The organism is Enterococcus sp. 12F9_DIV0723, assembly GCF_002174375.1.
In the GTDB taxonomy this organism is placed as follows: Bacteria; Bacillota; Bacilli; order Lactobacillales; family Enterococcaceae; genus Enterococcus_A; species Enterococcus_A gilvus.
This window is the reverse complement of sequence record NZ_NIBK01000001.1, coordinates 188,003-298,648: the sequence shown is the minus strand read 5'-3', so window position 1 is coordinate 298,648 and position 110,646 is coordinate 188,003. Positions and strand designations below refer to the sequence as shown.

At 40.2% G+C, this 110,646-nt stretch carries 145 protein-coding genes, 3 tRNA genes, 2 pseudogenes and 1 riboswitch (1 of these 151 running past the window's edge); of the genes and pseudogenes, 24 read left to right on the top strand and 126 right to left on the bottom strand.

The window, feature by feature from the left end:
• Together smc and rnc are read right to left on the bottom strand one after the other, a co-directional pair.
• Positions 1-1,059, bottom strand: partial view of a chromosome segregation protein SMC gene (gene smc / locus A5868_RS01645; protein WP_086305812.1) — the start only. It extends 2,535 nt beyond the left edge of the window; the window shows 1,059 of its 3,594 coding nt (coding positions 1-1,059); its start codon is at positions 1,057-1,059; the stop codon falls past the left edge of the window.
• A 146-nt stretch (positions 1,060-1,205) separates the two neighbouring features.
• A complete protein-coding gene (rnc, locus tag A5868_RS01640) occupies positions 1,206-1,901 on the bottom strand; it encodes a ribonuclease III (RefSeq protein ID WP_086305813.1) in 696 nt (231 codons plus the stop codon).
• A gap of 166 nt (positions 1,902-2,067) precedes the next feature.
• On the opposite strand from rnc, the gene A5868_RS01635 reads away from it, so the two are divergent.
• Positions 2,068-2,571, top strand: coding sequence for a cysteine hydrolase family protein (locus A5868_RS01635; protein ID WP_086305814.1), 504 nt, complete (start codon positions 2,068-2,070; stop codon positions 2,569-2,571).
• Between the two features lie 33 nt (positions 2,572-2,604).
• Here the strand turns inward: A5868_RS01635 and A5868_RS01630 are convergent, their stop codons facing one another.
• The 6 genes from A5868_RS01630 to A5868_RS01605 form a co-directional block, all read right to left on the bottom strand.
• Complete coding sequence (locus A5868_RS01630) at positions 2,605-4,041, bottom strand: GH25 family lysozyme (RefSeq protein ID WP_086305815.1); 1,437 nt, start codon at positions 4,039-4,041, stop codon at positions 2,605-2,607.
• A 209-nt stretch (positions 4,042-4,250) separates the two neighbouring features.
• A complete protein-coding gene (acpP, locus tag A5868_RS01625) occupies positions 4,251-4,496 on the bottom strand; it encodes an acyl carrier protein (RefSeq protein ID WP_044926352.1) in 246 nt (81 codons plus the stop codon).
• A gap of 118 nt (positions 4,497-4,614) precedes the next feature.
• A complete protein-coding gene (gene plsX, locus A5868_RS01620; protein WP_086305816.1) occupies positions 4,615-5,616 on the bottom strand; it encodes a phosphate acyltransferase PlsX in 1,002 nt (333 codons plus the stop codon).
• A 118-nt stretch (positions 5,617-5,734) separates the two neighbouring features.
• Positions 5,735-7,768, bottom strand: coding sequence for an ATP-dependent DNA helicase RecG (gene recG / locus A5868_RS01615; protein WP_086305817.1), 2,034 nt, complete (start codon positions 7,766-7,768; stop codon positions 5,735-5,737).
• Between the two features lie 540 nt (positions 7,769-8,308).
• A complete protein-coding gene (locus A5868_RS01610) occupies positions 8,309-9,991 on the bottom strand; it encodes a DAK2 domain-containing protein (protein ID WP_086305818.1) in 1,683 nt (560 codons plus the stop codon).
• A 29-nt stretch (positions 9,992-10,020) separates the two neighbouring features.
• Entirely contained in the window at positions 10,021-10,383 is a 363-nt protein-coding gene (locus A5868_RS01605; protein WP_010782036.1) for an Asp23/Gls24 family envelope stress response protein, read from the bottom strand.
• A gap of 322 nt (positions 10,384-10,705) precedes the next feature.
• On the opposite strand from A5868_RS01605, the gene rpmB reads away from it, so the two are divergent.
• From rpmB to A5868_RS01590, 3 genes and pseudogenes are all read left to right on the top strand, one after another.
• A complete protein-coding gene (rpmB, locus tag A5868_RS01600) occupies positions 10,706-10,894 on the top strand; it encodes a 50S ribosomal protein L28 (protein ID WP_010747188.1) in 189 nt (62 codons plus the stop codon).
• 258 nt (positions 10,895-11,152) lie between these two features.
• Positions 11,153-13,747 carry a YfhO family protein gene (locus tag A5868_RS01595; RefSeq protein ID WP_086305819.1) on the top strand — a complete coding sequence of 865 codons (2,595 nt, stop codon included), beginning with the start codon at positions 11,153-11,155 and terminating at the stop codon, positions 13,745-13,747.
• Positions 13,748-13,898: 151 nt separating this feature from the next.
• Positions 13,899-15,443 (top strand): annotated as a pseudogene (locus A5868_RS01590) (IS1182 family transposase); the annotation flags it as partial.
• 112 nt (positions 15,444-15,555) lie between these two features.
• Here A5868_RS01590 and rihB read toward each other — a convergent pair.
• Positions 15,556-16,485: a ribosylpyrimidine nucleosidase gene (gene rihB / locus A5868_RS01585; protein WP_086305821.1), complete on the bottom strand. Its 930-nt coding sequence runs from the start codon at positions 16,483-16,485 to the stop codon at positions 15,556-15,558.
• A gap of 102 nt (positions 16,486-16,587) precedes the next feature.
• On the opposite strand from rihB, the gene yeiL reads away from it, so the two are divergent.
• Positions 16,588-17,259, top strand: coding sequence for a transcriptional regulator YeiL (yeiL, locus tag A5868_RS01580; protein WP_086305822.1), 672 nt, complete (start codon positions 16,588-16,590; stop codon positions 17,257-17,259).
• A gap of 56 nt (positions 17,260-17,315) precedes the next feature.
• On the opposite strand, the gene truA is transcribed toward yeiL, so the two are convergent.
• From truA to rpsL, 38 genes are all read right to left on the bottom strand, one after another.
• Positions 17,316-18,062: a tRNA pseudouridine(38-40) synthase TruA gene (gene truA / locus A5868_RS01575; RefSeq protein WP_086305823.1), complete on the bottom strand. Its 747-nt coding sequence runs from the start codon at positions 18,060-18,062 to the stop codon at positions 17,316-17,318.
• Positions 18,063-18,269: 207 nt separating this feature from the next.
• Positions 18,270-19,067 carry an energy-coupling factor transporter transmembrane component T family protein gene (locus tag A5868_RS01570; protein ID WP_086305824.1) on the bottom strand — a complete coding sequence of 266 codons (798 nt, stop codon included), beginning with the start codon at positions 19,065-19,067 and terminating at the stop codon, positions 18,270-18,272.
• The gene (locus A5868_RS01565; RefSeq protein ID WP_086305825.1) at positions 19,057-19,926 is read right to left on the bottom strand and encodes an energy-coupling factor ABC transporter ATP-binding protein; all 870 of its coding nucleotides are present in this window, start codon (positions 19,924-19,926) and stop codon (positions 19,057-19,059) included. The genes A5868_RS01570 and A5868_RS01565 overlap by 11 nt, the downstream gene beginning before the upstream one ends.
• Complete coding sequence (locus A5868_RS01560) at positions 19,902-20,738, bottom strand: energy-coupling factor ABC transporter ATP-binding protein (RefSeq protein ID WP_086305826.1); 837 nt, start codon at positions 20,736-20,738, stop codon at positions 19,902-19,904. The genes A5868_RS01565 and A5868_RS01560 overlap by 25 nt, the downstream gene beginning before the upstream one ends.
• A gap of 253 nt (positions 20,739-20,991) precedes the next feature.
• A complete protein-coding gene (gene rplQ, locus A5868_RS01555; protein WP_010782044.1) occupies positions 20,992-21,372 on the bottom strand; it encodes a 50S ribosomal protein L17 in 381 nt (126 codons plus the stop codon).
• A gap of 27 nt (positions 21,373-21,399) precedes the next feature.
• Positions 21,400-22,338, bottom strand: coding sequence for a DNA-directed RNA polymerase subunit alpha (locus A5868_RS01550; protein WP_010747196.1), 939 nt, complete (start codon positions 22,336-22,338; stop codon positions 21,400-21,402).
• A 79-nt stretch (positions 22,339-22,417) separates the two neighbouring features.
• Positions 22,418-22,807 carry a 30S ribosomal protein S11 gene (gene rpsK / locus A5868_RS01545; RefSeq protein WP_010742774.1) on the bottom strand — a complete coding sequence of 130 codons (390 nt, stop codon included), beginning with the start codon at positions 22,805-22,807 and terminating at the stop codon, positions 22,418-22,420.
• 24 nt (positions 22,808-22,831) lie between these two features.
• Positions 22,832-23,197 (bottom strand): 30S ribosomal protein S13, encoded by a 366-nt coding sequence (rpsM, locus tag A5868_RS01540; protein WP_010747198.1) that lies wholly within the window; start codon positions 23,195-23,197, stop codon positions 22,832-22,834.
• Between the two features lie 18 nt (positions 23,198-23,215).
• Complete coding sequence (gene rpmJ / locus A5868_RS01535) at positions 23,216-23,332, bottom strand: 50S ribosomal protein L36 (RefSeq protein ID WP_010742772.1); 117 nt, start codon at positions 23,330-23,332, stop codon at positions 23,216-23,218.
• A 33-nt stretch (positions 23,333-23,365) separates the two neighbouring features.
• Positions 23,366-23,584 carry a translation initiation factor IF-1 gene (infA, locus tag A5868_RS01530; protein ID WP_010742771.1) on the bottom strand — a complete coding sequence of 73 codons (219 nt, stop codon included), beginning with the start codon at positions 23,582-23,584 and terminating at the stop codon, positions 23,366-23,368.
• A 175-nt stretch (positions 23,585-23,759) separates the two neighbouring features.
• Positions 23,760-24,407, bottom strand: a complete 648-nt coding sequence (locus A5868_RS01525) for an adenylate kinase (protein ID WP_086305827.1) — start codon at positions 24,405-24,407, stop codon at positions 23,760-23,762.
• Between the two features lie 62 nt (positions 24,408-24,469).
• Positions 24,470-25,771 carry a preprotein translocase subunit SecY gene (secY, locus tag A5868_RS01520; protein WP_010782046.1) on the bottom strand — a complete coding sequence of 434 codons (1,302 nt, stop codon included), beginning with the start codon at positions 25,769-25,771 and terminating at the stop codon, positions 24,470-24,472.
• A complete protein-coding gene (gene rplO, locus A5868_RS01515) occupies positions 25,771-26,211 on the bottom strand; it encodes a 50S ribosomal protein L15 (protein ID WP_010782047.1) in 441 nt (146 codons plus the stop codon). The genes secY and rplO overlap by 1 nt, the downstream gene beginning before the upstream one ends.
• Positions 26,212-26,252: 41 nt before the next feature.
• A complete protein-coding gene (gene rpmD, locus A5868_RS01510) occupies positions 26,253-26,432 on the bottom strand; it encodes a 50S ribosomal protein L30 (protein WP_010782048.1) in 180 nt (59 codons plus the stop codon).
• A 14-nt stretch (positions 26,433-26,446) separates the two neighbouring features.
• Complete coding sequence (rpsE, locus tag A5868_RS01505; RefSeq protein WP_086305828.1) at positions 26,447-26,947, bottom strand: 30S ribosomal protein S5; 501 nt, start codon at positions 26,945-26,947, stop codon at positions 26,447-26,449.
• Positions 26,948-26,967: 20 nt separating this feature from the next.
• Positions 26,968-27,324 (bottom strand): 50S ribosomal protein L18, encoded by a 357-nt coding sequence (rplR, locus tag A5868_RS01500; RefSeq protein WP_010782050.1) that lies wholly within the window; start codon positions 27,322-27,324, stop codon positions 26,968-26,970.
• A gap of 52 nt (positions 27,325-27,376) precedes the next feature.
• Complete coding sequence (rplF, locus tag A5868_RS01495) at positions 27,377-27,913, bottom strand: 50S ribosomal protein L6 (protein WP_010782051.1); 537 nt, start codon at positions 27,911-27,913, stop codon at positions 27,377-27,379.
• Between the two features lie 31 nt (positions 27,914-27,944).
• Positions 27,945-28,343 carry a 30S ribosomal protein S8 gene (gene rpsH, locus A5868_RS01490; RefSeq protein WP_010747206.1) on the bottom strand — a complete coding sequence of 133 codons (399 nt, stop codon included), beginning with the start codon at positions 28,341-28,343 and terminating at the stop codon, positions 27,945-27,947.
• 32 nt (positions 28,344-28,375) lie between these two features.
• Entirely contained in the window at positions 28,376-28,561 is a 186-nt protein-coding gene (locus A5868_RS01485) for a type Z 30S ribosomal protein S14 (RefSeq protein ID WP_028020384.1), read from the bottom strand.
• A gap of 17 nt (positions 28,562-28,578) precedes the next feature.
• A complete protein-coding gene (gene rplE, locus A5868_RS01480; RefSeq protein ID WP_010782052.1) occupies positions 28,579-29,118 on the bottom strand; it encodes a 50S ribosomal protein L5 in 540 nt (179 codons plus the stop codon).
• Between the two features lie 26 nt (positions 29,119-29,144).
• Positions 29,145-29,456, bottom strand: a complete 312-nt coding sequence (rplX, locus tag A5868_RS01475; protein ID WP_010782053.1) for a 50S ribosomal protein L24 — start codon at positions 29,454-29,456, stop codon at positions 29,145-29,147.
• 35 nt (positions 29,457-29,491) lie between these two features.
• Positions 29,492-29,860 carry a 50S ribosomal protein L14 gene (rplN, locus tag A5868_RS01470; protein ID WP_010782054.1) on the bottom strand — a complete coding sequence of 123 codons (369 nt, stop codon included), beginning with the start codon at positions 29,858-29,860 and terminating at the stop codon, positions 29,492-29,494.
• A 55-nt stretch (positions 29,861-29,915) separates the two neighbouring features.
• Positions 29,916-30,182, bottom strand: coding sequence for a 30S ribosomal protein S17 (rpsQ, locus tag A5868_RS01465; protein ID WP_010782055.1), 267 nt, complete (start codon positions 30,180-30,182; stop codon positions 29,916-29,918).
• 20 nt (positions 30,183-30,202) lie between these two features.
• The gene (rpmC, locus tag A5868_RS01460; protein ID WP_010782056.1) at positions 30,203-30,394 is read right to left on the bottom strand and encodes a 50S ribosomal protein L29; all 192 of its coding nucleotides are present in this window, start codon (positions 30,392-30,394) and stop codon (positions 30,203-30,205) included.
• Positions 30,384-30,818, bottom strand: a complete 435-nt coding sequence (gene rplP, locus A5868_RS01455; protein ID WP_010742757.1) for a 50S ribosomal protein L16 — start codon at positions 30,816-30,818, stop codon at positions 30,384-30,386. Before rplP ends, rpmC begins: the two co-directional genes overlap by 11 nt.
• Positions 30,819-30,820: 2 nt before the next feature.
• Positions 30,821-31,477 carry a 30S ribosomal protein S3 gene (gene rpsC / locus A5868_RS01450; protein WP_010782057.1) on the bottom strand — a complete coding sequence of 219 codons (657 nt, stop codon included), beginning with the start codon at positions 31,475-31,477 and terminating at the stop codon, positions 30,821-30,823.
• A gap of 13 nt (positions 31,478-31,490) precedes the next feature.
• Positions 31,491-31,838 carry a 50S ribosomal protein L22 gene (rplV, locus tag A5868_RS01445; protein ID WP_010742755.1) on the bottom strand — a complete coding sequence of 116 codons (348 nt, stop codon included), beginning with the start codon at positions 31,836-31,838 and terminating at the stop codon, positions 31,491-31,493.
• Positions 31,839-31,859: 21 nt separating this feature from the next.
• Complete coding sequence (rpsS, locus tag A5868_RS01440; protein WP_010782058.1) at positions 31,860-32,138, bottom strand: 30S ribosomal protein S19; 279 nt, start codon at positions 32,136-32,138, stop codon at positions 31,860-31,862.
• Positions 32,139-32,180: 42 nt separating this feature from the next.
• A complete protein-coding gene (gene rplB / locus A5868_RS01435; protein ID WP_010782059.1) occupies positions 32,181-33,011 on the bottom strand; it encodes a 50S ribosomal protein L2 in 831 nt (276 codons plus the stop codon).
• A 39-nt stretch (positions 33,012-33,050) separates the two neighbouring features.
• Complete coding sequence (locus A5868_RS01430) at positions 33,051-33,341, bottom strand: 50S ribosomal protein L23 (protein ID WP_010782060.1); 291 nt, start codon at positions 33,339-33,341, stop codon at positions 33,051-33,053.
• Positions 33,341-33,964 (bottom strand): 50S ribosomal protein L4, encoded by a 624-nt coding sequence (rplD, locus tag A5868_RS01425; protein WP_010782061.1) that lies wholly within the window; start codon positions 33,962-33,964, stop codon positions 33,341-33,343. Before rplD ends, A5868_RS01430 begins: the two co-directional genes overlap by 1 nt.
• Before the next feature lie 28 nt (positions 33,965-33,992).
• Positions 33,993-34,622 carry a 50S ribosomal protein L3 gene (rplC, locus tag A5868_RS01420; protein ID WP_010782062.1) on the bottom strand — a complete coding sequence of 210 codons (630 nt, stop codon included), beginning with the start codon at positions 34,620-34,622 and terminating at the stop codon, positions 33,993-33,995.
• 21 nt (positions 34,623-34,643) lie between these two features.
• Positions 34,644-34,952 (bottom strand): 30S ribosomal protein S10, encoded by a 309-nt coding sequence (gene rpsJ, locus A5868_RS01415; protein ID WP_010756438.1) that lies wholly within the window; start codon positions 34,950-34,952, stop codon positions 34,644-34,646.
• A 300-nt stretch (positions 34,953-35,252) separates the two neighbouring features.
• The gene (locus A5868_RS01410) at positions 35,253-36,014 is read right to left on the bottom strand and encodes a type 1 glutamine amidotransferase domain-containing protein (RefSeq protein ID WP_086305829.1); all 762 of its coding nucleotides are present in this window, start codon (positions 36,012-36,014) and stop codon (positions 35,253-35,255) included.
• Positions 36,015-36,212: 198 nt separating this feature from the next.
• The gene (tuf, locus tag A5868_RS01405; protein WP_010782064.1) at positions 36,213-37,400 is read right to left on the bottom strand and encodes an elongation factor Tu; all 1,188 of its coding nucleotides are present in this window, start codon (positions 37,398-37,400) and stop codon (positions 36,213-36,215) included.
• Positions 37,401-37,563: 163 nt separating this feature from the next.
• Positions 37,564-39,648 carry an elongation factor G gene (gene fusA, locus A5868_RS01400; protein ID WP_086305830.1) on the bottom strand — a complete coding sequence of 695 codons (2,085 nt, stop codon included), beginning with the start codon at positions 39,646-39,648 and terminating at the stop codon, positions 37,564-37,566.
• 80 nt (positions 39,649-39,728) lie between these two features.
• Complete coding sequence (gene rpsG / locus A5868_RS01395) at positions 39,729-40,199, bottom strand: 30S ribosomal protein S7 (RefSeq protein WP_010782066.1); 471 nt, start codon at positions 40,197-40,199, stop codon at positions 39,729-39,731.
• Between the two features lie 44 nt (positions 40,200-40,243).
• Complete coding sequence (rpsL, locus tag A5868_RS01390; RefSeq protein WP_010742744.1) at positions 40,244-40,657, bottom strand: 30S ribosomal protein S12; 414 nt, start codon at positions 40,655-40,657, stop codon at positions 40,244-40,246.
• A gap of 410 nt (positions 40,658-41,067) precedes the next feature.
• Here rpsL and rpiA point away from each other — a divergent pair, with 410 nt between their 5' ends.
• From rpiA to A5868_RS01355, 6 genes are all read left to right on the top strand, one after another.
• Positions 41,068-41,748: a ribose-5-phosphate isomerase RpiA gene (gene rpiA / locus A5868_RS01385; protein WP_086305831.1), complete on the top strand. Its 681-nt coding sequence runs from the start codon at positions 41,068-41,070 to the stop codon at positions 41,746-41,748.
• A gap of 130 nt (positions 41,749-41,878) precedes the next feature.
• On the top strand, positions 41,879-42,565 hold the full coding sequence (gene gpmA / locus A5868_RS01380) for a 2,3-diphosphoglycerate-dependent phosphoglycerate mutase (RefSeq protein WP_010782068.1): 687 nt from the start codon (positions 41,879-41,881) through the stop codon (positions 42,563-42,565).
• 103 nt (positions 42,566-42,668) lie between these two features.
• Positions 42,669-42,752 (top strand) — tRNA-Leu (locus tag A5868_RS01375).
• A gap of 267 nt (positions 42,753-43,019) precedes the next feature.
• A complete protein-coding gene (locus tag A5868_RS01370; RefSeq protein ID WP_086305832.1) occupies positions 43,020-44,204 on the top strand; it encodes a LysM peptidoglycan-binding domain-containing protein in 1,185 nt (394 codons plus the stop codon).
• Positions 44,205-44,334: 130 nt separating this feature from the next.
• Positions 44,335-44,730 (top strand): hypothetical protein, encoded by a 396-nt coding sequence (locus A5868_RS01365; protein WP_086305833.1) that lies wholly within the window; start codon positions 44,335-44,337, stop codon positions 44,728-44,730.
• A gap of 180 nt (positions 44,731-44,910) precedes the next feature.
• Positions 44,911-45,165: a hypothetical protein gene (locus A5868_RS01355; protein ID WP_086305835.1), complete on the top strand. Its 255-nt coding sequence runs from the start codon at positions 44,911-44,913 to the stop codon at positions 45,163-45,165.
• Between the two features lie 662 nt (positions 45,166-45,827).
• Here A5868_RS01355 and A5868_RS01350 read toward each other — a convergent pair.
• From A5868_RS01350 to A5868_RS18735, 44 genes and pseudogenes are all read right to left on the bottom strand, one after another.
• Positions 45,828-46,823, bottom strand: coding sequence for an Abi family protein (locus A5868_RS01350; RefSeq protein ID WP_086305836.1), 996 nt, complete (start codon positions 46,821-46,823; stop codon positions 45,828-45,830).
• Positions 46,824-47,101: 278 nt separating this feature from the next.
• A tRNA-Met gene (locus tag A5868_RS01345) sits at positions 47,102-47,174 on the bottom strand.
• A gap of 327 nt (positions 47,175-47,501) precedes the next feature.
• Entirely contained in the window at positions 47,502-48,515 is a 1,014-nt protein-coding gene (locus tag A5868_RS01340) for a peptidoglycan amidohydrolase family protein (protein WP_086305837.1), read from the bottom strand.
• Between the two features lie 105 nt (positions 48,516-48,620).
• Complete coding sequence (locus A5868_RS01335; RefSeq protein WP_086305838.1) at positions 48,621-48,887, bottom strand: phage holin; 267 nt, start codon at positions 48,885-48,887, stop codon at positions 48,621-48,623.
• Positions 48,888-48,901: 14 nt separating this feature from the next.
• Complete coding sequence (locus A5868_RS01330) at positions 48,902-49,240, bottom strand: hypothetical protein (RefSeq protein WP_086305839.1); 339 nt, start codon at positions 49,238-49,240, stop codon at positions 48,902-48,904.
• Positions 49,241-49,313: 73 nt separating this feature from the next.
• A complete protein-coding gene (locus tag A5868_RS01325; RefSeq protein ID WP_086305840.1) occupies positions 49,314-50,633 on the bottom strand; it encodes a BppU family phage baseplate upper protein in 1,320 nt (439 codons plus the stop codon).
• A gap of 14 nt (positions 50,634-50,647) precedes the next feature.
• Positions 50,648-51,397 (bottom strand): hypothetical protein, encoded by a 750-nt coding sequence (locus tag A5868_RS01320; RefSeq protein WP_086305841.1) that lies wholly within the window; start codon positions 51,395-51,397, stop codon positions 50,648-50,650.
• Between the two features lie 13 nt (positions 51,398-51,410).
• Complete coding sequence (locus A5868_RS01315) at positions 51,411-53,093, bottom strand: BppU family phage baseplate upper protein (RefSeq protein ID WP_086305842.1); 1,683 nt, start codon at positions 53,091-53,093, stop codon at positions 51,411-51,413.
• A 9-nt stretch (positions 53,094-53,102) separates the two neighbouring features.
• Positions 53,103-53,627 carry a hypothetical protein gene (locus A5868_RS01310; protein WP_086305843.1) on the bottom strand — a complete coding sequence of 175 codons (525 nt, stop codon included), beginning with the start codon at positions 53,625-53,627 and terminating at the stop codon, positions 53,103-53,105.
• A gap of 10 nt (positions 53,628-53,637) precedes the next feature.
• Complete coding sequence (locus tag A5868_RS01305) at positions 53,638-56,523, bottom strand: phage tail spike protein (protein ID WP_086305844.1); 2,886 nt, start codon at positions 56,521-56,523, stop codon at positions 53,638-53,640.
• Positions 56,523-57,308, bottom strand: coding sequence for a distal tail protein Dit (locus A5868_RS01300; protein ID WP_254908383.1), 786 nt, complete (start codon positions 57,306-57,308; stop codon positions 56,523-56,525). Before A5868_RS01300 ends, A5868_RS01305 begins: the two co-directional genes overlap by 1 nt.
• A gap of 668 nt (positions 57,309-57,976) precedes the next feature.
• Positions 57,977-59,614: pseudogene (locus tag A5868_RS01295) on the bottom strand (phage tail tape measure protein); the annotation flags it as partial.
• Entirely contained in the window at positions 59,611-59,904 is a 294-nt protein-coding gene (locus A5868_RS01290; RefSeq protein ID WP_254908385.1) for a hypothetical protein, read from the bottom strand. The pseudogene A5868_RS01295 and the gene A5868_RS01290, both read right to left, overlap by 4 nt.
• 86 nt (positions 59,905-59,990) lie before the next feature.
• A complete protein-coding gene (locus A5868_RS01285; protein ID WP_086305846.1) occupies positions 59,991-60,344 on the bottom strand; it encodes a tail assembly chaperone in 354 nt (117 codons plus the stop codon).
• A gap of 35 nt (positions 60,345-60,379) precedes the next feature.
• Positions 60,380-60,877, bottom strand: a complete 498-nt coding sequence (locus A5868_RS01280; RefSeq protein WP_086305847.1) for a phage major tail protein, TP901-1 family — start codon at positions 60,875-60,877, stop codon at positions 60,380-60,382.
• 11 nt (positions 60,878-60,888) lie between these two features.
• Complete coding sequence (locus A5868_RS01275; protein WP_086305848.1) at positions 60,889-61,278, bottom strand: DUF3168 domain-containing protein; 390 nt, start codon at positions 61,276-61,278, stop codon at positions 60,889-60,891.
• Positions 61,278-61,616 carry an HK97-gp10 family putative phage morphogenesis protein gene (locus A5868_RS01270; RefSeq protein ID WP_086305849.1) on the bottom strand — a complete coding sequence of 113 codons (339 nt, stop codon included), beginning with the start codon at positions 61,614-61,616 and terminating at the stop codon, positions 61,278-61,280. Before A5868_RS01270 ends, A5868_RS01275 begins: the two co-directional genes overlap by 1 nt.
• The gene (locus A5868_RS01265) at positions 61,613-61,939 is read right to left on the bottom strand and encodes a hypothetical protein (RefSeq protein WP_086305850.1); all 327 of its coding nucleotides are present in this window, start codon (positions 61,937-61,939) and stop codon (positions 61,613-61,615) included. The genes A5868_RS01270 and A5868_RS01265 overlap by 4 nt, the downstream gene beginning before the upstream one ends.
• Positions 61,936-62,274, bottom strand: a complete 339-nt coding sequence (locus A5868_RS01260; RefSeq protein ID WP_086305851.1) for a phage head-tail connector protein — start codon at positions 62,272-62,274, stop codon at positions 61,936-61,938. Before A5868_RS01260 ends, A5868_RS01265 begins: the two co-directional genes overlap by 4 nt.
• 39 nt (positions 62,275-62,313) lie before the next feature.
• Entirely contained in the window at positions 62,314-62,622 is a 309-nt protein-coding gene (locus tag A5868_RS01255) for an Ig-like domain-containing protein (protein WP_086305852.1), read from the bottom strand.
• Complete coding sequence (locus tag A5868_RS01250; RefSeq protein WP_086305853.1) at positions 62,598-63,698, bottom strand: major capsid protein; 1,101 nt, start codon at positions 63,696-63,698, stop codon at positions 62,598-62,600. Before A5868_RS01250 ends, A5868_RS01255 begins: the two co-directional genes overlap by 25 nt.
• A 14-nt stretch (positions 63,699-63,712) precedes the next feature.
• Positions 63,713-64,105, bottom strand: coding sequence for a hypothetical protein (locus A5868_RS01245; protein WP_086305854.1), 393 nt, complete (start codon positions 64,103-64,105; stop codon positions 63,713-63,715).
• A 12-nt stretch (positions 64,106-64,117) separates the two neighbouring features.
• Entirely contained in the window at positions 64,118-64,750 is a 633-nt protein-coding gene (locus A5868_RS01240) for a DUF4355 domain-containing protein (RefSeq protein WP_254908386.1), read from the bottom strand.
• Between the two features lie 312 nt (positions 64,751-65,062).
• Positions 65,063-65,380, bottom strand: coding sequence for a hypothetical protein (locus A5868_RS01235; RefSeq protein WP_086305855.1), 318 nt, complete (start codon positions 65,378-65,380; stop codon positions 65,063-65,065).
• 29 nt (positions 65,381-65,409) lie between these two features.
• Positions 65,410-65,823, bottom strand: coding sequence for a hypothetical protein (locus A5868_RS01230; protein ID WP_086305856.1), 414 nt, complete (start codon positions 65,821-65,823; stop codon positions 65,410-65,412).
• 11 nt (positions 65,824-65,834) lie between these two features.
• A complete protein-coding gene (locus A5868_RS01225; protein WP_254908387.1) occupies positions 65,835-66,137 on the bottom strand; it encodes a hypothetical protein in 303 nt (100 codons plus the stop codon).
• A 2-nt stretch (positions 66,138-66,139) separates the two neighbouring features.
• Complete coding sequence (locus A5868_RS01220; RefSeq protein WP_086305857.1) at positions 66,140-67,066, bottom strand: minor capsid protein; 927 nt, start codon at positions 67,064-67,066, stop codon at positions 66,140-66,142.
• Complete coding sequence (locus A5868_RS01215) at positions 67,063-67,332, bottom strand: hypothetical protein (RefSeq protein WP_086305858.1); 270 nt, start codon at positions 67,330-67,332, stop codon at positions 67,063-67,065. The genes A5868_RS01220 and A5868_RS01215 overlap by 4 nt, the downstream gene beginning before the upstream one ends.
• A 116-nt stretch (positions 67,333-67,448) precedes the next feature.
• Positions 67,449-69,119: a phage portal protein gene (locus A5868_RS01210; protein ID WP_086305859.1), complete on the bottom strand. Its 1,671-nt coding sequence runs from the start codon at positions 69,117-69,119 to the stop codon at positions 67,449-67,451.
• A 10-nt stretch (positions 69,120-69,129) separates the two neighbouring features.
• Positions 69,130-70,449 carry a PBSX family phage terminase large subunit gene (locus A5868_RS01205; RefSeq protein ID WP_086305860.1) on the bottom strand — a complete coding sequence of 440 codons (1,320 nt, stop codon included), beginning with the start codon at positions 70,447-70,449 and terminating at the stop codon, positions 69,130-69,132.
• Complete coding sequence (locus tag A5868_RS01200) at positions 70,421-70,777, bottom strand: phBC6A51 family helix-turn-helix protein (RefSeq protein WP_086305861.1); 357 nt, start codon at positions 70,775-70,777, stop codon at positions 70,421-70,423. Before A5868_RS01200 ends, A5868_RS01205 begins: the two co-directional genes overlap by 29 nt.
• Before the next feature lie 25 nt (positions 70,778-70,802).
• Entirely contained in the window at positions 70,803-71,027 is a 225-nt protein-coding gene (locus tag A5868_RS01195; protein ID WP_086305862.1) for a hypothetical protein, read from the bottom strand.
• Positions 71,028-71,556: 529 nt separating this feature from the next.
• Positions 71,557-71,631, bottom strand: a tRNA-Asp gene (locus A5868_RS18895).
• A 722-nt stretch (positions 71,632-72,353) separates the two neighbouring features.
• Complete coding sequence (locus tag A5868_RS01190) at positions 72,354-72,773, bottom strand: hypothetical protein (RefSeq protein WP_254911040.1); 420 nt, start codon at positions 72,771-72,773, stop codon at positions 72,354-72,356.
• 86 nt (positions 72,774-72,859) lie between these two features.
• A complete protein-coding gene (locus A5868_RS01185) occupies positions 72,860-73,072 on the bottom strand; it encodes a hypothetical protein (RefSeq protein WP_086305863.1) in 213 nt (70 codons plus the stop codon).
• Positions 73,073-73,105: 33 nt separating this feature from the next.
• Positions 73,106-73,306 carry a hypothetical protein gene (locus tag A5868_RS01180; RefSeq protein ID WP_086305864.1) on the bottom strand — a complete coding sequence of 67 codons (201 nt, stop codon included), beginning with the start codon at positions 73,304-73,306 and terminating at the stop codon, positions 73,106-73,108.
• Between the two features lie 29 nt (positions 73,307-73,335).
• Positions 73,336-73,557: a hypothetical protein gene (locus A5868_RS01175; protein WP_086305865.1), complete on the bottom strand. Its 222-nt coding sequence runs from the start codon at positions 73,555-73,557 to the stop codon at positions 73,336-73,338.
• Positions 73,550-73,723 carry a hypothetical protein gene (locus tag A5868_RS18890; RefSeq protein ID WP_176281377.1) on the bottom strand — a complete coding sequence of 58 codons (174 nt, stop codon included), beginning with the start codon at positions 73,721-73,723 and terminating at the stop codon, positions 73,550-73,552. The genes A5868_RS01175 and A5868_RS18890 overlap by 8 nt, the downstream gene beginning before the upstream one ends.
• A 47-nt stretch (positions 73,724-73,770) precedes the next feature.
• Entirely contained in the window at positions 73,771-74,115 is a 345-nt protein-coding gene (locus A5868_RS01170; RefSeq protein WP_086305866.1) for a hypothetical protein, read from the bottom strand.
• The gene (locus tag A5868_RS01165) at positions 74,115-74,516 is read right to left on the bottom strand and encodes a YopX family protein (protein ID WP_086305867.1); all 402 of its coding nucleotides are present in this window, start codon (positions 74,514-74,516) and stop codon (positions 74,115-74,117) included. Before A5868_RS01165 ends, A5868_RS01170 begins: the two co-directional genes overlap by 1 nt.
• Entirely contained in the window at positions 74,500-74,799 is a 300-nt protein-coding gene (locus tag A5868_RS01160) for a hypothetical protein (protein WP_086305868.1), read from the bottom strand. Before A5868_RS01160 ends, A5868_RS01165 begins: the two co-directional genes overlap by 17 nt.
• A 208-nt stretch (positions 74,800-75,007) precedes the next feature.
• Positions 75,008-75,214 (bottom strand): hypothetical protein, encoded by a 207-nt coding sequence (locus tag A5868_RS01155; RefSeq protein ID WP_086305869.1) that lies wholly within the window; start codon positions 75,212-75,214, stop codon positions 75,008-75,010.
• Positions 75,211-75,438: a hypothetical protein gene (locus A5868_RS01150; RefSeq protein WP_086305870.1), complete on the bottom strand. Its 228-nt coding sequence runs from the start codon at positions 75,436-75,438 to the stop codon at positions 75,211-75,213. The genes A5868_RS01155 and A5868_RS01150 overlap by 4 nt, the downstream gene beginning before the upstream one ends.
• Before the next feature lie 10 nt (positions 75,439-75,448).
• Positions 75,449-76,027, bottom strand: a complete 579-nt coding sequence (locus tag A5868_RS18735) for a DUF1642 domain-containing protein (protein WP_139843632.1) — start codon at positions 76,025-76,027, stop codon at positions 75,449-75,451.
• A gap of 178 nt (positions 76,028-76,205) precedes the next feature.
• Between A5868_RS18735 and A5868_RS01140 the strand changes: the two genes are divergently transcribed.
• Positions 76,206-76,412 (top strand): KTSC domain-containing protein, encoded by a 207-nt coding sequence (locus A5868_RS01140; protein WP_086305871.1) that lies wholly within the window; start codon positions 76,206-76,208, stop codon positions 76,410-76,412.
• Between the two features lie 5 nt (positions 76,413-76,417).
• Here the strand turns inward: A5868_RS01140 and A5868_RS18885 are convergent, their stop codons facing one another.
• The 21 genes from A5868_RS18885 to A5868_RS01050 form a co-directional block, all read right to left on the bottom strand.
• On the bottom strand, positions 76,418-76,573 hold the full coding sequence (locus tag A5868_RS18885; RefSeq protein WP_176281378.1) for a hypothetical protein: 156 nt from the start codon (positions 76,571-76,573) through the stop codon (positions 76,418-76,420).
• 24 nt (positions 76,574-76,597) lie between these two features.
• The gene (locus A5868_RS01135) at positions 76,598-77,380 is read right to left on the bottom strand and encodes a DNA cytosine methyltransferase (RefSeq protein ID WP_086305872.1); all 783 of its coding nucleotides are present in this window, start codon (positions 77,378-77,380) and stop codon (positions 76,598-76,600) included.
• Positions 77,381-77,602: 222 nt separating this feature from the next.
• Positions 77,603-78,013, bottom strand: a complete 411-nt coding sequence (locus A5868_RS01130) for a hypothetical protein (protein ID WP_086305873.1) — start codon at positions 78,011-78,013, stop codon at positions 77,603-77,605.
• Positions 78,014-78,082: 69 nt separating this feature from the next.
• Complete coding sequence (locus tag A5868_RS01125) at positions 78,083-78,286, bottom strand: hypothetical protein (RefSeq protein WP_086305874.1); 204 nt, start codon at positions 78,284-78,286, stop codon at positions 78,083-78,085.
• Positions 78,286-78,747, bottom strand: coding sequence for a class I SAM-dependent methyltransferase (locus tag A5868_RS01120; protein ID WP_086305875.1), 462 nt, complete (start codon positions 78,745-78,747; stop codon positions 78,286-78,288). Before A5868_RS01120 ends, A5868_RS01125 begins: the two co-directional genes overlap by 1 nt.
• A 70-nt stretch (positions 78,748-78,817) precedes the next feature.
• On the bottom strand, positions 78,818-79,078 hold the full coding sequence (locus A5868_RS01115) for a hypothetical protein (protein ID WP_086304037.1): 261 nt from the start codon (positions 79,076-79,078) through the stop codon (positions 78,818-78,820).
• A gap of 48 nt (positions 79,079-79,126) precedes the next feature.
• Positions 79,127-79,660, bottom strand: coding sequence for a hypothetical protein (locus A5868_RS01110; RefSeq protein WP_086305876.1), 534 nt, complete (start codon positions 79,658-79,660; stop codon positions 79,127-79,129).
• 11 nt (positions 79,661-79,671) lie between these two features.
• Positions 79,672-80,139, bottom strand: coding sequence for a dUTP diphosphatase (gene dut / locus A5868_RS01105; protein WP_086305877.1), 468 nt, complete (start codon positions 80,137-80,139; stop codon positions 79,672-79,674).
• Positions 80,140-80,216: 77 nt separating this feature from the next.
• On the bottom strand, positions 80,217-80,420 hold the full coding sequence (locus A5868_RS01100) for a hypothetical protein (protein WP_086305878.1): 204 nt from the start codon (positions 80,418-80,420) through the stop codon (positions 80,217-80,219).
• On the bottom strand, positions 80,408-80,869 hold the full coding sequence (locus A5868_RS01095) for a hypothetical protein (protein WP_140404333.1): 462 nt from the start codon (positions 80,867-80,869) through the stop codon (positions 80,408-80,410). The genes A5868_RS01100 and A5868_RS01095 overlap by 13 nt, the downstream gene beginning before the upstream one ends.
• A 113-nt stretch (positions 80,870-80,982) precedes the next feature.
• On the bottom strand, positions 80,983-81,438 hold the full coding sequence (ssb, locus tag A5868_RS01090) for a single-stranded DNA-binding protein (RefSeq protein ID WP_086305880.1): 456 nt from the start codon (positions 81,436-81,438) through the stop codon (positions 80,983-80,985).
• Positions 81,435-81,851 carry a RusA family crossover junction endodeoxyribonuclease gene (locus tag A5868_RS01085; RefSeq protein WP_087654064.1) on the bottom strand — a complete coding sequence of 139 codons (417 nt, stop codon included), beginning with the start codon at positions 81,849-81,851 and terminating at the stop codon, positions 81,435-81,437. The genes ssb and A5868_RS01085 overlap by 4 nt, the downstream gene beginning before the upstream one ends.
• Positions 81,852-81,861: 10 nt before the next feature.
• On the bottom strand, positions 81,862-82,155 hold the full coding sequence (locus A5868_RS01080; RefSeq protein WP_086305882.1) for a hypothetical protein: 294 nt from the start codon (positions 82,153-82,155) through the stop codon (positions 81,862-81,864).
• Complete coding sequence (locus A5868_RS19485; RefSeq protein WP_217808919.1) at positions 82,148-82,993, bottom strand: phage replisome organizer N-terminal domain-containing protein; 846 nt, start codon at positions 82,991-82,993, stop codon at positions 82,148-82,150. Before A5868_RS19485 ends, A5868_RS01080 begins: the two co-directional genes overlap by 8 nt.
• 15 nt (positions 82,994-83,008) lie before the next feature.
• Positions 83,009-83,629 carry a DNA polymerase III subunit beta gene (locus tag A5868_RS01070; RefSeq protein ID WP_086305883.1) on the bottom strand — a complete coding sequence of 207 codons (621 nt, stop codon included), beginning with the start codon at positions 83,627-83,629 and terminating at the stop codon, positions 83,009-83,011.
• Positions 83,630-83,636: 7 nt separating this feature from the next.
• Complete coding sequence (locus A5868_RS01065; RefSeq protein WP_086305884.1) at positions 83,637-84,386, bottom strand: putative HNHc nuclease; 750 nt, start codon at positions 84,384-84,386, stop codon at positions 83,637-83,639.
• A 4-nt stretch (positions 84,387-84,390) separates the two neighbouring features.
• Positions 84,391-85,101, bottom strand: a complete 711-nt coding sequence (locus tag A5868_RS01060; protein WP_086305885.1) for a Sak single strand annealing protein — start codon at positions 85,099-85,101, stop codon at positions 84,391-84,393.
• Positions 85,094-85,444 (bottom strand): hypothetical protein, encoded by a 351-nt coding sequence (locus A5868_RS01055; protein ID WP_086305886.1) that lies wholly within the window; start codon positions 85,442-85,444, stop codon positions 85,094-85,096. Before A5868_RS01055 ends, A5868_RS01060 begins: the two co-directional genes overlap by 8 nt.
• A 39-nt stretch (positions 85,445-85,483) precedes the next feature.
• Positions 85,484-85,630, bottom strand: coding sequence for a hypothetical protein (locus A5868_RS18880; protein WP_176281379.1), 147 nt, complete (start codon positions 85,628-85,630; stop codon positions 85,484-85,486).
• Positions 85,623-85,781 carry a hypothetical protein gene (locus tag A5868_RS18875; RefSeq protein WP_176281380.1) on the bottom strand — a complete coding sequence of 53 codons (159 nt, stop codon included), beginning with the start codon at positions 85,779-85,781 and terminating at the stop codon, positions 85,623-85,625. The genes A5868_RS18880 and A5868_RS18875 overlap by 8 nt, the downstream gene beginning before the upstream one ends.
• Positions 85,782-85,792: 11 nt before the next feature.
• Entirely contained in the window at positions 85,793-86,254 is a 462-nt protein-coding gene (locus A5868_RS01050; protein ID WP_086305887.1) for a hypothetical protein, read from the bottom strand.
• Between the two features lie 75 nt (positions 86,255-86,329).
• On the opposite strand from A5868_RS01050, the gene A5868_RS01045 reads away from it, so the two are divergent.
• Complete coding sequence (locus tag A5868_RS01045) at positions 86,330-86,509, top strand: YegP family protein (protein ID WP_086305888.1); 180 nt, start codon at positions 86,330-86,332, stop codon at positions 86,507-86,509.
• 107 nt (positions 86,510-86,616) lie between these two features.
• On the opposite strand, the gene A5868_RS01040 is transcribed toward A5868_RS01045, so the two are convergent.
• From A5868_RS01040 to A5868_RS01030, 3 genes are read right to left on the bottom strand one after another with little or no spacing between them, the layout of a single operon-like run.
• Positions 86,617-87,363 carry a Rha family transcriptional regulator gene (locus A5868_RS01040; RefSeq protein WP_086305889.1) on the bottom strand — a complete coding sequence of 249 codons (747 nt, stop codon included), beginning with the start codon at positions 87,361-87,363 and terminating at the stop codon, positions 86,617-86,619.
• A 13-nt stretch (positions 87,364-87,376) separates the two neighbouring features.
• Positions 87,377-87,655 carry a hypothetical protein gene (locus A5868_RS01035; protein ID WP_086305890.1) on the bottom strand — a complete coding sequence of 93 codons (279 nt, stop codon included), beginning with the start codon at positions 87,653-87,655 and terminating at the stop codon, positions 87,377-87,379.
• A gap of 10 nt (positions 87,656-87,665) precedes the next feature.
• Positions 87,666-87,842: a helix-turn-helix domain-containing protein gene (locus A5868_RS01030; RefSeq protein WP_086305891.1), complete on the bottom strand. Its 177-nt coding sequence runs from the start codon at positions 87,840-87,842 to the stop codon at positions 87,666-87,668.
• A 303-nt stretch (positions 87,843-88,145) separates the two neighbouring features.
• Between A5868_RS01030 and A5868_RS01025 the strand changes: the two genes are divergently transcribed.
• From A5868_RS01025 to A5868_RS01010, 4 genes are read left to right on the top strand one after another with little or no spacing between them, the layout of a single operon-like run.
• The gene (locus A5868_RS01025; protein ID WP_086306448.1) at positions 88,146-88,490 is read left to right on the top strand and encodes a helix-turn-helix domain-containing protein; all 345 of its coding nucleotides are present in this window, start codon (positions 88,146-88,148) and stop codon (positions 88,488-88,490) included.
• Between the two features lie 13 nt (positions 88,491-88,503).
• On the top strand, positions 88,504-88,917 hold the full coding sequence (locus tag A5868_RS01020) for an ImmA/IrrE family metallo-endopeptidase (protein ID WP_086306449.1): 414 nt from the start codon (positions 88,504-88,506) through the stop codon (positions 88,915-88,917).
• A gap of 53 nt (positions 88,918-88,970) precedes the next feature.
• Entirely contained in the window at positions 88,971-89,192 is a 222-nt protein-coding gene (locus A5868_RS01015; protein WP_086306450.1) for a hypothetical protein, read from the top strand.
• A gap of 4 nt (positions 89,193-89,196) precedes the next feature.
• Positions 89,197-90,441 (top strand): tyrosine-type recombinase/integrase, encoded by a 1,245-nt coding sequence (locus A5868_RS01010; protein ID WP_176281417.1) that lies wholly within the window; start codon positions 89,197-89,199, stop codon positions 90,439-90,441.
• Here A5868_RS01010 and udk read toward each other — a convergent pair.
• The 3 genes from udk to A5868_RS00995 form a co-directional block, all read right to left on the bottom strand.
• Positions 90,434-91,066, bottom strand: coding sequence for a uridine kinase (gene udk / locus A5868_RS01005; protein ID WP_086306452.1), 633 nt, complete (start codon positions 91,064-91,066; stop codon positions 90,434-90,436). The genes A5868_RS01010 and udk overlap by 8 nt on opposite strands.
• Positions 91,067-91,136: 70 nt before the next feature.
• The gene (locus A5868_RS01000) at positions 91,137-91,823 is read right to left on the bottom strand and encodes a YjjG family noncanonical pyrimidine nucleotidase (RefSeq protein WP_010782070.1); all 687 of its coding nucleotides are present in this window, start codon (positions 91,821-91,823) and stop codon (positions 91,137-91,139) included.
• Between the two features lie 11 nt (positions 91,824-91,834).
• A complete protein-coding gene (locus A5868_RS00995) occupies positions 91,835-92,551 on the bottom strand; it encodes a pseudouridine synthase (RefSeq protein WP_086306453.1) in 717 nt (238 codons plus the stop codon).
• Positions 92,552-92,961: 410 nt separating this feature from the next.
• Between A5868_RS00995 and A5868_RS00990 the strand changes: the two genes are divergently transcribed.
• From A5868_RS00990 to A5868_RS00980, 3 genes are all read left to right on the top strand, one after another.
• Positions 92,962-93,579, top strand: a complete 618-nt coding sequence (locus tag A5868_RS00990) for a 50S ribosomal protein L25/general stress protein Ctc (protein WP_010782072.1) — start codon at positions 92,962-92,964, stop codon at positions 93,577-93,579.
• A gap of 222 nt (positions 93,580-93,801) precedes the next feature.
• On the top strand, positions 93,802-94,125 hold the full coding sequence (locus tag A5868_RS00985) for a DUF960 domain-containing protein (RefSeq protein ID WP_010782073.1): 324 nt from the start codon (positions 93,802-93,804) through the stop codon (positions 94,123-94,125).
• A 121-nt stretch (positions 94,126-94,246) separates the two neighbouring features.
• Positions 94,247-95,626 carry an MATE family efflux transporter gene (locus tag A5868_RS00980; protein ID WP_086305892.1) on the top strand — a complete coding sequence of 460 codons (1,380 nt, stop codon included), beginning with the start codon at positions 94,247-94,249 and terminating at the stop codon, positions 95,624-95,626.
• A gap of 3 nt (positions 95,627-95,629) precedes the next feature.
• On the opposite strand, the gene A5868_RS00975 is transcribed toward A5868_RS00980, so the two are convergent.
• From A5868_RS00975 to rpsO, 4 genes are all read right to left on the bottom strand, one after another.
• A complete protein-coding gene (locus A5868_RS00975) occupies positions 95,630-96,163 on the bottom strand; it encodes a hypothetical protein (RefSeq protein WP_086305893.1) in 534 nt (177 codons plus the stop codon).
• Positions 96,164-96,297: 134 nt separating this feature from the next.
• On the bottom strand, positions 96,298-98,295 hold the full coding sequence (locus A5868_RS00970; protein ID WP_010782076.1) for a KUP/HAK/KT family potassium transporter: 1,998 nt from the start codon (positions 98,293-98,295) through the stop codon (positions 96,298-96,300).
• Positions 98,296-98,901: 606 nt separating this feature from the next.
• The gene (pnp, locus tag A5868_RS00965; protein WP_010782077.1) at positions 98,902-101,031 is read right to left on the bottom strand and encodes a polyribonucleotide nucleotidyltransferase; all 2,130 of its coding nucleotides are present in this window, start codon (positions 101,029-101,031) and stop codon (positions 98,902-98,904) included.
• A 417-nt stretch (positions 101,032-101,448) separates the two neighbouring features.
• Positions 101,449-101,718 (bottom strand): 30S ribosomal protein S15, encoded by a 270-nt coding sequence (gene rpsO, locus A5868_RS00960; protein WP_010747233.1) that lies wholly within the window; start codon positions 101,716-101,718, stop codon positions 101,449-101,451.
• A 266-nt stretch (positions 101,719-101,984) separates the two neighbouring features.
• On the opposite strand from rpsO, the gene def reads away from it, so the two are divergent.
• The gene (gene def / locus A5868_RS00955; protein WP_010782078.1) at positions 101,985-102,548 is read left to right on the top strand and encodes a peptide deformylase; all 564 of its coding nucleotides are present in this window, start codon (positions 101,985-101,987) and stop codon (positions 102,546-102,548) included.
• A 16-nt stretch (positions 102,549-102,564) separates the two neighbouring features.
• On the opposite strand, the gene A5868_RS00950 is transcribed toward def, so the two are convergent.
• From A5868_RS00950 to A5868_RS00940, 3 genes are read right to left on the bottom strand one after another with little or no spacing between them, the layout of a single operon-like run.
• Positions 102,565-103,092 carry a transcription repressor NadR gene (locus tag A5868_RS00950; RefSeq protein ID WP_086305894.1) on the bottom strand — a complete coding sequence of 176 codons (528 nt, stop codon included), beginning with the start codon at positions 103,090-103,092 and terminating at the stop codon, positions 102,565-102,567.
• Position 103,093: 1 nt separating this feature from the next.
• Positions 103,094-103,927, bottom strand: coding sequence for a chorismate mutase (locus tag A5868_RS00945; protein WP_086305895.1), 834 nt, complete (start codon positions 103,925-103,927; stop codon positions 103,094-103,096).
• A 47-nt stretch (positions 103,928-103,974) separates the two neighbouring features.
• Positions 103,975-104,673: an NAD-dependent protein deacylase gene (locus A5868_RS00940; protein WP_086305896.1), complete on the bottom strand. Its 699-nt coding sequence runs from the start codon at positions 104,671-104,673 to the stop codon at positions 103,975-103,977.
• A gap of 307 nt (positions 104,674-104,980) precedes the next feature.
• Positions 104,981-105,154, top strand: a riboswitch (Lysine riboswitch).
• Positions 105,155-105,278: 124 nt separating this feature from the next.
• Here A5868_RS00940 and A5868_RS00935 point away from each other — a divergent pair.
• Together A5868_RS00935 and A5868_RS00930 are read left to right on the top strand one after the other, a co-directional pair.
• Complete coding sequence (locus tag A5868_RS00935; RefSeq protein ID WP_010782082.1) at positions 105,279-106,877, top strand: ABC transporter permease subunit; 1,599 nt, start codon at positions 105,279-105,281, stop codon at positions 106,875-106,877.
• Positions 106,878-107,002: 125 nt separating this feature from the next.
• Positions 107,003-107,746 (top strand): amino acid ABC transporter ATP-binding protein, encoded by a 744-nt coding sequence (locus tag A5868_RS00930; protein ID WP_010782083.1) that lies wholly within the window; start codon positions 107,003-107,005, stop codon positions 107,744-107,746.
• Between the two features lie 56 nt (positions 107,747-107,802).
• Here A5868_RS00930 and A5868_RS00925 read toward each other — a convergent pair whose 3' ends face one another.
• Complete coding sequence (locus tag A5868_RS00925) at positions 107,803-108,411, bottom strand: TMEM175 family protein (RefSeq protein ID WP_086305897.1); 609 nt, start codon at positions 108,409-108,411, stop codon at positions 107,803-107,805.
• A gap of 170 nt (positions 108,412-108,581) precedes the next feature.
• Between A5868_RS00925 and A5868_RS00920 the strand changes: the two genes are divergently transcribed.
• A complete protein-coding gene (locus tag A5868_RS00920) occupies positions 108,582-110,084 on the top strand; it encodes a helix-turn-helix domain-containing protein (RefSeq protein ID WP_010782085.1) in 1,503 nt (500 codons plus the stop codon).
• Positions 110,085-110,646: the final 562 nt, after the last annotated feature.

Sequence of the window (110,646 nt, the reverse complement as noted above, 5' to 3'; positions counted from 1 at the left end):
CTTTTCCGTTTGTTTTTCATCTTGCTGTACTTGTACTTCCTGCAAGTTCAATTGAGCTGCTGTTTGTTTTTTACGATGCTCAGCTAACGTTGTTTGATACTCTGAGCTAGTCTTCAATGTGTTCTTTGAGCGTTCGCTTAGTAAGTCCTTTTGACCTTCCGCTTGCTTCAAGGCTTCTGACAGGTGAAGCAATTGCTGCTGTCCGGTCTCTAATTGTTCATCTAAAGAACCACGTTTTTCTCGCAGCTTTCCTAATTGCACTTCTGTCTGCTGGATAAAACGACTTTTTTCTTCGGTTGTTGCAGATAGTTCATCAAAATCCGTCTTTGCTGATTGCCAAGAATCTCGTGTTTTTTTGATTTTCGCGACGGTCAAACTGATATCCGTTGCCGTCAATTCTTTTTTTAACGCCAAAAACTCCTTCGCTGCTTCACTTTGAGCAGCTAAAGGAGTCAGCTGATCTTCTAATTCATAAACAATGTCTTGAACCCGACTCAAATTATCCTCTGTCTCAAAAAGTTTCTGCTCCGCTTTGCGTTTCCGCTGTTTATATTTCAAAACACCCGCAGCTTCTTCAAAAATCCCACGACGGTCTTCTGGCTTACTGGCAAAAATCGCCTCGACTTTCCCTTGGGAAATGATTGAAAACGATTCTTTTCCTAAACCAGAGTCCATAAATAAATCCTGAATATCCTTCAACCGGCAGGCTTTTTTATTGATAAAAAAGTCACTTTCACCCGTTCGACGATACCGTCTGGTCACACTGACCTCGCTAAAGCCCAGCGGCAGATAATTGTCAGTATTATCCAATACCACTGTGACTTCCGCAATATTTAATTGTTTTCTTGATTCCGAACCCGCAAAAATAATATCCGGCATCTTACCTCCGCGCAAACTCTTCGCAGATTGTTCCCCAAGGACCCAACGAATCGCTTCGGTAATATTGCTTTTCCCGCTGCCATTTGGTCCAATGACCGCAGTCACGCCTTCTTCAAATTCGATCTTGGTCCGGTCGGCAAAAGATTTAAAGCCGGCGATCTCAATTCGTTTTAAATACAAAATGTTCCTCCTAAATTTCATAAAAAGCCACACGAACTCGCGCAGCAGTGTTCAAAATTATCTGTTAAGCCGGACGCAAGCAGTGACTGGCAACAGGATCTGTCGTGCGCAGTCAGTCTATTTTTCTCTATACTCGATCAAATAAACTATTTTTTCGCAAGCTTTGCTAATGCTTTCTCTGCTGCATCTTGTTCAGCTAATTTTTTGGATTTCCCTTGACCTGATCCGATCATTTGATTGTCGGCATAGACATCGATCGTAAAGATTCGTTCATGTGCGGGGCCTTCTTCATTGACCAATCGATAATCGATCGTCACATCGCCGCTTTTTTGTAGAACCTCTTGTAGGCGAGTTTTATGATCCATTTCACGTGTAAAAACGCCTGCTTCGATTTTCGGAAAAACAACCGTTTTAATGAAGCTTAAGGCCGTGTCATATCCCTGATCTAGATACAAAGCGCCCAAAAATGCTTCAAACAAGTCACACAAAAGCGCCGCACGATCACGACCGCCAGAGTTTTCTTCGCCTTTGCCTAACATAATATAGTGATCAAAATGACACTCTTTTGCAAATTTCGATAAACTTTCTTCGCGTACGATCGCCGAACGTAAACGTGTCAATCGTCCTTCCGGCAAGTTGGGATAGTGGTGATACAAATAGTCCGATACTTGAATTTCTAAGACAGCGTCCCCTAAAAATTCTAACCGTTCATTATCTGAAATATTCATGTTACGGTGTTCATTCACATATGATGAGTGGGTAAACGCCTGTTCCAATAAGTTCACATCGTGAAAGACGATGCCATAATTTTCTTTCAATTCATTGATCAACTGTGTATCCATGGGCTCATTCCTTTTTTTGAGATTTCCATCACGCTTTATTATACTGTTTTTTCCACAAATTTTAAATCAGAAGTGATGATAGTAAGAAATTTTCAAAGATTCATCGAACTTTTTCCTTCTTATCCAAAAAAATGATAGAGTGGACAAAACGAGTGGAGGATGTTCAATGGAAAAGCTGTCCGACGCATTACTGATCATCGATTTGCAAAAAGGTGTTTGCTTTGAGAATGGAACGATTGATCATTTTTCTGAGTTGATCGCGCTCGTGAATGAAAGAATCAACCGGTATCGTAAACAGGAAAAACCGATTATCTTCATTCAACACTGTGACGAGTACCTTCTCGAAAACTCAGAGGCGTGGGAGATCGTAGAAGAACTAGATCGGCGACCAGACGACCCGACGCTTCAAAAAACGCATGCCAATTCTTTCTACCACACAGAGCTGCAAGAGCTCTTGCAGCATCTTAAGATCCAAAGCCTAGAACTTTGTGGTGCTCAGACTCAATACTGTATGGACGCTACCATAAAATTTGCGCACGGATCAGGATACTCCTTGTCGATGGCAAGACAGGCTTCAACTACCTATGACAATGAGTTTCTCTCAGCAAAGGATACTATCTCTTTCTATGAATCCATTTGGGACAAACGGTTTTTAACTTTTATACAATAAAAAAACTTCGTCCGCTGCGACGAAGTTTTTTCTTTATTTTCCGTACCAAGCAATGCCCTCATAACGCCAGCCGACTTGTTTTAAATGATCGCGCTCGTTTGTGTTCAGCGTATAATGATGGGTTCCTGTCTTCGCATTTGGATTATACAATCGATACAACGGTTGCGTACCACCTGAGTACCAAGAAATCCCTTCATAACGCCACCCCGCTCTTTTCAAGTTGTCTCGTTCTGCGGCATCCAGTGTATAGTGATGGTCTCCTGCATTTGGATTATACATCCGATAAACCGGCGCACCACTTTGCGGAGCATTCCAAGCGACCCCTTCATAGCGCCAGCCGGCTTGAAGCAGCGTGTTTTTCTCATTGCTATCTCGAGTATAAAAATGTTCACCGCTATTTGGATTGTATACTCGATACATGGCCTCTGTTCCAATCGGTGTCGGATCGGATTGAAAAATCCCTGTATAATCCGCAGAAACATCAAAAGTCCCATTAACATTTGGAAAACTTACCAGTGACGACCACTGCCACGCACCGTACTCTGTATAAAAGTTTTTGGCAGATAAAGAATAAGGATAGGCTGCAACCCAGATGTTTTTATTTCCTAGTGCATGTGCATCTAATAACCCTTCATTGAACCAACCCAAACTAGCATAATGTCGGACATTTCCGTACCCCATTCGGTTCAACTGATTTGCGAACGAGGCAGAGTCATTCGTGTGGTTCCCTTGATTTCGAATAGTCGGCGCCTCAATGTCATTGACCATCACTGTTGATGAAGATAAACCCAATTGGCTCGCATAAGATGCAAAATAATTTGCCTCGGCTCTTGCACTTGCATCTGAAGTGAACCACGCATAGTGATAGGCTGAGACTTTTAGTCCCGCTGCTTTAGCGTTCGCGATTTGTGTTGCCGCGTAAGGATTCTGATAGGAGGTTCCCTCTGTCAGCTTCACTACAACACCGCGCACCCCATAAGCTTTCATTTTTTGAAAATCAGCTACACTAACGTTCCCATTATAAGAAGCGACATCAACAAAACTTTTTGAAGGCAAATTTGCATCCGCCGCGGATACTGAGGGCAATGAGTACAATTCTAAAGCAAAAAAATTAGCTGCTTTCCCTTGATTCGCTTTTTGCAAATCTGAATGTTCTGTTCCAGCAGGTAAATAATAACTCCCTGCTTCGTCTTCACCGCTGATTAGATTCGGATCGGCTTCAGGATCTTTTTCTTCAGCGGTCTTTTTTTCTTGCTCGACGTTGCTTTGTACGCTCGCTTGCGCCTGTTCGTTTTGTTGCTTCACCGTTGCTTGATCTAGTCCGTCTTTCTGAGCTTGATCCGCAACTTGCTGCTGTTCCGAATACTTAGCATTTTCGTCTACAGGATTGTTTTCTTCAGCGGCGACATTTCCCACTGGAAAAATCCCCAGCAGCAAAAGAATGCTTACCCATCGTTTCTTTTTTTTCATTGCTTGCTTACTCCAAACGTTTCAAATTATGTTCACTATACGCTCAAGTAGTTGACCTGGCAAATCCGTATCGTTTTTACTCTTTTTCACTAAAAAAAGGATAGCAATTCTGAAAAAAACAAGTGCGCATTCGCACGCCTTTTTCTTTTACGGGATCATTCAAAAATGTACAAAAAAATACACCGGCATTCGCCAGTGCATCCGTTTTGTTAAGCTTGGTTGTTTTCCATAATGTAATCAACTGCAGCTCCAACAGTTTCAATTTTTTCAGCATCTTCATCAGAAATTTCTGTTCCGAATTCATCTTCCAATTCTAGAACGAATTCCATGATACTGATTGAATCTGCATTTAAGTCGTCTTTGATACTCAATCCAAGAGTCACTTTATCTTTATCGATTTCAAAGTGATTTGAAATTATTTCAGCAACTTTGCTAAATACTTCTTCACGAGTCAACAACATTCACCTCCACTTGATCCACTATTATTCGTCTATGTTTTACCAGAAGGTCAATGTTCATTTTACTGGTGTTTGCCCTCTTTGTCTACCTTTTTTAGCAAAATTGCCGAAGGGGCTATTCGCCTTTTGGGGTTTCAAAAAATGCGACTAATTGTCCAACGACATCCGTATCAAGCATCGTATGAATTTGGTCGATCGTATTCGCTACCGCCTCTGGTCCAGTTGATCCATGCGTTTTGATTACAGGAGCTTTCAAACCAAATAAAACTGCCCCCCCATGGGAAGAGTAATCTAGTTTATCTTTTAGACCATACAGCGTATCTTTCAACATTGCCGCACCGAGTTTTCCTTTGACGCCCGCATCGTTGATACTGCCTTTTAAGAGACTCATCAAGCCCATCGCTGTTCCTTCAATCGTTTTTAAGACGGCATTGCCCGTAAACCCGTCAGTTACGACAACATCCGCAGCACCATTTAATAGCTCACGCGCCTCCACATTGCCAATAAAATGAATACTTTCTTCCGCTTGTAAAAGTTTGAAGGCTTCTTTTGTCAATTCACTGCCTTTGTTTTCTTCCGTACCGTTGTTCAATAGTCCAACACTCGGATTCGCGATTCCCCGGACATGCTTGGCATAGAAGGAACCTAGAATAGCATACTGATGAATGTGCTCTGCTTTATTTTCTGCATTTGCGCCTAAATCCAGCATATCAAACCCACTGTCGCCATTTAAAACAGGGAGTGTCGACATCAATCCCGGACGTTCGATCCCTTTGATTCTTCCTACTATAAACAATCCCGCTGCTAATAAAGCTCCGGTATTTCCGGCTGAGAAAATCGCATCGGCTCTGCCTTCTTTGACCGCTTGTGCAGCTAGAACCATTGAAGCATTCTTTTTACGGCGAATGGCTTTGACGGGTTCGTCGTCACTGTTGATTTTTTCATCTGTATGAATGATCGTGATATTGTTTTCGTTCGTTACATATTCACGAATCGCTTCTTCTTTTCCATATAATTGAAATTCAATTTCTGGGTGTTTTTTTTGCGCTAACATGACACCTTCCACGATAGCTTTTGGTGCAAAATCGCCACCCATTGCATCTACAGCAATTTTCATGAGAAAAATCTCTCCTTTTAGTTGTTCGTTATGTTCTTAAATTTGATTTTATCACTCTATTTAAACAGAGTAGCAATGAACATAACACGCTAATTTTTTTTATACAGTATAGCACACACTAGTCAAAGTATGTTTCCCCAGTTTCAGTTGGTTTTAACGTCTTGGCTAATGGGGCAAAGGCTGGCTGTTCTCGCCAATCTTCCACTTGCCAAATTTGATTAGCCTCATCCCGCGCCACCTCTAATACATTGGCGTCGTTCACAAGATCGGCGATCAGAAATTGCGGCAAGCCCGATTGACGAAAACCAAATACTTCCCCAGGGCCGCGCAGCTCTAAATCTTTTTCACTCAAGACAAACCCATTGGTCGTCTCTGTCATGATCTTCATGCGTTCTTTACCCATTTCATTTTTAGGACTAGCCACTAAGATACAGTAAGACGCATCTGAGCCGCGTCCGACCCGCCCGCGCAATTGATGCAGCTGGGCAAGACCAAAGCGGTCGGCATCCATGATAAACATGACTGTCGCGTTTGGAACATTGACGCCTACTTCAATAACAGTAGTTGAAACTAATATCTGACTTTGATTGTTCTTGAATTCCTCCATGATCGTCTCTTTTTCAGCATTCTTCATCTTTCCGTGCAGGAGACTGACCTGGTAATTCGGCGCATAGTATTCGTTTAAATGCTCATAGATTTCTGTCGCATTCTTTACATCTAACGCTTCGGATTCTTCAATCAAAGGACAGATCACATACAACTGGTGTCCTGCCTGCAGCTCTAATTTTGCCCAATCCAGCGTATGCTCTAATTGTTTGGGCTTGATCCAACTTGTTTTAACAGGAATCCGTCCTGCCGGCATTTGATCGATGATCGAGACGTCCATCTCCCCATATGCAGTAATTGCTAGCGTTCTAGGAATAGGTGTTGCGGTCATGAATAGAACATCTGGATGAAGTCCTTTTTCTCGTAACACTCTTCGTTGGTTGACCCCGAAACGGTGCTGCTCATCCGTGATAACCAATCCAAGATTCGCAAATTGTACGTCGTCTTGAATCAACGCGTGTGTCCCGATCACAACGTCAATCTCACCATTTTGCAGACCAGCCAAAATGGCGCGGCGTTCTTTGGTCTTGGTAGAACCAGTCAGTAAGGCTGTAGTCATTTCCAACGGATCAAACAAATGATTCAAACTTTCCAGATGTTGCTGTGCCAAAATTTCTGTCGGTACCATCAAAGCGCCTTGAAAACCCGCAGTCATCGTGGCATACAATGCAATGGCCGCAACCACTGTTTTCCCGCTCCCAACATCTCCTTGTAATAACCGCTGCATATGTTTCTTGCTGCGTAAGTCATAACAGATCTCATTGGTTACACGTTTCTGGGCATCTGTAAGCTCGAAAGGCAGTTGCTGTGTAAATCGCTTGAGACGCTCAACGTCATAACGAATCGCAAGCCCATTTTTTTCGCTTCGTTCGCTTTTTTTTAATCCTTGCATACGCATTTGGAACAAGAAAAACTCTTCAAAAACTACGCGACGTTTTGCTTGCTGATTCTCTTTTGGATCTTTGGGAAAATGCATTGCCCGCATCGCTTGATTGCGTGGCATCAAACGATATTTTTCTAATAAATAATCCGGCAGATTTTCCGTCACTTGATCGCCGAATTTTTCGAATCCGACTTTGATCAAATCAACTAACGTACTTTGTCGAATCGATTTTGTCACATGATAGATCGGCGCATATTCTTCTGTTTGTTTGCCGCCTAAAATTTTCATTCCTGTGAGGGATTTACGCTTCGCATCCCATTTTCCATAAACAGCTAATTCTTCTCCGACTTCGACTTTGTCTTTCAAATAAGGCTGATTGAAGAAGGAGACCATGAAGACTGCATGATCTTGCATCATACGAAACTGCAGTCGACTCTTTTTGTAGCCAAAACGGCTAACCACCGGTGCCGAGACGATGACACCCTTTAAGGTAACTTTTTCTTGATCATTGATTTCCAAAAGATTTTTTTCTTGGATATCCTCATAGCGAAACGGATAATAGCTTAATAGATTTTCAATCGTAACAATCCCTAACTCAGCTAACGTTTGCGCTCTCTTAGGACCGACTCCAGGCAAAACCGAAACAGTTTCTTCAATCGACATCGAAATCCTCCTTTCAATAAAAATAGGCTTCTCACCACGCATACGATTCCACTAATTGCGATAAAGCGCAAAGTGGAACTCGCAGTAGTCTCATTAACCTGAATGAATTTTCTTGAGAAAATTCTCTTACGTTCGACCACATATCATTATGCTAAACTGCACATTTATCTATTTGCCATCAACGCAAATAGTCATCTTCGATTGTTAAATACTGCAAAAAGCATAACTGACAGCTAGCTCAGAGATACGGTACTCATTTTCCTCAAAAACCAGGAAAATGAACTACTTTCACCACGCATGCGATTCCACTAATTGCGCTGAAGCGCAAAGTGGAACTCGCAGTGGTCTCATTAACCTGAATGAATTTTCTTGAGAAAATTCTCTTACGTTCGACCACATATCATTATGCTAAACTGCATATTTATCTATTTGCCATCAACGCAAACAGTCATCTTCGATTGTTAAATACTGCAAAAAGCATAACTGACAAAAACAGGAGCGAGCCAGATATTCTTGGCTCGCTCCTCCGACTTTTTCTCATTATTCTGCTGAAAGCAAGTATGGGTAGACAGGTTGTTTTCCTTCGTGGATCTCTACTTCCAAATCAGGATAGCTTGCTTCAATTGCTTCGCTTATTTTTTCAGCTTCAGCTTGCGTACCTTCTTCACCGACGATGATCGTGATGATTTCAATATCTTCACTGATCATTTTAGTCAATGTGTCTAACGTTGCTTGGTACTTATCTTCTTCAGAAAGAACGATTTTACCATCGATCATTCCTAAGTAGTCCCCTTCGTGGATCTCTACTCCGTCGATAGAGGTGTCACGGATGGCATTGGTGATTTGTCCACTGACTACAGAATCAAGCATTTCAGTCATCGCTACTTTGTTCTCTTCTAAACTTTGATCCCCATTGAAGGCCAGCATCGCTGTCATTCCTTGAGAAACAGTTTTACTTGGTACAACTGCTACAGGAATATCCGCTACTTCTGCGGCTTGATCTGCTGCCATAAAGATATTTTTATTATTAGGTAAAACAATCACTTGGTCCGCATTGACTTCCTTGACTGCTTTCAAAATATCTTCCGTACTTGGATTCATCGTTTGTCCGCCACTGATGACATAGGCAGCACCTAAACTCTTGAACAATTCTTGAACACCTTCACCAGCAGCGATCGCAATCACTGCATACGGTTGATGCGCAACTGGCGCTGCTTCAAAAGCGGCTACTTCTTCATCGTGTTCTAAAATTGTTTCATGTTGTTGACGCATATTATCGACTTTGATTTTAATTAACGCACCAAATTTTTGACCATAATTCATCACTTCGCCTGGATGTTCTGTATGGACATGCACTTTAACGATTTCATCATCGTTAACGACTAATAATGAATCCCCGATACCGTCTAAATAATTACGGAAGGTATCATAATCAAAATTACTGTCCACAGTAGGACCTTCACCAAGACGAACCATGATTTCTGTACAATAACCGAATTTGATATCTTCGGTTGCTAGTTGTCCTTGGACGCTGCGGTGATGCTCTGCATTGACCATTTCATCCATTTCAGCCGGACTTGGTTCATAGGCATCATCCACTTGGAATTCCCCATTCAATGCACTCAAGAAGCCTTCATAGATAAACAAAAGACCTTGACCGCCACTATCGACAACGCCGACTTCTTTTAAAACAGGCAGCATATCAGGGGTTTTGTCTAATGCTTTTTTCCCGTATTTAACGACCGCTGTCATCACTTCGATCACATCGTCCGTTTGTTTAGCTTTGCGTTCACCCGCTTTTGCGGATTCACGAGCCACAGTTAAAATAGTTCCTTCTACAGGCTTCATTACTGCTTTATAGGCCGTTTCAACACCATGAACGAGCGCTTTCGACAGATCCTCTGCATTTAATGTATCTACCTCTAAAATGGCTTTTGAAAAACCGCGGAATAGCTGAGACAAGATAACGCCAGAATTTCCTCGCGCGCCCATCAACAATCCTTTTGCTAATACATTGGCTAATTCGCCGACTTTCTCTGAGGTAGAGTTAACAACCGCAGTCGCGCCGCTGGTCATAGATAGATTCATGTTGGTCCCAGTATCGCCATCAGGCACGGGGAATACATTTAATGAATTGACATATTCTGCATTGACTTGCAGACGTTTAGCGCCAGCCTCTACCATTTCTTGGAATTGACTCGCGCTGATCTCTGTTACCTTCACTTACTTAGTCCTCCTTAAGAACGCTGCCTTTAGTCAGGCAGAACACGTACACCTTGAACATAAACATTCACTGAGTTAGCTGTTACTCCAAGCATCGTCTCCAAATTGTATTTCACTTTTTCTTGGACATTGCGCGATACTTCTGAGATTTTCGTGCCGTAGCTGACGATCGTATAGACGTCGACTGCGATTCCGTTCTCTTCTTGACGTACAACGACGCCGCGTGAATAATTTTCTTTTCTTAAAATCTCTGTAATATTGTCTTTGATTTGTTTTTTACTAGCCATACCAACGATACCAAACACGTCAGTAACCGCACCGCCGACAACCGTCGCGATGACGTCGTTTGAAATTTCGATCATACCAGTCTGTGTATTGATTTTCACAGCCATAGTTGTTAGCCTCCTTAAATAGGCAAAAATGCCCATTTTTTCTACTATAATAGTTTATCATAGCCCCATGACAAATAAAAGAAAGTTCCATTGCGTTTCGCTGATAGGGCGATCCCTGCTTGCTACAAAATTATGCTGACTTTCTTACATCAAAACTTTTACTAAAAAATTTTATGCTAACAGACTATAATTTACCTTCAAATGCACTGAATGTCAATCTTTCTAAAAAAATTCACTTGCACATCTTGTTAAGATGTGCTATTTTATTTTAGTATGAGCCAAAGAAGCGCTCCAATATCAAGGCTAAAGGAGGAAACAACACATGGCAAAAGTTTGCTATTTTACTGGTCGTAAAACAAGAAGTGCAAATAACCGTTCTCACGCTATGAACGCTACGAAACGTACTGTAAAACCTAATTTACAAAAAGTTCGCGTTTTAGTGGACGGAAAACCTAAAAAAGTTTGGGTCTCAACTCGTGCTTTGAAATCTGGAAAAGTTGAGCGCGTTTAATATTATCCAATCAATCAAACCGTTCGATGACGAGCGGTTTTTTATTTTTTTGCGAGAAGTATTAAGTACGCTGCGATTCCATTAAAAATCTACATATAAAAAAGCCGACACTGTCGGCTTTTTTGTTGCTTCCTTTTGTAGCAGCGGCAATAAAATAAGGGCAATTCTTTGTCTGAGTTTCACACCTCTTTCACAATATTTTTTTGTATCTATGGTAAAATTTGGATAGTCTGTTGAAAGAAGTTTGGTGATTTTTATATGAAAAACTATCTCAAAGAAAATCGTTGGTACTTGTTGGCCAGTTTTTTTCTACCGCTCGCCTTGATGGTGATCGTCTACTTAACGATCGGCATTTATCCTGGATCGAGTCGTAGTGTCTTAGCCAGCGATGCCTTTTCGCAATTTTCAAATTTCCACGCAAGTTTTCGCAATATGCTCTTAGGCAAACAAGGGCTTTTTTATAATTGGAACACATCCATGGGATTGAATTATCTTTCTCTTGTTTCCTATTATCTTGGCGGCTTTTTTACACCGCTGGTCATTTTCTTTCCGAATCAACTGATGCCTGACGCGTTATATTTTTTAACACTGTTAAAAATTGGTGCCGCAGGACTGGCTTTCTGGTTTTACGCCAAGGGAAGCTTTAAGCTGCCCGACTGGTCAAGAGTAGCTCTCAGTGTTTCTTATGCACTCATGTCCTTTACCATCGCGCATTCTGAGATCATCATGTGGTTGGATGCCTTTGTTTATCTGCCTCTGATTATCTGGGGAATCAATCGTGTGATGGACCTGCGAAAGCCGACGGTACTTTTTGTTTCCTATTTAATGTTGTTTTTAACAAGCTTTTATATGGGCTTTATGATCGGACTTTTTTCCGTTCTTTATTACGTCGCACGACTGATCACAAATTGGAAGCTTTATAAAAAAAGTATTATCCCTTACGGCTTTACTTCCCTCTTGGCTGGCTTCGCCTCAATGATCATGATTTTACCGTCCATTCTGGATTTGCGGACGAACGGGGAGGAGTTAACACAACTAACGACCTTTAAAACAGAAGCCACTGGCTGGTGGGATTTTGTTGCTAAGAATATGATCGGGGCTTATGACACGACAAAATATGGCTCCATCCCATTTATTTATATTGGACTGTTACCATTAGCACTATGCCTGTTTTTCTTTATCTGCAAAAAAATTCCATGGAAGAATAAAATCGCCTATGGAGCGATTGCTGCAATTCTGATCGCAAGCTTCTATATCCAACCGATGAACTTATTCTGGCATGGAATGCATGCACCAAATATGTTTTTATTCCGCTACGCCTACCTACTCTCCTTTTTAGTGATTACTTTGGCTGCCTGGGGATGGGAAAAAGTAGACCGTGATAACATTTTGCAGCTAGTCGCCGCCTGTCTGATATTGATCGCTGTTTTCGCAATCTTCTGGGGGATGAAAGGAAAAGACTACAACTACCTTAAAAATATCTCTCTTTATATCACGATCGGCTTTTTGGCCGTGTATGCGTTGGTACTCACAGGGTATTACTTCAATAAGATCCCTTTAAAAGTATTGAGCATCTTGCTGTTGCTGTTGATGTCTACAGAAGCCTTTGTCAACAGTGATTTTATGGTACGAGGCATCTTGAAGGATTGGAATTACGCTTCTCGAAGCTTGTATACCGAACCCTATCCTTCCATCAAGGCGTTAGTCGATAAAACAAAAGATGAAAACGACACCTTCTATCGGATGGAAAATCTCGATCCAGTGTCTTCAAATGATGCCTTTAATTACGGCTATAGCGGCATCAGCATGTTTTCTTCGATTCGTAACCGGCATTCCTCTGGCTACATGGACCAGCTCGGATTCCGTTCAAGAGGAACAAGCTTGAACATTCGCTATCAGAATAATACGTTGCTCGCAGATGCCTTTACAGGGATCAAATACAACATCGCAAAAACAAAGCAATTGAATAAATATGGTTTTGACAAAACGGACACTGTTGGCGAGTACAACTTGTTTGAAAATAATTACGCATTGCCGTTAGCCTTCACAGCCCCAACCACGATCGATAAATTAAAAGCTTTGCCAAACGATAACCTTGGGACACAAACACAATTATTCAATGCTTTATCGCAGGAACAGTTTCAATACTTCCACTTCTTGCCGATCACACAAATAGATACAAAAAATGCGAACGTTACAAATGCAGGCAATATTATGACCATTGCAGAAAAACAAGGGAATGTTGCAAAAGACGTTACGTGGAAAGTGCAAGTTCCCGCGAATACTCAAGCTTATTTGAGTCTCTACCCTTATGACTTTGCTGAATTGGAAAGCTCAACCGCAACCGTGACTGCAAACGGTCAGACACGACAAGCCCAAATCGGTATCAGCGGACAGTATTATGATCTAGGCTATTATCAAGAAGCGACCACGGTCACATTCACAGCGAGTTTTTACGGAACCAAGTCAATCAGTTTCCAAAATCCGCAAGTCCTTGCTTTAGACACCGTCGCTTACCAGTTAGCGGTTGACAAGATCAAAGAAAATGCCGTAGATATGAAGGTTGGCTCCCGTAGCGCTGAAGGAACAGTAGATGCAAAAGAAGCTCGAACGCTAGTTACAACGATTCCTTACGATGAAGGCTGGACAGCCAAAATCGATGGAAAGAAAGTTGATACGAAAGCCTTCCAAAATGCGTTCGTCAGCATCCATGTACCAAAAGGCAAGCATAAAGTCACCTTCAGCTATCTGCCTAAAGGCTTTATCGCTGGAGCGATTTCCTTTGTCGTCGCGATCGCTATGTTTATTCTTTACCTGCGAGCCTTAAAACCTAAAAAAAATCACCGCCATTAACGTACAAAAGAGGCTGTGACATAAGTCTCTAAGTAAAAAGCCAGTGAAATGACGAGAATTCGTTCATTTCACTGGCTTTTTTGGGTAAACTAAAAGAGTACGAGATGACGCTCGTACTCTAAATCATTCAACCCCCGAAAGGATCAAAATCATGCATACAAATTATAACATGAATCAACTCACTTTAGATATCACAACTTCTTATATTCCAAAAGAAGATAGCACTGCTTGGTTTATCAATGAACTTGTCGAATCACTTGAAATCAAAGAGCCTTATCTTTTTGGCCGACCGCGGAATTATGATTTAAGCGCGATGTTAAAACTAGTTCTTTTCGCTTATACGCGGAGTGTATTTAGCAGTCGGAAAATTGAGCAATTAGCTGAAGAGAGCCTACCGGCTCGTTGGTTGACGCAAGAACAGATGCCGACTTACCGAACCATTGCCCGTTTCCGCGTGTCTAATGAATTAGAAGCATTGATCGAAAAGGGGCTTGATTCATTAATTCATTATCTTAGGGAGCAACAATTGATTACTCATTCAATTTTTATCGATGGGACGAAGCTTCTCGCGGATGCCAATAAATATAGTTTCGTCTGGAAAAAGAGCACAATCAAGTATGACAAAATGAACCGTGAGCAGCTCGTCTCTTTGATGTCTGAACTCAAAGAGGCGCATTTAGCGAGTCATGTTCCTGAAGGAACCTCACTCACATTAGATATGTTGGATGAAGTACTTACAAGGTTGGAATTACGGTTAGAAGAATTGGAACAAGAAGTACTTGAAACCAGAAAGGTTTCACCAAATCCAGCCAAACAACAACGCCGTAAATTAAAAGCACAAAAACGAAAACTAAGCGAACGTCGGGATAAAATGGCGGAGTATCAACAGCGCTTAGCTATTTGTGGTGCCCGTAATAGTTATTCAAAAACAGATACAGATGCCACCTTTATGCGTGTCAAAGAAGATCCTATGCGTAATGGGCGATTAAAGCCTTCGTTCAACCTTCAAGTAGCCACTAGTAACCAGTTCATTTTAGATTATGATGTCTATCAAAATCCAACGGATACGAAAACCCTCCCAGCATTTATAGAAAAAATGAACGGGGCGGGTCGACTTCCTAAGTATATTGTGGCGGATGCCGGATATGGCTCAGAACAAAATTATCGGTATCTTGAGGATGAACTACCGAATCATATCGCATTGATTCCTTACTCTACGATGTTGAAAGAGCAAAGTAAGAAATGGCAGTCGGACGAACGAAAAGTCATGAATTGGACGTATAACGAACAAGAGGATTATTACATTGATCCCAAAGGAGTTCGTTTCAATTTCAATACATATAGAACAGATACGGATAAAGTCGATGGGTTTGTTCGAGACTTCAAAGAGTACAAAGCAGAAAAATATACGGAAAATAAAGAAGTGATTCAAGAAGCGTTGACCCAAGGGGGCAATACACGCATCATTAAGGTCAATCCTTCGTTAGAATACTTTAAAGCAAAACAACGCACCTTGCTTTCAGAACCTGAAAATGGAAAAATCTACGCACAAAGAAAAATTGACGTAGAACCAGTCTTTGGGTGGATGAAGGCTTGTTTGCATTTCACTCGATACCATGTTCGAGGCCTAGAAAAGGTGAAAAAGGAAACGGGTATCCTTATCATGGCATTAAATATGAGAAAGTTAGCCGCAATGAAACGGCTTGGCACCTTGAGTACATAAAAATTGGCTTCCAGAAATCATTAAATGATTTCTGGAAGCCAATTTTTGTTCGATTAAGGATTACGACTTATGTCACAGCCTCTTTTTAATATTTCCGAATACACGCCTCGACTAAATCCCAAAATGTTTCTGTATCGATTTTCTTACCAACTTTTGCATTCGCTTTTTGCTCTAAAACATTGAGCTCATCGCAAACCGTCCGACCATAACAAGGTCCGCGATTGCTATCGACTTCAACATACATTTCCTGTGTTTCAAACGCTTCAGGAGAAATCAGATACCCCACGCAGGTGGCATCATGTAACGGCCCCGCTTCCAAACCAAAGCATTCAAACTGACTCTTTAAAGTAAAGCGCATGATGTCACCGAATAGTTTCCCCGCAACATTTTCCACTGCTTCCATTCGTTCAATGATCTCCAGTGTACAAAGTGTCTGATTCGTCAGATCAAGCCCCATCATAACGATCGGTGCCCCTGAGGTAAAAACCACATGTGCCGCTTCTGGATCAGCAAAAATATTAAACTCGGCAGAAGGTGTGAAGTTGCCGGTTCCATAAGCCCCACCCATCAAAACAATTTCTTTGATTTTCGGAATGATCAATGGCTCCATTCGCATCGCAACGGCAATATTTGTTAATGGACCAACAGGCACGAGTGTAATGTCCCCCTCACTTGCCATCAAGGTATCGATGATATAGTTAACCGCATTTGTCTTTTCTGCCTGACGATGCAATGGACCAAAGACCGGACCATCTAAGCCAGACTCTCCGTGAACATTCCCCGCTACCACTTGCTCCCGTACTAGTGGCTTTGGCATCCCAGCATAGACGTTTGCATCAATTCCCAATAACTGACAAACATTCAAGCCATTGACCACTGTCTTGTCCAACGTTTGATTCCCAGCTACAATGGTGATTCCTAACAAATCAATTTTCGGGTGTGCCGCCGCCATCAGTATCGTTATGGCATCATCATGCCCCGGATCACAGTCTAAAATAATTTTCCGTTTCTCCATTTGAAAGCCTCCTAAGAAAATATTGTTCCTTTATCTAGTTGCATTATAGTAAGTTCCTGCTTATGATAAGTATGAGAATTCTCATATAAGGAGGCAGAAAAAATGAAGAAGTTGCAAAATGAAAAATTGAAACAGCAGTTCATTCAATCCTCTGACTACCTTGATCAATTTTCCTTCGATATCAGTTTGGACACACACTTGTTTTTCTTCCCGGCCAATAGCTACATCGTAAAAGAAGACAATCCGCCTTCCCATTTATTTTACTTAGTAAAGGGCAAAGCGAAATTATATGACACCTTAGCAAATGGAAAAGTCGCGCTGATCGATTTCTTTTCGCCCCCTTGCTTTATCGGTGAGATGGAACTCGTCGATGAAAATCAGACTGCCTTTAGTGTACAAGCGATCGAAGACTGCTGGTGCTTGGCTGTAGCAAGAAAAGATTGCCAGAAACGCTTACTACAGGACACACTTTTTCTTCAAAAGCTTTGCATCTATTTTGCCCATAAAAATTATCGCAATATCAAAGCTTCGACCCAAAATCAAGGCTTTCCGCTTTCGCAACGTCTAGCCTCTTTTATTTTATTGACGCAAAATGAAGGAACCTATCGCGAACAACACACACAGGTCGCCGAATATCTGGGCGTTTCCTATCGCCATCTACTCTTTGTGATCGCTCAATTTGTAGAGGCGGGGTATCTGGAAAAAATAGAAAAGGGCTATCTCATTCAAGATATTGAAACATTGACCCGACTGTCGAACGAAGTGAAAGCCTAACTCGCAAAAAAAGCATCCTTCAACAATCAAAAGACTGTTGGTGGATGCTTTATTGTCTAGTCATATTTTACTTCTGCCAGGTAGAGCCCCTCTGGATGGGCAGTTGGTCCTGCTGCATTTCGGTCCTTCGCTTCAAGTATTTCAGGAATACTGTCCGCTGGGATACGGCCGTTCCCAATTTTTAGCAATGTACCTACTAAGATTCGGATCATTTTATACAAAAAGCCGTTCCCGCGAAAAACGAAGGTCAATTCTGTCTTCGATTCATTCACCTCTAGATCCGCTTGATAAATCGTGCGGACTTTATCTTCAATGGCGCCGCCTGTCGCACAGAACGACGTGAAGTCATGCGTGCCTACTAAATCGGATAATGCCCGTCGAATCAATTCTAAATCCAATGGATACGGATAGTACGCCGCATAGTAGCGTCGAAACGGACTGCGAGGCTTTGCGATCTGGACTTTAAAATGATACGTTTTCTCCACAACATGATAGCGTGCATGAAAATCATCCGCCACGATCGCTACAGAGGACACAGCGATATCCTCAGGAGTCTGGGTGTCCAATGCAAATCGCATCCGTTCCAACGGACGCTCTTGCGGATAATCAAAATGAATCACTTGCCCGATTGCATGAACACCCGCATCGGTCCGACCTGAACCAAAAATCGTAATCGGAGACCCATTATTCATTTTTTTCAACGTCTTCTCCACTTCCTCCTGCACGGTTCGTCCATTCGGTTGTCGTTGAAACCCGTTAAACTGTGTACCATCGTAAGCAATCACTGCTTTATATCTGACCATGTTAGTTCTCCTTTTTTCTATTGCAGGAGTCATTATAACAGCTTTTCTATTCGGATTCCAACGCAATCAGAACCATTTGAGACCTCAGAAAAGTTTCCTCGCGGTACTAAAGTAAACGCTACTCTCTGCTGATGTAGCCCTTTCATTCAATTCTACTTGCCGAAAACATAAAATAAAGCGCAAAAAAAAGCTTGGATCACTCCAAGCTTAACTGCGTAAAAAGACTAAAACAACCGTTACCGCAGCAAAAACTACCAAGACAAGGGTATCACGAGACGCCCATTGCAATTTTCGATACTTACTACGTCCCTCGCCGCCACGATAACCCCGAGCTTCCATGGCAGTCGCTAGATCTTCCGCTCGGTTGAAACTGCTGACAAATAAAGGAATCAGCAATGGTACGATTGCCTTCACCTTTTGAATCAAGTTGCCATCATTGAAATCCACCCCGCGAGCGCGCTGCGCATTCATGATTTTTTCTGTTTCATCCATCAATGTTGGAACAAACCGTAAAGCGATGGATAACATCAAAGCAATTTCATGTACCGGTAAATGAATTTTCTTCAGCGGGTTTAATAAAGATTCGATTGCATCAGACATTGATAACGGCGGTGTCGTTAATGTCAGTAAGGTCGACATAAAAATAATCAAGACGAACCGGCAAAAGATAAACAGTCCATTCTGTATCCCATAGGAAGACAAACTGAAAACACCCCAGGACCAATACAATGTCCCACCGCGAGTAAACAGCATTTGCAAAGCAACCGTAAAAATAATCAACCAAATCAACGGTCTCACGCCTCGTAAAAAGAAGCTTAGACTTATTTTTGATAAAAATACCGCAAACATCGTGAAAATCCCCAAAAATAAATAGCTTTGCCAATTATTTGCTAAGAAAATAATCCCGATAAAATAGAAACTAGCAACCAATTTAGCACGAGGGTCCAGACGATGGATGACTGAATCTCCCGGTATATAACGTCCAAAGATCAATTTATTCATCATGAGCAGGACCTCCTGCAGCTTTTACGATCCAGTCCGCCAATTCATTTTCAGTCAATGGCAGCGTTTCAAAAGAAGCACCCCTTGCTTGCATCTTCTCAGCAAAAGCACTCGCTTGCGGCACGCCTAATTGCTTTTCCTTCAGCCATGCAACATCTTGAAAGACCGATTGTGGATTTCCATGCTTCACCACACGACCTTTTTCCAAGACATAGACATAATCTGCGAAATTTGCAACGTCATCCATCAAATGAGTCACTAAAACGATCGTTATGTTCTTTTCATGATGCAAACGCCAAAACATCTCCATCATTTCTTTTCGTCCAAGCGGATCTAAGCCCGCTGTCGGTTCGTCTAAGACTAGCACTTCTGGCTCCATAGCCAAGACACCTGCAATAGCAACACGCCGCATCTGACCCCCTGAGAGCTCAAAAGGGGAGCGCTCAAGATATTCTTCCTCTAAGCCAACCATTCGAAGATTTTCCTTCGCCAAAGCATAAGCTTCTTCTTCACCGACTCCAAAGTTCTTTGGACCAAAAGCGATATCTTTAGCCACAGTTTCCTCAAACAGCTGCGCTTCAGGAAATTGAAAAACGATCCCAACTTTTTTGCGGACTGGCTTCAAATTCTTATTATCTGTCGTTGGAGTGATTGTCCGATCACCGATGACCACTTTTCCATCCGTTGGTTTCAATAACGCGTTCAAATGCTGCAATAATGTAGATTTCCCACTACCAGTATGGCCAACCAACGCTGTATAAGATCCTTCCTGGATATCTAGATCGATATCATAAAGTGCCCGTTGTTCAAAGGGCGTGTTGGGTTGATAAACGTAGCTTACTTTTTCAAAACGGATGTCCATAACCAGTCCATCATCCCTTCTTCATCTAAATAGCCCTTAGGAACCTGTATACCGCGTGCGTTTAATGCAGCTTTCAGCTTCTCAGGAAATGGCAGATCCAATCCCAGCGAAACCAATTCTGGTCCCGCAGAGAAAATTTCATCCGGTGTTCCTTCTTGATAAAGTTCCCCGTCTCTCATGACCAAAATTCGATTCGCACTAGCCGCTTCATCAATATCATGAGTAATTGAGATCACAGTCAAATCGCTCTCTTCTTTTATCTTATGAATCGTTGAAATGACATCATCTCGTCCTTCAGGGTCTAACATGCTTGTCGCTTCATCCAAAATAATGATGTCTGGACGCAAAGCCACAACGCCAGCAATCGCCACTCGCTGTTTCTGTCCACCAGATAAACGTGCAGGCTCTCGCGTCGCAAATTCTTGCATTTTTACTTTTTCCAAAGCATCCTGAACTCTATGCTGCATTTCACTTCGTTCGATCCCTTGATTTTCCAAACCAAAGGCAACATCATCTTCAACTGTTGCACCTACAAATTGGTTGTCAGGATTCTGGAAGACCATCCCTACCATTCGGCGAATATCCCAGACGGATTCCTCAGAGAGTTGCATCCCACCGACAGCAACGGTTCCCTTTTGTGGCAAATGAAGACCATTGATCGTTTTTGCTAACGTTGATTTTCCTGATCCGTTATGACCCACGATCGCTATCCATTCACCTTTATTAATTGAAAAGCTGACATCCTTCAAAGCAGGTGTCGCTTCTTCTTGGTAGCTAAATTCAATTTGATTGATTTCAATAATTGGCTTCATGGTTGCACCTTTCCACTTCTTTGCAAATCTGTTCTAAGCCTAGCAAAAAAGCACGGTTTTATCAATCCTTGATACTCAATAAAATGCTTTTGTATACCGACCTGTCTTGACAGTGTTTTTGGGTATAAAAAAACACTTTATGATGAGTGCCGGCTTCCCAGACATTCTGGGAAGCGGCGCTGAGCTAGACTCGGAGAAAATCTCCAACATCATAACACTCTAAAAGAATCATCTATAAAGTGAAGAGTGATTATTATACAAGTTCTAAAACGACCATAGGGGCGTTGTCGCCGCGACGAGGTTCAGTTTTTAAGATACGAGTGTATCCACCTTGACGTTCAGCGTAACGAGGAGCGATGTCATTGAATAATTTTTGTAATGCAGATTCAACAACAACAGCTTCGTTTTCTTCGCGAACATCAGCGACTTCATTACGTACAAAGCTAGCAGCTTGGCGACGTGCATGAAGATCCCCGCGTTTTCCTAAAGTAATCATCTTTTCAGCAGTTGAACGAACTTCTTTCGCACGAGCTTCAGTCGTAACGATACGTTCGTTGATAATTAAGTCAGTTGTTAAGTCACGCAACATTGCCTTACGTTGGCTAGATGTGCGTCCTAATTTACGATAACTCACGTAGGTTTCCCTCCTTTGTCAACAATATTAATCATCTTTACGTAGTCCTAAGCCAAGATCATGCAATTTAGCTTTCACTTCTTCAAGTGATTTACGTCCTAAATTACGTACTTTGATCATTTCAGGTTCGGACTTATTCGTTAATTCTTGAACCGTGTTAATACCAGCGCGTTTCAAACAATTATACGAACGTACAGACAAGTCTAGTTCTTCGATGGTCATTTCCAACATTTTTTCTTTTTGAGTTTCTTCTTTTTCAACCATGATTTCAGCATTTTTAGCTTCATCAGTAAGATTTACAAAAATATCTAAATGTTCTGTTAAGATTTTTGCTGCAAGACTTAATGCTTCTTGAGCAATAATAGATCCGTCAGTCCAAATTTCCATCGTTAATTTATCGAAGTCATCACGACGACCAACACGCGTGTTTTCAACTTGGTAGTTGACTTTACGTACAGGTGTGTAAATAGAATCGACTGGAAGCACACCAATTGGCATATCTTCCTTTTTATTTTCGTCTGCTTGAACATAGCCTCGACCAGGTTTTACCGTTAGGCGAGCATGGAATGTTGCGCCTTCAGCAACAGTACAAATGTACATATCTTTATTTAAGATTTCAACGTCGCTGTCAACGATAATATCGCCGGCAGTTACCGTAGCTGGTCCAGTAATATCGATCTCAAGGGTTTTTTCTTCTTCCGCAAATAATTTCAACGCTAAACCTTTGATATTCAAGATGATTTGTACAACGTCTTCTCTTACACCTTTGATGGTTGAAAATTCGTGTAACACCCCATCGATTTGAATATTGGTAATGGCCGCGCCCGGTAAAGAAGAAAGTAGAATACGACGTAGAGAATTACCTAAAGTAGTTCCATAACCTCTTTCCAAAGGTTCAACAACGAACTTGCCATAATCTCTGTCTTCATCAATTTTTGTGATTCTTGGTTTTTCGAATTCAATCATTCTTGTCTTTTACCCCTTTCAAAACGAAAAGTGTCTTGTTCAATGACATTCCTGTAAAACTCATAGAGTTGGGCACTCATTAAACACGACGGCGTTTTGGAGGGCGGCATCCATTATGAGGTACTGGAGTCACGTCACGAATTGCTGTTACTTCTAAACCAGTTGCTTGCAATGAACGAATCGCTGCTTCACGACCAGAACCAGGTCCTTTAACAGTTACTTCAACACTTTTCAATCCATGTTCCATTGCAGCTTTTGTTGCAGTTTCAGCAGCCATTTGAGCAGCGAAAGGAGTTGATTTTTTACTACCTTTGAAGCCTAATGAACCTGCAGATGACCATGCGACAGCGTTACCGCTAGCATCAGTAATCATGATGATTGTATTATTGAAAGTCGAATGAATATGAGCAATACCTGTTTCAATATTCTTCTTCACACGACGTTTACGATTGACTTTCTTTGCTACCATGAAGATTTATACCTCCTTCACTAATTATTTTTTCTTGCCTGCAATAGCGCGAGCTGGGCCTTTACGAGTACGAGCGTTGTTCTTAGTGTTTTGTCCACGTGTAGGCAAGCCACGACGATGACGGATTCCACGGTATGAACCGATTTCCATCAAACGTTTGATGTTTAAGTTAGTTTCACGACGAAGATCGCCTTCAACTTTTAATTTATCAACTTCAGCACGGATAGCATCTGTTTGTTCATTCGTTAAGTCACGAACACGAACATCTTCAGAAACGCCTGCGTCGGCTAAAATTTGTTTCGCTGTAGTATTTCCGATACCGTAAATATAAGTAAGTGAAATTACCACGCGTTTATCACGAGGAATATCTACTCCTGCAATACGAGCCATACTTAATTACACCTCCAATTATCCTTGACGTTGTTTATGTTTTGGGTTTGCTGGGCAAATCACCATAACGCGTCCATTACGACGAATTACTTTACAATGTTCACACATTGGTTTTACTGATGGTCTTACTTTCATGATTATACCTCCTGAAGTTTTACGGAGTACAACTTACTTAAAGCGATAGGTAATGCGACCACGACTTAAATCATACGGAGAAAGTTCTACTGTAACTTTATCTCCAGGTAAGATTCGAATATAATACATCCGGATTTTACCAGATACGTGTGCAAGAACTTCGTGTCCGTTTTCCAATTCGACTTTAAACATTGCATTCGGCAAAGTTTCGACGACTGTTCCTTCGATTTCAATCATATCTTCTTTTGCCACGCAGAGTACCTCCTTGTAGTTGTTTCGCATTTTCACACGATAAAATGGCGGAAACTGCAGTTCCCACCCTAATTCTAAAGTTAACTCCTAAAAAAGCTAGAAGTCGGACTGACAAATTCTATCATAAAACATCGAACTTGGCAAGATAAACTGCATCTCAAGTCGGCAGGCAAAATTATTTTTTGATAATCTTTTCTACATCCGCAAATACGGCATCAATTTCACGATCTCCATCAACTGGATACAACAGACCTTCTTCATCATAGTAAGCTAAAATTGGTTCGCTGTTTTTAATGTTTACAGACAAACGGTTTTTAACAGTTTCTGGCTTATCGTCTTCACGTTGATAGAACTCGTGACCGCCGCAACGATCGCAAGTGTCTTCTACTTTCGTAGGGTTGAAGATTTTATGATAAGTTGCACCACAGTTGCGGCACATGAAGCGTCCTGCCAAACGTTCAACTAACACTTCTTCTGCTACTTGAATTTCAATAACAGCATCAATTTTTTTATTCAAGTCCGTCAACATTTCAGCTAATGCTTTGGCTTGATCTAAAGTACGAGGGAAGCCATCCAATAAGAATCCTTTATCTGTATCCTTTTGGGCTAAGCGTTCCTTCACGATACCGTTAGTAACTTCATCTGGAACCAAATCCCCTGCATCCATATATGATTTTGCTTTCAATCCGAGTGTTGTCTCGTTTTTGATTGCTTCTCGGAACATATCCCCCGTGCTGATGTGCGGAATATTGTACGTTGCAACAATTCTTTCTGCTTGTGTCCCTTTTCCTGCTCCTGGCAGTCCCATTAAGATCAGGTTCATTGCTTTCCCTCCTAAATATTCGAAGCGAGAACGGCGTTGAGGAAAACCCTCAACACACGAATCTACTCTTCATCCATGAATCCGACATAACGTCGTTTCAACATGAGTCCTTCTAGTTGTTTTGCAGTTTCTAATGCCACCCCAACAACGATCAAAAGACTTGTACCACCTAATCCAATTGATTGAGGCAGGTTCCAAACCATTTGCGCGATAATTGGAATCAAGGCAATCAATCCTAAGAAAATAGCACCGACTACACTTAAACGCATTAAAATTGCAGAAACATATTCTTCTGTTCCTTTACCTGGTCTTACACGAGGAATGTAACTTCCTTGTTTTTGTAAGTTCTCTGCTAATTTTTCAGGATTAACCTGGACAAATGCATAGAAGAAGGTGAAGGAAACAATTAGAACAGTATAAATCGCAGCACCTGGAACCGTGTTATAACTAAATAGTTTAGTTAACACATCGTACCAGCCTTCCGCGCTATATTTGCTAGCTAATGCTTGCAACACCGCGTTGGGTGTAGCAATGAATGAACTGGCAAAGATAACTGGAATAACTCCGGCAGCATTTACTTTTAATGGTAGATAACTACTTGTCGGTGCACCAACGACTTGTTTTGTATATTGAATTGGAATCTTTCTTTCCGCTTGTTGAAAGTACGTTACAAAAACGACGATCAATACAATAGCGACAAGTAAAATTACAACAAAAATGATTGATTTCCAAAGATCACTAGATTCGATATTGACGAAATAATCATCATAGATATCTTTGATACTTTGTGGCAACCGTGAAATGATCCCCGCAAAAATTATCATTGATACCCCATTACCGATTCCTTTTTCAGTAATCTGTTCTCCCAACCAAGTAACAAACATGGTACCTGCGGTAAGAATAAGCCCAATCGTAACGAACGTTTGAACATTACGGTTTGGCACAAATCCAAATTGTGCAAAATAATCAAAACCAGCTGTAATACTTACAGACTGAATGAAGGCTAGTACCAAAGTTAAATAGCGAGTGGCTTGATTTAACTTTTTACGACCAACTTCTCCTTGTTTAGACCATTCGACAAATTTAGGAATAATATCCATCTGTAAGAGTTGGATAACGATTGAAGCCGTGATATACGGGGAGACCCCCATCGAGAAGATCGAAAAGTTTTGCATTGCTGAGCCACTAACCATATTCAGCATTCTGAAAAATGGCATTTCACTCAACCCTTGCAGTCCTTGTGCATCGACTCCCGGTACGGTGATTTGCGCACCTAATCGGAAAACGAATAGCATTAAGACGGTAAACAAGATCCGTGATCGGATGTTCTGAACTTTGAATGAATCCTTTAAAAGTTTGAACATTAAATCACCTCGATTGAACCACCGGCAGCTTCAATTGTTTCTTGAGCATGTTTAGAGAATTTAGCTGCTTTAACGGTTAGTTTTTTGTCTAATGATCCGTTTCCTAAAACTTTGATTCCAGCTTTTTCATTTTTCACGATTCCAGCTTCGACTAAAGCAACAGGTGTTACTTCAGTTCCATCTTCAAAACGATTTAGGACATCTAAATTGATCACAGCGTATTCTTTACGATTCACGTTAGTAAATCCACGTTTTGGCAAACGACGGAATAAAGGAGTTTGACCACCTTCAAATCCTAGACGTACACCACCGCCTGAACGAGCCTTTTGACCTTTTTGACCACGTCCGGCTGTTTTTCCGTTACCTGATGAAGTACCACGACCAACGCGGTTGCGAACTTTACGTGAACCTTCGGCAGGTTGTAATTCATGAAGTTTCATTATATTGGGCACCTCCTTAGATTTTAATCATCATTGTTTTATTAAACTTCTTCTACGTCCACTAAATGAGACACTGTGTTAACCATGCCTTTGATTGCATCATTGGCAGGTTTAACAACTGTGCTGTTCATTTTTTTAAGACCCAACGCTTTAACAGTATCACGTTGGTTTTGAGGACGTCCGATAACACTGCGTTTTAAAGTAATTTTTAATTCAGCCATTTCTTTCGTCCTCCTTAGTTAGTTAAGTTTTCAACAGAGATGCCACGTAATTGTGCCACTTCTTCTGCTTTTTTCAATTGAGTCAAACCTTCAACAGTTGCACGAACAACGTTGATTGGTGTGTTTGAACCTAAAGATTTAGAAGTTACATCGGCAACCCCAGCTAATTCCAAGACGGCACGAACTGGTCCACCAGCAGCAACCCCAGCACCTTCAACGGCAGGTTTCATTAAGATACGTCCGCCGCCGAATACACCAATAACTTCGTGAGGAAGCGTAGTTCCTACCATTGGTACTTCGACTAGGTTTTTCTTAGCGTCTTCGATTGCTTTACGAATTGCTTCAGGTACTTCTTGAGCTTTACCTGTACCAAAGCCTACGTGGCCGTTCTTGTCACCGACAACTACTAGTGCTGCGAAACGTAGACGACGTCCACCTTTAACAACTTTAGTAACACGGTTGATCGCTACAACGCGGTCTTCTAATTCCAAATGTTTTGGATCGATATAAACCATGAATGGTGTTCCTCCTTCTCCTAAAATTCTAGTCCATTTTCGCGAGCTGCTTCAGCTAAAGCTGCTACACGGCCATGGTAAAGGTATCCACCACGGTCAAAGACTACTTTCTTAATACCTTTTTCTGAAGCACGTTCTGCTACTAATTTCCCAACAGCTTGTGCTTGTTCAGTTTTGTTTCCACCTGAAATTTCTTTATCCAAGGCAGAGGCACTTGCTAGCGTCACACCCGCTACGTCATCAATAATTTGAGCGTAGATGTTTTTGTTAGAACGAAAAACGTTCAAGCGTGGGCACTCAGCAGTACCAGAAATTTTTCCGCGAACGCGCATGTGGCGTTTTTGGCGTGTTTTATTCTTGTCTGGTTTTGTAATCACAATTGTCACCTCTTTAATTAAGCTGGCCTAAGCCGCGTGTAGGTTCGACCTACTATTTACCAGTTTTACCTTCTTTACGACGTACATATTCGCCAACATAACGAATACCTTTGCCTTTATAAGGTTCTGGAGGACGAGTTCCGCGGATTTTCGCAGCTAATTCGCCTACTACTTCTTTGTTTGATCCTTTAACCACTACTTGAGTGTTCGCAGGAACTTCGATTGTAACGCCTTCTGGAGCTACGATCTCAACTGGATGTGAATAACCAACGTTCAATACAAGTTTTGAACCTTGTAATTGTGCACGGTACCCAACCCCGATTAATTCTAATGCTTTTTGGAACCCTTCTGAAACACCAACAACCATGTTATTGAAGTTTGCACGAGTTGTTCCGTGGATTGTTTTCATTTCTTTGCTGTCGTTTGGACGAGTAAATGTTACTTCGTTTCCTTCGATGCTCATTTTGATATCAGAAGAAAAAGTACGAGTTAATTCACCTTTAGGTCCTTTAACAGTCACATCGTTCCCGTTTTGAGTTACTTCAACTCCAGCAGGTAAAACGACTAATTTATTACCAATACGGCTCACTTAAAGACACCTCCTCATGGATTGTTTGATCTTACCAAACGTAAGCTAGCACTTCGCCGCCGACGTTTTTACCTCTAGCTTCTTTGTCGGTTACTAAACCTTCAGAAGTAGAAATGATTGCGATACCTAAACCGTTTAATACTTTTGGTACTTCGTCAGCTTTGACATAAGCACGCAAGCCTGGTTTAGAGATACGTTTTAAGTTTGTGATAACACGTTCGTCATTTTTACCGTATTTAAGGAAAACACGGATCATGCCTTGTTTGTCATCTTCGATGTATTCAACATCACGTACGAAACCTTCACGTTTAAGGATTTCTGCGATGTCACGTTTGATTTTTGAAGCAGGTACTTCCACTGAATCGTGCTTTACCATGTTGGCATTACGAATACGAGTTAGAAAATCTGCAATTGGATCTGTCATGACCATTGAACTGTTTACCTCCTTTATGCGAGTTTATTTTACCAGCTAGCTTTCTTCACGCCGGGAATTTGACCTTTGTAGGCAAGTTCGCGGAAGCAAATACGGCAAAGATGAAATTTACGATAAACTGAATGTGGACGTCCGCAACGTTCGCAGCGAGTATACTCTTGCGTTGAATGTTTTGCTGGGCGTTTGTTTTTAGCAATCATTGATTTTTTAGCCAATTTTTTCGCCTCCTTGATTATTTTTGGAATGGCATTCCAAGTTGTGTTAATAATTCGCGAGATTCTTCGTCTGTTTTAGCAGTTGTAACAACAACGATATCCATACCACGGACTTTATCAACTAAATCATAATCTACTTCAGGGAAGATCAATTGTTCTTTCACACCTAAAGTAAAGTTACCACGGCCATCAAAGGATTTTTTGCTTACTCCGTGGAAGTCACGTACACGGGGAAGTGACACAGTCACTAATTTGTCTAAGAATTCGTACATTCTTTCTCCACGTAGTGTTACTTTCGCACCGATAGGCATTCCTTCACGTAAACGGAAACCAGCGATTGATTTTTTAGCTTTTGTGATAATTGGCTTTTGACCAGAAATCAAGGCTAATTCTTCAACAGCTTTGTCTAAGTTTTTTGCGTTTGATACCGCATCACCAACACCCATGTTGATGACGATTTTCTCAACTTTAGGAACTTCCATAATTGAATCATAGTTAAATTTTTCCATCAAAGATGGTGTAATTTCACTTACAAATTTTTCTTTTAGGCGGTTCATCTATAAGATCCTCCTTCCTTGTTTAATTATTTATCTAAAGCTTCGCCGGTTTTCTTAGAAACACGGACTTTCTTGCCGTCAACCATTTTATAGCCAACGCGTGTCGCTTCTCCATTTGAAGGGTCGATCACCATAACATTAGAAGCATGAATTGGTGCTTCTACCTCTACGATTCCGCCTTGAGGGGCTTCTTGAGAGGCTTTTTTATGTTTTTTCACGATATTGACGCCTTCAACAACGACTTTATCTTGTTTAGGAAGGGCTTCTAATACTACGCCTTCTTTATTTCTGTCTTTACCAGAGATAACTTTTACTTTATCGCCTTTTTTAACGAACATTACTGTTGCGCACCTCCTTTGGTTGAATCTTTCGATTATAATACTTCCGGTGCCAATGAAACGATCTTCATGAAATTGCCTTCGCGTAGTTCACGAGCGACAGGTCCGAAGATACGTGTTCCTCTTGGGCTCTTGTCATCACGAATGATAACAGCTGCATTTTCATCAAATTTGATATAAGAACCGTCAGTACGACGAGCGCCTGATTTAGTTCGAACGATAACGGCTTTAACAACCTCACCTTTTTTGACAACACCACCTGGCGTTGCTTGTTTAACCGTAGCAACAATCACATCACCGATATTTGCAGTTTTGCGACCAGATCCGCCGAGAACTTTAATAGTTAAAATTTCACGTGCGCCTGAGTTGTCCGCGATTTTTAAACGGCTTTCTGCTTGGATCACTTGTGTATCCTCCTTTCAGATTTAAAAAACATCTATATAGGAAAATCTCGTGTGATTAGATAATCACTGCTTTTTCAACGATTTCAACCAGACGGAAACGTTTGGTAGCTGATAATGGACGAGTTTCCATGATTTTCACGATATCGCCAATTTTTGCTTCATTGTTTTCATCGTGAGCTTTGTATTTTTTAGAATACTTCATACGTTTACCGTAGATTGGATGGTTCTTTTGGGTTTCAACGACAACAGTGATCGTTTTGTCCATTTTGTCAGATACCACGCGTCCTTGATAAACTTTACGTTGATTTCTTTCTTCAGTCATACTGGAATGGCCTCCTTCCACTATTTGTCAGCTTGTTCATGCAACACAGTTTTAATGCGTGCAATCGATTTACGTACTTCTTTAATACGTGCAGTGTTCTCTAATTGACCTGTTGCTAATTGGAATCTAAGATTAAACAATTCTTCTTTTAATTGTTTTTCTTGATCAATCATTTCGGCAGTGGTTAATTCTCTGATTTCTTTAACCTTCATTCGATTCACCACCCATTTCCTCACGTTTTACGATCTTAGTTTTCATAGGTAATTTGTGAGAAGCAAGACGTAATGCTTCACGAGCAACTTCTTCAGGTACGCCGGCGATTTCAAACATGATCTTGCCGCGTTTAACTGGTGAAACCCATCCTTCAGGAGCACCTTTACCTTTACCCATACGTACGCCGATGGCTTTAGATGTATATGATTTGTGAGGGAAAATTTTGATCCATACTTTCCCACCACGTTTCATGTAACGAGTCATGGCGATACGTGATGCTTCGATTTGGCGGTTAGTAATCCAATGTGATTCAACAGCTTGTAAGCCGAATTCACCAAATGCGATTTCTTTTCCACCTTTAGCTTCTCCACGCATTTTTCCGCGGAATTCACGACGGTGTTTTACACGTTTAGGTACTAACATGTCTATTTCCCTCCTTTCTTAGTGTTTTTCTTTGTAGGAAGAATTTCTCCACGATAAATCCACACTTTAACTCCTAGTTTTCCGTATGTTGTATTCGCTTCTTCCCAAGCGTAGTCGATGTCGGCACGCAATGTATGAAGAGGAACAGTTCCTTCAGAGTATCCTTCTGAACGAGCGATATCCGCACCATTCAAACGACCAGATACTTGAGTTTTGATTCCTTTAGCGCCAGAACGCATAGTGCGTTGGATCGCTTGTTTTTGTGCACGACGGAAAGCAACGCGGTTTTCTAATTGACGCGCGATTCCTTCGCCGACTAATTTAGCATCTAAATCTGGTTTTTTGATTTCAACGATGTTGATGTGAACTCGTTTACCAGTTAATTTATTCAATTCTTTTCTTAGGCTTTCGACTTCAGATCCGCCTTTACCGATAACCATACCAGGTTTGGCTGTGTGGATTGAAATATTCACACGGTTTGCAGCGCGTTCGATTTCAACAGTTGACACAGCGGCATCAGCAAGTTTCGTTGCGATGAACTTACGGATTCTCAAATCTTCGTGTAGAAATTCAGCATACTCTTTTTCGGCATACCATTTAGCATCCCACTCACGGATGATGCCTACACGCATTCCAATAGGATTTACTTTTTGACCCACTGATTATCCCTCCTTATTTTTCTGATACCACAACGGTGATGTGACTTGTACGTTTGTTGATTGGTGAAGCTGAACCTTTTGCACGTGGACGGAAACGTTTCATTGTTGGTCCTTCGTTAACAAATGCTTCAGAAACTACCAAGTTCTCAACATCTAAGTCAAAGTTGTTCTCTGCGTTAGCAACTGCGGACATCATCACTTTTTCGATGATTCCAGCAGATTTGTTTGGTGTGAATTTCAAGATTGAAATTGCTTCTGCTACGCTTTTTCCTCTAATAAGATCGATAACTAAACGTGCTTTACGAGGAGAAGTGCGAACTGTTTTTGCAGTTGCCTTAGCTGATGTAATTTGTTCTGCCATGTTAATATCCTCCCCTCAAAATTAACGTCTTGTTTTCTTATCGTCGGCGGCATGCCCACGATAAGTTCTTGATGGTGCAAATTCACCTAATTTATGTCCTACCATGTCTTCTTGGATGTAAACTGGCACATGTTTGCGTCCGTCATAAACAGCAATAGTAAATCCTACAAAATTAGGAAAAATTGTTGAGCGACGAGACCAAGTTTTGATAACTTTCTTCTTTTCAACACCTTGTTGCGCTTCAACCTTCTTCATCAAATGATCATCAGCGAAAGGTCCTTTTTTCAAACTACGACCCATGGTGTACCTCCTCTCAAAATATGCGACACATAGTCAATGATATTATTTAGTCTTACGACGTACGATAAGCTTGTCTGATGCAGCTTTCTTATTACGCGTTTTGTAACCCAATGCAGGTTGTCCCCATGGAGATACTGGCGCTTTACGTCCGACTGGAGCTTTACCTTCACCACCACCGTGTGGGTGATCGTTAGGGTTCATTACGCTACCACGTACAGTTGGGCGTTTGCGCATCCAACGAGAACGTCCAGCTTTACCAATGTTGATCAATTCGTGTTGTTCGTTACCAACAGAACCAATAGTTGCACGGCAAGTAGCTAAGATCATACGAACTTCGCCAGAATTCAAACGTACTAATACGTATTTTCCTTCTTTACCAAGTACTTGAGCACTTGTACCGGCTGAACGGATCAATTGTCCGCCTTTACCAGGTTTCATTTCGATGTTGTGAACAACAGTACCAACTGGAATGTTTTCCAATGGAAGAGTGTTCCCAATTTTGATATCTGCATCTGGTCCAGAAACAAGTTTCATGCCAACTTCTAAGCCTTTAGGTGCTAAGATGTAAGCTTTCACTCCGTCTGTATAGTGAACTAATGCAATGTTTGCTGAGCGGTTTGGATCGTATTCGATCGTTTGTACTGTAGCAACCACGTTATCTTTGTTACGTTTGAAATCGATAACACGGTATTGACGTTTATGTCCGCCACCTTGATGGCGTACAGTGATGCGACCGTTGTTGTTACGACCGGCGTTGTTTTTCAATGGTTGTAAAAGTGTCTTTTCAGGCACTGAAGTAGTGATTTCAGCGAAATCAGAACTTGTCATATTACGACGACCATTTGAGGTAGGTTTGTACTTTTTAATCGCCACGTCTAGTTTCCCTCCTATTTACTAGTGATTTTCTAACGCTTATTCAGCAGCGTCGAAAAGTTGAATTTCTTTTGAATCTTCAGTTAATGTCACAACAGCTTTGCGACGTTTTTTTGTGAAGCCTTGGTATTTACCCATACGTTTTGCTTTTGGTTTAGCATTCATAATGTTTACATTTTTTACTTTAACGTCGAAAGCAGCTTCAACCGCTTGTTTCACTAAAGTTTTATTCGCACGAGTGTCAACTTCGAAGGTATATTTCTTTTCGTCCATGTCTAACATAGATTTCTCAGTGATCACCGGGCGTTTAATTACGTCTAGTAAGTTCATTATGCAAGCACCTCCTCAATTTGAGTAAGAGCAGTTTGCGTTGCTAAGATTTTGTCATTAGCGACTACATCTAATACAGTAACGTTGTCTGAAGTAGTAACAGTTACATTTGATAAGTTACGAGCAGCTAAGCCTGCAACTTCGTTTTCTGTTTCTAAAACAACCAATACTTTAGAATCAATAGACAAGCTAGTTAAAACTTGCTTGAATTCTTTTGTTTTAGGTGCGTCAAAGCTTAAAGCATCAACAGCAACTAAGTTATTTTCAGCAACTTTTTCTGATAAAACAGATTTGATTGCTAAGCGACGAACTTTTTTAGGAAGTTTGTAGCTGTATGAACGTGGTGTAGGTCCGAAGACAACGCCACCTCCACGCCATTGTGGTGAACGGATAGAACCTTGACGAGCACGTCCAGTTCCTTTTTGACGCCATGGTTTGCGACCACCGCCACGAACTGCGCTACGATTTTTCACAGCGTGTGTTCCTTGTCTTAATGAAGCGCGTTGCATAACGATTGCATCGTAAACAACACTTTCATTTGGTTCAATTCCGAAGATTTCTTCATTTAAAGTGATGTCACCGTTTTGAGTTCCATCTTGTTTGAATAATGCTACAGTTGGCATTCCTTAGTTCCTCCTTTCCTCTAACTAATTATTTAGCTTTCACAGCTGATTTGATAGTGATTAATGATTTTTTAGCGCCAGGAACATTTCCCTTAACTAAGATAACGTTGCGGTCAGCGTCTACACGAACAACTTCAAGGTTTTGAATTGTTACGCGATCGCCGCCCATGCGACCAGCAAGTTTTTTATTTTTAAATACGCGGTTCGGTGCAACAGGACCCATAGATCCAGGACGACGGTGGTAACGAGAACCGTGGGCCATTGGGCCGCGGCTTTGTCCGTGACGTTTGATAACGCCTTGGAATCCTTTACCTTTAGTCGTTCCGGTAACATCAATGATGTCTCCAGCTTGGAAAGTATCAACTTTCACTTCTTTACCTACTTCATAGTCTCCTAGCTCAACATCTTTGAATTCTCGAATGAAGCGCTTAGGAGCCGTGTTTGCTTTTGCAACATGACCTTTCGCAGGTTTGTTAGACAAAACTTCACGCATATCTTGGTAACCTAATTGAACAGCTTCGTAGCCATCGTTTTCCATTGTTTTCACTTGTAAAACAACGTTTGGAGTAGCTTCGATAACAGTTACTGGAATAAGTTCACCAGATTCTGTGAAGATTTGAGTCATTCCCACTTTTTTCCCTAAGATTCCTTTGGTCATGATTACACCTCCATCTTCTTATTATAGTTTGATTTCAATATTCACACCTGATGGTAAGTCAAGCTTCATTAAAGCATCAACTGTCTTCGGTGTTGGGTTCACAATGTCAATTAGACGTTTGTGAGTACGCATTTCGAATTGTTCGCGTGAATCTTTGTATTTATGAGTCGCACGGATAACAGTGTAAAGACTGCGTTCAGTTGGTAATGGAATCGGACCAGACACGCTAGCTCCAGTTCTTTTTGCAGTTTCAACGATTTTATCCGCTGATTGATCTAAAATACCATGTTCATACGCTTTTAAACGGATACGAATTTTTTGTTTTGCCATCTTGTTCCCTCCTTCGCCTATTTTAAAAGTAGACATAGCTCCACGAAAATCTCCGTCACGCTCGTTCGTGGCAAAGCGTCCGGGCGTGTCGCAACCTCTCGTTTCAAAGCCGGCGGATTCATACTTGAACCCCCCAGTGTTATTCACACTCCTGTAAACAGCACCTTTATGATTATATTACATGGGGTCAATGATTGCAAGGATTTTCTAAGTGAATTTCGATTTTCTGTCAAATTTTCAGAAAACGCTCAATTATCGGTTGTATAGAATAAATGTGTTTCTTCTATAATAGTAGAAAACTCAATAATTTTGTTTCAAACGTTGATAAAACTTCTTTGCAAAAGTACGGGCGTCACCTGGCCATCGTGCGGACACATAATTGCGGTCTTCAACCACAAAGGCTGGTCCCTCATTCTCCAAGGAATCACGATTCATTGACAAACTTCCCGATTGAAATTGACGTACGTTTTTCAGGACTGATTTTACTTCATCCTCTACAGTGATTGAATAGGTTCGATAGTAATCCTTCAACCACAATGCTGTTAGGTAATATGCACCCATTTCCTGAACTTTAAGCAACGACGTTGTTTCATAATCATAAAGGACGGATTTATTTGTTTTCGAATTGATCGATCTAGCAGCTAAAACAGTCCCATGACAGATAGCACCAACTGTTTTTTCGGTTAAAAAGAATTCAGAGACTTTCTCTTGCAAAACTTGAGATTCCAAGTATGTCTTCATACCTTTATCATGCCCTCCTGGCAGCAGAATTCCTTCAAAGTCGCTTGGATAAATATCAGCGTAACGAAGCGGCCGCTTGAAGGATTCGCTTGCGATCATCCTACGATAATTAGTCAAAGCATTCGAATCTGCCATGAGGAATTTTTTTAATGGTCCAAATCCTCTTCCAGTAAGCAATCGTTCATCGGCAGACGCCATTTGACCATCGGGTGTCGCAAAAACGATTTCTACTCCCTGCTTGTCTAGATAGTCCCATGGAACAGCAGCTTCTGTCGGATCGAAGCCATAGTGGGGTACAGGAATAACAATCACATTCATCATCCTTCCGATTTTCCTTCTGCCATCGTACTAAAATTTCTTTCAGATATAAACTGATAACCATTGGAATTCCCAGCTCTCTTAACACTATCAGAAAAGCTTGCTGCAGGAGTATCTTTTCAGGATCACAAAAAAAGAGTCACCGGAAATCCGGTGACTCTTTACGTCCGAGCATAAATTATTAATTGATTGTAGAGTTGATTAAGCTTTGATTGTAGTTACAACGCCTGAACCAACAGTACGTCCGCCTTCACGAATAGAGAAACGAGTTCCATCTTCGATCGCGATTGGGTGGATTAATTCAACTTCCATAGTTACGTTATCACCAGGCATTACCATTTCAGTGCCTTCTGGTAGATCAACTACACCAGTTACGTCAGTTGTACGGAAGTAGAACTGAGGACGGTAGTTAGTGAAGAATGGAGTGTGACGTCCGCCTTCTTCTTTAGTTAAAACGTAAACTTCTGCAGAGAATTTTGTATGTGGAGTGATTGAAGCTGGTTTAGCCAATACTTGTCCACGTTGGATGTCTTCACGTGCAACACCACGTAATAATGCACCAATGTTATCGCCAGCTTCAGCGTAATCTAACAATTTACGGAACATTTCAACACCTGTAACAGTTGTTTTAGCAGTTGCTTCAGCGATACCTACGATTTCAACTTCGTCACCAACGCGAACTTGTCCACGTTCAACACGACCAGTTGCAACAGTACCACGACCAGTGATTGAGAATACGTCTTCGACTGGCATCATGAATGGTTTGTCAGTATCACGAACTGGTGTTGGGATGTATTCGTCAACAGCAGCCATTAATTCTAAGATTTTTTCTTCGTATGAAGCGTCGCCTTCTAAAGCTTTCAAAGCTGAACCTGCGATAACTGGAGTGTCGTCGCCTGGGAAGTCGTATTCTGTTAATAGGTCACGAACTTCCATTTCAACTAATTCAAGTAATTCTTCATCGTCAACCATATCCATTTTGTTTAAGAATACAACGATGTAAGGAACACCAACGTTACGAGATAACAAGATGTGTTCACGAGTTTGAGGCATAGGGCCATCAGCAGCAGAAACTACTAAGATAGCTCCGTCCATTTGTGCAGCACCAGTGATCATGTTTTTAACGTAGTCCGCGTGTCCTGGGCAGTCAACGTGAGCATAGTGACGGTTTTCAGTTTCGTACTCAACGTGAGCAGTGTTGATAGTAATACCACGTTCGCGTTCTTCAGGAGCTCCGTCGATTTGCGCGTAGTCCATAGCTTGTGCTCCGCCTTGTTTAGCAAGTACAGTTGTAATTGCAGCAGTTAAAGTAGTTTTACCATGGTCAACGTGTCCGATAGTACCAATGTTAACATGGGGTTTTGAACGGTCAAATTTTTCTTTAGCCATTTAAAATGTTCCTCCTAAGTAAATGAGTTTAGTTTTTTTATCTGATAGGTCCGTACCACAACAGCAGTACGAGCCCATATCATCAGTTAATTATTTTACATGAAACGTTGTTAAAAATACAGTTCTTTTAGAAAAGCTGTAAAAAACAGCTAATTCTTAAAAATTAGTCGGCTTTACCGCCATTTTTCTTAATAATTTCTTCTTGAACTGATTTAGGTACATCTTCATAGTGGTCAAAGACCATCATGAATGTTCCGCGTCCTTGAGTAGAAGAACGAAGCGTTGTAGCGTAACCAAACATTTCAGCTAACGGCACAATTGCGTTAACGATTTGCGCGTTACCATGTGCTTCCATTCCTTCAACACGTCCACGACGAGCAGTTACATGACCCATAACATCACCTAAGTAATCTTCTGGAACTGTGATTGTAACTTTCATCATTGGTTCAAGGATCGATGGGCTAGCTTTCTTCGCAGCCGCACGTAGAGCCATAGAGGCAGCTACACGGAAGGCTGTTTCATTTGAATCGACATCATGGTATGAACCATCATAAAGCTTCGCTTTGATATCAACCAATGGATAGCCAGCTAATACACCGTTTGCCATTGCGTCTTCTAATCCTTTTTCAACTGCTGGAATGTATTCACGAGGAACCACACCACCAACGATTGCGTTTTCGAATTCGAAGCCGGCACCTTCTTCGTTTGGCGTAAATTCGATCCATACGTGACCGTATTGACCTTTACCACCAGACTGACGTACGAATTTACCTTCTGCATTGGTAGCAGCACGGAATGTTTCACGATAAGATACTTGAGGCGCACCTACGTTAGCATCCACTTTAAATTCGCGACGCATACGGTCGACTAAAACGTCCAAGTGAAGTTCACCCATACCAGCGATAACAGTTTCGCCAGTTTCAACGTTTGTTTCAACGCGGAATGAAGGATCTTCTTCAGCAAGTTTTTGTAAAGCAATACCCATTTTATCTTGGTCAGCTTTTGATTTAGGTTCAACAGCGACTTCGATAACTGGATCAGGGAATTCGATTGATTCTAAGATAACCGGTGCATCTTCAGCACAAAGAGTATCTCCAGTTGTTGTATCTTTCAATCCAACAGCGGCAGCGATATCTCCTGAGTAAACAGTATCGATTTCTTTACGTGTATTCGCGTGCATTTGCAGAATACGTCCGATACGTTCACGTTTGCCTTTAGATGCATTCAATACGTATGAACCAGAGTTTAAAACGCCTGAATAAACACGGAAGAATGTTAAACGACCTACGAATGGGTCAGTCATAACTTTGAACGCTAGTGATGAGAATGGTGCAGAGTCATCAGCTGGACGTTCTGTTTCTTCGTCTGTTTTAGGGTTGAACCCTTGGATCGCTTTAACGTCAGTTGGCGCTGGAAGATAGTCGATGACTGCATCCAGCATCAATTGAACACCTTTGTTTTTGAAGGCTGATCCACAAAGAACTGGGTAGAAGTCTACAGATAGAGTAGCGTTACGAATTCCTGCTTTTAATTCTTCGTCGGTGATTTCTTCACCTTCTAAGAATTTCATCATTAGGTCTTCGTCAGTATCAGCAACAGCTTCTACTAATTTTTCACGCCATTCTTCAGCTAATTCTTTATACTCTTCAGGAATTTCAGTCTCTTGGATTTCAGTTCCTAAGTCGTTTGTGTAGATTTCAGCTTTCATTTTAACTAAGTCGATGATACCAGTGAAGTCATCTTCAGCACCAATTGGTAATTGGATTGGATGAGCATTCGCTTGTAAACGATCGTGTAAAGTGCTTACTGAGTAAAGGAAGTCCGCACCAATTTTGTCCATTTTATTACAGAATACAATACGAGGTACTTGATATTCTGTCGCTTGACGCCAAACAGTTTCTGTTTGTGGTTCTACACCTGATTGTGAGTCCAATACAGTTACTGCGCCATCAAGAACACGTAATGAACGTTGTACTTCGATTGTGAAGTCCACGTGTCCTGGAGTATCGATAATGTTTACGCGGTGACCCTTCCATTGTGCTGTAGTAGCAGCAGAAGTGATCGTGATACCACGTTCTTGTTCTTGTTCCATCCAGTCCATTTGAGAAGCGCCTTCGTGCGTTTCGCCGATTTTATGGATTTTACCAGTGTAATACAAGATACGCTCTGTTGCTGTAGTTTTACCTGCATCAACGTGGGCCATGATACCGATATTACGAGTGTTTTCTAGAGAAAATTCTCTTGCCATTTCTTTGTTTGCTCCTCTCTTAAATTAAATTTAACATTGTCTGATCGTTTTTCCGCTGACGATCGCCAGCAGAAAAAATCTTACCAACGATAATGAGCAAATGCACGGTTGGCTTCCGCCATTTTGTGTGTATCTTCGCGTTTTTTCACAGAAGCGCCAGTGTTGTTAGCGGCATCCATGATTTCTTTCGCTAAGCGTTCTTCCATTGTGTGTTCCCCACGCAAACGAGCGTAGTTTACAACCCACCGAAGACCTAAAGTAGTACGACGTTCTGGACGTACTTCAACGGGTACTTGATAGTTAGAACCCCCAACACGGCGAGCTTTAACTTCTAATACAGGCATGATGTTTTCCATTGCTTGTTCGAAAACTTCCAATGGGTCATTTCCTGTTGATTCTTTAATAGTGCTAAAAGCGTTGTATACAATATTTGAAGCAGTTCCACGTTTCCCGTCAACCATTACACGGTTGATCAAACGAGTTACTAGCTTAGAGTTATACATAGGATCAGGCAAAACGTCACGTTTTGCGATAGTTCCTTTACGAGTCATACGTAACTCCTCCTTCCGAAAATATGTCTTATCTATTCGTTTGATTAAGCTTTAGGTTTTTTAGTACCGTATTTAGAACGGCTTTGTTTACGATCGTTAACACCGGCAGTATCTAGTGCGCCACGAACGATATGGTAACGTACCCCTGGTAAGTCTTTTACACGACCACCACGTAATAGAACAACACTGTGTTCTTGTAGGTTATGGCCGATACCTGGAATATAAGCTGTTACTTCGATCAAGTTTGACAAACGAACACGAGCATATTTACGCAATGCTGAGTTGGGTTTCTTAGGTGTCATAGTCCCCACACGTGTACAAACTCCACGTTTTTGTGGTGAGTTCACGTTTGTTTGAGCTTTTTTAAAGCTGTTATATCCTTTGTTCAATGCTGGTGAATTTGATTTTTCCACCTTTGATTTACGAGGTTTACGTACTAATTGATTAATTGTAGGCATTCCTTGTTTCCTCCTTCCTCGATTCGCTTTCTAGTACCACACATCCTGGTGGTTCTTTTTCAGCGATAAAAAATAATGCATCCCTGCATTCTCTATCAAGCGTACTTCGACACAGTCAGCACGTCTCAGTCGAGAGACCTGTTCACAAAGCACCTTTGATAGCATACCATGATTGATTTTTACTGTCAACAAACTATTTAGACTTTTTTCTTCTTTTAGAATAAAGACGTTCTTTCTGTGAAATTCGTCCAGATAAGAGAAATCTTATTTCCATCCAAAAATTTTTTATTCCTTGAAATGACAATAAATAAAACGCCTTCACTTTTTTGGTCTTTTTTACTTAAAAGGCTATCTTTTTTCTTTTTTTACTATTACAATGAACGTAACTTAACAAAAGGTGGGATTTCTCAATGAATCTAAAAGAGTTAGTTGGAGTCGAGGCAGCAAAATTTGTCAAAGACGGAATGGTCGTTGGATTAGGCACTGGATCGACTGCCTATTATTTAGTAAAAGAATTGGGTCGCAGAGTGAACGAAGAAGGCTTGAAGATCACGGGTGTTGTGACGTCTTCAAAAACAGAAGAGCAGGCGAAGGAATTAGGTATTCCCTTAAAAGCAATTGACGATGTAGAATCCGTTGATATTACTATTGATGGCGCGGATGAAATCAGTGATGACTTCCAAGGAATCAAAGGTGGCGGTGCCGCCCTGCTTTTCGAGAAAGTAGTCGCAACTTACTCAAAGGATTGTATCTGGATCGTTGATGAAAGTAAAATGGTTCCTAAGTTGGGGGCATTCCCTCTTCCTGTAGAAGTCGTCCCATTTGGAAGTCGCAACGTTTTCCGTTTGTTTGAATCCAAGGGATACAATCCTACATGGCGTATAAATGACGAAAACGAACGATTGATAACGGACGGCGGACACTACATCATCGACCTTCACTTAGAAGTGATCGAAGACCCGCACGCGCTCGCATCTGAGTTGGACACGTGTGTCGGTGTTGTTGAACACGGTTTGTTCATTGATATGATTTCACGAGTAATCGTCGGTACACCAGAAGGACCCAAAATTTTAGAGGTTCCTTTAAAGTAATTTGATTAAAAACCCTTTAAAGCTCACGATTTGGCAAAAAACACGCTCAATTTAATGGAAATCATGGCAGAAACATTGTACAATGATTCAGGAATTGAAAATTTCAGAAATTTCAAAAGGAGAGAATGTTATGCCAAAATTAGTTTTTTCTCGTCACGGCTTAAGTGAATGGAACAAATTGAACCAATTTACAGGCTGGGCAGACGTTGACTTGGCTCCAGAAGGTGTCGAAGAAGCAAAAGAAGGCGGACGTAAAATCAAAGAAGCGGGAATTGAATTCGATGTTGCCTATACATCTGTTTTAACTCGTGCGATCAAAACATGTGACTTGCTCTTAGAATACTCTGATCAACTTTGGGTACCAACTGTAAAATCTTGGCGCTTAAATGAACGTCACTATGGTAAATTGCAAGGTTTGAACAAAAAAGAAACCGCTGAAAAATACGGGGACGATCAAGTTCATATCTGGCGCCGTTCATACGACGTATTGCCTCCATTGATGGAAGCAACTGATGAAGGTTCAGCAGCTCAAGACCGTCGCTATGCAATGTTAGATCCTCGCGACATTCCTGGTGGGGAAAACTTAAAAGTTACTTTAGAACGTGCGTTACCTTTCTGGCAAGATGAAATTGCTCCTGCATTGAAAGATGGCAAAACTGTTTTAGTGGCAGCACACGGAAATTCATTGCGTGCATTAGCTAAACACATCGAAGGCATTTCTGATGAAGATATCATGGACTTAGAAATCCCAACAGGTCAACCACTTGTTTATGACTTGAACGATGACTTAACAGTTGCTAAAAAATACTATCTATAATATTTGTTCTCGGTTCGTTTCTGAACCGGGAATTTTTTATTATTTGCGTCATCTTTCCTGTCATAACTATTTTTTTATGCTAAAATAGAAAAGTACTTCTTTTGCGGTCGTGGCGGAATTGGCAGACGCGCTAGCTTCAGGCGCTAGTGGTAGAAATACCGTGGAAGTTCGAGTCTTCTCGGCCGCATCAAAAAAAGCACGACAGAAATTTAACCATTTCTGTCGTGCTTTTTTTAGTCGTGATTCAAGAAACTAGCTACTTTGGTCGCAATCAAATCGATCTAAATACTAAAATTATAGCTAAGCATATCTATGCTAGTTAGCTATAAGACTATTCTTTTTCGGTGATTTCGTTAATAACTGGATATAACTAATTTAAATAGGCGGGGCAAAAGCGGGGCAAAGATGATACAATATTTCTATATTGATTATTGTTGGAAAGAGGGAGAAACATTTGAAAAAGATTGTTGGTGTTTTATCACTATTACTACTTACCGTAATAGTTACAGCGTGTGGAAACAATGTTACAACTAAAGATTTGAAAGCGCATGATTGGCAAATGGATATGGAAGAAAATAAAGAAGATATAAATTTTAAGGTGTCCTTTAGCGATCATATAATGACGTGGGCTCCAGACATGTCCACTATGAAAAGCGAAGCATCTAATGAGTGGGAAAAAATTGGAGAAGATTTAGGCAAGCAAATAGCCGGAGAAATAAAATATAAAGTCGAATACGAGTTGAAAGGAAAAACAATCCATCTTAAGGAAGATGATTTGAAACTAGATGATGATTATACTATCCAGAGAGACGGTAAGGATATTATTCTTACGCCGGATAAAAAAGATGCAAAGAAAATAGTTTTAATTCCCTATTCAGATAAAGCTTCTAAGACAAACTCTTCCAGTAAAAAATCGACATCTAAAAATAAAAAGTCTGCAGACTTGAATAGCGTAATTGATAAATTCGAAAAAGATGGACTAGAAGTAAATGAACCAAGAAAAATGACCAAAGATGATTACGGGATGGCTCCTCTGAAAGCAAAAGAAGGATTGGTATTCGGTGTGCAGAAAGGTTCTGACGGGGAGTATCAAAATGCTAGGATTTTTTCATTTGAATCAGAAAGCGATCTTAAAGATACACAGAGTTATTACGATGACCTTGGAAAAGCATCCTCAGCCACCTTTTCTTATACAGCTGCTGATAAAGACAAGCTAGTTTTGATGCAGTTTAATGGAGATTTGCCTATAGAGGTTGTAGATAAATATGTAAATAATGCGGATCTTACTTTAACACCAGTAAGTTTCGATACAAATTCTTCAGATTCTCAAGATATGCAAGATGAGAGCATAAACAGTTCTTCTGTTGAGACGGAACCCGAGCAGCAACCGACGCCTCAACAACAGCCGACTCAGCAACAATCAGAACAACCAAGCCAGCAAGCAGATGCTCAGCAAACAACAATTAGTGAAGATTCACAAAATGAAGCAAACGCCCAGTATGGAACCGTCCAAGCTGGCGAAGGTCCTAAAGAGGTCGCAGGTAGATACGGTATGAGCGTGGATGATTTTTTGCAAATGAATGGAATGGATCAAAATAATTACTATTTTAATCCTGGTCAAGAGGTCAGAGTCAAATAATATAAACACATCTTCCACAACTGACTAAAGTTGTGGATTTTTTTTGTTCACTATCAATCAAAATTTAAGAATCTGTTCGCTTTACATCCTAGAACATATGTTCGTATAATGTCACAAAGAGGTGAACGTTATGATCTACGATGATGAGTCAGCTATCAAACTGTTTTTAGAAGCTAAAAAAGTTTACGAGGACCGGAACATGCTTAAATGGATCGGATTTTACCTGTCCGACCAAACAGCAGCAATCAATAAGGATGTAACTGAACGGTCTAAGGTCAATAATCAAAAACCGTTAATGCAAAGTGAAGAAATCGAAAATGTCTTAAACGAAGCTAGACTAAAAAGCAAACCTGTCTCTGTTCAGTTAGAAGCCCTCAATGAAAATGCACAGTATTATGATGATGTTATAGGAATGATTCGAGGTTACGATGAGTTAGGAATTTACATAGGTGATCAAAAAGTACATTACGATGAAATTAGAAATGTTGAGGTTTACAACTGGAAAAAATGGAGTGAACTGAAATGAATCCTATCTTCTCTTATCATCTAGGATTGATAACATTCGATCGTCTCCAAGTCTTATTGTGGGATTTCGGTCCTAACGCTATAGATGAAATCGGAGAACGATGCTTTGCTTTCTACTGCAGCAAAGCCAACGGTCTTCATAATTTTGATTACTACATACTAAAATATGGGAGTGGTTTAAATGCTAAGCATGAATGGTATTGTGAGTAGCGTAAAGATTCTAAAGTATTCGGAACGTCCCCTCGTCTATTTTAAGTTAGATGATACTAGCTGCTTGATTGCTGGTCACTCGTTGAATTTTCTTGCAGATGTAGAAGACGGTATGCGGATAGCTGTTGCTGGGGAGTACAATAGCAGGAAACAGTTTGTGGTGAAGAAATACGCGGTCGTTGGCAAGACGAAGATTATGATGGAGATAGAAATGATGAGAATATAAAAACCCACTCTCTAGTAAGGGTAAAGAGTGGGCAAAAGAAAGTGAGAGTGGACTACTCTCTACTTAATAGTTTATCACTTTTAGGTTTCAGCGCAATAAAAACAGGCACCTTTCGCCAGGGTGCCTGCCCCTCCTGTTAGTTGAGGTTTGAGGATACTTAGTAAATTCATCATAATATAAAACGGTTACAATGACAAATAAAATGATCTCTGAAATTAAAAGGAGCACCCGATTATTCGAGTGCACGCAGTTAAAATGAAAGAAAAGTTTCTAGGATACTTGTATTGTAATTTAAAACGCTTACATTAGCAAGAGATAAGTAATGCAAATAAAAAGAAGCACCCGATTACTCGGATGCTCCTTGCAGAAAATAAAGATTTTCTTGGATTGGTTTTATTATACAATGTAACGCTTACATGTGCAATAGAAAAAAGACCTTAGCTCTTGTTAGGATCAAGATTATCATGAAGTTTGAAATGATGAAAGCCCGATTTTTCAAGGTTTTTATTTAAGAAAAAAGAAAATGCTAACCTCTTGGGTTAACATTCTCATAATAAAAGTGTTTAAACGTTTCAGAATAAATCCTTCCACGCCCAACGTTCCAACACGTTGTTTCTACATATATATAATATCAATCATTTTTAGAACTTGTCAAGAATTATTTACTGAATTTGATAAGAGTCGAGTAGTTTCTTTAGTACATAAAAGAAATAGACGATATCATTATCTTTATCTAAACATTTAAAACGCCCAATGCTTCTGTCAGTTAAATCAGATAACTCTTTATGTCTATACTTTCTAGAACCCTCGCCCTTAACGAAAAAATCATGTGAATAAAGAACTGCAATAATATCATGAATTTTTGTACATGAATAAAATGCTTTTCCTATCTTTGCCTTTTCAGCATAGTCGACAATATAGCTGTTCGGATGTCTTAATTCATTTTTACTCACATAAAATAGAAATGCATTATTGTGTGCACAACAATTTCTAATCCTTTTTACTGCGTTTAATAAACCGCCCATGATAGATAAATCAAATTTTGAGGTTGGATATTTTTTAAAATAGAACTCAAATAGTCGTAGAAACTCCCCGAAACTCATAACCTCTACAAGAACCCATATAGAAGGAGTATCTTTGTGAGCTTCGTACAACTTCCTTTGATAGTGGCTTTTGTGTTTTACTTTTTGTAAAACAGTCTCTTTATTCATTTCGTAATCAGCGCCAATTGTAGAATGAAAAAACCTATCAACAATGAGATATCCATCAACATCTCTATTTTCAGTAATATGTGTAATTAAATAAGTCTTCATAGCATGTTCAATATCTAGAGTAGCAGTTAAAAGTAAATATCTTAGCTGCATATCAACACTAGCCAAATCTGCCAGATAGCTAAACTCTAAATTTATATATTTCCCGTCTAGACCTCTCTTAAAATTTCTTCTATAAACAGATAACTTATAGTAATAATTTAAATCATTCAATATCCCTTTAGCATTTTCTTTGTTTATCAAATTAAACTTAATCCCTTTTGCAGACAACTCGTTTATAAGATCATCAAAAGACGCTTTGGGATGCCTCTTTATAGCCTCAATCTTTTTAATTGATTCTAACTCTTCTTTAACCATACTTAATTCACGTTTGGCATTTTCGTCCATAGTTGAATACCTTTCCTATTAAATATGTAACACTTTTGGTAATCACTCTGTATAGAATTTCAAATATATGTCTCTCTACTATTATAGCATTGCGCTTTCACTCTTTACAATGTAAATCGATTTGTTGAAAATTGAAACTACATCTATATTTGAATGTTTAAAATAAATATAGTACATGTCCTCCTCTCCTACACTAAGCGAACATGTATAAAATATCCTGCATTGTGAACTTAACACGGCGAGTATTGATAAATATTTTTCGTATCCTTTCATTTTTACGTACCCCGCAGGCCTCGAACCCGCATCTTCCGATATGAACCGGAGTATTCTACCAAATTGAACTAGGGATACTTTAAATAAGTATTATTATTTTTTAAACGTGTTACAATATAAAAAGACGGAACGTCAGATTTCCCCACAGTCCACTTCCCCAACTAACTGTATCTGACGTTCCCTTTTTTATGGGCGAGTGACTTCCCATTACAATAAACTTACCCATAACCCGTTTTCTTTGCAAATGATACACTCATGACAAAGTGATACACTACACAAAGAAACAACCAGCCCGCACACGACTGGTTGCCGATCAAGATGAAACTTAGTTATGAAAAAGAAGTAAGTTCTGGCAAAACTTACACATTCATAATAGCTCTTTTGTTAATATCTTGCAAGCGTATTCTAATACTTAAATCCTTTAATATGTGCCGGATTAATGCCAACATCCTTTGCTTTACCCATCTCTTGAATCTCTTTCAATACAATAGGCGCATCTGTATTGTTGAATCCTTCTCCTTTAACGCGAACGTCATAGGTTCCATAAGAGTTCGCTTCTGCGTATGTTTGACCATCCAGTAGGATATCTTTCAAGAAGTTACGCATGTGGCCTTCCATCTTCTTGCTTTGCTCATCATTCAAATTTCGTGCCTCGATCTTGATTATAGGTTTGTCTCCATCAACGATCGCAATGTTTTGCTGCATATAGCCCGGATAATAGGTTTTAAGCTCCTGCTTCAACCTGTTGACCGCATTTTCATACTTCCATTTTGAATCGCAAGTGATAACCAGCGTATAGACTTTGTTCGGCTGCAACACTCGTTTCACTTGGTCACGAAGTAACGTCCAGGCGTATTTCGTTTGAATACGCTGAACCATTTTTATCGCCTGATCTTTGGTGACATTATCGATCGCAATGCCGTTTTTATTTCCAGATGGTTGAGGCTTGGGCGCTGGTGCTGGACTTGGATTTGGTTTAGGCGTGGACTTTAAACGATACGCATAAAAATAAGGACACCCAGCCATTACCCATCGTTGATCATGATTGGCAATAATTGTTGTATCCTTCCATCCTGTGCATTCTATCCAATTTTGATTATCTAGTGCAATCCCTGTGTGACCGCCGGCACCGGCAGAGTACCCTTTTTGTCCCCAGATGATGATATCTCCGCGTTGCATCGGAAAGTCGCTGTTCTCGGCGATCTTTTCATACCCTAGCTTCAAAAGGTAATCATGAAGTGTTTCGGTACTTGGGATATACCCATAATCAAAACCGCCTGATTCACGTAAAATACGATAGACAGACCCCGAACAATCACAAGTGCCGTCCGTATAATATCGTGAGCCATACATGCTGTAGCTACAGTTGTTTACGAAACGCTGAACAACAGCTAAACCCGTTTCAATATTAATGGCCATTATTTTTCCTCCTTCTTTTCTTCGATCTCTTTCGGTTGAGGCTGCAGACCGACATTTTTATCATCGGATTTTTCGTAAGCTTCTTTTGCTTTTTTCATATCCATATTATTTGTCCTCCTTCTTCGGTTTCGAATAGGTCAATGCCTGATCGCTATCAGACATCCCGTGCGTTGTAGGATCGGCAGTAATTCCCAAGAAAGCCAGTAAAGCGAACAGCGCGTTGATTACAGCTAATGCTTTATCTCCGTATGAAGAGAGATCTAATGTATAACCAAATGACGCTGCGACCGCTTGGGCTAATAGAATGACCAATGGAACAACGCCTACCCAAAATGCTTTCGATTTGATTCTTAATTTCCAATTGATTTTCATTTTTATACACTCCTTTAGTTAAAAATTAAATTTAAGATCACCGTAATCAAGCTGCTTGCTCCGGCAATCCCTAAAATAAGCTTCCAGCGATTTTCCGTATTTAGCATCTTTAATTCATCTGAACGCTTCTCAGCATCCGTGTTCCGTGTCAGTATTGCGTTTAAAATTTCATTATTTTGTTTCATCTGTTCAGTGTTTTGTTCACGCAAGTATTTATTTGATTCATCCACTCGAATCAAACTTTCATCCATTGTTTTTTGCATTGCTAGTGAGCGCTCATTCAAACGACTAAGCTCTTCATCATGTTTCTTCAGTTTGTCTTCATGTTGCTGCACCTGTGTTTCTAGTTCCATCCACTTGACTCCCCCTTCCAATCAAAATAAAAAGCACACTCGGAAGCGTGCCGATGTACCTGTAACCAATTTATTAATCCAACCAATACTGCAAGCTGTTCAAATAGAGATAATTCACTGATTTGCCTGAATTTTGACCAACACCCATATTCCCAGCAGTAGTAATATGAACTCTGCCAACAATGCTTAGATTATTCGTCGCGCAATTGGCCATTATCGTTTGACCTGGTCTTAATTCGGATGGAACAGTAAACGCACTCGTTGTATTATCAGAGCTTGGTATGGTTCCTCCCGTAAAAGTTACAGCCCCTCTGTATTCTATGAATTTCTTTGTTTTACCTTCAAATTTGTAGACGGTAACTCGATATTGTGGGATTGTACTATCTGCTGCAATCACACCAGAGTTAAGTGTTAACGCTACCCAATCGCCAATAACCAAAGGTAAATACTGCTGTAGGGTCGCTGGCGAAACGAGTTTTTCTGTTGATGCCCCGGCAATAATTTCATCTTTCGTTGCCATCCTCTTGTCGATTTGCTGCTTAGTTCCTCTAGGCGTTATTGATTTAACATTATTTGTTGCAGATTCAGCTTCTATTTGACTCGCAGTGTTTTTTACAAGTTGAGTAAGGACATTTTCCGAACTTTCTTGTTTAAGGGTTTCTAGATCCTCTTTGCTAGCTAGTTTGTTCTCTTCAATAGATTTCAAGATAGCCGCTTGGGCCTGTTGAATATTCTGCGTTTGAGTCTTTAAAGTATTAATATCAGCCTGAGCAACAGTAATTGAATTCTGAGCTGCTAAAATAGTTTGATTTAGCGTAACGAATTGTTCATTGTATTCAATAATTTTTTCGTTAGCGTATTCGGTCAACGAAGCTACAAGTTTGTCGAATTCTGTTTCCATTTCTGGAATCATACTATTTAACTTTCCCTTTACATCATCATATACAGTTTGAATCTCAGTCACATAATAATCGCCAGCTTTTTCGTACTGTTCTTCAAATTTTGATCGTTCAATAGTGAAAGTAAATCTACATTCGTCTGTCTGAGATTCGTCTGGAAAACGTAAACAAACATATCCTTCAACTTGACCTTCATAACCGCGCAAATGATCAGGGATGATATAACGAGCATGACCTTTAATCCGACTCATTATTGATAGCTCACTATCAATAACTGGAAACTCTTCTTGAGTATCACCCTTTTTTATTAGCAGCAACAAAGCAATCTTCGCGTTGATCAAATCCGTCTCTGATCCATCTTGATTTTTAAAATAAAAATCAATTGCTGCAGAGTTTTTATCAAGGCTATAAAATTTTATGCCTTTTCCGGTAGCGTCCGTTCTGCCATTTGGGCCTGCTTTGATAACAATATCTGCTACTTTTCTTATTGCCATAATAGGCCTCCTTCTTAAGCAACGCCTTCAATTTTTCGAATACGCATATTACTAGTCGTATCTTTTCCGGAAATATCAATGGCCTTATTCAAAGCCACTTTTGCTTGCAGATTTGAAACTCGATCAATACGCATTTCAAAAAAGATTGTACCAGTAGAACTGTTGAAAACATCAAATTCTCTGAGCGCGAAGGACTTATTTGCTTCGAATTCCTTACATATCAATGACTCTCCATCATCTAGTTCGTACCAAACACGGATTGATTTAAAGTGCGTCATTTGTTGATTAAAGTCAATTAGATCATTTACATTTTTAGCTGTCCCGCTCCACACTTCTTGGATTCTAGGAAGCCTTGTCCACCCTTCAGGATTGTAGCTTGCCGCAGTCGTGTGTGAAGTGTAATACCAGAGGGTTCCTGCATACCCTTGTGTCAACCAAATTTGCTTCCTTTCACCAACACCTCGTTCTACTCGAACGTGTATGACAGATCCTCCACCAGCTCCTTCTGGCAAATCAGTAAAGTCTCCATACGTCTCATACAACCCAGCAGGCAAATCGAATATCGACGGATATTTATCGGCCAATGCTCCAGCAACTCGTATCCCCATTCCAGTTTTGAACAGCTCTTTAGATGCAAATCCACTGGTGTCTTTTGTAGCATTTTTATGGGCTTCCTGTTCATTTGAGCCCACATGATTTTCAATGATTTCTATTAATTTATTCAATGTTGCTTTGATTCCTAGTTTTTCCCATTCGAACTTCATTTCTTCACCTCTCTCAATAGCTGAATTCTCGATTTGTCGCTCGCCCAAATCCAATGACAGATACTTTCTTTGCTGTTGAATCAATAGATAAAACAGACCAAGCATCTTCGGTTAAAAGATCGATTTGCTGCGGGTCAGTAAAACAACTGTTAAGACAACGAATTTGGGTAAACTGCTTGCTTGAACCAAATTTATTAATCCCTTCATCATGCCAATGCCCACAAATGTATCCAATAAACGTTGAAGGACCTTGCGTTGTAAAATCAGCAGTAAAATTCACTTCGTGATCCGGATAAACACTTTCAATATTTTTAGAGGTTCCTAGCATATAAGTTTCGATAATGTTAATTAAACACTCTCGATTATCGAAAATTTCTTCTTGTAATGGACAATGGCCAAACATAACCACTTGGTATCCAGTTGGTATTTTTAGTGCCTTTTCAGCCAACCATTTCAATTGTTCTTGTTGCATAGCAAAATGATCGTGAGAACCATACTTATAACTTCCATCAGAATTGAGAACACTTTGATTATTGTCATTCGTATTAATTCCAATTACACGGATCTTCTTGTCAGGAAAATCTTTATAAAAATAGAGGCTATCGACGTTTCTTACTTCGTCAAATAACCTCTCTTTGGCAGCATAAAAATCTTTGAACTCTTCATTGGTAATGATCCCGTCTGGAAATACTTTCCCGTTATAATCCCGTTTCCATGTTGGCGAACCATTGTCATGATTACCAAGGTTCACAAATGTAGGGATCTCAGCATTTCGTAACGCTTTTAACGAGAATTTGCGTTGCTGGATTTCTGATTGTTCCTTATCCGCTAGATAACAATCCGCGTTGTCACCGTTGTAAATCGCACAATCGGCTACATCCTGTAAATACTGCATGTTTGTCATATGACTGAAAAAATATTCGGCATACTTATATCCGCCAGCACTGAACCCATAGTCTGTGTGAACATCTGTCATATGAAGAATATTGAATTTTGACTTATCAACCTTCGATTTTAACTGATCCAGTGCTGATTGAAAGGCTTTTCTCGGCATGCCGCCACCAATTTGAATCCCTGTGTTTAAGGTATAGCTCTCTTTTAATTCTGCTAAATCCTCTTGTTGTTTCTTCAAATCATTTAATTGATTTAAAAGCTCCCCGTTTGGATCAATGGACTCTAAAATATCTTTGTTTTCTTGAACAAATTTTTCCCAATCTTTTCTGAACTGATCTAAATCATCAGAGGAGTTAGCCAACCCCTTTTTGAATTCATTGATCAATTCTTCTAAAGTAATACTGTACGCTTCCCCGTTGAATGAGGATTTATAGATTCCGCCAACCACTCGAAATTCAAAATCTTTTGTCGAAAACTTTTCAATCCCGTCTTCATTTCTAAAACTGAGATAGGCTTTATTTACTCCTAACCATTGGAGGTCTCGATCGTACAACGTGTACTCAACACGCCCTTGCGTTGGATAACTTACCTGTGCGCGTTCTTCCACGGGCATACCTTGATCTAGTTTTGTTTTGTTCACAAAATAGGGCGTCAAGCCTTGAAACGTTTTGATTTGCCCATTTTCGACAATCTCCATCTCAAATACCTGCGTGCCTGTGTCTTCGTTTCTCACTCTTACGATCCCGATATAATTGTTAGGTTCTGTAATTGATAGTGTAAAAGGATATCTTACTTGTGCCATTTTTATCTCCTATTCTTCCATCGGCGCTTGGCCGTGGATAAACTCTGTAGGTGTCCCGCTAAAATCTGGCGGAATAATGATAGAGGCGATTGTATTTCTTCCGAAATATGCCCGATCGTACTCAGCGACAAATTCACCTTTCTCACCTTTTTGCTCATACGTCTGAATTTTGGTGCCTTCTAGTCCTCTGATTATGCCACAATGGCCATATTCTTCATGAGTAGTAAAACCATCACTTATCTGAACACCTCTTTCAAAACAAAGAATAGAGCCGACCGTTAGGTCTTCATACCGCGGATTCATAATTACTGACCAACCAAACTCATGCCACTTGTAGGCAATCCCGATATCTGATGCTGAATAGATCAACTCATCGTTTACGGGGTCAAGCTGGTCATAATACGTTCCTGCTCCAAGATCGGGGCCACACATAATTCCACTAAATTCAGCAGCTACCGCATAGCATTGGTAATTCCCTATTCCTTGATTCATTTTGGTTTTCAAATGATTTAATCCTTTATCGTAAATAGCCATTACTTTCCTCCTATTTCACTGCTCTAGCCAAGCATCTATCCCCACCTAATAGTGATCCAAAAGAGTAGCCAATCGTTGAAGTATTTACGCCGCTAAAACGACTATCTCCCCCCATTTGAATGATTTGAGTGTCGTTCCCACGGTAGTTCTCTAATAAGATTGCCGTGTGCCCATTTGCCCCAGCACCTCCACCAACGTTGTAAATCACAACATCACCTGCACGTGCTTCATTCTCGCTGATTTCTTGGAACCAATTATGTGTACTTCTCGCATCACCAGCCATGCTTCCTGTATACCATTGCATGTTTGCAGGCACACGATAACCAGCCTTAGCCAGAACTAACCAAACAAAACCTGAGCAGTCCGTACGACCGTTTCGGTCTGGGTTGGCGACTGACCCAATGTAGGCTTCTCCATGAATTAATTCGTAGGTAAAATAGTCTAATAAGCTTTTGGCTACTGAAACAATATCGCTATTCGCTTGTGGGATTTTCAAGTCTTTGAACTTGTTATACCAAGTAACAGCGAAACCTTGTCTGTCGGGATGTGAATCTCTTGGTCGTTCGAAATTCTTTTCAAACACAAAAGCCGCTTGACTAGGATCAGTCATAGCTTTAAAACCTGCAACAGTAGTCGGAGCTACAGCCCCTATCCACTGACCATTTGAATTCGCCCAATCAACTAATCTCATTTGGGCAGCCATCGTTTTATAATCATCTGTAATTCCGGCAGCTCTCATTAAATTCTGAACATAGACGCGACCATCATACGTAGCCGGTGGAACAAGAGGGTACGCGGAACCATCAAATTGAATAGCTCCATATGCTGGGCCACCAATTTGATCAATGTCAGGATTCATTGAAGGGCCGGCTTCACCGTTAATATTCCCTAGAATACCAGCGGCTGCAGCTTGGGAATATCCTAAACTTAGTAACATCACCCAAGCCTGCCATGCGAACTTTTCAGCATCTGTTTGCACTTCTGGTGGGTATTGACCGTTCCAACCATTCCCTTGACCACCGGTTGAGCCACTAGACCCACCGCCTTGACCCGGGAAGACTTCACGACCACTTAGAGTCAGCTTTCCTTTAATATCAACATCTTTGTAAATTTGTACTTTACCTTGGATGTTCATATCTCCAAAATGTATCGTTGTTCCATTTGACAGCATGACAAAGCCTTTTCCCTTATTTGGTGAAATGAGGATATATTTCCCATCTCCTTCAGTCCGAATGACTAATGCATTGTCGGGAATCGGAGTTGGTGTTGTCGCATCTGGAAATGGGTTCCCGGCCGAGTCTGTGGTGCCGATCGTTCCTATTTGTTTATCGGAAGCCCAAAACTCCATTCCTTTTTTGGTTAATTCCATGATCTTTTTATTACTATTTACTACCTGAAGAGCGCCTTCAACTAATTTCAGTTGATCCCCAACATTGTTAAACGACGTCTCGAAGATATCGGCTCGAATACGACCTGACTGTATATAGTTTGCATTAAAGTTTCCATCAATCGTCCACGCTGTTTTAAAGTTCGACTCATTAAAATCTCCATCAATGAATCCAATACCTTCAGAATTAGCTACTAGAAAATGATTTGACGTAGCGATTGAATCGCCGTTCATCCACACCATTTGGTAAGGCTGTCGTGATGTACCTTTTCCATTATCTTCCGGATTCATCATGATGATTGATCCACCATGTGCACCTCGAATAATGTCCGATTGCCATTTAGATACCTCAGAAGACTCGTAGAAAGTCATTTTCGTATTATCTAGCGTCTGCAATGCATTCTGTGTATTTGATGCCTGCCGTGTAGATGAGCTGTTTAGATTATCACCCAGGCCTGTCTCGACCTTCCCTGTTAAACGATCAATTTTTACACTGAAAATTCGTGTTTCATAGTGATAACCGCGATCTGCACGGTGGATGGTTAAAATATTTCCTAGTGCATCCCCACCAAAAACAGTCGATTTGAACTGCACTAACGGTCTCGAGTAGCTCACTAACGCTTCATAAGTAAGCTTGATTAGTTGATATGGGTCTTCACAATCCTCAAAGATTTCAACTTTTTCACGCTTGCGTCGGTTCCCACTTTTCGTTGGAATACCATACTTTTCTGTCATTTCAGGAAACTCGAGGTTGATTTTGTTCATCGGTTTGTCCAACGGATCTCCTTTTGACTTTTGCCATAGGACTTGGTCAAACTCAATACGCCTGCCATAACCATCTCCGACTTCTTCACCCCGACCTCTTCCAATCAATGATGTGTAAATGTTACTTCGGTCTACTTGTTTCTCAATAGTGAGCGCTTTACCCCCAAACTCAAATCGCTCATTGCTGTATTCGCCAATTTGACGATATACTTCAATCCATTTATCCGTAACGCCTTCTCCAGTGAGATTGCATTTAAAAAGAATCTCAACACCGAGTGTTTGCAAGTTTTTAAGAGCTTCGCGAACGCTACAATAGTAGAATGTCATCGTTACTGCTGGAAGCGTGGAGTCTAAGTGTCCAACACGCCATTCTCCCCCTGTAAATGCCAACAAGCGATTAATCGCGTTTTGAAAAAACTCTTGATTTGGTCGAATGTCGTTGATGATAAATGCGTCAAGCTCATCTGGCCCAAAATTGACGCCGGTAAAAATCAACATGGTGCCGGGATCGGCGGTCCCGACAATGCGATACAAAGAAAAAGACGATTCGTCTTCACGAACCGCCATGTAGATTGCTTCTTTAATTTCATCATCAAACACTGTACTCACTGATAGTTTGTCGTTAATCAACTCATCTTTGTTGTTAGTTATTTCCTTTTCTTGGATTACTGAAAATAATTTATCTTCGCCAACGATTTTTATTAATTTTTGATCATCGCTAAAAAAATAAACACTCTCCGCCATCACAACCACACTCCTCGATACTTAATTTCAGGAGTGCCGTTATCACAATAGATCGTGTCGTTTTGATAAATCACAAAATTTGAATAGTCGCTCGTAATATCTAAAATTCTAGACTTGTTCTCACCATTGACTAAAGCTATCCCTTCCTTAACTAGAAGCTCAACTTTGTCTCCTACCTTAATCATCGAATTAATGATTACGATCGTTTCACGCCCGTTCGTGATTCGTACATTCTTATCTTTTGTAGCGATAAATGTAATTGATTCTGGAACTGCACCGTATGGCAGGTATGTTTTGACATCCTTTTGTATTGTGTATTGCTTCGTATATTTTCGAGGGTCTACACATTTAATCGCAAAACTAGAAACGATGCTATTCGTATTACCAGCAACTGTTTCTGATGATTCAAAACGGCCGAAATAATGTAGTTCTCGTTGATCGTTGAACTGAATGTCCACATCGCTCGTTTGAAATAGAAATCGCATTAATGTGTTAAATTTTTTTTGAAACTTTTCTGGATCTCTATCTTCTAGTTTGTAATGCACAGTCAAGATTCTAGCGGGCAAACGTTGTGTCAACACATATTCGCCTATTGTCAGCTTCTCTGTCTCCATCTCGAATGATAACATCTCTCGTCCTTCAACGAACAGAGTTTGATATCCTTCGATTTCTTCTTCAAAAATTCTGTTTCCATAAATCATGGCGGAAGAAGGAAGCCACGATTCATACTCTTCGAATGCCGTTGTATCTCTAAATTTGTACATTGAATTTTCCCATTCTTGCACGTGTCAACCTCCTTCTAAAACGATAAATTGATATCTATTTCTTGGCCTTGCGCTTGACTGATATCATTTACGAAGGCTTTGAATTGCTGGTTGCCGAAACGAATGTTGAACGTTGCCGGTTGTTTGTTAGTTCGATTCTCATTTCTTGTTGTAATAGAATGTTTCACCCCTAAACTAGCATTCAAGTTGCTCAGCGCGGGGATATCCATTACAGAAGCCATGGCTCGATTTATTTCGCTTTGTCCAGAATAAATTCCTGTTGAAATAGTTCCGCCAAAATTCAATTGATCTAGATCACTTAGTGGTCCCTCTTTTGCTGGTGAAAATGGTAAATACCGTCGTACTTTTGATACTACTGCACTTATCGCCTTCACCGGCAAACTTATTGCAGACCAAATTCCATCAGCAATCATCTTGACCAAATTCCAACCAGCGTTTTTGAAAATAGAAAAGAAACCTTTCACTACACCGATTACAGCTTCTAACGCTCCAACGACTAATCCACCCAAACCATACAGGATGCCAGAAGCCGCTTCTACCATACCTTCCCAAGCCATTGACCAATCTCCAGAAAGCACTCCGAGAACAAATTTGATTAAGCCTTGAATCACACGCAAAGCCCCTTCAATCACGCCCGAAATAGCTGTCCATATACCTTCCGTAATACCTTTGATAGCAGTCCAAACACCTACAATAACACCTTGGATCACACCCATAGCATTTCGAATGAATTGTCCGATTTTTCCATTCCAAATAGCATCTACTGCGGCTGCGATTTCCTCGTTATTTGCTTTCCACCAAGCAACGACCCCTCCGAAAATTCGCTGAATCGTGTTTGATACAGTTTGAACAGCGAAAGAAATTGTATTTTTTATCGATTCCCAAATAGCAGTAACTGCATTTCTAAATCCTTCACTCGTATTCCACGCCAATATAAATGCGCCTACTAACAAAGCTATGATTCCAATAATTATCCCGACAGGCCCTGTTAACGCAGTAAATACGCCTCCCAAAGCTGGAAATGATGTTGATAAAAATCCAACAGCTACCTTAAGTTTTGCAAACCACACAAGCATAGAGCCACCAATAAATAAGAGCGGACCGATAGCGGCAACTAAGCCAGCTATTACTAAAACCATCTTTTGAATTGGAACCGGTGCATCAACGAATTTTTTAACCATAGCCCCAATTGAATCGGCAGCAGATTTTACCATCGGCCCAATTATCATTTGAATTTTAATTGCTGCAGACTCAAATACCCCCAACATTTGTTCGATGGATGAGTTCATATTTTCTTGCATGATCCTTGCCATTTCATCCGCGGCACCGCTAGAGTTTTTCAGGGAATTTGTAAGTTTCCCTAATGCGTCTGGTCCTTTGTCAATCAACGCCATCATTCCTGAAAGCGATTCTTGACCGTATAAGGTTACTAAGGCATTTTGTTGTTGTTCCGGCGTTAATCCTTTAAACGCTTGCTGCAACATCCCAACTTGATCTTTTAATGATTTCATGTTTCCTTCTGCATCGTAAAAGCTCAAACCGAGCTCTTCCATTTTGGCGATCATCGGATCTGTAGGCTTTGCCAAACGAGCCAATGCACCGCGCAAAGACGTACCAGCTTGCGATCCTTTGATATTCGCGTCTGATAAGATACCTACTGACGCTGCTGTTTCTTCTAGCGATATTCCCATTGCATTTGCGACTGGCGCAATATATTTCATTGCTTCCCCCATGTCAGCGACTTCCGCATTAGTATCCGCTGCCGCACGTGCGAACACATCAGCTACATGTCCAGCTTGTCCGGCATCAAGCCCGAACCCTCGCAATGCTGCTGCCGCATTTTCAGACGCTAAAGCAACATCACCACCAGAAACAGCTGCCAAGTCCAAAAGCCCCGGCATTGCTTCCATGATTTCATTAGCATCAAAACCTGCAGATGCCAAGTTTTCCATACCTGCAGCAGACTCTTTCGCACTGAAAGCAGTCTTAGCGCCTAAATCAATCGCTTGTTGCTTTAACTGATCGAATGAACTTCCTGTAGCGCCAGATATCGCCTTTACTCGACTCATTTGTTCTTCAAAGTCGCCACCGATCTTAGCAGCAGCTATTCCTGCACCCAGAATGGGAACAGTAAGAAGTTTTGTCATTGATTTCCCAGCAGTTTGCATGGTTGACCCGACAGCCATCATCGTACTATTTGAATCTTTTTCGAAGGTTTCGACAGCAGACTGAGCATCTTTAAATGTTTTTACAAATCCACTGTCTGTGGCTTTCAGATAAGCTTCAACTGAAAATGATTCTGCTATATCGTCCCCCTCCCTTCTCTGAATTCACGAAGGCGTTTAGCTACTTGTGTTAGTTCTCGTTTGCGTTCTTCATTAAGTATTTCTTGTTCGAATATGGACCCTTCAAGAACATTGCTTATTCTTTCTTCATAGTCGTAAAAATCAGAAAATTGTTTGTAAATGGGTTCGCCTTTTTTATTTTTTGCGCGTACCGCATCATTTAAAAAGGCTTGCTGATGCCGCTTCATTTCCTCGTCTACTTGCGAAAGGTTGAAAGCGAGCATTCGTAGCTCATATTCTCTGATAGTCATTTTGTTAACTTCTTCAAATGTTTGACAATCAAGAAACCGAAAAGCGTTTAAAGCTAATTCTTCATAGAATTCTCGACTATTTTTTTTTAGTTTTTGCTCGCTGCTTTTCGTGTCTGAGCTTTCAGTTTTTTTATCATCGCTTTTGTTAAATCCTGCTTCCCCAACTCTGTTATTAAGTCTCCCGACATTTTTTCAATATCTTGAGTTATTAGCCATGCTTCGATTTCAGACTTGCCAACTTTTGCATTGTTTGCTTGCAAAGCCATAATGATATTTCTCAAAACGACCGGATTACATTGCTGTAAATAAACAAGCGCTGAACTGATCCCCATGCCAAAAGAAGCACCTCCGGTGTGGACTTCATACATCTGATCAAGTGCTTCGATAGCACCAATGGTAAATTTCACATCAATAATTTTCCCATTAATATCAAAGTTCATATTTTCCTCCTAAAAAAGAAGGTTAGACTATTTGTCTAACCTTCAGTAGTTGTTTTGGTAGTGTCTTGGAATGCGTACTGAGCCTCTTTAATTGTGGATTCAGAAACAGTGGCAAACCCGTCTTTTGGAGTTCCTTCGATGGTTGCTTCTGTTTCAATTTCAATCAAATCTTCAACATTTGCTGGTAATTTCCATTTACCAACTTTTCCACGGCCATAGATTGCAGGATATTTTCCTTCTTGTTTCTCACCCTTCAAATCAACATCCCAAAACTCCATTGTAGCTCCGTCTTCTACCGATTTCTTCATGTACATATTTTCGTCATCGTAAGATGCAAGACCTTTTAGCGCCAGAGTCACTTCCAAACCACCAGAGGTAGGAACACTACCGTCTTTCGTTTGTTCTGACTTATTGTCACGCGAATACTCCCATTCGTGTTCAATTTGATATAAAGGCTTCGTCGCATCTTTTGAACCTGCTTCATCTAAACGACGAACAAGCAAAATTCGGTCTTTCCCTTGAATCACTGTCATGCTTTTCCCTCCTAGTAAAACCGCATCTCTAACGGTATTACACAATGCCAGAGTGCGGTATTTGTTGTTGTATCCTGCAGCATTTGTGGCTGCGTTTGGTTATTAGATATTTTCCAATTAAAGTTTTTCGATTGTCTTAGTTTCCGAAGTTCCCACAGAATCGCGCCTTTCATATCTGAGACCTGCTTGCGCTTGGTGTGCAATCCATAGATATGGATATTTAATTGAACAGTACCCACTAAAACAGATTTAGTCGCTTGCGGTAGTTCTTGAGACTCGCCAATATACACAAACGGATAAGGCGTTTTGTCTGGCGGCAGGTAAGTAAATACGTTATACCCTAAGACTTGACAGATTTTGTAGACTTCATCGTATAATTCTTGATCCGGTTGTTTTTGCATTATCTTACCAACCCTCTCATGTCAGCTAAAAATTTAATCTTTTGATAGTTAAAAGCGTTGCTGACAAAAGGCTGCGCAGCTTGAAATCTCGTACCGAAATTGACATAAGGCGCATATTCAGCAGTCGGTGTCACCATCCCGGACAACCCGCCGTCTAATATAGACTGTGTGATGGATCGCCGCATAAATCCGGTGTCAACAGGAGCGCGCCTCTGCATCTGATTGGCCATTTCGGAAGTATTTGTGGTAACCACTTTTTTCACATCTTCCAGAGTCATTTTTTTCTCAAGATGTCGTATTAGTTGGTCAATACCTTTAAATCCAAGACTAGCCTTCACTTTGCAGCCACCTCCTGAACAATAAACGTATTTTTCAATCGAAGGTTACGGTCGGTGATAATCTCGAATTTCTCGGTTTTGTTTAGTAGATTGTTGAAAATTAAAACGTAATCCCACTCTTTTTTGTAAGGACGTAATAAACGAATGACCTTAGCCCCTTGTTTAATATCTCCGAATAACGCTTTCGATCTGTCAGTCCCTAAATCGGTAACGTTAGCAAATTTTAATTTTTCGTCTAAACTTGGTTCTATATGTTCTCCTAACTCAGGATCGTAATAGCCGTCTTTTTCGATAACAAAAGTTACTTCTGTGTCATATCTCATACGAATCGAGCCACCCCTTTACGAGGTACTGTATTTTCTTTCTGTTTATCTTTATAAGCTGTTATATCATCCTCGAACTCATCCAATAATTTCCCATAAGTAATAGACTCGCCTTCTTGGCTATAGGAACTCATTCCTTCATCACCTTTGCGGTTGAATCTCTTAATGGTGCATTCGACAACAATGTAGTTTAACGCCTCAGGAACGCTCTCTAAGAAGCCCAAGCGTACACGCAACTGGCTTGAGATTCGTTTGATAAAATCGATTAATTGCTTATCCAGCTCCTCATCATCAACTTCGAGCGATCGTTTCACTTCTTCCAAGGTTTCGTCCATGACTGCCCCCTTTCAAAAATAAAAAGGCTAGTCAAATGACTAACCCTCCGGTTCTGTTAATGTCAATGTATGGATATCTTTAAATGATCCATCCACCGTTGTTACTGTGGTAGTATAGACACCTGCCGGAACAGCGTCTGTCCAAGTTACTAGCCCGTTATTAGAAACTGTTACCCCTTCAGTGTTTGGTTGGATTGAAAACTCAACAGTTTTATTTGTCGCATTTTCAGGTAATACCGCAACCGTCAATTGTCTGTTCCCAGCAGTCCCCGCAACTGCTGTTGATGTTTTAGGTGATAGAGTTAAACCTGTAGCGGGGATAACTACTCCCCCACATCTAAAATGCATACAGCCTCTGATTGTTCAAATGAAGGTAAAGAAATCATGGATACCTTCGTTTCGACGTTTACTGGGTCTGCTTTCTTCATCGTTGTAATTGCAACGCCTGTATCCACAATTGAAACATTCGCAACGTTTGGACTAGACATCAAGTCTGCTTCCTCAGGTGTTGTACCAAACCATGTTTTACCCAAAGTTTCTGCTGGCAATAACACAAAAATATTGTCAGGAATGAACTTGTGGGTTCCAGATGTGTCGGTGTACACCTTGTCATAAACGACAATTTCCAAGTTAAATTCTTCTGAAATATAGTCTAGAAGAGACTGCTTCGAAAGTTTAGCAGCTTGAGCATTCGCGTTGTTCCCTAAAATTGTTGCTTTGATTGCTGCATTCTGGCGGAGGTAACGGAACGTTTTGCTGTTTAAAACAGCACGCGCTGGAGTCACACCATCTTCTTTCATTGCCGTCACGGCAACATCAATATCTTCTACAGGATCAGCATTTTCAATATCAGACCATTTAGTAGCAGCTTTTTTCTTATGCCCAGCAGGTAAGTCATAATCAATATTGTACTGTTGCCCATTTTCATTGATTTTAATCGTCCCCGTTGTCAGCATTTGCATGCGCATAATTTCGCGACGCACAGCAGCTCCACGAAGTAAATCCGCAACATCATCGAATACACGATTAAGTAAAACATCCTGGTATTCTTTGTTGTTAGTTTGGTTAACCATTTGCAACTGTTGACGCAATTCTTCGTCAATGTAGTATGATTCCTTGAAGAAAATCATTTTCTCAATTAACTCTTCAAAGCCTGCACGTCCACGCGGGATCACATCAGCGTCAAGAGCAGAAGGGCGCAACGCTACTGGTGATCCAGTTTTCCCTTTCAACCAAGACAATTTCATTCCTAGTTGCTTATCCATAGGGAATAATTCTTCTCCCAAATAGGGTTGAGTTTCATTGGTTTTTTCTGCCCAATAAGTTGCTACATTAGGTGCTTGAACCAAATCAAAAATATTTAACGTCGCAAATGTTTGCAAGTTCATTTTCATTAAAGTTTCTTTTCGTACTCGTACGTTCATTTAACAGTTCCTCCTTATTTATTACGTTTAACAAAGTAAACTTTGCCATCTAACGCGGTTTTTGCTTCAGCAACAATAGTTAGTCCGTCATTCAAGCGTAATTCGTTCACTGTTCCGAAATACACCAATGTGCCGTTTCCAACAGTTGACCCGATATCAAAAACAACATCGTGTAACAAGACTCCAACAGTTTTATTTCCATTCCCTGCATCATTTGTTACCTTTAGTAACGCCTGCTCATTTGCAAAAGGATCAGCATTACCTACGGGCGTTCCAGCAGGAATGTATTTTTTTCCTTCGCCATTTGTTGCCGTTACTCCTGTAGTATCAACAACAACCGACAAACTTTTATAATTGTTAACGTCGGCTAAGATTTGATTTTTAGATCCGAATACTCGTTTCTCCATGTTTTATTCCTCCTAATTTTTGAAGTAAGTGCTTTTCTTTGTTTCTGTTTTGGTTCTTTGCGCCAACCTTTTACCATAATCTCCGACGACACCATCTTTACTTGAACCGTCCAGTGGGATTCTTCCACCCAATCGTTTTTCTAAATCAGCTTTGATTGATTCCCGTTCCAATTCAATGGCCGCTAGATACGTTTTTACATTGCTTGACGTCGTTTCTGCATCTTCTGACACTACTAGACTAAGAACTTCTTTAGTAGGCGTAGCGCCCTTGTCTGATAGCATTTCACTGGCTTGATCGGACATCTTAGCTAGATTGTCTTTTCTTTCATACTCAGCGATCTTATCCTCAAGTTGCTTTCGCTCGTAATCTGCTTTATCCTTGTCGTTCATTTCAGCCAATTTATCAGCCTGAGCTTTCTCATCACGCCATTTTTCTTCTGCTGCCGTAACTGCTTTGCTTGTTTCAGCTGCGACAATTTTTGCTAATTCGTCACGAGAAAATGTTTTGCTTGTCTCTTCATTGCTTTTTGAATCCGTTGAGGTTGTTTCTTCTCCCGATGTGCTTTCTTCTACATCTTCAGGATCAGCAAAGAGTTGCAAGTTCATCGGTAAAAATAGTTTTTCTTTTGAAAATAATGTTGGCATTGTCAATCCTCCGCGGTTACGCCGCTACCCGATAAATTTGATCAGTTACGCCGATCAATCGAAACAGCTCAATTTATACCGCCCTGAGCAGTAGAGGGCATAATAAAAAGCCGTTAGCGAATGTGCTAGCGACTTTAAATGACTTTGATATATTTGCTATTGTTTTCTTCGAAATCGCGCATAAACCACCAAAATGTATCTTCTGCTAATTCTTCATTGAACAAACTTTGAAATTTAATCTTGAAAGAATACCAATAGAAGGGAAATTTGAGTTTAATTTTAAGCGTGAATGTTTTTGGCATAATATTCTCCTTATTCAATAATCCTCTTATAATCAACTTTCGCACCCATCCGCTCATACCAACTAGTAGTTTCTAAAAGGTTAGGCAGTGTGTGCGAAATAATCGAAATGGTTAATTGATCTTTAGTAGTTCCTTCTGCAACATTTACAGATGCATAATTGCCATTCCACACCGGTTTTAACTCATTACTAATCAATTCTTTATTACTGTTGTAGATTGGATTCTGTTTCCATTGAGTGCTATTTTCAGTTTCAATGGCTTTTTTATAAGCTTTCCCCAACCCTTTTTGAACTTCGATGGTTAAAATGACTTCGTTAAAATCTTTCATCTTACCCCTCTCTTTCCTTTATCTGCTTATCAATATGTTTTAATACGCTTATACAGTTGGTTGCCAATTCCAAAGTTTCTAATTTCAAATCCTTCACGTTGCAAAAACCTTTTGTATATCCTCGCTCTGCGATTGTCTTCCCAGTGAACTTGGATGTAAGTTGGGAGGGGGTTTCTTAATGAGTGCTTGGCATATTCCTCAAATTCCCTAATCTTTCGTATAGCCCACACAAAAGGGTAAATACCGTCTTTGCCTGTCTGATGCAAAGTATTATCGCTAATCTGCTTACGTTTGTGATAAACATTTAGATAAACATTCGCAACCGCTATATTGTATACCTCATAAAGGCAAAATTCGATTTGCACCGTCATACCACTTGGTAACCGCTCTTTGGCCATGATAATAATGTCGCCGTCTTCGTCTTTATAATCAATGAATTTCATAGCAATCACCTCTACATAGAAGCGCTTTGGAACATGCTTTGATTGGTATTGTTTTGCAAAGCTTTGAAAAATTCTAGGTTAGACTGAACTAATTCGGTTATTGATTGCACAACGGGCTCAATAACCTTTCTAGCAGCCTCATATGCTTCTTTTACAATTGGTTCTATAACTTCAATCACATGCTGTTTAACGGCATCATAGTCTTCTTTAAATTGAGCATCATTTTGATACAAATACAAAAGTTCTTCTTTGCTTTTTCCATATGCCGTTTTTAAAAATCTGTCAGATATGATTTGGAATGATTCTTTATCCACTGCTATGCCCCTCTTTCCTTAAATGACTTCTCAACTTCCGCACGATCAACATATGGCGCGGTTGAACACCTACAATTTGCATGCATCGGGCTAGCATTTTGACCTGGAGATAAATCTTCGACCTTAAATATCTTTCCGTTCAATGGTAAACAGACAGGGCACGCTGTCGGTTCTGCGATATACTCGTATTCATCGATGCCGTACTTTTTATAACTTTGATTCTGTATCTCAGTCTGAACTCTTGCAGATTCTGTGCGCATCAACCGCTCAGCTTCGTACTTACTAGAATCAAATAAATTCCGCAGCTTTCTAGCCATGTCTCGCGGGTTTTTACCCTGCGTAACTGTTTGGACTAACAATTTATCTAACTCAGCTTTAAACGCCTCCATGTTGCCCCAGATACGTTCAGAAAACGTCGCAGAATGAAAAGACCCATTTACGACAGCCTCTACAAAATCTTTGTAGCCATCGAAAATGGTTTCACCTAATATGCCAGCTTGTCTTTTAGCTTCAGCAATTCCCTCATTTGTAAGCAAGTCAACAGTGTACTTATCAAGATCATCCGATAAAGCAATCAATTCAAGCCCTATTTGTGACTTCAATAATTCAAGTCGATTAACTCTCATTGTGACATTGTAAAGACGCAGCTCATCGTTAGCTGTCTTAGAAAAATCCTTCGTCTTAACATATTGTTTGGCTTTCCTGGCAAAGGCTTTAACGTCCATCTCCATTGAAACCTTTTTAGCTTCGGATAACGACACACCTTCTTTACCAGCAAAACGTTGCCAGTTAGCGTCAATTTCTTTGTTGATATTGTCAATCGCAACTTGAAACCTTTCAGCGATAGCTTTCTTCATTTGCTTTTCGTGTTTAATCATTTGTGCAATATGTTGTTCTTCGCGTTTTCTCCAGTAATCAGAGGAGTTCATTCAACGTCCTCCTTTAATAGCTGCTTAACGGCTTTTTTATAATAAAAACGTTGAATCTGTATTGTTACAACTACTAATATGAATTGGACTACTGTAATGAAAATAGTCAGCTTGTTGAACCAAAGTAACATGGCCACGCATAAGATCAACAATAGTACTAGCGAAACCTTCTTTAGAATAACGACTATTCCCAATGCTAAAATATCTCCTTGTAAGTCTACGTCTAAATCATCTAAATCAAACTCAACGCCTTTTAGCTTACTCATCTTCCCGCTCCTTAATTAAAGATACCTCTGCTACAAGATTTGATATCAGCCAAATAAGTGTTAATTCATAGCCAAATATTTTGAAAAAGAGGACTGCACTCATGAACATAAACATCTTACGTATTATTCTCTCGCGGCTTTTCATTTCGATCAGACTCCTTTAGGCCTTTTGGCTCTTTCTGGCCACCTTGTTCAATTTCCGTTGAATTATTGTCACTCGGAAAATCATAATCCAACACCGGCACATTTGGTTTTTCTTTATTCACACGTTTGAGCTCTTCTTCAGCAGACACGCCGGTTAGTCGTTCAGCCATTTCGCATAAAGTCTCTTCTGAAACAATTCCAAGCATCCCTTTGATTACATTCATAATCTCTTCATCCGATTGCGGAACATTCGGTGTAAATAGAATTTGAATATCATTTACTTTGTTGTAAAGATCCTCTTGCTTTTTATCGTCCGAAATAAAAAAAGCTTTGACATTTTCTATCAAGCCTTGTGGTTTATTCAAATCATCTTTGATGCTCCACGAGTGTGTAAGTAACCGTAAACGCCGCATGATAGCTTTCTTAACCATACGTTCTTTATTCTTACGGTCGTTGTCTGATCCCCAACCTTTGAAGCGAAAACCGATTCCTGATTGGTTAGATCCGATGTTCTCATCTGTGAAGTCAATCAAAGACGTAAAACGCAAGATGTCAGCAACTGTCCGACTGTCGTTAGCTTCCATTCCTGCAACGTCATACTCTTTTTTCAAATAGTAGGCGTCAGGCGTGTCACCTAATTTGCCTTCGCCGTAATCTTTTTTATCACCTAAAACAAGCATTCTTGCTTGCATCATAGCTTTGAATACTTCCATCTTGCTATTGTCACCCTCGTCGTCCGTTGCTGTGTCAGGGTTCCCTTTAATCACCAGGTACGCTTCAGATGAATCTTGTTGAAAGTTTGCCATCTCAGACCTAGACAAATCGTATGCGTCGATTGAATCAAGTACGCGTTCAAAATCGCTTAAGCGTTCCTCGTTATTTATCCATTCGTTTACTTGGACAGAATCAAAGTAACTTTCTTCTTTTCCATCTTCTTCAATTGCTGCATTTTCTAAATCGGCGCCATCTGCAACAAGATAGTAATTAAATCCACTGTTCGTATAAAGCTCTACGCGGGTCCATTTATCATTTAAAAATTCTTCTTCATAATAATGAACTGCACAAATAGAATTTTTGTTCTTCGTATTGTCGTAAATCACAAAGGTTTGTTCTGCGTCAAACTTGGCAATAGTTTCCTTGCCGTACTCATCTCTGCCAATCCATTCGTAAGCTCTACCTAGACCGAACATATCTCTGCCCATCAGTTGATTATGGTAGTCTTCGTTCGATTGACTTGCAAACTCGTTGATTCGGGCTGATATGTTCTTTTCACCAGTATATTTAAGCTGGTTACCTAACAGAACCCCAAGTTTGAATGACACGATGAAATTTGGGAAATCGCTTGCGATCCGATTATCTGCTCGTCCTTTCGGTTTTTCTGAACGATAATTAATATTCCCGTCACCTAACAAGTATCTTTTCAATTGTTTAAGCCTTGGAACCTGCTTTTCTTTGTGGTGATTGATGAATTCGACAATCAACTTCCAAACTTCTTTACTCTCGAAGTCAATCATTTGTTCGATTTGACCGGTTCGTTGGTTAAGTACTTGAATATGAGGCAACCTGGAAACTGGTATTTTATAAATTAGATTCGCTTCTTTATCAAACCGTTGTCCGTCTAACAATTTAACATTTTGTTCCACTGTATCACCTCTACAATCCTAATTTTTTGAATGCATTTATTGTCTTTTTGACGTTGACTGATTCTGGCTTCTTTCTCATATCCTCGTTAAAAGCATATCGAGTAGCATCAATGGTGTGGTTATCCTTATCCTCCAGTCGAGGTTTTGGGTTCCCATCTCGATCCGTTTGATAATCAATATTTTCGAATTCCTTCGCAATATTTGGTGTTCGTGAAGGATCAATACAGATAAAATCCAAATCATCTAGCCATTGTTCGCCGTACTCTACAGAATCAGGTCCTTTCTTGACCCCTCTAATATGTTTAATACCATGTTCATTTTTTAGCTCAGCATTGCTTTTTGGCTCTGCCGAATCTGAAAATATCTCATCATTTTGGTATCCTCTGTTTTTCAATTCTTTCGCTGCTTCTCGATTGCTTATCTTCTGCCCATATATTTCATCGATGGCATAAATGCCATTTTTCTTTTTGTCATAGTGCCAGCGTACAAACGCTAACGGGTCAGTGGCATAACCGAAATCAAGACCGTTTCTGATATTGTCGAAATTCGCGACCATCTCATCAGTGATACAGCCGGCTTTTACTTGAAGATTATCAAACGGAACAACTCCTGAACCGATGGCTTTGCCTAAATACTCCCAATCATAACGTCTTGAATTTCGCCCGTTTGTCGCTTCTGCCTCTTCAATAAAGGCTTTAGCTATAAATGGATTGTCTTTGTACGTTGTATGGTGAACATATGTATTTTTAGGCTGAAAACTGGTCTCATATTTTTTATTTACCCAGCTCTGTTTTCTTTTCGGTGGGTTGTAACTATAAAAGAATTTATAAAAAAGACCATCATCAAGCTCGCCACGTAAAAGGGAGTTTGTAATGGTCGTTACATCTTCTTCTGTTTTAAACTCTGCTAATTCTTCAATCCAAGCTATTGCGAAAGGAAACCTGCTATCTTTTAATGATTTTATCCGTTCTGGATTTTGTGCACCTCTAAAAGTAATGTAGTTCCCTCTAGGCAGATATGTAATTCTCATCGGGCTTTTGTTGACCTTGAAATAGCATGATACGCCTTGCTCTTCAATTGCCCACTTCAATTGTTCAAAAACCGATAGTTCAATTGTGTTATCGACGAACCTAATAGCAACCGCGTTGACTGGATACCTCATGATTAATTGTATGATTACATGTGCAATGTCAGAAGATTTGCCTGATCCACGACCGCCTTTTTCAACAATATGAAGAATCTCTGGATCAATCGCTGCTCTCCATGTACTATGAAATGCTTTGGGTAAATATTCAGATAGTTTAACCATCTGGTTCACCACCGATATCATCCTCAAATACAGGTGGCTCAATTGAAGTGATTTCCTTCTTATCAACAGGAGCGTATCCTCCACGGTCAAGAATATCTTTAGCCGCATTAAAACGAACCATTTCAGATCTAGCTGCTAAAAGCTTCAACATCGTATTCAACGCTTTGCCGGAGGACTTGCCCATAATAGTTTTTACATATTCATCATAAGCATGAGTGAAATCTTCGTCCTTTAACCAGTTGTAAAGTGTCTGTTCGCTTATCTTTAGTTCTTCAGCGATTTCAATCCGCTTCAAAGACCCTTCGAACAGTAATTCTATAGCCTTATTATGTCTTTTAGTAAGTTTCATAAAATCACCTCCAACCTAAAACAAACTAAATGTATTTCCTAACGTTCTCTTGGATATGATCCTCTTTCCAATGGCCGTATCCACAATAGACCATCTTACACTGATCAATCTCAACTGGTGTTGCTTCCCTGATCATTTCTACGATCGAGTACTTCGCCTTCATCTGAACAGACATCACCACCCGTTTATGTTGACCTCTCATTGGTAAAGGATATTTATTGTTTAGTGACACATACCAATAGTTTCTCATTCTTATATTCCTTTTCCGCATTGTCCTGTAAGCGTTACAATGATATAATCTCTTTAGGGTGAATCCTTTAAAAGTTTGTTTTTCATTTGGCCGCTGCGGAAACAGCGGTCTATTTTGTATCCAAAATAAAAAGACCGCCGAAGCGATCTTGATTATGTATTAAGCAACCTACTCCATTATGGAATCCACTGTTTATCCATGCCTGGCAGATAGGAATGCTCGGTTGCTAATTCTGGGCGCTTATGTCCCGATGTCGAACACTGGATCAGAATACCGCTCCTGATCAAAGCTAACTCATTTAACTATGATTGCATCGATTTATCTGCTCATAGACCGCTCACAAAGCCTGCGTATGGCAACTTACCGTGTTCCTGGCAAGTCCAACTTAATGTTGCTCCCCTAACCTACAACTGAGAGCGTCTCACGTCTGAGATAGTATTCTATGCCTTTTAACTGAGTCCCAGCACGCTGGTAAATGCAGCCAATCAATCGGCATCCGATAAGATTGATTGTTTCCGTAGGTTCTTTATTGACGTGGCCGGGATCGAACCGACCTCATTTCCAACTCTGACAGTCAGATGCATCACCATGATGCTACACGTCAACTGGAGGAGCTACCTCCTGCAAGCTTGCTGTTGAGATTGACTAATCGGCAAGACTATCTTAAATCCTAGAGTCTACTAGTTACCTTTATCAGCTCGCTGACGATACTGATATGGTCACATTTAAGTTACCTTTCGTCTAAGTCACTGGAGTGGCACCGCCCCACTCACGAGGGTTCCGTGTGGTGCTAACCACCGCTCATCAGTAAACACCCTCTTCATAGAGTCTTCATGCGTCTTCTACTTCCGCCACAGCGACTAACCTATGAACACATCATAGTGGACTGTAGTATGTCCTACCTGTGGGTATTCTCCACTCTGATTTAAAATAAATCAGCCTCAATTAAGTCACTGACAAGGATTCGAACCTTGCACTTCGGGAACCGAGTCGTCACCTATCCGTCCCTCATATAAGCTCCGACACCCTACGTTTTCAGTGATGGCTACTTATACGTCTACCCTTTCCGCCACAGTGACATAAAGACGGCATGCTCAATGTAGAAATCATTATTTCATGCCGCCAATTGTTTGCCTACTCTGTTTCCGCAAAGTGGCAGTGTAGTCAAAAAGAGAATAACCCACCAAGCTAGACGAATGTATGTTAAACGCTATAAGGAGAAACTTCATGCCAATAAAGTTAATTTGAGTCGTCTGCTTGATGGATTATCTACTCTATCATTTTAGCATCTTGACACACCCCGAAAGTGCAATGATAGTGCAAAGATCAGTTTATTTCTCCAAGCTCTTTAGCAAGAGCGTCTAAAAATTCATTTCGCAACAGATGACACATGCGCTTTGAGTATCCGACCTCTTCTGCAATGCCATCCCAAGTTTTTGTTCGCGGCTTAATCCAATACCACATTCTGATAATCTTTATTGTCTCAGGCTTTGAAGTTTGAACGACTTTATCTAAAGCTGCTTTACGTTCCCTCAACAATCTTAAGTGTTTGTCTGTAGCCAACTTCATTCCTGTTCGTTCTGTAATAGAAGTAGCAGAGTTCGACCGTGAACCTCCTATATTATCATCCGTTTCTTGCCAAGGGTATTCGATTTCCAATTCAACACGTTTTATATAACGATCCATGGTCGGATAATCTTCTATTAAATCTTCTAACATTTTGAATGTGCCTTTTTTCAAATACATTGCCCTCCATCTTTCTTTTCTTGACTTAGTCATAATCTCATTCAATTTCTTTATACATTTGATAAAATCACGCCAGAAACATTTTTTTAGTGATAAAAAGTAATATCACCAATCTTATTTCCATTTTTGATTAACTTAAAAGAAACAAATACTGGATGTTCAAGATATTTCTCTAACAGTATCCCTTGATTACGCATGTCTTTTTCAAAATTATTCACAAACATATCTCTGGCTTCTTGGCTATCAAAGAATTGTTCAACAGGAACTTCATTATTCAACTCCATGCGAACTTGGTACATGAGATTCCTCCTCTATTGGCGACGTTAGTTCATCTACTTAAATATTGAATAGTCCAATAAAAATTCTATGCATTCCAACCAACCTCTGCTGATTAACTTATTTTCGAAAAATTTTTGCTTTTCATACGCTTCGTTTAGCACCAAATGCATTTTGGTTTTACAATTTATCCACCCTAATATATAAGCAGCCCCACCCAACGCTATTAGCAAAATTACAACAAATATTTCATTCATCCTTATCCCTCCTGTTTGCTATCGCCAACTCAGTAAACCTTGCTTAAATCAGTCATTTTAGTGGCCAGGTCATAGACATCAACGTGTATTTTTTTCGTTGTGTTTAGTTGCCCAATCCTTGCTAAAGCTTGGCTGGTCTGCATTTTTGAAAATACTATGCCACCCTTTTCAAGATTGTTTAGCAAGTATGATCGATGGAATTCATCGCTAAATCCGTCATATTCGGTAATTTGTATTACATTCTTACTCAACGGAATCACTCTCCTCGTTAATATCTAAAAATAAAGTAATGTTTTTGGATAGCTTCCGTTTAACCTTTTGATATTCTTTAGAATCTACTCGGATTCGAGTATCATCTTCAAGAACCACGAAGTATTTACCATCTTTTTTTGATACCGCTACTACCTCTTTATCCATTTATCCATCTCTCCTTTAGTTTGCTATCGGCGACGTTTCCAGATCTATTATGGTAACCCAATCCACACGATAATTACTTTTTCCCATTCATAATTCTTGACTGCTTCAATTGCTGTAGTCTCAGCTATCTTGTCATCAACTTCTGCCGGTATTTCGTCTAATATATTTTGAATCAATTCATCCTCATCGTGCGAGTCGATGTAGATACGTTCGCCGTTATTCCAGATATGATCGATTTCAACTGTTCCGAATGAGCCTAACCACGATGTGTGTTCATCACTAGCAACAATTTCACCGTCAACCATCGGAACGATCGGCAAATCAGGATTTTCTTTGATTAAATCAAGCAATATTTTCACGTTTTCTTTTTGAATTTCTGTTTGTGTCTTCATTAATTTTCCACCTCCAACAACTCTGGGTTCTCGTAGATGTTTCCTAGAATTTCATATTCCACTGGATCAATTGACGAATAGCCCCACTTTGTATAGACATTAAAGCCAACGTAGTAGGCTAGATTTCCAAAGTCTTCTTCGTATTCTTGTTCTCCAAATGAGACAGTACGCTGCATTCCATTCTCAAGAACTACATCCCCCTCAAATATCTCAACGCCGTTCTTGTCTTTCAGTCCTGTTGATTGCATGAGTACCTGCTCATGGTCAAAACTTGTAATCACTTTATTTTCTTCATATCCGATCGCATAAAAATCTTCGCCTTTTTCTTTTGTTAAAATAAGTTCCATCCAACTTCGCATAACGTTATCGTTTTCATCCCAAGCTCTAAACTTCGGTATCATTGTTGTCCTCCGATCGATATTTTCTAACTTTATCTTCGTAAATGGCAATTTCTTCTTTGGTTGCCGGAACCAGCCTATACGTGTCGAATCCAGCTCCAAAATGGCAGTAGATATTTTTATTGGCCCATTGATACCAATCTCCCCATGCAAGCTGCGTTAATTCGTCATCTTCTAAAATATCGTTCCAAACATCATGATTAGAAATTTTTGTGATTTTGGCAAAAGCTGGCGGCTTAGCATCAGATGATTTATAAATTTTCCCGATTTCGATATCCAGTATCATATGTTTCACTTCCACTTCTTATTTGATGTACAATACATATGAGCTGGTACTCCTTTTTTATTGATCCTTTCAATGTCCAGCTCATTGACCGCTACTAAATAGCGGTCTTTTTGTGATAAGATACTTATGTCTAGCGGAAACTAGACGAAAGTTTCTTTTTCTCAGACAGCCAGTGGTCGGCTGTCTTTTTCTATGCAGTTGGGTCGGTTTACTGACTTAGGCTCTTAGCCAAAGATTTTAGTTGATAAGCTGCTTTATTGGTTTGACGATAGACTAAAATAACTAAACGGGTATCAATAACTTTTAAGTCGACATATTCAAAAACGTCATCCGGATTATTTTCGCTTTCCTTTTTCAGAAATGCTGGGATGTGTACGTCATATGGTTGTGCATTAAACTCTTTAAATTTAATCATTCCGCCACCTCTTTCAAGTCCTTTTGATGAATTATCTCCATGTAGCTGATCATTTCTTGCAGATAATTCTCGTTCAACTTCGTTTCTTTATATTGCGGTTCTGGCAACTTGTTTTCTCTGAGAACATTTCGAAAAGCGACTCCTATATTTCTTGTCGCATAATCAAACGTTTGCCGATATTTTTCTTGAGCCATTTCTTCAGCTCGTTCAAAAAGTGATTCCATCCGATCCCACCTACACTTTCTCGACTTCCAAATTCTCTTTCCTTGCTAACAATCTGAAATTTTTATAAAAATAGCTTACCGATTCATCACCGACAGCTCGTTCTGGCATGTCCGTAAAAAATTCATCCTTAATGCCATTCACCAAAAGTATTCCATCTTCGTCAACTGATTCAACAAAGTATACTTTTGCCCCATGCTCTCCTCTATGGATAACTAGGTCGCCATCATTTACAACCCACTTCGGCTCTTCCTCGACCTCGTAGCCGTTCCGGACTGCGTTGATAGCAACTCCTTTGTTCCAGCAAACCCAATCAGAAAGAGTGCTGGAAGTTCTGTCGTTGTTAACATCTTCAAAGCCATTGCCGAAACCAAACTGGCATATTTTCCATAACGCAAATTCCTTAGCATTTTTACTCCATCTTTGTTTAATCTGTTGATACCATTCATCAAATTCTTCTGGCACTTTGACTTTCTGCGGTTCGTCTAGTTGGCTAATGAGCTCAACAGCCTTGGTGATTTTCACATACCTGTTTGTTTCAAGCCATTCGCCATTCGCTTTTATCTTTTCAATCAATTCTTTTTTATCCATAAATACCTCTTTTCTTACTTGATAGGCTGAGTTACTGCTCTTTTAATTTAATTTATTCTATTTACCATTCACGACAAAAATGGTACCGTTTGCGGTTGCTTTCATAGTGCGCTCTGTGACTATAATCTCCTTATCAGTGAGTGGTCCACTGAAATGAGGCAGAAAGGAGATACAAAATATGAACTTGATCCCAGTTTCATCTAGTAATTTAGTTGCTGTCGGATACAATCAAGCAAATCAGGAACTAACGATTCAATTCCATAGCGGAGTATACACCTATACTGGAGTCCCAGAATCTATTTATAATGGATTGATGACAGCTCCCTCAAAAGGAAGCTACCATCACCGCTATATTAAGAGATATCCATTTAGACGCGGATACTGATTTTTTTAATTCCATTCATCCGTTGGTTCTGACCAATCAACGGATGTTTGTTGAATTGAATCTGATGTAATCTCAATTTTTACATGTGGATTGGCACATTTTTTCAACAACTTAGAAATTTCCTCAGATAATTCAATAATTTTTTCTTTCGTTTCTTGCATATTTTTCCTCCTTAATTGGCGTGGTTACTGGAACTTTTCAATTTCCACTATTGCCGCAAAGATGGGATAAATTTGTTGAGGCATTACAGCGTTGCCTAGTGATTTAAGTCTGTCCATCCCTTCGGAAATCCCATCATCGTTTCTATGAACTCTGATGCTTGAATCGGCGAGTATTCTAGTAGCGCGAGATAATATACTACTCGCTTTTGTCCTCTCCTGATCCCTGGCTTGCTTGTTAGTGCAATCCTCACAGAACGACCTACATCTGCTTTTCTCGTGTATTTCCAAGCAATCCCGTCGCTCGCTATCGGTGTTGGCCACAATAAATGTTCTTGATCGCTGGTGGAATGCCCCCATGGCTGAAGCTGGTAATACAAACGTCCTTGTTTCGTAGCCCGCAGCTTCCAAGTTAAGTAATGTGCGGTCGAGTTCCATATTGGCAAAGTTAGCAACATTCTCTCCAACGACCCAACCCGGCCTGAGTTCGTCGATAATTCTAAACATTTCTGGCCAGAGATCGCGGTCATCTTCCGTGCCTTTTCGCTTCCCAACCGGACTGTAAGGCTGGCAAGGGAATCCTCCGAAAACAATGTCAATTGTTCTGTCTCGATCAATCACACCTTCTTTCTCTAGTAAATCTTTATTAAGTTGTTTTACGTCTTTGAAAATTGGCACATGCGGCCAATGCTTTTTTAAGACTTCTCTTGGAAAATCAGCATACTCGCAGAATGCAACAGTCTCAATGCCTGCCCATTCTGCCGCCAGGTCAATTCCTCCGATTCCCGAAAAAAGAGATAATGCTCTCACTGACTTTCCTCCGTTTCTTCATTGATGTCGTGTTTACATGATATTTTTATTCTCTTCTTAAGAGAATATTCTTTACGTATTCAAATCTTGATGATACTTTTTTCTCGTGCCATCAAGACCGCAAAGAAATTTCTCTCATGGCACCTCTTAACGGAAAACAAGTTTTATCTATGGCAGCGCGCGGTCCGCTGCCTATTTCCGTTATACCCGTCGTTACTGGAACTAATATTCTGTGCATGCAATGACATAAGTACCAACGCCTTCCTTTTTTAGAACCTCTTTGAACGCTGTATACTTGCACAGTTCGCCAGCAAATGTTCCATATGCCCCGAAGTCAGGTTGCTTTTTTTCGTGCCATTCTAAATGTTTAGGTGGTTCATACAGTTTCAATTGACCATTCGCAAATGAAATTTTTTCTTCCTCAGTAACCGTATAGCTATCCCACATACCTTCTTTATCAATACTAGATTGTTCAACATCTTGAATTTGCGAGATATCAAGCTCGCCGACTTGTTCTTCTAAAAAGGCTAGTGCATGTAGTAAAGTTGGTGCAGCTACCCATTGCATGTCGTCAGTCTTAAATACCTTCATATCGTCTACTTCAAATTCATTCATTTCTTTAAGTTGAATCATTTTATTTTCTCCTTTCAAATTTCACTTAATCTGTCCGTTTTTGTAGTTTGTAACCCTCAAAAATGATGGTCAAAAATTATTTTTACTTAGGGCATCAAGTCTTGATTCGTTTAAATCACATTGATAGTTAAAATCATTTTCAAATTGCAGTTTTTCTTGTTCTTCGAGAAGCTCAATTTCATCTTCTTTTGTTGAGTAGACAATATCTTTATTTTTAAAATCAGTGTTGTTTTTTATTAGCATAGCTTTACTTTCCTCCTTGATTTCCTCCATTAGCTGACTTCTTTTATAAAAACAGTCCAACGTGTTTTACTCCGTTTATCACCAAATAAAGGCTTGTAATCGATATAGGATAATACTTCTCTAAAACTAATTTGATCCGTATTCCACTTAAAAACTAGCGTTCCATTAGGCTTTAAAACTCTCATGCACTCATTAAATCCATCATGAATCATTTTTGGCCAGTTGCTATCTAGCTTGCCGTACTTTTTGGCCAACCATGAATTATCACCAGCATTGACCATATGCGGCGGATCAAATACTACTAAATCAAACTCATTGTCCGAGAAAGGCATTTCTGTGAAATCTGCCAAAATGTCAGGATCAACATTGATTACGTGTCCTGTATCTAATTCCTCGTAATATTGCCTTTTATCCATAAATGTTGTGATTGGATTTTCCTTATCAAACCAGAACATCCGACTTCCACAACAGGCATCAAGTACCTTTGCCAAATGATCATTCCTTTCCTACTTGATTTCCTCAGTTACTATATTTATGCTAATTTCTCCGATTGCGGAACTTTTAAAACGGTTTTTCTGGCTCAAAAGGCAATTCTAAAATGACTTTCTCGTTGAGAAACGTTTTAAACACAATCACTTTGTTTTTTATCTCATAATTTATTCCTAAAGCCATACACACACCGAACAGCTTGCCTTCTGCATAAGTGATTTCTCTCGGTTGACCTAATAATGTATTTGAATAGTTGCTTTTTGCACTCACATAATCATCTACAACGATTTGTAGCAATTCTTCCCGATCAATATTTGCTCCTTTGAGAAACATAGTATTCACTTCCCTAAACTTACTTGATAGCCCCAGACTGTGGAGCTTTTAATTTTCAAATAAATAGAAATTATCTTCTAGATGATTTGTGCCCAAGAAATACTTCGAAACGATCGGCACGAATTCATTTTGCATATATATCAATGAGAACCTGAACTGTTTAGCAAGCGATTCAAATTGTTCATTCAATGTATTTTCTCCTTCGTGCAAATAGCAATTCCAGCCTAAACACAAAACAGAGATAGCTAACTCTTCTTTTTTTGCTTTCACTTCACATGGGAAGCGTCCCATTTGATATTCATAAATATCACTATTCCACATGTCTTCTGAATTAATTTCATCAATGCCACGATAATTAATTCCGACTTGATAAAATACCTCTGATTGATACCCAAAGCAGCATCCTATATCAAATACATTTTTAAAGTTGTTCTTTAAGCAAAAATCCCTAATGAATTCATAATTCGAAATACACTCCATCCCACATAATAGAGAGTAAGTCCTTTGGTCATCATAATTGCTAGGCTTTTCTAAATTAATCAATTTAGTGTAATAATCGTTCAGCCTCTGATAATTCCCCAAGATGTTCCCTCCTATCGTTTCCCTGTACTGCCAAATCCACAAACACCACGTTCTGTATCGTCAAGTTCGTCAACTTCTTTTAAATCTACAGGCGGTAAAGGTTGAATAATTAATTGTGCAATTTTGTCGCCATGATTGATTTGATACGAGTACGTCTCTTGTGTTCCAGCAATCTCATCGTTCTCAAAGTAGATAAAATCTTTGATCTCACAGATAACTTTTACCTCACCGCGATAATCAGCATCGATTGTTCCTTCAACCACACGTAATAATGATTTTAGTGATAGTCCGCTCCGACATTTCAACTTGCCGTAAAAACCGTGATCTATTTGTATAGCAATCCCTGTTCTTACGCCAATCGTCTTGCCTCTTCTAATTTCAATATCTTCGTCCGCGAAAATATCAAATCCAGCATCTGTTTTATGTGCTTTAACTGGAAATTTCGCTGTCTCTGTTAGTCGCTTTACTTTTACTTGCATATTTCCATTACCTCTTTCTTAACTGCTACTATCTGATTGTCTAAATTTTTCAGTAACAGTTTATCCGATTAAAAGAATTACTCTTCCCAACTTTCAAAAAGAATTGCATAGTCGGTAATATCTAACTTTTTCGCGATTTGTTGTACCGTCTCCAATGTGATATTTCCAGTTTTATTCACCGCTCCTGTTGTTTGCCCTCCGACTAATTCCGTCCAACTCAAGGCTTTGTTCACACGATGCCAGTTGACGTTGGACCAGAATATTTCTTTTATACCCTGCATAATTCCAACGCTTCTTTCTTTTTGACAGATATACGGTAGCCCAGCATTCGCAAAACCGCTTTGTCCGAGTCATGATATTCCACGACTTCAAAACTTGCTGATTTACCATACTCATTAATCAATTTTCCTACACATGGGAAATTGCATTGAGAATAGTTCAACTCATAAAGAACATCCAGTTTGAGTTTAGGTCGCTTCGGTGCCATCCAGTTCTGTCTTTCTGTAAATTTGTCTTTCTTCGGCTTTTTAGGTTTCTCTGTGCGTTTTTGCATTCGAAGTTTTGCCGCGCAGCTTTTGCAATGCGTAAGTTTCGACATGTTCTGATTCTTCACTAATCGCTCCTTACCGCAGGCACATCTAGCTACCCATTCTTTGTCGATTTCTCCTGGTCGAATAATAGTAAATTCCCCATACTTTTCGCCTGTCCGATCTCTTTTCTTATTTTGCATTTTCTTCGCCACCATGCTTTTATAAATTTTTTCAGCTTCGTTAAAGACTCTTTCGTTCGTCCAATAATCTGTCCGGCTTAACAGCTCAGCTAATCTTTTCCTTTGATCCATAATCAGAACGGTAGATCATCGTCATTGATGTCAATTGATGAACCACTGAAAGGATCGTCAGATTGATTGTTATTTCTATTAGCCGGCTGACTACCAGTTGAGGTATTTGATTCGTTATTTTTATGTTGTTGATTCATGCCTCTTGATTCCAATAATTGAAAATTCTCAGCAACAACCTCAGTCACATAAATGCGTTGTCCCTGTTGATTCTCATAGCTGCGTGTTTGAATACGTCCAGTGACTCCAAGCAAAGTCCCTTTGTGTGCGTAGTTCGCAAGAGTTTCGGCAGATTTACGCCAAATCACACAATTGATGAAGTCTGCTTCTCGGTTTCCATCTTGATTCGTAAAGTTTCTGTTCACTGCTAATGTAAAGGTTGCTACACCTGTTCCATTCGCTGTATATCGTAGGTCAGGATCTTTTGTCAATCGCCCAACCAAAACTACATTGTTGATCATTTGTTTTCCCCCAATTCATAAATTTCAATCTCTATTCGTGGATCAAGTGAATACAGCTTTTGTGATGACACTGCTGCGACTTGCCCATCATCCTTAAAAAGGATTTCGTTACTACAGTCCAAAATAGCTTTGATGTAATTATCAATGTCTGGTCGTTTGTCTACATAAATCGTCTCTGATTCGAGTTCTAAGCGTTTCTTTTTTACCTCTGCTATCCGTTTAGGCGGATAGATGTAAAAGGTCATAGAAACGTATACAGGCCCATTTGGGATCATTTTAGGATTCAGTAATCGCAATTGACTCACGCAATTTCTTTTCCATTGCGTCATTTTCCCGTCTTCATAAGCTCTGTTTCTCCCAAATCGAGGTCTTGACTGCGGTTTGGGTTCTAAATGTAGTGTGTAAAGACTCATTCTTTTTCCTTCATCTTTCGTTGGATTCCACAAGTTGCGCATACATTTTCTTAGCAAATTCAAGTTGCACCTCATATGGTCGGGCGTTTAATTCCCAAAAGTCATATTCTTTCTGTTTTTGCTGATAGTGAAAGATGAAGTAACCAACCCAATACTGTCTGAATAGTTGCTTCGCACGTTCATCTGTAAAGCCTCCACCTTGAGCGAGAAACTGGCTATATCGTTTTAGATATGGGACCTGCACTTCTTTATAGGCTTGTGGCAATTTGTTATGAACAGCCTTCAACAGTTCAAAGTCATTCACTATCCTCACCTCTTTCAGCGAGAGATCTTTCTGCCTCAGCCACCCAATCTATTTCTGGTTCAACTTTCTTTGGTGTTTCAGTTATATGACTAGGCAATTTCTCAACTCTTTTGTTTCCATATCTATTACCTGCATGATCTTTTTTCGCCCAATTCTTAATTGTTGCAAAATAGTTCTTATATGACTTGCCTGTGGATTCACAGTAAGAAGACACTCTTTCTATACGCGCTTCCCAATCAGCAGGGAATTCTTTTTTCAGCTTCTCAAGTTGTTCATCACTTAATAAAACATTTTTGTATTCCCCGTATTTATGACGTGTAGGCTTAGCCTTCGTTTTCGAAGGCGCAACATCTTTCTTTTTATCTATTTCTTTATCTAGTTCTAATTCTTTATCTATATCTATATCTGTTGCGTGACTGTCACGTGACTGTCCCGCTTGGTCACTTAGTAATTTTTGTTTTTCCCGTTGCCGTTGTTTTCTCAACCTATTCTGCTCTCTTACCTTTTCCATGCCTTCAATATTCTGATGTTTTTCCCAGTTAGCAATCGCTATAACACCATCACTGTTTAAATCGATCATATTGAAGCTAGCAAGTGTTTGTAATGCTAATCGAACTGTATTTACGGGCTTGTCAAACAGTGTTGCTAACATTTCTTCTGTGTAGGGCATGTTACGCTGTATATATATCAATCCGTCGTCGTTCGTTTTCCCTGCTAAAACTAGCAAGCGAATCCAAATGACTAAAATAGCATCTGATTCAGGAACAGCTTGGATCAGCCGTATTTTTTCATCATCAAACATTGTAGTTTTTAGTTTGATCCAACTTATCTCAGCCACGTTATCCCTCCTCTTTTAGCTAGTCCTCACTGGAGTCACTAAGTAGATATATTTAGATTCATCAATAGTGAAAACAACTGGTCTTATAGGACTAAACATTTTGATTGTCACGTCATCAAACGCATATCTTCCCTTTGCATCCATGAAAAATTCGCAGCATTCTTTGACATATTTCGCCATAAAAGTAATATCAAACTGTTCACCCTCGATTTTTGCATTTGCTGATATTTCTATAGGTTCCCCATAATAAATTTTGTCTGATTGATTGCTAAAAACTATTTTGTCACCTTTCAGACTCCATTTGACGGTTTCAGCAGCACTAGTACCTAGAGCTTTCATCACTCTTATTAAGACAGATAAGCTGATAACAATTTCCGTAGTGAATTCATTCGGAATCAATCTCTTCGTATCTGGATAGTTCCCATCTAATAAACGCATCGATGTTAAGTCTTGATTAAACTCTTGCTCATGTTCATGGAAATCGTTGATCCGTAATAACCGATGAGAATCAGTAACACTAATACTCCCATCCTTATCAAAATGAACACATTTTAAAATAGGCCGTGTTTCCATATTTGAAGCTGTTCTTTTTAAGTGTTTATATAGGTTTTTTATCTCTTTATTTTTCTTTGACATTTCTTCACTACTCCTTCTTCGGCAACTGCCAATCTTTTATTTCATAATCTGGATTATCATCCAGTTCTTTCATGTGCTTTTCACTCATAAGACCGAAGTCTAATACTTGTTGATCAGAGAGTTTGATCGCTCCTACATGCCATTTTTTGCAAAACTCGTCGTACCCAAGCTGATGTATTTCATTGTGAAGCTCAGCCCTTAATATCATGTAGTAACGTCCACGATGATCCACTTTTGAACGTTTCCCCATCCCTACAGCATTTACATGGTGGATGTGTAGAACGGCATCCTGACGGCGAGCTTGAGTTACAAAGCAGCGATTGTGGAGCGCTGACAAGAACATTTTTCTATTTATGTCATGGACCAAATACAAATCTTTGCCGTCAAATGGAATGCCATAATGAAAGCAGTATTCGACCAACCATGAGATAAACTGTGTTGCTAAATCTTTACTGCAGTTTGACAGTGAGAATAACTTCTCATACGAGAATCCACGATCAATACAAAACTTAATTTTTAAATCATCTTCAGTATTTTGAATAAACCATTCATTATCCGTATAGCTGTCTATGTCCTTAATCAACGCATGAGCGATTTTTTGCTGTGGACGAGTTACTTTATTCGGATTGAAAGCTTGAGCAGTCAGCAACGTTTTACGCTGTTTGACGAGCAATTCTAACTCTTCTTTACTGCCATCAATCGGGCGAACTACAAAGTCGCCGTTCGACTGTTTTCCTACGATTCGTATTTCTAACATAGAGTCACTTCTTGTCCTTAGACTGCTTTTCAAAATCTAACTGAATTTTGTTTACAGCAATTTTAAAGAGCCCGCTTTGGTCATATGTCATTTCACCTAGTTCTTTGACTTTCTTACCTAGACGAGAATCTTGAACCGTATACTTATTTACAGTGTTTATTAATGTTTTTTTGTTATCTTTACCCGTAGTTTCATCTAATCCAGCTAGTAATTTTTCTATCTTTTCAAGTTCTTTGACATCGATTTTTGGTTGATCTGGAAGGTCTTCTCCTTCATATAGGTAAATTGCAATGCCGTGTTTGGCTAGTGCTTTGACGTAAGCCCTCTTCAATGCTTTATTGATATCTGTCGAAGTAGGTTTCAAGATTGGCTGGCCTCTAAAATTAATAATCGCGTAATTTTCAGTCTCAATCTTACCGAAAAGAACAACCGATACCTTCACCATATATCCGTCTCCCGCTTGTCGATAAGGCTTCAATTCAGTGATTAGAAAGTCTTGTTGCTGACCACTCATCACATGGTAGTGCTCAAATTCGTGTTCAATAATTTCTGCATCAGGATCGATGAGCTTCATGATTTTATGCGCTGCTGCCCAGCTTAGATATTTTAGGTAAATTTTTTCGCCAGTCTTTTTGTCAGTTCCACCTTCTTTTGTCTTTATGTCGTTCTCGAAATTCATTTGAGATATTTCTTCAAAAGTCTTTTTCTCACTCACCGAATATCTCCTCCATCTCTTTTAGTGCATCTTTCTTTTCCTTTTTGAAAGTTTTACCATCACTGTGTTTTGAAAGTTTTGCCGCTAATAGTTCTACTTCAAATTCGTCAAGTAACTCCTGGGCACGCTCGAACAGTACAAAAAATACCTTTGTACCTGTTTCTGTCTCAATCAGCAAATGATAAACTGTGTCAGTATCATAAATTGGCGCTCCTGTGTCATCTTGATAAAATTCAACTGATTCACCAAAAGCGTTTTTACGAGTCTCTGGCTCAATTTCAAGCGGTTCAGGAACTGCGGTTATTTTTTTATCTAACTCTGCTTTCTCTTTTTCTGATAGCATGTTATAATCACCTCAAATTAATATTTCTTTGTTTGCTCACTATTTGCTTGCCGGCGTAGTGAGCTTTTTTTGTTCCCACGCTTTCCTGCGCTCGATATTCTGTTTTGCTAAGATTGTTGATTCGTTTCGTTGATACCACCGATCAGCGATCGTTTTCCCAATTTGCAAAGCTTCTTTTCTACTCATAGTCAGCCCCCACGGTTGGCTTTTTCTTTTCCCATCCGATCACTAAAAAGAAAAGTAGAATGTAGCCGTAGGCCAGCCAAATATTGACTAACGTGAAAACTGGTATTGCGATCATCGAAAGCAGGATCGTTTGAAAATTTAGTCGTTTCATCATTAAACCTCCTACTGGCCCAACTCGTTTACTTTTTGTTGGCTCAAATTTGCTAACTCCACCATGCGTGCGTCTTTTTGCGCTGAATCATTTTGAGCGTTAGATAGATCGTTACGTAGCTTATCCGCCTCTTGCTGTTTCTGCGTGACTTCCTGTTGCTTAGATTCGACTTCACGTTGTTTGGCTTCGATTTCAGACTGCTTCGCATTGACCTCGTTTTGTTTGTTTGCCAATTGCTGTTTCAAACTGTCTAGTTGATCTTGCAGGTTCTTTTGTTGCCCAGTCGTTTGATCAAGTTTGCTTTGAACGTCCGCTGCCTTCTGTTTGTTCTGCGTAGCAATGTTAGCCAGTTTGTAGATGTTCTGTTCAACAGTTGTTGCGTTATCGAAGAAACCAGCGCCTGCTGCGAATCCTACAGTTGATCCTAGAAACAATGCAGCGGTAACTCCTAGTGCGATTTTTTTATTTTTCATGTGGTACTTCCTTTCTGTTGTATAATTTTCTTATCAGTGTGACAGACTGAAATATGTGATAAGGTGGTGAATAAAATGTATTTTGTTATTCGAAAAGCGACAGATGGTCAATACTACTTTGTTCTCAAATCCGCAAACAATGAAATAGTTGCAACTAGCGAAACTTATCGCTACAAAGATTCTGCTAAAAAAACAATCGACTCTATTAAACAAGGAATCAATAGAGGTTGCTTAGTTGTCGATATGACCGATTAATTTATAAATCTCATTTGCTAGAGAGTTCATTTCAGCTGCCTTCTCCAAAAGTCTGTCTGCAATGCTTTCTAGCTGTTTTTGTTTTTCTTCATTCATACTGTCCCCTCCTAAAATTCGTTATCCCACACGCCATACTTAACCGCGAACTCTTTGACAATCGCTAGGTAAATCTCTAGTAAACGCTTGTCTTCAGCAATTACATCCAATTTACTCAACTTGTCGCGCTTGGATTTTGAAACACCTTCATCAGCCATTCGACGTCGCTTGTTCGTAACCCGTGTATTCAGTGACGATCCCGCTCTGCGGTCTAGCTCTTGGTAAATATCCGCTTGGACTTCACGATAAGCTTCATAGCCACCTTGAGCCTTAGCCATCTTACTGATAAGTGTGCGTGAATCTTTACGCCAATCTGTCGAGTTAAGAGCAACAATCTCAGTAATGCTATCTACTTTGTTTTCGATACGCTTCGTTTCTTGTTCTTGTTTCGCCAACGACTGCACGACACTATTCATAAATTGAAGCTCAGGGCTTAAGTTTGATGTGTCTAGTTGTTCTATGATGTGTTCTTCCATTTGGTTGAAGCGATTCACATATTTTGCAGTGAATTGAACGCCTTTAGGACCTGTCAGTTTGTTCGAGACCATTTCACAACCTTGTTTAGTTAATAAGTAGTTCGGTAAATCTTTGTTTTGTTCACTTTTATAAGTTGATTCGATAAAAAAATCGGACGAGCCAATTTTGGCTTCTCCTAAATAACCAATGTAAGTACGGATATCTCTAATTAATTTGCTATGATCTTTCCCGATCATTTCTGCTACTTCATTACTTGTTAATGTTTGTGTTAACTGATTCATTTTGTCGGCTCCTTTACTTTTTATTCCGTTCGCAAAACTCTAACCAACAATCTCTAATTTCTGGATACTTCCACAAATGTTTAGTTGTAGGCGAGCATTCTAAAGATTGTGCCTCTGGAGTGATGATGAAATTTTGTTTTAAATAGGAATCGCTATGGTTTGTGATTTGAACTAATATTTTCATATCAATCGTTGCAAAAATAATTTCTTTAGGTAGTAATTTTTCTACCTCTTCTTCAATGCAACGTTTCGCATATTCGACTGGATCAAATAGGTTCCGCTGATCTAACATGCTGACCCTCCTATTCCAAATCTAATGCTGCTTTGATTTCTTTAATCTTCTTTTGAGGACTTCGTTTTCCATTCATAATGTCGGACATATAAGCATCAGAAATCTTTAATTGTCTTGCTAGCCATGTTTGATTTTCTCCTTTTGTTACTAAAGCAATCTTAATTTGAGTAATTAAATCTTGTGACATTTCAGCCATTCTCCTTTCTATTACTATTTGTAAGCTAAAAAAATTCGCTAATTTTTATTGCAATTTTTACGCAAATGTTTTAGAATGAATTCATAGTTAAAAAAGCCTAGAAATATCCTATTAAATCAACATTCTTAGTTTGGCGACGTCGAATTGTTTATTTTTATTAGGTGTCTTTCTTATTGCTTATTAGCTTATTGAATTAGCTTACACAACATATATTAAAACATATGCATAAAATAGTCAATGATTTTTACTGTTTTGTTTTAATTTATTTTGTTAAGCGGTTAGGAGAATGCCGTAATGACGCTATTTGAAAGGCTAAAATTTTTGGCAAAAAAACAAGGAAAATCAATAAATGATGTGGAAAATGACATGGGATATTCCAAGAATACGTTGTATAGATTTAAAAATACTAACCCTAGCGCAAAGAAACTCCAAGAAATAGCTGACTACTTCCAAGTCTCAGCTGATTATCTCCTTGGTCGGACCGATAATCCTGCTATGAGTAATGAAAAACCAACGTTAACAGTTGAAGAAGCGTTGTCATCGGTCATGAGTAGTGACGGTGAGCCTTTAACAGATCACGATAGAGAAGTTTTAACTGGAATTATTGAAGCATATATAGAAAAAAACAAAAAACGCTAAGAAGGTGGCTTGTTTGGATAGAGAAATCAGTAAATTGATTAAAGAACTCGGCGTCGATATAATTTATGTTCCAGAACTGGACTCTGACGGGAAATACATTGCCGCGATAAATACAATTGTAATTGACGGCAGGCTTAACGATCGACATAGACAAATAAAGTTGTTACATGAATTAGGGCATGCTGCAAAACATCAAAATAATTACGACTTATACAACTGTGCATATTCGCTTCATTCTAAAATGGAGAACGAAGCAAACCAATTCGTAATCGACAATCTTGTTAAAAGCTACATTTATTCAGTCGATATTGATGGTAAGTATCTAAACTATATGAAATTCATCGAAGATAATGAGATTGATACTCGGTACGAGCCTGTTGTCAAAGATTTATTTATAAAATATATTTACAGAGCACAAATGGTCTGATTATATTTTTTTAACAAAAAGCGAACATACGTTCGCTACGAGGAGAGGTATTCATGAAAGATAAAAAGCAACCTATCACCGCCAATGAACTCATAAAAATCTTACAAGAGGTTCCTCCCAATACAGATATTTACGTTGATGGATGTGTTATTTGGGAACATAGTTTTGTGTATGTAGATTTTCCTATAACATCAGTACATCCGCTAAAAAAGTACACTGATACAAATCAAACTTATATTGAATTATATGGAAAGCGAAAAGAAAGAGAGGAGTAAATTCATGGCAACATTCAGAAAAAGAGGAAAAAAATGGGAGTATCGTATTCGTTACGTCGATCCAATCACAGGGAAAAAAACCGAACATAGTAAAGGAGGATTTGGAACGAAACCGGAAGCAGAGTATGCGGCTGCAGAAGCATATATCGACGTTAAAGACGGCATAGTGGCTAAAATGCCAAATATTCTATTCAGAGACTACGCTGATAGTTGGTTCGACATCTATAAAGCTTCTGTAAAAGAAACGTCTATACGGTCACGTCAGACCTATTTAAACGCACTGAAAGATACTTTTAACCAATTACGGTTGAGTAAGCTTTCTCATAACCTTTATCAAAAAAAATTGAATGAGCTAGCTAAACGTTATAAACGCAACTCATTAATAGCGATTAATCAAGTCGCGCAGATGATTGCAAAGCAAGCTGTTAAAGATGGCTATTTCAAAGCAAATCCCATTGCCGACGTAAAAATCCCCCATTACGAAGATTTAGAGGAAAAGATTGAATTCTGGGAATTAGTTGATATTCAAAAGTTTAGAGAGTTCAATTTATCGGAAATAACTAAGAAAAGAAAGAAAAGTAGTTATTACATTACATTAGAGAAACAACGTGATTTAGCATTGTACTATTTATTAATTTATGGGGGATTTCGTATAGGTGAAGCTTGTTCGCTGTACACCAATGACTATTATCCTATGACCAAAGAAGTCTCTATTTCAAAAACATTAGGTTCTTCTGCATCAAACCAACTAAAAAATAGTTATAAAGTTTACCCTCCAAAAACAAAAAGCGCTTATAGAACAATTCCCTTGCCAGAGATTGCCTATAAGCAACTTGAAAATTGGATAAACTTACGTAACGAATATGCTGAACTCTTTCCACTGGTCTTCCGAGAATCACATTTTTTATTTTGTAAAAAAGATGGTTCCCCTATGACACCCAGGGATATGCGAAATAAATTTAACGTAATAATCAATAAAGCAAAGCTATCAAAAATTACTTTACATGGATTGCGCCACACATACACTGCTCTACAAATTCAAGCTGGCACTGATCCTAAGTCATTACAATTGTTGCTCGGTCACTCTAATGTTAAGACTACCTTAGATATATATGCCCATATCACCGGAGACAAGCGTAGAGAAACTATTTCCCAATTCGATAAAATGCTTAAGCAAATCGATAGCGGGGCAAAAGCGGGGCAAAGCCAAAAATCCGTAAAGCCAGACATCAAAAACACCGCTATATAGAGCCTTTACCAAGGTAAGTTCCTACTTTGGTCGCAATCAAATCGATCGCTACATGATTCTCTCCGCCTTCAGGCACGATGATATCTGCATAACGCTTGGTTGGCTCGATAAACTGATGGTACATTGGTTTCACCACTGTCAGATATTGTTCTATGACAGATTCCAGTGTCCGACCACGCTCGTTCATATCGCGTTTGATTCGTCGAATGATCCGGATGTCGTCATCTGTATCTACATAGATTTTAATATCCATCATGTCCCGCAGACGCTCGTCCTCTAAAATCAGAATCCCTTCCAAAATAATTACTTCTTTCGGCTCTTGCACATAAACTTCGTCACTGCGTGTATGAGCGACATAATCATAAATCGGCACTTCCACCGATTGATAGTTCGTCAATTCTTTTAGATGCTCGATCAATAAATCCGTATCAAACGCAAAAGGATGATCGTAATTTGTTTCTAATCGTTCTTCAAAGCTGATCCCGCTTTGATCTTTATAGTAAGAATCGTGCTCCAACATCATAATCGAATGATCAGGAAATCGATTGAAAATCGCACGGCTGACGCTCGTTTTTCCACTTCCTGAACCGCCCGTTACGCCAATAATGATCGGCTTGTTTTTCATGCAAATAAAACCTCTTTCGTTTTTCATTAGTCCTATTATAGCGAAACATTGTCAAATTGCTATCAAAATCCTAAAATTCTTCTAAAATCTGGTAGAGATCGGTTAATTTTTTGATCTGATACGTCGGTTGGACAGCATCTGCCTCTTTTTCTTGAGGATTCATCCAAATGGTATCAATGCCCGCTGTCTTTCCTCCCAAAATATCTGAGGTCAAGGAGTCGCCGACAATCACTGTTTTCTCTTTGTCTAAGCGTGGGATCTCAGAAAAAACAATATCAAAAAATTCTCTCATAGGTTTATGAACACCCATTTCTTCTGAGATAAAGAACTTTTTGAAGTAAGGCGCCAATCCGGATTTCTCCAGCCGTTGATGCTGCGTCACAGAAACGCCATTCGTTACGACGTAAAGATCCTTTTTCTGACTCAACGTGTCGACAACTTCCAAGCTGTTCGTCATCAATTGATAGCCTTGATTCAAGTAATGCCGGTACCGTGCCTCTGTTTTCGGACCATCCACATCACGCTCATACATTTCGAAAAACAGACGAAAACGATTGTCCAGTAATTCTTGTCGAGAGAGTATGCCCGCTTCGTGATCCCGCCAAAATCCTTGGTTCATTTTTTTGTACTTTTCTTTCACAGCCAACGTCGGTTCAATATCCATATCTTGAAACAACCATAGTAACGCTTGTTCTTCTGCTGCTTTAAAGTCTAACAGCGTATCATCAATATCAAATAAAATCGTTTCATAGCTCATCTTCAAACCTTCTATCTAAAGTATATTTTTAATTGCTTCAATTCATCCAATGTTAGCGAACGATAGCTTCCTACTGGCAGTTCTTCTGGCAATCGCAAGGGTCCCATAGAAAGACGCTCTAAACGCGTTACTTTTTTCCCACGGGCCAAAAACATTTTTTTAACCTGATGGAATTTCCCTTCTTTTATTGTTAATTCTACTTCCGAATTTCCTGGTTCAGATTGTAGAATCGTCAGTTTTGCAGGCTGGCAGCGAATGGCGCCATGAAAGACGATCCCGGCTTCAAATGCTTCGACATCTTCTGAGGTCACCCGTTCGTTCACTCTAGCACGATAGATTTTTTCAACCTTTGCTCCTGGCTGCAAAAGGTCGTAACCCAATTGACCATTGTCGGTCAAAAGCAACAATCCTGTCGTATCCCGATCTAAGCGTCCTACTGGATAAAGATTCTCTGGCCGTTCTTTTTCTGCTATTAATTCTGTGGCTGTTTGAAATTGGTCGTCTTTCTTTGCTGTCACAACACCCGCAGGCTTATTCAGCAAATAATAGACGTGAGTTGTTTGTACGCTTTGTCCGTCTACTTGAATATCATGGAGCTGACTATCCACATTACGCTGAGGATTGCGCTCAACGCTGCCATCAATAAACACTTTTTTCATTAGAAACAAACGCTTCATTTCTTTGCGTGTTGTTTTCAATTGCTGTTCGATCACTTTGTCCAATCGCATGTCTTTGCTCCCTCAAATCTATCGGATTTATTATACCGAAATTCCATTAAAAGACAAACTCTCCAAAGCTGTTCGAGCTCTTTGTTTTCATTTTATAAAAATCATTTGATGCTTTTTGCTTAAATACAAAAGCGTTTTTCCTTGCAATTTGTCTGAAGGAGTCCTACACTTTTAATATACGAGTTAGAAAATTCGTATATTAAGTGAATCGACACTCTTGTGTCAAAGGTTTCTCATACACAGCGTTATGACCTGGTAGAGAAAGTTGAATTCAGACTTTTTTTGGACAGTTGTGTATTCGACTGTCTTTTTGCGTTTTCGCAAAGCCATTGTGCTGAGAATAACCTATCACTTAAATAAAATCTGTCTGAACAACCACAGACAGTCACATTTTAAGGAGGAATTTGGTTATGGCAGTATCATTGAAAGTAGAAGAAAGAGCAACTCGTCCCCGTTCCCTACGCAACAAATTGCGTCACGAAGGAAAAATCCCAGCAGTCGTCAACGGATACAAAGTAGAAAGCACAACGATCTCAATCGACGAACGTGAATTTTCTAAATTATTGCGTGAAAATGGCGCAAACACTGTATTTGCAATTGAACTTGGCGGAAAAAAGGTTAATACCTTATTACGTGAAACGCAAGTAGACACCTTTACACATGATTTAACACACGTTGAATTATTATCCGTAAACTTAACAGAAGAAACAGAAGCTGAAACAGAAGTAACACTTGTTGGTGAAGCTGCTGGTGTGAAAGCAGGCGGCGTTTTAACACAAACACTTTATACAGCTACTGTATCTGCAACACCAGAAAAATTACCAGAAGGCATCGAAGTAGATATCTCTGGATTAGAAATCGGTCAATCGATTTCAGTAGGTGACCTACCTAAAAATGCGGACTACACCATCGTAACAGATGCAGAAGAACAAATCGCAGCGATCCAAGAAGCCCAAGAACTTCCTGAAGAAGAAGAAGTTGCTGAAGGCGCTGAACCAGAAGTTATTGGTGAATCAACAGAAGAATAATCCATTAACTGGGTGTGCCGATGGTTTATCGACACGCCTTTTTTTAACGACTTCTCCCCTTTTTAAATGAGGATGGTTTGTTTTTCAGATAAATGATACTTTTACTTTTTCTTATACATCAAGCACTATGAGTGGTTTTTTTCTCTAAAAAGAATTACAATAAGTCACTACAAAGCTTATTTGTACTTTAAGTAAGTGATTCCAACTAAAGGAGGAAAATCTATGTTTGAAACATTTGATTCTAAAAAAAGTCGTTACGCCTCTGTCGGTGTGGTGTCCAGCTTGCCAGGCGAGCTGATTGATAGTATCTGGTATATCATTGACTTAGATTTAAAGGGATTAATTCCATTAGACAATATCTTAAGTTTCGATCTTCTTAACAATGAGGGGCGTGTCACGATGTACTTCTCACAAGAAGGCAGTGAAGTTGAGATGGGGATCGACTTACCGTTTGGCTATTCATCGGACTTTCCACAAGAAGTCTATGCATATGATGACGGAAGCCGTCAAACGATTTTATTACCAAATGAAATTCGTCAACGTTAAATTAGTAGGCAGCCTTTCTTAAGGGTTGCCTTTTTTTCTTAACTTTTTACGCGAGACCCTTGCTTTCAGAAAATTTTGTGGTAATATCAATCAGAAAATTTTATTAGAAAGCGGGAAAAAGATGAAAGAGTTGACTCATGGAAATCCGGCAAAGCTGATTATTTTATTCGCCTTGCCTTTGTTTGTAGGAAATGTATTTCAGCAATTTTACAGTATGGTAGATATGGTCGTCGTTGGTCAAACATTGGGAAAAGATGCTTTGGCTGCTGTGGGTGCCACTAGCAGCGTCAGTTTTTTAATCATCGGTTTTGCTCAAGGTCTAACTGCAGGATTGTCGATTATCACAGCGCAACGCTTTGGTGCCAAGGACGCACAAGGCGTGCGTAAAAGTTTTGCTATGTCGATCCTTATCAGCCTGGGTGTGAGTGTTGTATTAACCGTTTTGAGCTTAGTGTTTTTACGTCCTTTACTACTTTTAATGCAAACACCTCCTGAGCTTCTCGACCAAGCGCAAGAATTCATTTCCGTTATTTTAGGTGGGATCTTTGCTTCCATGGCCTTCAACCTTTTATCCAATATGGTGCGGGCATTAGGGGATAGTCGAACACCGCTTTTCTTTTTAGCGTTTGCGGTGGTCATCAATGTGGTATTGGACCTGGTTTTCATCATCTACTTCCACATGGGCGTTGCAGGTGCCGGATTTGCTACAGTCATCGCGCAAATCTCAGCTAGTTTGATGTGTATTTGGTTTATTCGCAGAAAGATTCCCATGCTGCAAGTAAATCGAAAAAGTTTTACTTTTGATAAAGAAGAATTGCGTGTTCATTTGAATGCTGCGCTGCCTATGGGCTTCCAATCATCGATTATCGCGATCGGAGCGGTCATCTTACAATCCGCATTGAATACATTGGGAACAGATGTCGTGGCTGCTCAAACAACGGCTGCCCGGATTGATCAATTTGCTATCTTGCCTATGATGTCTTTTGGAATCACCATGGCGACATTTACTGCTCAAAATCTTGGAGCGAAAGAATATGGCCGAATTTTAAAAGGTGTCAAACAATGTTTGATCATGAGTGGTGCCTTTAGTCTCTTTGCAGGCCTCTTGGTTATCACTTGCGGAAAATATTTTGTCGCATTATTTGTTAATCCTAGTGAAACCCGTGTCTTTGAACTGGCGCAAACCTATTTTAATATCAACGGCGCTCTCTATTGGGTATTAGCGATCTTATTTATTTTACGCTATACCTTGCAAGGGTTAGGACAAGCGAAAATCCCGACATTCGCCGGGATCATGGAGCTCGTTATGCGCTCCTTTGCCGCGGTGATTTTGACCCATTCCTTTGGTTTCGCAGGTGCTGCATTTGCTTCACCGCTTGCCTGGATCGGTTCAACCGCCGTTCTATTGACTTCTTATTTTAAAGCAATGCGCAATCTAAAAAAATTGGATCAAGAATACCACCAAGAACCGTTGCAACCACAAATAAAGAGTGAGGCGTAAGCCTCACTCTTTTGCTAGTTGCTGGTACACAGCCGTCATATTCCGCACAAATTCTGGTGTGAATTCTTTGGTTGCTTGAATGATCTGACCGCACCTTGAAAAATACATATGGAAATAAATATGTGACTCATCTTCCAAGATCCGAGCCACTGCCGAAGCATAATTTACTAGCAAGAGATTTTTGTTCTCCCCATCGCCTGCTCCAAACATGTTCATAAAATCCAATCCGCATTCCACATAATATAATTCCACGTCAATCAATGCACGCTGGTTTTGACACCTTTTACGAAACAACCGCAGCAGCTCTTTTGCATTCGCCAAAGAAAGATCAATTTTTTCGTGGGGAAAAAACGCTTGATCCAGCTTCTGTTTCATCTCCTGTGCGATACGCACCCCATAATCATCCCCTAAAAAACGAGAATCGATCATCTGTTGCGAAACCTCCGAATGCTTATACAACTGGCAGATCAATTCTCTAAGCTGCTCCTCATCGGTGTTTACCAGTTTTTCACGCAAACCTGAAATCGTCATTTCCATCTCGCAACCCTCGCCTTCACTCTTTTTTAACCTTAATTTAACGTAATTCAAATAAAAAGAAAAGAGCTTTTGGCAATTCTTTCCGCCAAAAGCTCTTGTTAAAAATTAATTTTTTGAAAAAACGAGCGCACTTTTTAACGTTTTCGTTCTTTCAACCACGTTTTTCTCGTTTCGCCGACAATCAGCGGCACCGTTTCATACGTGACCTCACTGTATTCAATTCCAAACCACCGTTCCGGTGTTACCGTGTGGCGCTTGATGGCTAAACGTGCTTGCATGACTTGACGATCCCACTTATCGATCCTCGTCATATTCGATAATTCTTCATTGATGATCACAAATCGGAAGTCCCCTACCTGACGGCCCGGAGTCAACGAATAATGCTGCGGCTGTTTAGGCAATCGTCCTTGCTTCATCAAATCATGAATGATCTGGCGCAAGTAAACATTGACGTCTTGTGCGATACGGAAGCCAAGGTAAAGTTTGACCTTCACAATAAAGTCAGTCCCCATCATATCCACACTATACTCTTCTGTATAAGGTTCATCGGTTACTTCAACATTTACAAACCAATAAACTTTCGCCCGTTTTAAGCGTTTGTCCAAAATAGAATAGATAAATTGCTGCGGTATCGTGTCCCCTTCCAAACGCGGAACCAAAAATACTACGTTGGTTTGGTAATAAGGAATCTTATCATCGTCATGAAGTTCTTGTAATTGCGGCAAATAATCTTTAAATTGAACATCCTGACTGGCCTTTTCCTGCACGCGATTGCTGCAATACCAGATGTACATGACACTCAGGATCAATAAGGCCATCGCAACGGCGACAAACCCGCCATGGAAGAATTTCGTCACACTTGAGATGAAAAAGAAGCCTTCTAACGTTCCGAAAAATACGAGCATCAAACCTGCTAGAATTTTAGAGGTTCCATTTTGCAGCAGGTAATGGTACAGCAAGAAGGTCGTCATCAGCATCGTTACCGTAATCGACAGTCCATAAGCAGCTTCCATATGCGTCGATGTACGGAAGGTCAACACGATCACCGAGCAGGCACCCCATAGAATCATATTAACGGCCGGAATATACATCTGACCAATGCTTTTACCAGGATAGATGATCCGCATTCTTGGCAACAGCTTCAATTTGATAGCTTCTGAAACAAGAGTAAAGGACCCCGAGATCAAGGCCTGTGAAGCAATGACCGCGGCAATCGTCGCGAAAACGACCCCAAAGATCATCCAGCCATCTGGTAAAATTTGAAAGAATGGATTCAAGTTATCAATGGCTTCAATTGAAGCATTCCCTTTTGCGTGCAAGATCCACGCGGCTTGCCCTGCATAATTCAGCATCAAGCAAAGCAGTACATACGGCCAACTGAAATGAATATTTTTCTTCCCTACATGCCCCATATCCGAATACAACGCTTCCGCACCCGTTGTTGCTAGAAAGATGCTCCCTAAAATAAAAATCCCCATCTTATTGTCTGGATTAAACAATAAGTGAACGGCATAATACGGGTTCAATGCTTTGACGACACTAAAATCATAAGGAATATTCAACAGACCCATCAGCCCTAAAAATGTGAACCATAAAAACATGATCGGACCAAAAGCTTTTCCGACAAAATCTGTACCAAAACGCTGGATCAAAAATAGAAAAAGTAAAATGATCAGTGTGATGATGACAATGACGTTTTGATTGTTGCCAAATTTTTGATAAAAATCAGGGATGCCTCGCAATCCTTCAATCGCCGTGGTGACAGTTACCGCGGGTGTCAGTACCCCATCGGCCAACAATGCTGCGCCACCGATCATGGCAGGAATGATCAAATATTTTCCACCCTTACGAACCAAGGTGTATAGAGAAAAAATTCCCCCTTCACCATGATTATCTGCTCGTAATGCGATCAGCACATATTTGACGGTCGTCAAGAGCATCACAGTCCAAAAAACCAATGAGACTGTTCCCAAAACGAAATCCTGTGTCACTGTGCTCAATCCGCCATTTTCTTCTAAGATCGCCTTCATGACATACAACGGACTCGTTCCGATGTCGCCGTACACGACACCTAGCGCAATCAGCAATCCTCCTGCCGAAAGCTTTTTCATATGATCTTTCTTTTTCTCCATTTTACACGCTCCTGTTATCGCCGTTCGCTGAATCGGTAGTGAGTTCTATTTAAAAAGTTTTAGGAAGTTTCACGATGCTGATGATAGCGCCGTACTTTTTTATTCATGACACCTTGGATCGATTTTACTAATTGCATCGATATTTTGATACACACTCGCAGCTAATTCGTTTTAAATGAATGCACTTTTTCAAAAACCAAAAAGTGAATCAAATTCTCATTACGCATATCATTATGCTAAACAGCACAAACGATTATTTTCTATTTAAACCAAAATAAGCTTGATTGTTACATACTGCAAAAAGCATAACTGACCGCTAACTCAGTTCCAATGAATCCATTTTTCCAAAATCGGGAAAAATGCTTTTATTTTCGTACGCATACGATTCCACTAACCAGCTAAAGCAGGGAGTGGAATTCGCAAAAAAGACCTAAACAACAGTTTCCACTATTGTTTAGGTCTTGCAAATTACCTTTTAGACCAGCGCGCTTTGCACTAGTTGTTGATCTAAAAGCATAGAGAGGACTCTATGTTGCTACTCCCCTAAAACTTATCCATATTATCCAAGTTTCAGAAAGAAAAGTCAAAGACTAACCGAAGGATCGGTTATTTTTCTTCTTTTTTGCTCTCTTCTTCTTTCAACAAGGCTTTACGAGACGCATTCACGCGTCCTTGGCGATCAATTTCTGTTACTTTCACTAATACTTCGTCGCCTAATTTCACGACATCTTCTACTTTATTTACACGTTCATTCGCAAGTTGAGAAATGTGGACCAACGCATCCTTGCCTTTGATCAAGTTCACGAAGGCACCAAATTTTTCGATACGAACGACTTTACCTAAGTAAACTTCGCCGACCTTGACTTCTTTGGTCAATTCTTCAATGATCTTGATTGCTTTTTGGATCATCTCTGCATCAGAAGAAGCGATGCTGACATTTCCATCTTGATCGATATCGATCTTCACGCCAGTTTCTTCAATGATACCGTTGATCGTGTCGCCGCCTTTACCGATGACTGTTTTGATCTTATCTGGGTCGATTTGGATCATTTCGATCTTCGGAGCATATGGGCTCAACTCTTTGCGCGGTTCAGCGATTGTATCTGTTAAGACTTCCAGAATTTCCATTCGTGCTTTTTTCGCTTGTGTCAACGCTTCAGAAAGGATTTGTTCTGTGATCCCTTGGATTTTGATGTCCATTTGCAAAGCAGTGATTCCGTCTTTTGTTCCAGCAACTTTAAAGTCCATGTCGCCAAGATGATCTTCTAATCCTTGGATATCTGTCAAGATCGTGTAGTTTTCACCATCAGAGACCAAGCCCATAGCGATCCCGGCAACCGGCGCTTTGATTGGCACACCTGCATCCATCAATGCCAATGTTCCAGCACAGATACTTGCTTGAGAAGACGAACCGTTTGATTCCAATACTTCCGCAACTAAACGGATAGTGTAAGGGAAATCTTCTTCACTAGGAATGATTTGCGCCAATGCACGTTCACCTAATGCACCATGTCCGATTTCACGACGACCTGGTGAGCCAGCACGCCCTGTTGAACCAACAGAGAATTGCGGGAAATTATAGTGATGGATGAATCGTTTGCTTTCAACGGTTCCTAATCCATCAATGATTTGATGTTCTCCTAAAGGAGCCAACGTACAAGCAGATAATGCTTGCGTTTGTCCCCGTGTAAATAGACCTGAACCATGTACGCGCGGCAAGATGCTTGTTTCTGCATCTAACGGACGGATTTCGTCTAATTTACGACCATCCGGACGAATCTTATCGATCGTGATCAATTCACGGACAACATCTTTTTCAAGGTCTTCTGCGATTTGTTTCACTTCTTTTGTGATTTGAACCAAATCTTCTGTTTCAACATTCGCAAATCTTTCCGCGTAGACTTCTTTGACTGTTTCTTTTACTTTTTCAATTTCGTCTTCACGTGCCAATTTGTCCATTGTCATTACAGCCGTCTTCATGGTTTCGTAATAGCTGTCAAAAATTTCTTTTTTCAATTCAGGGTTCACTTGTAATAAAGAAATTTCCATTTTTTCTTTGCCGACAGCAGCAACGATTTCAGATTGGAAAGCGACCATTTCTTTGATTGCGTCAAAACCGAACAACAACGCACCTAGCATATCTTCTTCGGAAACTTCTTTTGCACCGGATTCTACCATGTTGATGGCTTGTTTTGTTCCAGCAACAGTCAAATCGATATCTGATGCGGCGTGTTGTTCCGTCGTAGGATTCAACACATACTCCCCGTTTACGCGGCCAACATCAACACCTGCGATTGGGCCTTCAAAAGGAATATCTGAAATAGCTAATGCCAATGAAGAACCAAACATTGCAGCCATCGCTGGTGAGCAATCTTGTTCCACACTCATTACAACGTTTGTTACTTGCACTTCATTACGGAAGCCATCAGCAAACATTGGGCGAATCGGACGGTCGATCAAACGAGCAGTCAACGTCGCATCTGTACTTGGACGTCCTTCACGCTTGATGAAGCCTCCAGGAATTTTACCCACGGCATACATTTTTTCTTCGTAATTGATCGTTAATGGGAAAAAGTCGAAATCTCTCGCTTCTTTTGATGCAACAGCTGCACTTAACACAACGGTATCGCCATAGCGAACTAACACTGCGCCATTGGCTTGTTTGGCAAGCTGACCGATTTCAACTTGCAGAGGGCGCCCGCCCCAAGTGGTTTTAAAAACTTGCTTTTCTGTCATAACTTCTCCTTTTTCCTTTGACCAGTGCGACGCTACTAAACAAATGGAAACAGCGAAAACCTTCGCTTCTTGCATTTGGTTAGTAGAGTGACAACACGCCAATCAAAGGGGTTTATTTTTACCGAGAGAACCTCGGTGTTCGATTAATTTAGTCCCCTTCGCAAATACATTAAATAAGAGACGAATGTTTCTACATGTATACTAGAATTTAACAGCTAGCTCATTTTAAGTGAAATCATTTTTTCTATAAACCAGAAAAATGAACTGATTTTCGTACGCATAACATTAGGCTGAAACTGCCTGTTCAATACAACGCATAAAATCTATTACTAGAACGCATACTTACACTATTGCGAAAAGCCTAACTGTAAAAAAAGTGAGATTCCTAGGAACCTCACTCTTAAATAGTAGTACGAATTAACGACGTAGTCCTAGACGTTGGATTAATTCACGGTAACGTTGTACTTCATTCTTACGTAAGTAAGCTAACAAGTTACGACGATGACCAACTTTTTTCATTAGACCGCGGTATGAATGGTGGTCTTTTTTGTGGACACGTGCATGCTCATTTAGTTGATTGATTTCTTCCGTTAATACAGCGATTTGTACTTCTGGAGAACCAGTATCTCCTTCATGGCGAGCATATTCATTGATGATTTCGTTTTTACGTTCTTTTGATAATGCCATGGTTTTCACCTCTTCCTATTTTCTTCCTACGACTGAGTAGAGCGTTGGTGAATCGCCCAACCAAGTGATAGGTGGTGCGCTTTGCACACTCTAACACTTTACTTGATTTGCTCTAAAAAATCAAGCTGTATAGCAATTTAAGGCTGTCTTTTGTAATCATTACAATTTTTTTAAAGAACCGTCGTCTCAAAAACAGTTTTTTTACCTTACTTACTTTTTGTGTTAAACTAACGTGATGAAAGACAGCTTTGAGAGGAGATTTTTTAATGATCACAATGGATGATATTATTCGGGAAGGCCATCCGACCTTAAGAGATGTTGCGAAAGAGGTCCCGATTCCTCCAACTGCTGAAGACGTGGCCCTTGGAAAAGAAATGCTTCAATTTCTTAAAAACAGTCAAGATCCCGTGAAAGCAGAAGAATTACACTTACGTGGCGGTGTCGGTTTAGCGGCTCCCCAATTAGATAGTTCAAAACGGATCATCGCGGTCCATGTACCAAGTGTTGACCCAGAAAAACCGGAGAACGGTATTAGTACGGTGATGTACAATCCAAAAGTTTTAAGCCACTCTGTACAGGAAGCTTGCTTAGGCGAAGGCGAGGGCTGCTTATCTGTTGATCGTGAAGTTCCCGGCTATGTCGTTCGGGCGGCACGCATCACCGTTTCTTATTATGATGCTGAGGGTGAAAAACACAAGATTCGCTTGAAAAATTACAATGCGATCGTCGTCCAGCATGAGATCGACCATATCAACGGCATCATGTTCTACGACCATATAGACGAAAAGAACCCGCTGCAATTGAAAGACGGCGTTTTAGTCATCGAATAAGCAAAAACACCATTCACTACGAATGGTGTTTTTCTTCATATAAGATCCCTTTTTCTGAGAGCGCCTGTTTGATCTCTGCCAAATCATCCAGTGTCTCATAGGCGATCGTGTGGAGGTGAATGCCGCCTGTCAGCTCCGACAAAAGTGTCGCCCGCAGCCCACTGGTTTCCTTGATAAAGCTATCAACGTCTTGCTGCGTCATCAAATGCAGTCCGCCGACTAATTCGCCATACAACGGATGCTCCACTACAACATCAATGACTTCTCCGCCTTTTTCGATTATTGTGCGCAATTCTTCTTCTGTTTGCTCCGGTCCGTGTTGAACAGCAATTTTACTGATCAATTTTTCTGACTCGCGTTCCAATAGGTAGCCTCGTGCAGTGGCAATGATCGTTTCACCTGCTGCTCGTAGCAACGCCACATCCCCCACTACGATTTGACGGCTCACGCCGAATTCCTTTGCAAAACGAGTCGCACTGATCGGTTTATCCGCTTGCTGCAACGCTTCTAAAATCTCGGCTTTGCGTTTATCGCCATCGACCATGTTACTCCAACCGCCCTTCTTGATAGTTACGCGACTGCTTCATGATATCCTTGAATGTCTCAACGATCGTTTCGCGATAATTTTCGTCCTTCACTAAAGCAGCAACGTTCTCTAACACGTTTTCTTCACGGCTCGTATCTAAAACGGCCTTTTTTGTTTGCGCCTTGTACGCGATTACTTCGCTGACAGCGGACAGTCGTTTTTCTAAGAGACCAACGATTTCCTGATCGATCGTATCTATTTTTTCTCGGGCTTGCACCAATTCGTTCTTTTCATTTTCTTCTTCGATCGTCTTTAGGATACGTGCAGGATTTCCACCAACCACGACATTATCTGGAAAAGATTTTGTCACCACTGCCCCCGCGGCCACTACGACATTGTCCCCCAACGTTACCCCAGGAACCACCACACACGAACCGCCGATCCAAACATTGTCGCCGATCGTGATCGGCTTGCCGAATTCTTGCCCGCTATTGCGCTTTCCTGGTTCTAACGGATGGCTAGCCGTATACAATTGAACATTGGGTCCGAACATACAATTGTCGCCAATCGTAATTGGACAAATGTCTAAAAAAACATTGTGGAAATTACAATAGAAGTTCTCCCCAACAAAAATATTGTAGCCATAATCGAAGGAAATGGTTGGTTCAATGTAGACGCGCTTTTTGGTTCCCCCAAAAGCAGATTTTACATACATTTCTCGTTTTTTCTTGTCTGTTTCTTGGTTGATCGCTCGTAATTTGACCCGTGCATCTTTTCGATCGGCTGCTAATTCAGGATCACCTGCAAAATATAATTTACCGGCGATCATCTTTTCTTTTTCTGTTAACTCCACACATCTTCCTCCTCGTAGATAAAAACTGGTTTCACCCAATGAATGTATTATAGCTTTTCAAATACCTCCACTCCATTCGCCTGTACAAACGTATAGGCACCGGCTAACTGGATCGGCGTTTGATTGATGACCATGACTTGCGCATCTCTGCGTTTTTCATAAATTAAATCACAAAACGGATGAACTTGAAAGCTCGTCCCGACGATTACCACAAGTTCCGCATTTTTGACTGCTGAAACGGCTTGTTGAATGACGCCTTCTTCAAATCCCTCACCATACAACACGATATCAGGACGAATTTGACCGCCGCACTCCTTGTGACGATCGCTTTGCAGATAGTCTGATACGGGTACTGATTTTCCGCACTTCCGACAATAGCACTCGTACAGCGACCCGTGGAAATTAACGAGTTTTTCGCTGCCAGCCGCCGCATGCAACCCATCGATATTTTGGGAGACGACCCAAATGTCTTTTGTCTTCTCCATCACTGCCATGGCTTGATGAATGACATTAGGCCGCGCCTCTTCATGGTATAAGTGTTTGACAAATTGATAAAATTTTTCTGGTTCACGTACCAGGCATTCGTTGCTTAATAAATACTCTGGTGCCTCCAGTCCGTGGTACACGCCTTGGAGCGAGCGGTAATCTGGGACTCCTGATGGCGTGGAAACACCTGCTCCAGTTAGAAAGGTCATTTTTTTATGCTGCTGGAGCATCTCTGCAGCCAGATCAACTGTGATTTCCATTTCTATCACCTCAAGAATCAGTATAGTATAAATGGCGCGTAAAATAAAAAGTCTCACTTCTTTTATAGAAGAAAGGAAGAATTCTTCGTATCATCGAAGAGCTTTTTTGCTCCTTTGAAATAAAAAGACTGAAATTTCTTAAAGGATGTATCTTCGTATTCTTTTTTTGTCTTTTTAAACAATCAAAACGTTTCAGATTAAAAATTTCAAACAATTTTTTTGTTCGTTTCAAAGGATTCCCATTGACTTTTTCATTTATAGGCTTTAGACTGTGAAACATAATAACTGAATACGAGATGCCTCAGAACAATGAGGTAGAGGTCGCGAACCTTATTAACCCTATGGAGTGCAGAGACACGTGGAAATAGGTCTAGGAAGTTTCGCCGAAATGTACAAAATTCTCTTTGTTTTGTATGTTGGGACGCAAGCAAATAACTTGCGGACTGTCTTAGCAGTGATGCTAAGTTGCGCTATGTTTTTGTGAGAGGGAACACCATCTTCTTATTATCTACAAGCGGCCTTATACACAAATCGGCGGCTTTTTTTGTTGTAGATTTTCAAAGACAGCCCTACCCAATCTCGTGAGTTCAAGAAAGGGAGAAACTATGAATAGAAGAAAATTTTCAGTTATCGCACTTATCGCATTATTCATTTCTTTTTTAGGAGCGCCGTTGATTACACACGCGGATGACAAAACACCTGAAGGAGAGTTACGGGTCGGCATGGAAGCCGGCTATGCACCGTTCAACTGGACGCAAAAGGATGATCGGAATGGCGCCGTTCAGATCCAAGGAGATCGAGCTTACGCTGGCGGTTACGATGTCCAAATGGCGAAAAAAATTGCGGACAAAATGAACCGTAAGCTGGTCGTCGTCAAAACCGAATGGGACGGCTTATTGCCCGCTCTTCAATCCGGCAAGATCGACGCGATCATCGCCGGGATGTCTCCAACAGCGGAACGCCGGAAGGAAGTCGACTTTTCCGATCCTTATTACGAATCACAATTGGTTATCGTTACACGGAAAGATACAAAATATGCCAAAGCGACAAACATCAAAGATTTTGCGGGGGCAAAGATCACCGCACAGTTAAGTACATTCCATTATGACGTTATTCCTCAGATCCCTGACGTGAACAAACAGGAAGCCATGGACAATTTCCCAGCAATGCGTGTTGCTTTGGAATCGGGAACGATCGATGGCTACGTCAGTGAACGACCAGAAGGTGTGACGGCGGAAAGTGTCAATCCTGACCTTAAAATGGTGGAATTTGACAAAGCAAACGGGTTCCAAACCAACCCTGAAGATGTTCAGGTGTCGGTCGGCATGCGTAAAGGCGACGCTAATATGGCCCAGGTCAATCAGATCTTGTCCGGCATCTCTCAAGACGAACGGGTGAAGGTCATGGACCAAGCCATCAAAGATCAGCCAGCGACGGATGAAACGCAAAACGCTTCTGGTAAAAAAGAAAATGTCTTCGTTCGTATCTTGAAACAAAACGGTTCGATGTTTTTACGAGGAACAGGAATGACCTTACTGCTTGCTATTGTGGGAACAACGGTTGGGACTTTGATCGGTTTATTGATCGGTGTCTTTCGGACGATCCCTGAATCAGACAATTCTGCAAAACGCGGCCTGCAAAAAGTGTTTGGCTGGTTATTGAATGCCTACATTGAAATTTTCCGCGGCACACCGATGATCGTACAATCTGCCGTTATCTATTACGGGATCGCGATGGCTTTCGGGATCGACTTGAATCGAACGGCTGCTGCATTGTTTATTGTTTCTATTAATACGGGGGCCTATATGTCTGAGATCGTCCGCGGCGGGATCTTCGCAGTCGATAAAGGACAGTTCGAAGCGGCTCATGCGATCGGGATGACCCATGGTCAAACGATGCGTAAAGTGGTCTTGCCGCAAGTGTTACGAAACATTCTGCCAGCAACGGGGAATGAATTGGTTATCAATATTAAAGATACCTCTGTATTGAGTATCATCTCTGTTTCTGAATTGTTCTTCCAAGGAAAATCCGCGGCTGGAACGAACTATATGTTCTTCCAAACGTATTTCATCATCTGTGTGATCTACTTTGTCTTGACCTTCACTGCCACTCGTCTCTTACGTGTCGTTGAGAAGAAAATGGACGGTCCTTCAGCCTATGTTCGTATTGAAGAGGTTGATGTAGCTGTCGGAGAAGATAAATAATTCCAGATAGATTAAGGAGGCCCGATAGACCATTTTGCTTCTCGCTTTAGCAGAATGGTATACGGCATGAGCATCGAACGTATTTAAAAAAATGCGTTCAGCAATAAGAATAAGGAGGAGCAGACATGAGCAGTATTATTGAAATCGAACATTTGAAGAAAAGCTTCGGCGATAACCTCGTCTTAAAAGATATCAGTATGAACGTCAACAAAGGAGAAGTGGTAACGATCATCGGTGCCTCTGGTTCCGGTAAATCTACCTTTCTACGTTGTATCAACTTACTTGAAACACCAACAGACGGCAAAATCTTATACCAAGGGGACAATGTTCTAGCCCCTGGTTACAACCTGCCGAAATATCGGACGCATTTGGGAATGGTTTTCCAATCCTTTAACCTTTTCAACAATATGAACGTGCTGCAAAATTGCATGAGCGGTCAGGTGACCGTCTTAGGACGAAAAGAAGAGGAAGCCAAAAAAGTGGCGTTGGAAAACTTGGAGAAAGTGGGGATGGCACGTTTCGTTGATGCGAAACCGGCACAGCTTTCTGGGGGTCAGAAACAGCGGGTCGCAATTGCCCGTGCCCTTTCAATGAACCCGGAAGTGATGTTGTTTGACGAACCGACCTCCGCGCTAGATCCTGAAATGGTCGGCGATGTCCTGCATATTATGAAGAAATTGGCAGAGAGCGGCTTGACGATGGTCATCGTAACCCATGAAATGGCCTTCGCAAAAGAAGTGTCGGATCGCGTTATCTTCATGGACCAAGGCGTCATTGCTGAACAAGGAACCCCTGAAGACATCTTTGTCCATCCGAAAGAAGCACGGACCAAAGAATTCTTACACCGTGTGTTGCATCCAGAACCGTAAAAAGCCTTTTGGGTTGGTGCAAAACCAACAAATACACGTAAAAATCGCGACAGAAGTTACGCACTTCTGCCGCGATTTTTTTTGCCGAAAACTTTGTGGTAATATTCGTCGGCTTTCCGATATGAAACGATCCAAATCCCTGAAACTAAGAAACGTCCAAAGATCCCGATCGGCGGATAAACAAACACACCTGCCAAAACTGCTAAATTGATCAGCATAGATAATCTGCTGCGGCGATCCCGTGTCAAAACTTTCACAACATGACTCTCTGGGTCATTGGCGGTAATGACTTTTTTTGATAACACCCCGTAAGAAAAACTCCACATCGTGTAGACCATGACATAAGAAACCTCTGGCCAAAATTCTCCAGGATTGCGTCCTACCCAGCTCGTGACGGCCGGACATAACGTTAGCCAAAATAACCAAAAAATATTTGCCCAGATAACCTTATAATTGATCTTTTCCGCCATCTGCATCATGCGATGATGGTTCACCCAGATAACTGCCACGAAAATAAAACTCACCGTATAGGCGAAAAGTGTGTTGGTTATGCTCAGCAATGAAGCGAGTGTTGGCGCGTCTGGTATCTGAATATCCAACACGAGGACTGTCAAAACGATCGCAACCACGCCATCGGTAAATGCTTCTAAACGCGACTTTGTCATTTTTTCACCTTCTTTCTTAGAATAGCATGAAAAATGATTTTCCCTATATAATTTTACTCACTTTTTACCGGTTAATAACTGACAGGTTTATGTAAATAAAGTACAATATAAAAGAAATATGCTTAAAAAAATTCAGATTAATCGCCTAATTTAATAAAGGAGGAAAACAGATGTTATATGAGGAACTTATGTTTGATGCGTCGCTCCTCTTACGTTTTAATATTTTTAAATATTTAAATCAGTCCACCAAGCAAGTGTTAGCAATCAGTCAATTGTCAGAAGATTTAGATTTAAACTACCAGCAAAGTGTGATTGAATTAAATGAAATAGATCAAGAATTGGCGGAGATTCGGCCCAACCATGAAACGATCATGATGCGCGCCGGCAAAGTGAATTTAGAAAACTTAAATGCTACGATCGATGAGTATCGTTACCACTTGTTGCAACAGGCCGTCCCATTCCAGTTTATCTTATACTTCTTGAATGAAGAAAATCCAACAATTGAACAATTTTGTGAAAAATATTTTGTGAGCCGCTCCACCGTTTCCCGGAAGATCGACAAACTTAAAAAACACTTGAAACGCTTCAATATTCGCTTTACATACACAGAAGCCGGCATGTCCGGTGATGAACGCTTGATTCGTTTAGCGTTATTCGACCTTTTATGGCTTGGAACTCGCGGAATTGAATGCCCGTTAGATGTTGACCAGCATCAATTGGCGAAGATCATGGATACGTACAAGGATTATTTCCCTCTGTCACGCACGTATTTCGGCAATCAGGAGATCAAGCTATTCACCAGCATCAACATGATCCGCGTCAGCAATAAAAAGTTCGTCAAATACGATCCTCGCTATAATTTCTTGATGAAGGACAATCCTTACTATGATTTTACGTCCTTACGAGAATTAGTAGATGTTCCCATGACGACCCGTCAATTGAAAGGTGAATCCAGTTTTATTTATTTCTTGGCGCACTACTCACCCTTCTATACGATTCGAGACGATCAAAGCATGAAACAGACGATCCATGACTTCGATGCTCGTCCAAATCCGGTCAATGATTTTGTTATGGAGTTCTGTACCTTTGCCAAAAAGGCATTGTTCCCAGATCGTCCGGAAATTATGGATGACCCTTTGGTTGTGGCAAATATGCTGAACATCACGTTCGGCTACTTTATTTTCCGTCAGCCGTTTCCTAGCATTATTGAATTGGTGCTGGACCCAGAAGCGAAGCAAACACGAGGCGAATACATTTTATTCCAAAACATCCAAAATTTCATGCAATTAGCTAAAGAGAATCCTTCTTACAGCTTTATCAGTTCGATCCATCCAATGATCACACGTGCCTTCAAGCGCTTGTTATTGCCTTACTTTAATCAGTTTCCTTATGCGCATAATTTGAAAGTAGGGATCGCGTTAGAGCATAATGCAATTTTCGTTCGCGACTTGTACCGTTTCTTGGAAGATCTGCGCTTCATTGATGCCGAGCCTTACGACGTGTCCTTGAAAGACGATTATGATCTGATCATCAGTTCTTCTTCCTTATTGAAAAAGGAAAAACCAAATATTCAATTGTACCAACTGGATTTCCCTTATACTAAGAATGAACTTGTCCCACTTTATTTAGAGCTGCGAAATATTTACGACAAAAAGAACCGAGTATACGAATAAGCTCGTGTCATTCTCAAGCCGAAAAGGAGCGCTTTCTAGGAAGCCCACCTCCTTTTCGGCTTTTTTGTCTTTTGAAGTGAGTGCTCCCTGCTAAAAAGCCTTCTTGTTTCAAAAGAAAAAGTAAGTACACTCTTGTTTATACTAGTTAGAAAGATTTATTTTCGCTAAAATTAATTGTTTCTCTAGTCTTTTATCACATTTTATTCATAACTACTTGCTAATATATAAGCATACCAACAAACAACCCTAACACTTTTTCATTTTTTAACTCCTTTGCTCATCGGCCACCCACCGATGAGCTCTTTTTTTATAAAAATAAGATTAAAAATACTTGTCAAGTTAATTAATAACCATATTCTTTATAAAATTTTTAATTTTCAAACAATCCTCGTTCACACTTTTTTCACATCTCCTTGCTATTATATAAGTATACCAACAAACAACCCTAACACTTTTTCATTTTTTAACTCCTTTGCTCATCGGCCACCCACCGATGAGCTCTTTTTTTGTCTCTAAAATATGGCGGTGATTTCATGCGTTTCATTCGCATTTTCTCTGCTGG

Excerpts from the sequence above, each read along its gene's own strand:
- rplX (WP_010782053.1), bottom strand. The coding sequence starts at position 29,456 with ATGTTCGTTAAAAAAGGCGATAAAGTAAAAGTTATCTCTGGTAAAGAC.
- A5868_RS00930 (WP_010782083.1), top strand. The coding sequence starts at position 107,003 with ATGAGCAGTATTATTGAAATCGAACATTTGAAGAAAAGCTTCGGCGAT.
- A5868_RS01230 (WP_086305856.1), bottom strand. The coding sequence starts at position 65,823 with ATGAAATTCATTGATTATAAAGACGAAGACGGCGACATTATTATCATG.
- A5868_RS01335 (WP_086305838.1), bottom strand. The coding sequence starts at position 48,887 with ATGAAAATCAATTGGAAATTAAGAATCAAATCGAAAGCATTTTGGGTA.
- rpmB (WP_010747188.1), top strand. The coding sequence starts at position 10,706 with ATGGCAAAAGTTTGCTATTTTACTGGTCGTAAAACAAGAAGTGCAAAT.
- A5868_RS01215 (WP_086305858.1), bottom strand. The coding sequence starts at position 67,332 with ATGAGTAAGCTAAAAGGCGTTGAGTTTGATTTAGATGATTTAGACGTA.
- tuf (WP_010782064.1), bottom strand. The coding sequence starts at position 37,400 with ATGGCTAAAGAAAAATTTGACCGTTCAAAACCCCATGTTAACATTGGT.
- rpiA (WP_086305831.1), top strand. The coding sequence starts at position 41,068 with ATGAATCTAAAAGAGTTAGTTGGAGTCGAGGCAGCAAAATTTGTCAAA.
- A5868_RS00985 (WP_010782073.1), top strand. The coding sequence starts at position 93,802 with ATGTTTGAAACATTTGATTCTAAAAAAAGTCGTTACGCCTCTGTCGGT.
- rpsL (WP_010742744.1), bottom strand. The coding sequence starts at position 40,657 with ATGCCTACAATTAATCAATTAGTACGTAAACCTCGTAAATCAAAGGTG.
- A5868_RS01180 (WP_086305864.1), bottom strand. The coding sequence starts at position 73,306 with ATGAATGAAATATTTGTTGTAATTTTGCTAATAGCGTTGGGTGGGGCT.
- A5868_RS01280 (WP_086305847.1), bottom strand. The coding sequence starts at position 60,877 with ATGACAGTGATTCAAGGGAAAGACCGAATTTTGCTTGTTCGTCGTTTA.
- A5868_RS01430 (WP_010782060.1), bottom strand. The coding sequence starts at position 33,341 with ATGAACTTACTAGACGTAATTAAACGCCCGGTGATCACTGAGAAATCT.
- rpsJ (WP_010756438.1), bottom strand. The coding sequence starts at position 34,952 with ATGGCAAAACAAAAAATTCGTATCCGTTTAAAAGCGTATGAACATGGT.
- rplC (WP_010782062.1), bottom strand. The coding sequence starts at position 34,622 with ATGACCAAAGGAATCTTAGGGAAAAAAGTGGGAATGACTCAAATCTTC.
- A5868_RS00920 (WP_010782085.1), top strand. The coding sequence starts at position 108,582 with ATGTTATATGAGGAACTTATGTTTGATGCGTCGCTCCTCTTACGTTTT.
- dut (WP_086305877.1), bottom strand. The coding sequence starts at position 80,139 with ATGCAAGTAAAAGTAAAGCGACTAACAGAGACAGCGAAATTTCCAGTT.
- A5868_RS01055 (WP_086305886.1), bottom strand. The coding sequence starts at position 85,444 with ATGCTATCAGAAAAAGAGAAAGCAGAGTTAGATAAAAAAATAACCGCA.
- rpmD (WP_010782048.1), bottom strand. The coding sequence starts at position 26,432 with ATGGCTGAATTAAAAATTACTTTAAAACGCAGTGTTATCGGACGTCCT.
- A5868_RS00925 (WP_086305897.1), bottom strand. The coding sequence starts at position 108,411 with ATGACAAAGTCGCGTTTAGAAGCATTTACCGATGGCGTGGTTGCGATC.
- yeiL (WP_086305822.1), top strand. The coding sequence starts at position 16,588 with ATGAAGAAGTTGCAAAATGAAAAATTGAAACAGCAGTTCATTCAATCC.
- A5868_RS01635 (WP_086305814.1), top strand. The coding sequence starts at position 2,068 with ATGGAAAAGCTGTCCGACGCATTACTGATCATCGATTTGCAAAAAGGT.
- rplO (WP_010782047.1), bottom strand. The coding sequence starts at position 26,211 with ATGAAACTTCATGAATTACAACCTGCCGAAGGTTCACGTAAAGTTCGC.
- A5868_RS01350 (WP_086305836.1), bottom strand. The coding sequence starts at position 46,823 with ATGGACGAAAATGCCAAACGTGAATTAAGTATGGTTAAAGAAGAGTTA.
- A5868_RS01100 (WP_086305878.1), bottom strand. The coding sequence starts at position 80,420 with ATGCAGGGTATAAAAGAAATATTCTGGTCCAACGTCAACTGGCATCGT.
- ssb (WP_086305880.1), bottom strand. The coding sequence starts at position 81,438 with ATGATCAACAATGTAGTTTTGGTTGGGCGATTGACAAAAGATCCTGAC.
- A5868_RS01085 (WP_087654064.1), bottom strand. The coding sequence starts at position 81,851 with ATGAGTCTTTACACACTACATTTAGAACCCAAACCGCAGTCAAGACCT.
- rplP (WP_010742757.1), bottom strand. The coding sequence starts at position 30,818 with ATGTTAGTACCTAAACGTGTAAAACACCGTCGTGAATTCCGCGGAAAA.
- rpsK (WP_010742774.1), bottom strand. The coding sequence starts at position 22,807 with ATGGTAGCAAAGAAAGTCAATCGTAAACGTCGTGTGAAGAAGAATATT.
- A5868_RS01015 (WP_086306450.1), top strand. The coding sequence starts at position 88,971 with ATGAAAGATAAAAAGCAACCTATCACCGCCAATGAACTCATAAAAATC.
- A5868_RS01250 (WP_086305853.1), bottom strand. The coding sequence starts at position 63,698 with ATGAACGTACGAGTACGAAAAGAAACTTTAATGAAAATGAACTTGCAA.
- A5868_RS01170 (WP_086305866.1), bottom strand. The coding sequence starts at position 74,115 with ATGAAGACACAAACAGAAATTCAAAAAGAAAACGTGAAAATATTGCTT.
- A5868_RS01310 (WP_086305843.1), bottom strand. The coding sequence starts at position 53,627 with ATGGCTATTTACGATAAAGGATTAAATCATTTGAAAACCAAAATGAAT.
- rpsE (WP_086305828.1), bottom strand. The coding sequence starts at position 26,947 with ATGGTTTATATCGATCCAAAACATTTGGAATTAGAAGACCGCGTTGTA.
- A5868_RS01150 (WP_086305870.1), bottom strand. The coding sequence starts at position 75,438 with ATGGAATCACTTTTTGAACGAGCTGAAGAAATGGCTCAAGAAAAATAT.
- udk (WP_086306452.1), bottom strand. The coding sequence starts at position 91,066 with ATGAAAAACAAGCCGATCATTATTGGCGTAACGGGCGGTTCAGGAAGT.
- A5868_RS18880 (WP_176281379.1), bottom strand. The coding sequence starts at position 85,630 with ATGAGTAGAAAAGAAGCTTTGCAAATTGGGAAAACGATCGCTGATCGG.
- rpsO (WP_010747233.1), bottom strand. The coding sequence starts at position 101,718 with ATGGCATTATCAAAAGAACGTAAAAACGAAATCATCAATGAATATGCT.
- A5868_RS01025 (WP_086306448.1), top strand. The coding sequence starts at position 88,146 with ATGACGCTATTTGAAAGGCTAAAATTTTTGGCAAAAAAACAAGGAAAA.
- A5868_RS01070 (WP_086305883.1), bottom strand. The coding sequence starts at position 83,629 with ATGTCAAAGAAAAATAAAGAGATAAAAAACCTATATAAACACTTAAAA.
- A5868_RS18885 (WP_176281378.1), bottom strand. The coding sequence starts at position 76,573 with ATGCAAGAAACGAAAGAAAAAATTATTGAATTATCTGAGGAAATTTCT.
- A5868_RS01605 (WP_010782036.1), bottom strand. The coding sequence starts at position 10,383 with ATGGCTGTGAAAATCAATACACAGACTGGTATGATCGAAATTTCAAAC.
- secY (WP_010782046.1), bottom strand. The coding sequence starts at position 25,771 with ATGTTCAAACTTTTAAAGGATTCATTCAAAGTTCAGAACATCCGATCA.
- rpmJ (WP_010742772.1), bottom strand. The coding sequence starts at position 23,332 with ATGAAAGTAAGACCATCAGTAAAACCAATGTGTGAACATTGTAAAGTA.
- A5868_RS18875 (WP_176281380.1), bottom strand. The coding sequence starts at position 85,781 with ATGAAACGACTAAATTTTCAAACGATCCTGCTTTCGATGATCGCAATA.
- A5868_RS01320 (WP_086305841.1), bottom strand. The coding sequence starts at position 51,397 with ATGAAGTTCGAATGGGAAAAACTAGGAATCAAAGCAACATTGAATAAA.
- rpsG (WP_010782066.1), bottom strand. The coding sequence starts at position 40,199 with ATGACTCGTAAAGGAACTATCGCAAAACGTGACGTTTTGCCTGATCCT.
- A5868_RS01560 (WP_086305826.1), bottom strand. The coding sequence starts at position 20,738 with ATGAAGCCAATTATTGAAATCAATCAAATTGAATTTAGCTACCAAGAA.
- A5868_RS01265 (WP_086305850.1), bottom strand. The coding sequence starts at position 61,939 with ATGAGATATGACACAGAAGTAACTTTTGTTATCGAAAAAGACGGCTAT.
- A5868_RS01220 (WP_086305857.1), bottom strand. The coding sequence starts at position 67,066 with ATGAACTCCTCTGATTACTGGAGAAAACGCGAAGAACAACATATTGCA.
- A5868_RS01160 (WP_086305868.1), bottom strand. The coding sequence starts at position 74,799 with ATGATACTGGATATCGAAATCGGGAAAATTTATAAATCATCTGATGCT.
- A5868_RS01155 (WP_086305869.1), bottom strand. The coding sequence starts at position 75,214 with ATGATTAAATTTAAAGAGTTTAATGCACAACCATATGACGTACACATC.
- rpsH (WP_010747206.1), bottom strand. The coding sequence starts at position 28,343 with ATGGTCATGACAGATCCAATTGCAGATTTTCTAACTCGTATTCGTAAT.
- A5868_RS01000 (WP_010782070.1), bottom strand. The coding sequence starts at position 91,823 with ATGAGCTATGAAACGATTTTATTTGATATTGATGATACGCTGTTAGAC.
- pnp (WP_010782077.1), bottom strand. The coding sequence starts at position 101,031 with ATGACAGAAAAGCAAGTTTTTAAAACCACTTGGGGCGGGCGCCCTCTG.
- A5868_RS01010 (WP_176281417.1), top strand. The coding sequence starts at position 89,197 with ATGGCAACATTCAGAAAAAGAGGAAAAAAATGGGAGTATCGTATTCGT.
- A5868_RS01035 (WP_086305890.1), bottom strand. The coding sequence starts at position 87,655 with ATGTTAGATCAGCGGAACCTATTTGATCCAGTCGAATATGCGAAACGT.
- truA (WP_086305823.1), bottom strand. The coding sequence starts at position 18,062 with ATGGTCAGATATAAAGCAGTGATTGCTTACGATGGTACACAGTTTAAC.
- A5868_RS00950 (WP_086305894.1), bottom strand. The coding sequence starts at position 103,092 with ATGGTCGATGGCGATAAACGCAAAGCCGAGATTTTAGAAGCGTTGCAG.
- A5868_RS01195 (WP_086305862.1), bottom strand. The coding sequence starts at position 71,027 with ATGAGAAACTATTGGTATGTGTCACTAAACAATAAATATCCTTTACCA.
- A5868_RS01330 (WP_086305839.1), bottom strand. The coding sequence starts at position 49,240 with ATGGAACTAGAAACACAGGTGCAGCAACATGAAGACAAACTGAAGAAA.
- A5868_RS01260 (WP_086305851.1), bottom strand. The coding sequence starts at position 62,274 with ATGGACGAAACCTTGGAAGAAGTGAAACGATCGCTCGAAGTTGATGAT.
- A5868_RS01550 (WP_010747196.1), bottom strand. The coding sequence starts at position 22,338 with ATGATTGAATTCGAAAAACCAAGAATCACAAAAATTGATGAAGACAGA.
- A5868_RS01040 (WP_086305889.1), bottom strand. The coding sequence starts at position 87,363 with ATGAATCAGTTAACACAAACATTAACAAGTAATGAAGTAGCAGAAATG.
- A5868_RS01275 (WP_086305848.1), bottom strand. The coding sequence starts at position 61,278 with ATGCAAAAACAACCGGATCAAGAATTATACGATGAAGTCTACAAAATC.
- A5868_RS01065 (WP_086305884.1), bottom strand. The coding sequence starts at position 84,386 with ATGTTAGAAATACGAATCGTAGGAAAACAGTCGAACGGCGACTTTGTA.
- A5868_RS00980 (WP_086305892.1), top strand. The coding sequence starts at position 94,247 with ATGAAAGAGTTGACTCATGGAAATCCGGCAAAGCTGATTATTTTATTC.
- A5868_RS01565 (WP_086305825.1), bottom strand. The coding sequence starts at position 19,926 with ATGGACATCCGTTTTGAAAAAGTAAGCTACGTTTATCAACCCAACACG.
- A5868_RS00940 (WP_086305896.1), bottom strand. The coding sequence starts at position 104,673 with ATGGAAATCACAGTTGATCTGGCTGCAGAGATGCTCCAGCAGCATAAA.
- A5868_RS01340 (WP_086305837.1), bottom strand. The coding sequence starts at position 48,515 with ATGGCCATTAATATTGAAACGGGTTTAGCTGTTGTTCAGCGTTTCGTA.
- A5868_RS00995 (WP_086306453.1), bottom strand. The coding sequence starts at position 92,551 with ATGCGATTGGACAAAGTGATCGAACAGCAATTGAAAACAACACGCAAA.
- A5868_RS01030 (WP_086305891.1), bottom strand. The coding sequence starts at position 87,842 with ATGTCACAAGATTTAATTACTCAAATTAAGATTGCTTTAGTAACAAAA.
- A5868_RS01240 (WP_254908386.1), bottom strand. The coding sequence starts at position 64,750 with ATGCCAACATTATTTTCAAAAGAAAAACTATTTTTACCGATGAACTTG.
- A5868_RS01355 (WP_086305835.1), top strand. The coding sequence starts at position 44,911 with ATGCTAAGCATGAATGGTATTGTGAGTAGCGTAAAGATTCTAAAGTAT.
- A5868_RS01045 (WP_086305888.1), top strand. The coding sequence starts at position 86,330 with ATGTATTTTGTTATTCGAAAAGCGACAGATGGTCAATACTACTTTGTT.
- rpsM (WP_010747198.1), bottom strand. The coding sequence starts at position 23,197 with ATGGCTCGTATTGCAGGAGTAGATATTCCTCGTGATAAACGCGTGGTA.
- A5868_RS01365 (WP_086305833.1), top strand. The coding sequence starts at position 44,335 with ATGATCTACGATGATGAGTCAGCTATCAAACTGTTTTTAGAAGCTAAA.
- rpsQ (WP_010782055.1), bottom strand. The coding sequence starts at position 30,182 with ATGACTGAAGAAAGAAATCAACGTAAAGTTTATCAAGGACGCGTGGTA.
- rplV (WP_010742755.1), bottom strand. The coding sequence starts at position 31,838 with ATGGCAGAACAAATTACATCAGCTAAGGCAACTGCAAAAACAGTTCGC.
- A5868_RS00990 (WP_010782072.1), top strand. The coding sequence starts at position 92,962 with ATGGCAGTATCATTGAAAGTAGAAGAAAGAGCAACTCGTCCCCGTTCC.
- A5868_RS01315 (WP_086305842.1), bottom strand. The coding sequence starts at position 53,093 with ATGGCACAAGTAAGATATCCTTTTACACTATCAATTACAGAACCTAAC.
- gpmA (WP_010782068.1), top strand. The coding sequence starts at position 41,879 with ATGCCAAAATTAGTTTTTTCTCGTCACGGCTTAAGTGAATGGAACAAA.
- A5868_RS01115 (WP_086304037.1), bottom strand. The coding sequence starts at position 79,078 with ATGTTTCTCAAAGGAGCAAATATTGATCGGGAAGAATTGCTACAAATC.
- A5868_RS18735 (WP_139843632.1), bottom strand. The coding sequence starts at position 76,027 with ATGGATAAAAAAGAATTGATTGAAAAGATAAAAGCGAATGGCGAATGG.
- A5868_RS01570 (WP_086305824.1), bottom strand. The coding sequence starts at position 19,067 with ATGATGAATAAATTGATCTTTGGACGTTATATACCGGGAGATTCAGTC.
- rplE (WP_010782052.1), bottom strand. The coding sequence starts at position 29,118 with ATGAACCGCCTAAAAGAAAAATTTGTAAGTGAAATTACACCATCTTTG.
- A5868_RS01285 (WP_086305846.1), bottom strand. The coding sequence starts at position 60,344 with ATGAACTTTGATATTAATGGGAAAATTATTGATGTGAAATTTACCATT.
- def (WP_010782078.1), top strand. The coding sequence starts at position 101,985 with ATGATCACAATGGATGATATTATTCGGGAAGGCCATCCGACCTTAAGA.
- A5868_RS18890 (WP_176281377.1), bottom strand. The coding sequence starts at position 73,723 with ATGGATAAAGAGGTAGTAGCGGTATCAAAAAAAGATGGTAAATACTTC.
- A5868_RS01525 (WP_086305827.1), bottom strand. The coding sequence starts at position 24,407 with ATGAACCTGATCTTAATGGGACTGCCAGGAGCAGGAAAAGGGACACAA.
- A5868_RS01050 (WP_086305887.1), bottom strand. The coding sequence starts at position 86,254 with ATGAAAAATAAAAAAATCGCACTAGGAGTTACCGCTGCATTGTTTCTA.
- A5868_RS01595 (WP_086305819.1), top strand. The coding sequence starts at position 11,153 with ATGAAAAACTATCTCAAAGAAAATCGTTGGTACTTGTTGGCCAGTTTT.
- A5868_RS01190 (WP_254911040.1), bottom strand. The coding sequence starts at position 72,773 with ATGTATTTGAAAAAAGGCACATTCAAAATGTTAGAAGATTTAATAGAA.
- plsX (WP_086305816.1), bottom strand. The coding sequence starts at position 5,616 with ATGAAAATTGCTGTAGATGCAATGGGTGGCGATTTTGCACCAAAAGCT.
- A5868_RS01235 (WP_086305855.1), bottom strand. The coding sequence starts at position 65,380 with ATGAAAGATTTTAACGAAGTCATTTTAACCATCGAAGTTCAAAAAGGG.
- A5868_RS01290 (WP_254908385.1), bottom strand. The coding sequence starts at position 59,904 with ATGACTATCAGAGAATATGAGCTACGAATGCTCGCTTTCAACCTTTCG.
- A5868_RS01205 (WP_086305860.1), bottom strand. The coding sequence starts at position 70,449 with ATGATATCGGTGGTGAACCAGATGGTTAAACTATCTGAATATTTACCC.
- rihB (WP_086305821.1), bottom strand. The coding sequence starts at position 16,485 with ATGGAGAAACGGAAAATTATTTTAGACTGTGATCCGGGGCATGATGAT.
- A5868_RS00975 (WP_086305893.1), bottom strand. The coding sequence starts at position 96,163 with ATGGAAATGACGATTTCAGGTTTGCGTGAAAAACTGGTAAACACCGAT.
- recG (WP_086305817.1), bottom strand. The coding sequence starts at position 7,768 with ATGTCGATTGAAGAAACTGTTTCGGTTTTGCCTGGAGTCGGTCCTAAG.
- A5868_RS01130 (WP_086305873.1), bottom strand. The coding sequence starts at position 78,013 with ATGATTCAACTTAAAGAAATGAATGAATTTGAAGTAGACGATATGAAG.
- fusA (WP_086305830.1), bottom strand. The coding sequence starts at position 39,648 with ATGGCAAGAGAATTTTCTCTAGAAAACACTCGTAATATCGGTATCATG.
- A5868_RS00970 (WP_010782076.1), bottom strand. The coding sequence starts at position 98,295 with ATGGAGAAAAAGAAAGATCATATGAAAAAGCTTTCGGCAGGAGGATTG.
- rpmC (WP_010782056.1), bottom strand. The coding sequence starts at position 30,394 with ATGAAGGTTAAAGAAATCAGAGAATTAACCACTGCCGAAATGATTGAT.
- A5868_RS01305 (WP_086305844.1), bottom strand. The coding sequence starts at position 56,523 with ATGGCGGAGAGTGTTTATTTTTTTAGCGATGATCAAAAATTAATAAAA.
- A5868_RS01165 (WP_086305867.1), bottom strand. The coding sequence starts at position 74,516 with ATGATACCGAAGTTTAGAGCTTGGGATGAAAACGATAACGTTATGCGA.
- A5868_RS01140 (WP_086305871.1), top strand. The coding sequence starts at position 76,206 with ATGAACTTGATCCCAGTTTCATCTAGTAATTTAGTTGCTGTCGGATAC.
- A5868_RS01255 (WP_086305852.1), bottom strand. The coding sequence starts at position 62,622 with ATGCATTTTAGATGTGGGGGAGTAGTTATCCCCGCTACAGGTTTAACT.
- A5868_RS01095 (WP_140404333.1), bottom strand. The coding sequence starts at position 80,869 with ATGCAAAATAAGAAAAGAGATCGGACAGGCGAAAAGTATGGGGAATTT.
- A5868_RS01200 (WP_086305861.1), bottom strand. The coding sequence starts at position 70,777 with ATGAAACTTACTAAAAGACATAATAAGGCTATAGAATTACTGTTCGAA.
- A5868_RS01185 (WP_086305863.1), bottom strand. The coding sequence starts at position 73,072 with ATGTACCAAGTTCGCATGGAGTTGAATAATGAAGTTCCTGTTGAACAA.
- A5868_RS00935 (WP_010782082.1), top strand. The coding sequence starts at position 105,279 with ATGAATAGAAGAAAATTTTCAGTTATCGCACTTATCGCATTATTCATT.
- A5868_RS01630 (WP_086305815.1), bottom strand. The coding sequence starts at position 4,041 with ATGAAAAAAAAGAAACGATGGGTAAGCATTCTTTTGCTGCTGGGGATT.
- A5868_RS01325 (WP_086305840.1), bottom strand. The coding sequence starts at position 50,633 with ATGGCAATAAGAAAAGTAGCAGATATTGTTATCAAAGCAGGCCCAAAT.
- A5868_RS01410 (WP_086305829.1), bottom strand. The coding sequence starts at position 36,014 with ATGATGAATGTGATTGTTATTCCTGTACCCCACTATGGCTTCGATCCG.
- rpsS (WP_010782058.1), bottom strand. The coding sequence starts at position 32,138 with ATGGGTCGTAGTTTGAAAAAAGGACCTTTCGCTGATGATCATTTGATG.
- rplD (WP_010782061.1), bottom strand. The coding sequence starts at position 33,964 with ATGCCAACTGTAGCATTATTCAAACAAGATGGAACTCAAAACGGTGAC.
- A5868_RS01245 (WP_086305854.1), bottom strand. The coding sequence starts at position 64,105 with ATGGAGAAACGAGTATTCGGATCTAAAAATCAAATCTTAGCCGACGTT.
- rnc (WP_086305813.1), bottom strand. The coding sequence starts at position 1,901 with ATGGATACACAGTTGATCAATGAATTGAAAGAAAATTATGGCATCGTC.
- A5868_RS01125 (WP_086305874.1), bottom strand. The coding sequence starts at position 78,286 with ATGGAGGAAATCAAGGAGGAAAGTAAAGCTATGCTAATAAAAAACAAC.